This window comes from Peribacillus frigoritolerans (genome assembly GCF_004358755.1).
Taxonomy (GTDB): Bacteria; Bacillota; Bacilli; order Bacillales; family Bacillaceae; genus Bacillus_P.
On the sequence record NZ_SMZY01000003.1, the window covers coordinates 1 to 115343 of the forward strand.

Annotated in this window: 111 protein-coding genes, 1 tRNA gene, 1 rRNA gene and 3 riboswitches (1 of these 116 running past the window's edge); of the genes, 31 read left to right on the top strand and 82 right to left on the bottom strand. The window is 40.8% G+C overall.

From position 1 onward, the window contains the following. From E2R53_RS13495 to E2R53_RS13515, 5 genes are all read right to left on the bottom strand, one after another. A 16S ribosomal RNA gene (locus E2R53_RS13495) occupies nt 1-122 on the bottom strand; the annotation flags it as partial. Nucleotides 123-442: 320 nt separating this feature from the next. Continuing rightward, on the bottom strand, nt 443-1189 hold the full coding sequence (locus E2R53_RS13500; RefSeq protein WP_133312301.1) for an ABC transporter ATP-binding protein: 747 nt from the start codon (nt 1187-1189) through the stop codon (nt 443-445). 1 nt (nt 1190) lies between these two features. Beyond that, nucleotides 1191-2183, bottom strand: a complete 993-nt coding sequence (locus E2R53_RS13505) for an ABC transporter substrate-binding protein (protein WP_133312302.1) — start codon at nt 2181-2183, stop codon at nt 1191-1193. A 15-nt stretch (nt 2184-2198) separates the two neighbouring features. Further along, the gene (locus tag E2R53_RS13510) at nt 2199-2987 is read right to left on the bottom strand and encodes an ABC transporter permease (protein ID WP_133312303.1); all 789 of its coding nucleotides are present in this window, start codon (nt 2985-2987) and stop codon (nt 2199-2201) included. Further along, nucleotides 2962-3252, bottom strand: coding sequence for an MTH1187 family thiamine-binding protein (locus E2R53_RS13515; protein ID WP_133312304.1), 291 nt, complete (start codon nt 3250-3252; stop codon nt 2962-2964). The genes E2R53_RS13510 and E2R53_RS13515 overlap by 26 nt, the downstream gene beginning before the upstream one ends. A 100-nt stretch (nt 3253-3352) precedes the next feature. Then, nucleotides 3353-3465: riboswitch (TPP riboswitch) on the bottom strand. A gap of 142 nt (nt 3466-3607) precedes the next feature. Next, nucleotides 3608-3709, top strand: a riboswitch (TPP riboswitch). A 108-nt stretch (nt 3710-3817) separates the two neighbouring features. Here E2R53_RS13515 and thiT point away from each other — a divergent pair. Together thiT and E2R53_RS13525 are read left to right on the top strand one after the other, a co-directional pair. Further along, nucleotides 3818-4390 (top strand): energy-coupled thiamine transporter ThiT, encoded by a 573-nt coding sequence (gene thiT, locus E2R53_RS13520; RefSeq protein WP_133312305.1) that lies wholly within the window; start codon nt 3818-3820, stop codon nt 4388-4390. A 102-nt stretch (nt 4391-4492) separates the two neighbouring features. After that, complete coding sequence (locus tag E2R53_RS13525) at nt 4493-4690, top strand: hypothetical protein (protein WP_133312306.1); 198 nt, start codon at nt 4493-4495, stop codon at nt 4688-4690. Between the two features lie 17 nt (nt 4691-4707). On the opposite strand, the gene E2R53_RS13530 is transcribed toward E2R53_RS13525, so the two are convergent. Both E2R53_RS13530 and E2R53_RS13535 read right to left on the bottom strand, forming a co-directional pair. After that, a complete protein-coding gene (locus E2R53_RS13530) occupies nt 4708-5595 on the bottom strand; it encodes an NAD-dependent epimerase/dehydratase family protein (RefSeq protein WP_165970986.1) in 888 nt (295 codons plus the stop codon). Next, nucleotides 5592-6131 carry a GNAT family N-acetyltransferase gene (locus tag E2R53_RS13535; protein ID WP_133312308.1) on the bottom strand — a complete coding sequence of 180 codons (540 nt, stop codon included), beginning with the start codon at nt 6129-6131 and terminating at the stop codon, nt 5592-5594. Before E2R53_RS13535 ends, E2R53_RS13530 begins: the two co-directional genes overlap by 4 nt. A 117-nt stretch (nt 6132-6248) precedes the next feature. Between E2R53_RS13535 and E2R53_RS13540 the strand changes: the two genes are divergently transcribed. Beyond that, nucleotides 6249-7331, top strand: a complete 1083-nt coding sequence (locus tag E2R53_RS13540) for a hypothetical protein (protein WP_133312309.1) — start codon at nt 6249-6251, stop codon at nt 7329-7331. Between the two features lie 13 nt (nt 7332-7344). On the opposite strand, the gene E2R53_RS13545 is transcribed toward E2R53_RS13540, so the two are convergent. After that, a complete protein-coding gene (locus tag E2R53_RS13545; RefSeq protein WP_133312310.1) occupies nt 7345-8247 on the bottom strand; it encodes a DMT family transporter in 903 nt (300 codons plus the stop codon). A 116-nt stretch (nt 8248-8363) separates the two neighbouring features. Between E2R53_RS13545 and E2R53_RS13550 the strand changes: the two genes are divergently transcribed. From E2R53_RS13550 to E2R53_RS13570, 5 genes are all read left to right on the top strand, one after another. After that, nucleotides 8364-10040 (top strand): AMP-binding protein, encoded by a 1677-nt coding sequence (locus E2R53_RS13550; RefSeq protein ID WP_286166272.1) that lies wholly within the window; start codon nt 8364-8366, stop codon nt 10038-10040. A gap of 30 nt (nt 10041-10070) precedes the next feature. After that, nucleotides 10071-10583 carry a DinB family protein gene (locus E2R53_RS13555; protein ID WP_133312312.1) on the top strand — a complete coding sequence of 171 codons (513 nt, stop codon included), beginning with the start codon at nt 10071-10073 and terminating at the stop codon, nt 10581-10583. A 294-nt stretch (nt 10584-10877) separates the two neighbouring features. Next, nucleotides 10878-11402 carry a hypothetical protein gene (locus E2R53_RS13560; protein WP_133312313.1) on the top strand — a complete coding sequence of 175 codons (525 nt, stop codon included), beginning with the start codon at nt 10878-10880 and terminating at the stop codon, nt 11400-11402. A 36-nt stretch (nt 11403-11438) separates the two neighbouring features. Then, nucleotides 11439-11633: a hypothetical protein gene (locus E2R53_RS13565; protein ID WP_133312314.1), complete on the top strand. Its 195-nt coding sequence runs from the start codon at nt 11439-11441 to the stop codon at nt 11631-11633. Between the two features lie 155 nt (nt 11634-11788). Then, nucleotides 11789-11861: transfer RNA gene (locus E2R53_RS13570), tRNA-Ala, on the top strand. Nucleotides 11862-12085: 224 nt separating this feature from the next. Here E2R53_RS13570 and E2R53_RS13575 read toward each other — a convergent pair. The 16 genes from E2R53_RS13575 to E2R53_RS13650 form a co-directional block, all read right to left on the bottom strand. Next, entirely contained in the window at nt 12086-14677 is a 2592-nt protein-coding gene (locus tag E2R53_RS13575; RefSeq protein ID WP_133312315.1) for a polynucleotide kinase-phosphatase, read from the bottom strand. A 2-nt stretch (nt 14678-14679) separates the two neighbouring features. After that, a complete protein-coding gene (locus E2R53_RS13580) occupies nt 14680-16026 on the bottom strand; it encodes a 3' terminal RNA ribose 2'-O-methyltransferase Hen1 (protein WP_133312316.1) in 1347 nt (448 codons plus the stop codon). Between the two features lie 170 nt (nt 16027-16196). Then, the gene (locus tag E2R53_RS13585) at nt 16197-19307 is read right to left on the bottom strand and encodes a GH32 C-terminal domain-containing protein (protein ID WP_133312317.1); all 3111 of its coding nucleotides are present in this window, start codon (nt 19305-19307) and stop codon (nt 16197-16199) included. A gap of 5 nt (nt 19308-19312) precedes the next feature. Next, a complete protein-coding gene (locus E2R53_RS13590) occupies nt 19313-19870 on the bottom strand; it encodes a family 16 glycoside hydrolase (RefSeq protein ID WP_133312318.1) in 558 nt (185 codons plus the stop codon). 98 nt (nt 19871-19968) lie between these two features. Beyond that, nucleotides 19969-20937, bottom strand: coding sequence for a carbohydrate kinase family protein (locus E2R53_RS13595; protein ID WP_286166199.1), 969 nt, complete (start codon nt 20935-20937; stop codon nt 19969-19971). Between the two features lie 7 nt (nt 20938-20944). Beyond that, on the bottom strand, nt 20945-22408 hold the full coding sequence (locus E2R53_RS13600) for a glycoside hydrolase family 32 protein (protein ID WP_133312320.1): 1464 nt from the start codon (nt 22406-22408) through the stop codon (nt 20945-20947). Nucleotides 22409-22474: 66 nt separating this feature from the next. Next, on the bottom strand, nt 22475-24079 hold the full coding sequence (locus tag E2R53_RS13605) for an ABC transporter substrate-binding protein (RefSeq protein WP_133312321.1): 1605 nt from the start codon (nt 24077-24079) through the stop codon (nt 22475-22477). A gap of 18 nt (nt 24080-24097) precedes the next feature. Further along, entirely contained in the window at nt 24098-24976 is an 879-nt protein-coding gene (locus tag E2R53_RS13610) for a carbohydrate ABC transporter permease (RefSeq protein WP_133312322.1), read from the bottom strand. Nucleotides 24977-24994: 18 nt separating this feature from the next. Then, nucleotides 24995-25966, bottom strand: a complete 972-nt coding sequence (locus E2R53_RS13615; protein ID WP_070875792.1) for an ABC transporter permease — start codon at nt 25964-25966, stop codon at nt 24995-24997. A 278-nt stretch (nt 25967-26244) separates the two neighbouring features. Further along, complete coding sequence (locus tag E2R53_RS13620; RefSeq protein WP_133312323.1) at nt 26245-26535, bottom strand: RNA polymerase alpha subunit C-terminal domain-containing protein; 291 nt, start codon at nt 26533-26535, stop codon at nt 26245-26247. Between the two features lie 138 nt (nt 26536-26673). Then, entirely contained in the window at nt 26674-27057 is a 384-nt protein-coding gene (locus tag E2R53_RS13625; protein WP_133312324.1) for a VOC family protein, read from the bottom strand. Between the two features lie 180 nt (nt 27058-27237). After that, entirely contained in the window at nt 27238-27732 is a 495-nt protein-coding gene (locus E2R53_RS13630; protein WP_133312325.1) for a hypothetical protein, read from the bottom strand. Between the two features lie 235 nt (nt 27733-27967). After that, nucleotides 27968-29311 carry an ABC transporter substrate-binding protein gene (locus tag E2R53_RS13635; RefSeq protein ID WP_286166200.1) on the bottom strand — a complete coding sequence of 448 codons (1344 nt, stop codon included), beginning with the start codon at nt 29309-29311 and terminating at the stop codon, nt 27968-27970. After that, the gene (locus E2R53_RS13640) at nt 29308-30915 is read right to left on the bottom strand and encodes a response regulator transcription factor (RefSeq protein WP_286166201.1); all 1608 of its coding nucleotides are present in this window, start codon (nt 30913-30915) and stop codon (nt 29308-29310) included. Before E2R53_RS13640 ends, E2R53_RS13635 begins: the two co-directional genes overlap by 4 nt. Continuing rightward, nucleotides 30887-32695, bottom strand: a complete 1809-nt coding sequence (locus E2R53_RS13645; protein WP_133312326.1) for a cache domain-containing sensor histidine kinase — start codon at nt 32693-32695, stop codon at nt 30887-30889. The genes E2R53_RS13640 and E2R53_RS13645 overlap by 29 nt, the downstream gene beginning before the upstream one ends. Nucleotides 32696-32860: 165 nt before the next feature. Further along, nucleotides 32861-35248 carry an immune inhibitor A domain-containing protein gene (locus E2R53_RS13650; protein WP_286166202.1) on the bottom strand — a complete coding sequence of 796 codons (2388 nt, stop codon included), beginning with the start codon at nt 35246-35248 and terminating at the stop codon, nt 32861-32863. 290 nt (nt 35249-35538) lie between these two features. On the opposite strand from E2R53_RS13650, the gene E2R53_RS13655 reads away from it, so the two are divergent. Beyond that, nucleotides 35539-35856 (top strand): hypothetical protein, encoded by a 318-nt coding sequence (locus E2R53_RS13655; RefSeq protein ID WP_070875801.1) that lies wholly within the window; start codon nt 35539-35541, stop codon nt 35854-35856. Between the two features lie 69 nt (nt 35857-35925). Here the strand turns inward: E2R53_RS13655 and E2R53_RS13660 are convergent, their stop codons facing one another. The 4 genes from E2R53_RS13660 to E2R53_RS13675 all read right to left on the bottom strand — a co-directional run bounded on the left by E2R53_RS13660 (nt 35926) and on the right by E2R53_RS13675 (nt 39543). Further along, a complete protein-coding gene (locus E2R53_RS13660; RefSeq protein ID WP_133312328.1) occupies nt 35926-36807 on the bottom strand; it encodes a 5'-methylthioadenosine/S-adenosylhomocysteine nucleosidase in 882 nt (293 codons plus the stop codon). 242 nt (nt 36808-37049) lie between these two features. Beyond that, nucleotides 37050-37153: riboswitch (purine riboswitch) on the bottom strand. Nucleotides 37154-37397: 244 nt separating this feature from the next. Then, entirely contained in the window at nt 37398-37643 is a 246-nt protein-coding gene (locus tag E2R53_RS13665; RefSeq protein WP_133312329.1) for a phosphatase, read from the bottom strand. A 111-nt stretch (nt 37644-37754) separates the two neighbouring features. Continuing rightward, on the bottom strand, nt 37755-38594 hold the full coding sequence (locus E2R53_RS13670; protein ID WP_133312330.1) for an MBL fold metallo-hydrolase: 840 nt from the start codon (nt 38592-38594) through the stop codon (nt 37755-37757). A gap of 55 nt (nt 38595-38649) precedes the next feature. Continuing rightward, nucleotides 38650-39543 (bottom strand): TRM11 family SAM-dependent methyltransferase, encoded by an 894-nt coding sequence (locus E2R53_RS13675; RefSeq protein ID WP_435796797.1) that lies wholly within the window; start codon nt 39541-39543, stop codon nt 38650-38652. Nucleotides 39544-39739: 196 nt separating this feature from the next. Between E2R53_RS13675 and E2R53_RS13680 the strand changes: the two genes are divergently transcribed. Together E2R53_RS13680 and E2R53_RS13685 are read left to right on the top strand one after the other, a co-directional pair. Then, entirely contained in the window at nt 39740-39949 is a 210-nt protein-coding gene (locus E2R53_RS13680) for a hypothetical protein (protein ID WP_133312332.1), read from the top strand. 162 nt (nt 39950-40111) lie between these two features. Further along, nucleotides 40112-40522, top strand: a complete 411-nt coding sequence (locus E2R53_RS13685; RefSeq protein ID WP_133312333.1) for a hypothetical protein — start codon at nt 40112-40114, stop codon at nt 40520-40522. 74 nt (nt 40523-40596) lie between these two features. On the opposite strand, the gene E2R53_RS13690 is transcribed toward E2R53_RS13685, so the two are convergent. The 8 genes from E2R53_RS13690 to E2R53_RS13725 all read right to left on the bottom strand — a co-directional run bounded on the left by E2R53_RS13690 (nt 40597) and on the right by E2R53_RS13725 (nt 49951). Continuing rightward, entirely contained in the window at nt 40597-42042 is a 1446-nt protein-coding gene (locus tag E2R53_RS13690) for a DEAD/DEAH box helicase (protein ID WP_133312334.1), read from the bottom strand. 161 nt (nt 42043-42203) lie between these two features. Beyond that, nucleotides 42204-43313 carry an o-succinylbenzoate synthase gene (gene menC, locus E2R53_RS13695; RefSeq protein ID WP_133312335.1) on the bottom strand — a complete coding sequence of 370 codons (1110 nt, stop codon included), beginning with the start codon at nt 43311-43313 and terminating at the stop codon, nt 42204-42206. A gap of 1 nt (nt 43314) precedes the next feature. Beyond that, on the bottom strand, nt 43315-44124 hold the full coding sequence (locus E2R53_RS13700; protein ID WP_133312336.1) for a GNAT family N-acetyltransferase: 810 nt from the start codon (nt 44122-44124) through the stop codon (nt 43315-43317). Nucleotides 44125-44142: 18 nt separating this feature from the next. Further along, on the bottom strand, nt 44143-45261 hold the full coding sequence (locus E2R53_RS13705; protein ID WP_133312337.1) for an amidohydrolase: 1119 nt from the start codon (nt 45259-45261) through the stop codon (nt 44143-44145). Between the two features lie 16 nt (nt 45262-45277). Further along, the gene (locus tag E2R53_RS13710) at nt 45278-46657 is read right to left on the bottom strand and encodes a YjiH family protein (RefSeq protein ID WP_133312338.1); all 1380 of its coding nucleotides are present in this window, start codon (nt 46655-46657) and stop codon (nt 45278-45280) included. Between the two features lie 24 nt (nt 46658-46681). Then, nucleotides 46682-47533, bottom strand: a complete 852-nt coding sequence (locus E2R53_RS13715; RefSeq protein WP_133312339.1) for a MurR/RpiR family transcriptional regulator — start codon at nt 47531-47533, stop codon at nt 46682-46684. A 167-nt stretch (nt 47534-47700) separates the two neighbouring features. Continuing rightward, on the bottom strand, nt 47701-48495 hold the full coding sequence (locus tag E2R53_RS13720) for a 3D domain-containing protein (RefSeq protein ID WP_133312340.1): 795 nt from the start codon (nt 48493-48495) through the stop codon (nt 47701-47703). Nucleotides 48496-49069: 574 nt separating this feature from the next. Further along, nucleotides 49070-49951: a sulfite exporter TauE/SafE family protein gene (locus E2R53_RS13725; protein ID WP_133312341.1), complete on the bottom strand. Its 882-nt coding sequence runs from the start codon at nt 49949-49951 to the stop codon at nt 49070-49072. Nucleotides 49952-50222: 271 nt separating this feature from the next. Here E2R53_RS13725 and E2R53_RS13730 point away from each other — a divergent pair, with 271 nt between their 5' ends. Next, entirely contained in the window at nt 50223-51254 is a 1032-nt protein-coding gene (locus tag E2R53_RS13730) for an FUSC family protein (protein ID WP_133312342.1), read from the top strand. A 136-nt stretch (nt 51255-51390) separates the two neighbouring features. On the opposite strand, the gene E2R53_RS13735 is transcribed toward E2R53_RS13730, so the two are convergent. After that, nucleotides 51391-52509 (bottom strand): acyltransferase, encoded by a 1119-nt coding sequence (locus E2R53_RS13735; protein WP_133312343.1) that lies wholly within the window; start codon nt 52507-52509, stop codon nt 51391-51393. A 346-nt stretch (nt 52510-52855) separates the two neighbouring features. Between E2R53_RS13735 and E2R53_RS13740 the strand changes: the two genes are divergently transcribed. Continuing rightward, nucleotides 52856-53788, top strand: coding sequence for an NAD(P)/FAD-dependent oxidoreductase (locus E2R53_RS13740; protein WP_133312344.1), 933 nt, complete (start codon nt 52856-52858; stop codon nt 53786-53788). A 30-nt stretch (nt 53789-53818) separates the two neighbouring features. Here the strand turns inward: E2R53_RS13740 and fabF are convergent, their stop codons facing one another. Further along, nucleotides 53819-55054, bottom strand: coding sequence for a beta-ketoacyl-ACP synthase II (gene fabF, locus E2R53_RS13745; RefSeq protein WP_133312345.1), 1236 nt, complete (start codon nt 55052-55054; stop codon nt 53819-53821). Between the two features lie 216 nt (nt 55055-55270). Between fabF and E2R53_RS13750 the strand changes: the two genes are divergently transcribed. Next, entirely contained in the window at nt 55271-56686 is a 1416-nt protein-coding gene (locus E2R53_RS13750; protein ID WP_133312346.1) for a TerD family protein, read from the top strand. A 178-nt stretch (nt 56687-56864) separates the two neighbouring features. On the opposite strand, the gene E2R53_RS13755 is transcribed toward E2R53_RS13750, so the two are convergent. Continuing rightward, nucleotides 56865-57083: a Rok-like winged helix domain-containing protein gene (locus tag E2R53_RS13755; protein ID WP_070875820.1), complete on the bottom strand. Its 219-nt coding sequence runs from the start codon at nt 57081-57083 to the stop codon at nt 56865-56867. Between the two features lie 210 nt (nt 57084-57293). Between E2R53_RS13755 and E2R53_RS13760 the strand changes: the two genes are divergently transcribed. The 6 genes from E2R53_RS13760 to E2R53_RS13785 all read left to right on the top strand — a co-directional run bounded on the left by E2R53_RS13760 (nt 57294) and on the right by E2R53_RS13785 (nt 62781). Next, complete coding sequence (locus tag E2R53_RS13760; protein WP_133312347.1) at nt 57294-58625, top strand: 5'-deoxyadenosine deaminase; 1332 nt, start codon at nt 57294-57296, stop codon at nt 58623-58625. A 38-nt stretch (nt 58626-58663) separates the two neighbouring features. Then, the gene (locus tag E2R53_RS13765) at nt 58664-59092 is read left to right on the top strand and encodes a hypothetical protein (protein ID WP_286166203.1); all 429 of its coding nucleotides are present in this window, start codon (nt 58664-58666) and stop codon (nt 59090-59092) included. Nucleotides 59093-59486: 394 nt separating this feature from the next. Beyond that, entirely contained in the window at nt 59487-59801 is a 315-nt protein-coding gene (locus tag E2R53_RS13770; protein WP_133312348.1) for a PTS sugar transporter subunit IIB, read from the top strand. Between the two features lie 5 nt (nt 59802-59806). After that, nucleotides 59807-61123 carry a PTS cellobiose transporter subunit IIC gene (gene celB / locus E2R53_RS13775; RefSeq protein WP_133312349.1) on the top strand — a complete coding sequence of 439 codons (1317 nt, stop codon included), beginning with the start codon at nt 59807-59809 and terminating at the stop codon, nt 61121-61123. Between the two features lie 12 nt (nt 61124-61135). Next, nucleotides 61136-61456, top strand: coding sequence for a PTS lactose/cellobiose transporter subunit IIA (locus E2R53_RS13780; RefSeq protein ID WP_133312350.1), 321 nt, complete (start codon nt 61136-61138; stop codon nt 61454-61456). 2 nt (nt 61457-61458) lie between these two features. After that, nucleotides 61459-62781 carry a 6-phospho-beta-glucosidase gene (locus tag E2R53_RS13785; RefSeq protein WP_133312351.1) on the top strand — a complete coding sequence of 441 codons (1323 nt, stop codon included), beginning with the start codon at nt 61459-61461 and terminating at the stop codon, nt 62779-62781. Nucleotides 62782-62822: 41 nt separating this feature from the next. Here E2R53_RS13785 and E2R53_RS13790 read toward each other — a convergent pair whose 3' ends face one another. Together E2R53_RS13790 and E2R53_RS13795 are read right to left on the bottom strand one after the other, a co-directional pair. Beyond that, nucleotides 62823-63290: a CBO0543 family protein gene (locus E2R53_RS13790; RefSeq protein ID WP_133312352.1), complete on the bottom strand. Its 468-nt coding sequence runs from the start codon at nt 63288-63290 to the stop codon at nt 62823-62825. Then, complete coding sequence (locus E2R53_RS13795) at nt 63283-63774, bottom strand: CBO0543 family protein (RefSeq protein ID WP_133312353.1); 492 nt, start codon at nt 63772-63774, stop codon at nt 63283-63285. Before E2R53_RS13795 ends, E2R53_RS13790 begins: the two co-directional genes overlap by 8 nt. A gap of 138 nt (nt 63775-63912) precedes the next feature. Between E2R53_RS13795 and E2R53_RS13800 the strand changes: the two genes are divergently transcribed. After that, entirely contained in the window at nt 63913-64743 is an 831-nt protein-coding gene (locus E2R53_RS13800; protein ID WP_133312354.1) for an STAS domain-containing protein, read from the top strand. A gap of 657 nt (nt 64744-65400) precedes the next feature. Here E2R53_RS13800 and E2R53_RS23310 read toward each other — a convergent pair. From E2R53_RS23310 to E2R53_RS13875, 15 genes are all read right to left on the bottom strand, one after another. Beyond that, nucleotides 65401-65565, bottom strand: coding sequence for a hypothetical protein (locus E2R53_RS23310; protein ID WP_165970988.1), 165 nt, complete (start codon nt 65563-65565; stop codon nt 65401-65403). A gap of 305 nt (nt 65566-65870) precedes the next feature. After that, entirely contained in the window at nt 65871-66383 is a 513-nt protein-coding gene (locus tag E2R53_RS13810; protein WP_133312356.1) for a hypothetical protein, read from the bottom strand. A 558-nt stretch (nt 66384-66941) separates the two neighbouring features. Further along, nucleotides 66942-67520, bottom strand: coding sequence for a hypothetical protein (locus tag E2R53_RS13815; protein ID WP_133312357.1), 579 nt, complete (start codon nt 67518-67520; stop codon nt 66942-66944). A gap of 170 nt (nt 67521-67690) precedes the next feature. Continuing rightward, nucleotides 67691-68101, bottom strand: a complete 411-nt coding sequence (locus E2R53_RS13820; protein ID WP_133312358.1) for a tetratricopeptide repeat protein — start codon at nt 68099-68101, stop codon at nt 67691-67693. Between the two features lie 102 nt (nt 68102-68203). Beyond that, nucleotides 68204-68755 (bottom strand): AAA family ATPase, encoded by a 552-nt coding sequence (locus E2R53_RS13825; RefSeq protein ID WP_133312359.1) that lies wholly within the window; start codon nt 68753-68755, stop codon nt 68204-68206. A 91-nt stretch (nt 68756-68846) separates the two neighbouring features. Next, entirely contained in the window at nt 68847-69254 is a 408-nt protein-coding gene (locus tag E2R53_RS13830) for an NUDIX hydrolase (RefSeq protein ID WP_133312360.1), read from the bottom strand. A 93-nt stretch (nt 69255-69347) separates the two neighbouring features. Next, the gene (locus tag E2R53_RS13835; RefSeq protein WP_133312361.1) at nt 69348-69536 is read right to left on the bottom strand and encodes a hypothetical protein; all 189 of its coding nucleotides are present in this window, start codon (nt 69534-69536) and stop codon (nt 69348-69350) included. A 77-nt stretch (nt 69537-69613) separates the two neighbouring features. Further along, nucleotides 69614-69937, bottom strand: a complete 324-nt coding sequence (locus E2R53_RS13840) for a hypothetical protein (protein WP_133312362.1) — start codon at nt 69935-69937, stop codon at nt 69614-69616. A gap of 616 nt (nt 69938-70553) precedes the next feature. Then, a complete protein-coding gene (locus E2R53_RS13845) occupies nt 70554-70814 on the bottom strand; it encodes a hypothetical protein (protein WP_133312363.1) in 261 nt (86 codons plus the stop codon). Between the two features lie 21 nt (nt 70815-70835). Next, the gene (locus tag E2R53_RS13850) at nt 70836-71588 is read right to left on the bottom strand and encodes a hypothetical protein (protein ID WP_286166205.1); all 753 of its coding nucleotides are present in this window, start codon (nt 71586-71588) and stop codon (nt 70836-70838) included. A 1488-nt stretch (nt 71589-73076) separates the two neighbouring features. Beyond that, complete coding sequence (locus E2R53_RS13855) at nt 73077-73457, bottom strand: hypothetical protein (RefSeq protein WP_133312364.1); 381 nt, start codon at nt 73455-73457, stop codon at nt 73077-73079. Between the two features lie 245 nt (nt 73458-73702). After that, the gene (locus E2R53_RS13860; RefSeq protein WP_133312365.1) at nt 73703-74371 is read right to left on the bottom strand and encodes a hypothetical protein; all 669 of its coding nucleotides are present in this window, start codon (nt 74369-74371) and stop codon (nt 73703-73705) included. 346 nt (nt 74372-74717) lie between these two features. Further along, the gene (locus tag E2R53_RS13865) at nt 74718-75107 is read right to left on the bottom strand and encodes a DoxX family protein (RefSeq protein WP_165970989.1); all 390 of its coding nucleotides are present in this window, start codon (nt 75105-75107) and stop codon (nt 74718-74720) included. 60 nt (nt 75108-75167) lie between these two features. Then, a complete protein-coding gene (locus E2R53_RS13870; protein ID WP_133312366.1) occupies nt 75168-76019 on the bottom strand; it encodes a M56 family metallopeptidase in 852 nt (283 codons plus the stop codon). A gap of 1 nt (nt 76020) precedes the next feature. Beyond that, on the bottom strand, nt 76021-76434 hold the full coding sequence (locus E2R53_RS13875) for a BlaI/MecI/CopY family transcriptional regulator (RefSeq protein WP_133312367.1): 414 nt from the start codon (nt 76432-76434) through the stop codon (nt 76021-76023). A gap of 117 nt (nt 76435-76551) precedes the next feature. Between E2R53_RS13875 and E2R53_RS13880 the strand changes: the two genes are divergently transcribed. Then, nucleotides 76552-77457: an exonuclease domain-containing protein gene (locus E2R53_RS13880; protein WP_133312368.1), complete on the top strand. Its 906-nt coding sequence runs from the start codon at nt 76552-76554 to the stop codon at nt 77455-77457. Nucleotides 77458-77663: 206 nt separating this feature from the next. On the opposite strand, the gene E2R53_RS13885 is transcribed toward E2R53_RS13880, so the two are convergent. Further along, on the bottom strand, nt 77664-78536 hold the full coding sequence (locus E2R53_RS13885; protein WP_133312369.1) for an AraC family transcriptional regulator: 873 nt from the start codon (nt 78534-78536) through the stop codon (nt 77664-77666). A 451-nt stretch (nt 78537-78987) separates the two neighbouring features. Between E2R53_RS13885 and E2R53_RS13890 the strand changes: the two genes are divergently transcribed. After that, nucleotides 78988-80421, top strand: a complete 1434-nt coding sequence (locus E2R53_RS13890) for an amino acid permease (RefSeq protein ID WP_133312370.1) — start codon at nt 78988-78990, stop codon at nt 80419-80421. A gap of 349 nt (nt 80422-80770) precedes the next feature. Here the strand turns inward: E2R53_RS13890 and E2R53_RS13895 are convergent, their stop codons facing one another. From E2R53_RS13895 to E2R53_RS13910, 4 genes are all read right to left on the bottom strand, one after another. Further along, complete coding sequence (locus E2R53_RS13895; protein WP_133312371.1) at nt 80771-81136, bottom strand: winged helix-turn-helix transcriptional regulator; 366 nt, start codon at nt 81134-81136, stop codon at nt 80771-80773. A 275-nt stretch (nt 81137-81411) separates the two neighbouring features. Then, complete coding sequence (locus tag E2R53_RS13900) at nt 81412-82398, bottom strand: Gfo/Idh/MocA family protein (protein ID WP_133312372.1); 987 nt, start codon at nt 82396-82398, stop codon at nt 81412-81414. 75 nt (nt 82399-82473) lie between these two features. After that, nucleotides 82474-83160, bottom strand: coding sequence for an MgtC/SapB family protein (locus E2R53_RS13905; RefSeq protein ID WP_133313060.1), 687 nt, complete (start codon nt 83158-83160; stop codon nt 82474-82476). A gap of 199 nt (nt 83161-83359) precedes the next feature. Further along, nucleotides 83360-86554: an efflux RND transporter permease subunit gene (locus E2R53_RS13910; RefSeq protein ID WP_133312373.1), complete on the bottom strand. Its 3195-nt coding sequence runs from the start codon at nt 86552-86554 to the stop codon at nt 83360-83362. Nucleotides 86555-86774: 220 nt separating this feature from the next. Between E2R53_RS13910 and E2R53_RS13915 the strand changes: the two genes are divergently transcribed. After that, nucleotides 86775-87626 (top strand): TetR/AcrR family transcriptional regulator, encoded by an 852-nt coding sequence (locus E2R53_RS13915; protein ID WP_133312374.1) that lies wholly within the window; start codon nt 86775-86777, stop codon nt 87624-87626. Between the two features lie 67 nt (nt 87627-87693). Here E2R53_RS13915 and E2R53_RS13920 read toward each other — a convergent pair whose 3' ends face one another. From E2R53_RS13920 to E2R53_RS13950, 7 genes are all read right to left on the bottom strand, one after another. Beyond that, complete coding sequence (locus E2R53_RS13920) at nt 87694-88308, bottom strand: protein kinase family protein (protein ID WP_133312375.1); 615 nt, start codon at nt 88306-88308, stop codon at nt 87694-87696. Between the two features lie 33 nt (nt 88309-88341). Next, nucleotides 88342-88788: a DUF6376 family protein gene (locus E2R53_RS13925; RefSeq protein WP_206197393.1), complete on the bottom strand. Its 447-nt coding sequence runs from the start codon at nt 88786-88788 to the stop codon at nt 88342-88344. Nucleotides 88789-89045: 257 nt separating this feature from the next. Continuing rightward, entirely contained in the window at nt 89046-89360 is a 315-nt protein-coding gene (locus E2R53_RS13930) for a hypothetical protein (RefSeq protein WP_133312377.1), read from the bottom strand. Between the two features lie 99 nt (nt 89361-89459). Beyond that, nucleotides 89460-91328, bottom strand: a complete 1869-nt coding sequence (locus tag E2R53_RS13935) for a PTS fructose transporter subunit IIABC (RefSeq protein ID WP_133312378.1) — start codon at nt 91326-91328, stop codon at nt 89460-89462. Between the two features lie 24 nt (nt 91329-91352). After that, complete coding sequence (gene pfkB / locus E2R53_RS13940; RefSeq protein ID WP_133312379.1) at nt 91353-92264, bottom strand: 1-phosphofructokinase; 912 nt, start codon at nt 92262-92264, stop codon at nt 91353-91355. Then, the gene (locus E2R53_RS13945) at nt 92261-93013 is read right to left on the bottom strand and encodes a DeoR/GlpR family DNA-binding transcription regulator (protein ID WP_133312380.1); all 753 of its coding nucleotides are present in this window, start codon (nt 93011-93013) and stop codon (nt 92261-92263) included. Before E2R53_RS13945 ends, pfkB begins: the two co-directional genes overlap by 4 nt. Before the next feature lie 258 nt (nt 93014-93271). Continuing rightward, a complete protein-coding gene (locus tag E2R53_RS13950; RefSeq protein WP_133312381.1) occupies nt 93272-95035 on the bottom strand; it encodes an ABC transporter ATP-binding protein in 1764 nt (587 codons plus the stop codon). Between the two features lie 154 nt (nt 95036-95189). Between E2R53_RS13950 and E2R53_RS13955 the strand changes: the two genes are divergently transcribed. After that, the gene (locus E2R53_RS13955; RefSeq protein ID WP_133312382.1) at nt 95190-95969 is read left to right on the top strand and encodes a hypothetical protein; all 780 of its coding nucleotides are present in this window, start codon (nt 95190-95192) and stop codon (nt 95967-95969) included. Between the two features lie 12 nt (nt 95970-95981). Continuing rightward, complete coding sequence (locus E2R53_RS13960; protein ID WP_133312383.1) at nt 95982-96446, top strand: hypothetical protein; 465 nt, start codon at nt 95982-95984, stop codon at nt 96444-96446. A gap of 46 nt (nt 96447-96492) precedes the next feature. Here E2R53_RS13960 and E2R53_RS13965 read toward each other — a convergent pair whose 3' ends face one another. Beyond that, nucleotides 96493-97887, bottom strand: coding sequence for an L-cystine transporter (locus E2R53_RS13965; RefSeq protein ID WP_133312384.1), 1395 nt, complete (start codon nt 97885-97887; stop codon nt 96493-96495). A 201-nt stretch (nt 97888-98088) separates the two neighbouring features. Between E2R53_RS13965 and E2R53_RS13970 the strand changes: the two genes are divergently transcribed. Beyond that, nucleotides 98089-98913, top strand: a complete 825-nt coding sequence (locus E2R53_RS13970) for a protein-glutamine gamma-glutamyltransferase (protein ID WP_165970990.1) — start codon at nt 98089-98091, stop codon at nt 98911-98913. 17 nt (nt 98914-98930) lie between these two features. Here E2R53_RS13970 and E2R53_RS13975 read toward each other — a convergent pair whose 3' ends face one another. The 4 genes from E2R53_RS13975 to E2R53_RS13990 form a co-directional block, all read right to left on the bottom strand. Further along, complete coding sequence (locus tag E2R53_RS13975; protein WP_133312386.1) at nt 98931-99191, bottom strand: hypothetical protein; 261 nt, start codon at nt 99189-99191, stop codon at nt 98931-98933. A gap of 70 nt (nt 99192-99261) precedes the next feature. Continuing rightward, nucleotides 99262-99885 (bottom strand): arylformamidase, encoded by a 624-nt coding sequence (gene kynB / locus E2R53_RS13980; protein ID WP_133312387.1) that lies wholly within the window; start codon nt 99883-99885, stop codon nt 99262-99264. Continuing rightward, on the bottom strand, nt 99882-101153 hold the full coding sequence (kynU, locus tag E2R53_RS13985) for a kynureninase (protein WP_133312388.1): 1272 nt from the start codon (nt 101151-101153) through the stop codon (nt 99882-99884). Before kynU ends, kynB begins: the two co-directional genes overlap by 4 nt. Next, nucleotides 101137-102234, bottom strand: coding sequence for an NAD(P)H-dependent flavin oxidoreductase (locus E2R53_RS13990; RefSeq protein WP_133312389.1), 1098 nt, complete (start codon nt 102232-102234; stop codon nt 101137-101139). The genes kynU and E2R53_RS13990 overlap by 17 nt, the downstream gene beginning before the upstream one ends. A 171-nt stretch (nt 102235-102405) precedes the next feature. Between E2R53_RS13990 and E2R53_RS13995 the strand changes: the two genes are divergently transcribed. Continuing rightward, on the top strand, nt 102406-102804 hold the full coding sequence (locus E2R53_RS13995; RefSeq protein WP_286166207.1) for an HIT family protein: 399 nt from the start codon (nt 102406-102408) through the stop codon (nt 102802-102804). A 58-nt stretch (nt 102805-102862) separates the two neighbouring features. Continuing rightward, complete coding sequence (locus tag E2R53_RS14000; protein WP_165970991.1) at nt 102863-103195, top strand: DUF948 domain-containing protein; 333 nt, start codon at nt 102863-102865, stop codon at nt 103193-103195. 309 nt (nt 103196-103504) lie between these two features. Here E2R53_RS14000 and E2R53_RS14005 read toward each other — a convergent pair whose 3' ends face one another. The 6 genes from E2R53_RS14005 to E2R53_RS14030 all read right to left on the bottom strand — a co-directional run bounded on the left by E2R53_RS14005 (nt 103505) and on the right by E2R53_RS14030 (nt 111164). Next, nucleotides 103505-104428: an MBL fold metallo-hydrolase gene (locus E2R53_RS14005; protein WP_133312391.1), complete on the bottom strand. Its 924-nt coding sequence runs from the start codon at nt 104426-104428 to the stop codon at nt 103505-103507. Further along, nucleotides 104409-104825 carry a secondary thiamine-phosphate synthase enzyme YjbQ gene (locus tag E2R53_RS14010; RefSeq protein ID WP_133312392.1) on the bottom strand — a complete coding sequence of 139 codons (417 nt, stop codon included), beginning with the start codon at nt 104823-104825 and terminating at the stop codon, nt 104409-104411. Before E2R53_RS14010 ends, E2R53_RS14005 begins: the two co-directional genes overlap by 20 nt. A 149-nt stretch (nt 104826-104974) precedes the next feature. Beyond that, entirely contained in the window at nt 104975-106636 is a 1662-nt protein-coding gene (locus E2R53_RS14015; protein WP_133312393.1) for a glycoside hydrolase family 13 protein, read from the bottom strand. A 304-nt stretch (nt 106637-106940) separates the two neighbouring features. Beyond that, a complete protein-coding gene (locus tag E2R53_RS14020; RefSeq protein ID WP_133312394.1) occupies nt 106941-108176 on the bottom strand; it encodes a dicarboxylate/amino acid:cation symporter in 1236 nt (411 codons plus the stop codon). Nucleotides 108177-108428: 252 nt separating this feature from the next. Continuing rightward, nucleotides 108429-109742: a hemolysin family protein gene (locus E2R53_RS14025; RefSeq protein ID WP_133312395.1), complete on the bottom strand. Its 1314-nt coding sequence runs from the start codon at nt 109740-109742 to the stop codon at nt 108429-108431. 117 nt (nt 109743-109859) lie between these two features. Beyond that, nucleotides 109860-111164: a glycosyltransferase family 2 protein gene (locus E2R53_RS14030; protein ID WP_133312396.1), complete on the bottom strand. Its 1305-nt coding sequence runs from the start codon at nt 111162-111164 to the stop codon at nt 109860-109862. 159 nt (nt 111165-111323) lie between these two features. Between E2R53_RS14030 and E2R53_RS14035 the strand changes: the two genes are divergently transcribed. Further along, nucleotides 111324-111566 (top strand): atypical membrane-integrating protein (Mistic protein), encoded by a 243-nt coding sequence (locus E2R53_RS14035; RefSeq protein ID WP_133312397.1) that lies wholly within the window; start codon nt 111324-111326, stop codon nt 111564-111566. 12 nt (nt 111567-111578) lie between these two features. Beyond that, entirely contained in the window at nt 111579-112571 is a 993-nt protein-coding gene (locus tag E2R53_RS14040) for a potassium channel family protein (protein WP_133312398.1), read from the top strand. On the opposite strand, the gene E2R53_RS14045 is transcribed toward E2R53_RS14040, so the two are convergent. The 3 genes from E2R53_RS14045 to E2R53_RS14055 form a co-directional block, all read right to left on the bottom strand. Next, on the bottom strand, nt 112568-112972 hold the full coding sequence (locus E2R53_RS14045; RefSeq protein ID WP_070875860.1) for a YugN-like family protein: 405 nt from the start codon (nt 112970-112972) through the stop codon (nt 112568-112570). The genes E2R53_RS14040 and E2R53_RS14045 overlap by 4 nt on opposite strands. Nucleotides 112973-113069: 97 nt before the next feature. Beyond that, nucleotides 113070-114419, bottom strand: coding sequence for a glucose-6-phosphate isomerase (locus tag E2R53_RS14050; protein WP_133312399.1), 1350 nt, complete (start codon nt 114417-114419; stop codon nt 113070-113072). 143 nt (nt 114420-114562) lie between these two features. Then, on the bottom strand, nt 114563-115343 hold the 3' portion of the coding sequence (locus tag E2R53_RS14055) for an iron-containing alcohol dehydrogenase (protein ID WP_133312400.1). 383 nt of this gene lie beyond the right edge of the window; the window shows 781 of its 1164 coding nt (coding positions 384-1164); its start codon lies off the right edge, out of view; it ends in the stop codon at nt 114563-114565.

The following is a 115343-nucleotide window of genomic DNA, read 5'->3' on the forward strand; positions in this document are numbered from 1 at the left end:
CACGTGTTACTCACCCGTCCGCCGCTAACCTGCTGGAGCAAGCTCCAGCAAGTCCGCTCGACTTGCATGTATTAGGCACGCCGCCAGCGTTCGTCCTGAGCCAGGATCAAACTCTCCGAAGAAAATTTATGACTCAATTTGTTGCTGACTTAAAAATTTAAAACGTTTGGTACGCTTTTGGTTTTGTTTAGTTTTCAAAGATCATTTGCTTCAAGCGAAGCTTTATTAATATAACATTACGCCGTTTTAAAGTCAAGCATTAATTTCACTTTTCTTTTTTCAGGCTGTGTTGCTTTTTCGCGTTTTTCGCGGCAACGAATAATAATATACCACGCCGAAATTCCCTTTGCAATAGCTTTTTTATCATTTTATAAAAAAAGATTTTAAAGAACGAAAACGCACTGAATTTGTCTGAAATTCAGTGCATCATTTTCTAGTTGAATCAGGTCTTTTTTAAATAAAGAACATCAAGCAACCTCCGTTTAAGTGAAGCAAACTTCATACTTGTAAAGAGATCATCTGTCCTTGGCCGGGTAAATTCCACACTAACTTCTTCTATTATTCTTCCCGGCCTGGGCGAAAGAATAAAGATTCTGTCTGACAGAAAGATGGCTTCATCCATATCATGAGTAATGAATATCACTGTCTGTCCCGTTTCCTCGCATATTTGGATAAACCACTTCTGAAGCTCAAGTCTTGTCATCGCATCAAGCTTTCCAAAAGGTTCATCCAATAGAAGGAGTTCTTTATTATTTAAATAGGCTCTTAGGAAATTGGCTCGCTGACGCATTCCGCCCGAAAGCATAAAAGGATAATGATCTTCATATCCTGCCAGCCCGAATTTTTTGAAAAGACCGCGCGCTTGATTGCGCGCTTCTTCTTTCCCGCTGCCTTGTATCTCTAAAGGAAGAATGACATTATCCAAAACCGTCCTCCACGGAAACAGGACATCACTTTGGGGCATATATCCGATAAGCCCGGTTCTATTCGTTATCTCTTCTCTATTGTAATAGACAGTTCCATTAGTCGGCTTATTTATGCCGGCTATAATATCAAGCAATGTACTTTTTCCGCAGCCGCTTGGTCCAATGATGCTTACAAATTCGCCTTTTTTCACATTCAAGTCTGTCGGCAGCAGGACATGCTGGTCTTCAGTATAAGATTTGCTGATTTGAGAAAGAGTCAGCATGCTATTCCTTTCCTTCAGGCAGGAACTCATTTGTAAAAGCTTCGCTTGGGTCGATGTTCTCTTCAATCAGCTTTCGTTCATACATCCAATCCGCATATCTTTTCCAGACCTTTTCTTCTTGTATGCCCCATTGCTTTGCATCTCCCTGATACTGTTCACTTAACCACACTTGACTGTCCTTCACTAGCTCAGCATTAATCTCAGGTACATTTTTAATCAGGATATCCGCTGCTTCTTCCGGATCCTCAATAGCAAATTGATAGCCTTTTGATGTAGCTTTCATGAAGGATTGGACCATTTCTTTATCTTTTGCCATTTTGGATTCGCTTGTTGCGATAAGTGGAGTGTAATAGTTTAAAGCTGGATCAAGGTCTTTTAGATAGATGTAATTCAATTCAATTCCCTGGCGGTCAGCCTCAACTCCGTCCCACCCTTGGAAAATCCATTGAAAATCGGTATCGCGTCCGATTGATTTGAAAAAGTCAGTTGCTCCAAGCGTGACATAATCCACTTTTTCAAAGTCTGCATTCGATTTATCCATGACAGCTTTGATAACAGCTTCTTCTGTCGGAGAACCCCATCCCCCATATCGTTTCCCTTCAAAATTCTTTGGAGAAGTGATGTTTTCTTCTTTTAATGAAGCAAATGCAGAAGTATTCTCCTGGATGATTGCTCCTATTGAAACAATCGGAACGCCAGTTGATCTTGCATGTGTAATATTCTCCTGATGGCTGACGGCAAAATCAACTTCCCCCGAAGCAACAATCTGATCAGCACTGACTCCTTCTCCCGGTTCAACAATTTCTACATCAAGACCTTCTTCTTTATAGAAGCCCTTTTCTTTCGCTGCATAAATGCCTGTATGATTTGTGTTTGGAAACCAATCCAGCATAATCTTTACTTTTTCCACTTCCTCATTAGATGCTTTTTCGGCTGATTCGCATCCAGATAAGATGAACACTAAACTAGATAGAATAAATAAGAATTTCTTCATTTTTTCTCCCCCGTGCTAATTAGAATGCTTTTTCTGCTTGTATTTCCAGGGCATCATGATTCTTGCCAGGATTTCAATGAGTGCAAAAATAATTAAGCTTAAACCTACTATTAAGATGATGGCTGCAAATACTTTTTCTGTTAGAAACGACTGGGAGGATCGAGTTAATAGAATGCCGAGTCCTTTGCTTGCACCCAGCCACTCTCCGATAACGGCTCCCATCACACTGTATGTTCCTGCTATTTTTAATCCTGAAAAAAAGAAAGGCGCCGCAGCAGGAAGTTTCAGTTTTATAAACATCTGCCTCCGGCTTGCTCCAAGCGTTCGCATGAGCTTCACCATGTCCCTGTCAACTAAACGGAATCCATCAGACAGGTTGATGGCGATCGGAAAGAAACAGACGAGCGCCACCACGATGACTTTAGGAAAAATACCGAACCCAAACCAGATGATAAGCAGTGGGGCAAGCGCGATAATGGGAATGGTCTGCGAAAGAACAAGCAGCGGTTCAACAGATTTTCGAACCCACTCTGACATGTCTATCAAAATAGCAATCAATACTCCCGCGGCTATTGCGATTAATAATCCAAGCACTGCTTCCGCCAGAGTCTGCAGGATATGCACGCCTATCGTCCCTCTCATTTCTGCAAGCGTGATGAAAATATCAGTCGGGCGCGGCAGAATCCATTTTTCCACCTCAGTGACGATGACAGCCACTTCCCATAAAAAGAGGAATAACAGCAGCACGATACCAGGAAGCGCAATCCCTGAAAGGGTGTTAACGGTATTTTTTAAGTTTTTCATCCATTGTGACCCCTTCTTTTGGACGGTAATGAATTTTCATGTGAGTCATCACCTCAGTCGCACCGGCTGAAATGCAGGCATCCTGCGCTTGCTTGACAATTTCAATCAGTTCATCAAGCTCTCCCTCCATTACCGTCTCCATTGCACCAACCTCATATTTCACTCCGGATTGCTGGACAACCTCAATGGCTTTGTCGACAATTTCATATGTATTTCCTTCTGATGATTTAGGCAGCACCTGAAATGCTAGATTTACACTGGACATTCTTTTTCCTCCTTAAATTTTTTCATATATGAATAGCTGACCGAACGACAAAAAAGGCTGCCACTGGGGCAGCCTTAACGCATTCGCAAAGTTATGGAAAAATAACGCATCTTCCGCATTCCCTCCGCTGGCATTACCCAGATCAGGTTAAAGGGTCGATACAAGAATCAGTATCCTCTCAGCCAAGTTCACTCAGCTCCCCTGCATATATTGAATTCATGGAAACTATAGCAAGATTCCGGAATATTGTAAAGATAAAAGAAAGGGCTTTCCAAACTTTTCTGAAAAAAATCTCAATATATCCTTGTCGAATTTTGCAACTTCCTGTATAGTAGTGTCTAAATCATATATTGCATTTGACCACTTGGGGAGCCATCCGGCTGAGAGTGAACATGTTGTTCAGACCCGTTGAACCTGTATAGTTAAAGCTTACGTAGGGATGTGGCGATGGATTCAAGTGATAACCCAACCAAAGCAGTGCGTGGAAACCATCCGACATTCCCCGCATTGCTTTTTATTATGGAAAAAAACAGCCCCGGTCGAATGTGCGAAAAGGGGAAAAGCTATGCAGACAAATACACGTCTTGTTTTCTTAGTAGAGGCAGCAATCCTTGGAGCGATTGCATTTCTGCTTGATTTAGCAACAAGCTTTATTGGCAAAATGCCTCAGGGCGGGTCAATCTCGCTTGCGATGATTCCTGTCTTGATTATGGGCTTTCGCCACGGTTTAAAAGGCGGACTGCTTACAGGATTTTTACTTGGTGTTTTACAGACGATTATGGGCTACACAACAATCGTGCATCCGGTACAGGGTTTTCTTGACTATTTTGTCGCATTTACCGTTGTGGGTGCCGGAGGAGTATTTTATAAGCAAGTCCAAAGCTCTTTGAACCCGCTGAACAAAAGACGGCTAATTACTTATGTAGTAGCGGCAGCTTTTCTCGGAAGCTTTCTGAGATTTGCAGCACATACACTTGCAGGAGCTGTATTCTTTGCAGAATTTGCAGGAGATCAGCCCGTTCTGCTGTATTCAGCCGGCTATAATGCATCATACATGGTGCCGACATTTGTCATTTGCTCCATTGTCTTAGTATTGATGCTGACAACTTCTAAATCACTTGTTTTAAAAAGAAAATAGATTCCGGTAAAAGCACCGATTTTTTCTCGGTGCTTTTTTTGTCATAATCTTTCATTTGTCTGCATGTACTAGTAGTAATAGATTTCTTATGGAGGACAAACGATGAATCTATCTTACTCATTCATGCTGATGACCTTTTTATTGTCGGTTTTTCATTTTCTATATGGTTACTTTGAAGCAATCAGAATCAGCAACGAAGAAGATTTAGTCAGCGGCTGGTCTGTCATTTTCTCTTTTCCGCTTGCCTTTGTATTCGCATATTTTGCTGCGGTGTTTCATCAGCAGATTTTACCTCACTAAAAAGAAACGGGACAACGTCACGTTTCTTTTTTCATTTCCTCTATTAAACTTTCTATGTATGGATTCAATTTCTCAAATGAGTATCCAGCTCTTTCAGCCTTCGACACATCCAGTGTCCAATCACCTGCTAATCCATAAGGCGAGGCATTCTCTTTCGTAATATCGCTTGTCACCATCGCCTTTTTGCCCACAGCACTCTCGATTTGATGCAGCAGATCATTGAGCGAGAGACTTTTTTCAAAAGCAATATTGAATGCACCCGCTAAGTTTTTTTCGCAAACCATATACAAAAATCCCGCTGCATCCTCAGATGACGTATAGCTATAAAAATGACCAGAATCCGCGAGGCCAATCGGCTCCTCGTTCTTCACCTTGTTCACATGAAATAAAAAGCGTTCCGTATAATCGTCTATTCCAATGACAAGTGCTGGTCTAACAGCGGCAACCGGCACATCTGCAGTCTGAAAAAGATAGGCTTCCGCGCTGCGCTTTGCTTCCTGATAGCCGCTCATCCCTTTATAGTCTTTGCGCTCTTTAAAGGAAGGCTTGTACAATAACGGATCAAAGTCCTCTTCTTTTCGTCCTCTCCCAAATTCATAGACTGCCATAGTGGACGTGAAAATATAATGCTTGATTTTACCCTGCAGCGCTTCGTAAGAAGATTTTGCTTCAAGCGGCGAAAAGCACGATTGATCATAGACAACGTCCCATTTTTTATGATCAAATGCTTTAATCATTGATTCTTTGTTTTCACGATCAATTATCAGACGATCAACACTATCTCCAAAGTCATCAGGCGTTCTTCCTCTTGTAGCAATCGTCACTTCTGTCCCATTTTTCAGCAGCTTATAAACAAGTCTTTTTCCGAAAAATTGAGTTCCGCCCAGTATTAATGCACGCTTCACAGTGATCCCTCTTTCCTTTTCAATGCAGCTGACAGTTTCGGCAAGTCACGCCATCCCAATGCCGTTTCCTGATGACCTGTTCCCTCAATCGTGTAGACGTCCTCCGTAATCTTCTCAGGTGAAAAGCGTTCGTAGAAACCTTTAGAAGGATTCGCATTCATTACCCAGAGCAGCATAGATTGATAGTTTTTCCTGATCAGCTCATCAGCAACCGCCTTTACTAGCCTTCGTCCAATGCCCGTTCGCTGCACTTCTTTTAATAAATAAATTGCATATAATTCTCCGTCAAACCCGTGTTCCTTTGTTCGTTCAGGACCGAAACCTGCAAATCCTACAATTTGACCTTTATCATTCTCTGCAACGAAAACAGAATTAGGATCAATCGACTGCCATCTTTTTTCTCTACTTTCATATGTAAGACTTTCCAGATAGGCATCTGCTACAATACCGGTATAAGTTGTTCTCCAGCTGTCCACATGTACAACGGCAATTTGTTTCGCGTCTTCATTGACAGCTTTTCTTATCTTATAATTCATGTTCAACACTCCTTGCTGATAAAATTCGACAAGTTCAAATTAAATCCCTACCTCTAAAAGGAGTTTCTTTTCATCAAACAGAATATGTTCATAGACTAAGACAATCGGAGGCTGCATGTGAAAATACTTCTGCATAGTTTCTTATCGGTTCTGTATATCGTTTATTTCACCGGAGTGTTTTACGTTCTGTTTCTCTTTTTGAATATCCCTGCCAGTGTAATCGCAGGAAGCATTATGGCGCTTTTGCTGATCAGCTTGTTTATCTATTCTATATACGAGATGATTCACCGCAAAGAAAAGAATCTGCTTTTTTTCAAAGGCCTGTCAGGATCCATCTTTCTTTCCATTACAGCCATCAGTTTAATCATCACCTTATTTTTCGTTGTCCTCATGAATGTAATGACGACTCATTTTAACTATCAAAATATTAGTCCGCGGGAGAAGTTTGAGTTTCAGGTTAACGCTTTTTTGCCGATTGACCCTTACGAAAAATATAAAGAGGATGCTGAAACGAAGAAAATTTCTCATCTGACTGTTTATTATTCCTCTCTGAGTAAAAGAGATATCCTGCTCGTTGAGGACGAATTCATAAATGCACGTAACATTAGTAAACGCTTGTTCGGCGAGATTGAAGATCAGCCGATTGACCTGATTCTGCTTGATGAATCGCCGGACTCGCTGCAGGAACTTGAGTATCTGGATTATATGGGATTTTACGATCATCTGAAAGAAACCATGGCGATTGTCATTCCGGATGATTTCGATGCCGCATCCCCGCTTGTCGTGGAAACTTTTTACCATGAATATGCCCATTACTATATGGAGAAAGCATTAGAGAAAATGGAAATCGACTCACTGAAAATTCCTATCTGGTTTAATGAAGGTGTAGCAGAATATGCCGGCTATAACGGAGAGGATGCAAAAATCCGTATTGACAGGGTGATTCCTTTCAATGAACTTAGAAATCCAGGAAACTGGGCAACGGCACTGGAAGACAGCCCGGAAGCGGAAGTTTATACTCAAAGCTACTGCGCCGTTAAAATTCTGACAGATGAATTTGGAGAAGACATTATTATGGAACTCCTGCTTGAAACCAAAGAAGCAAGCAGCTTTGAAGAAGCTTTAAAAAAGAAGACGAAGTATACGTATAAAGATTTAGAAAAGAAAATCATAGAAAAACAAAAAAGGACTCGAAATTGAGTCCTTTTCTCCTTTAAAGCGCTTGTTCACTTGAAATCTCGGCCACTTCTTTTTTTTCAAAAAGAAACAGCATGACCCCGATGATAATGATGGCTCCGCCAATTAATTGCGTAAGAAGAACCGTTTCGTCCAGGAAGTAATACGCAAGAATAATCGAACCAACCGGTTCAAACAGAATCGCTACAGAAATGACATTTGTCGAAATCCATTTAAGCGACCAGTTGAACAGTGAGTGGCCAAGCAATGTCGGCACAATTGCAAGCAGCAAAAAGTACAGCCAATCCTGCTTAGGAAAACCTGATAGCGGATAGCTTAGTAATACACAGTAAAGGAATAATGTCACAGAGCTTACCGCATAAACGATAAACGTATAAAGGGTCAGCGTATGACGCTTCCTCACACCTTGACCAAACAGCAGATAAGCCGTGACCATCCCGCAGGCCGCAAGCGCAAGAAAGTCTCCGAACAGAGCAAGCCCGCTGATTCGGAAATCTCCCCAACTGATAACAACACTGCCTGCAATGGCAAGCGCGGCACTGAAAATCGCCCTCGCTGACACTCTCTCTTTAAAAAAGAAATAGGTTCCGATAAACGCAAACAGAGGCTGAAGCGTAACCAGCACAACCGAACTAGCCACAGAGGTGTAGTTCAATGATTCAAACCAGAGAATAAAATGAAACGCAAGCAGCACACCGGCTAAGATCGAATAACTCCAGTCTTTTTTCGTTAACGTTTTAATATGAGGCAGCGATTTTGCCAAAAACAGCGGCAGAACGATAAGCGTGGAGAAAAACAGGCGATAAAACGCGATAACCGGAGCAGGTGCAGAAGTCAGCTTTACGAAAATCGCAGATGTTGACACCGCCGCAACTCCAATTGCAAGTGCCAGATAAGGATAAAATGTTGATTTATTCATGATTGTTCCCCTTTTGAAAGTACGTCTCTTCTATTATACTGCAAGTGCATCTGTATATTTTAGAGAATGATAGTTTTCAAAACTTTCTAAAAATAGTTTATAATGAAAGCGTAATCATTCTTTTTGTCCAGGGAGGTCCCATGCAATCACTAAAAAATAAAACCATCGGCCAATTATTGAAGGAAACTGTGTCAAAATACGGGAGCCAGGATGCCATTGTCTATTCAAAGGAAAACATCCGCTATACGTATGATGAGTTTTACAATGAAACAACGAAGCTCGCAAAAGCCTTAATGGGTCTTGGCGTGAAAAAGGGTGAAAACATTGCCATCTGGGCAACCAACGTCCCTGAATGGCTCCTGCTGCAGTTCGCATCTGCACGCATCGGCGCCGTCCTTGTTACCGTCAACACAAGCTACCAAAGCAGCGAGCTCGAATACCTGCTGAAGCAGTCTGACTCCACCACTCTTTTCTTAATTGACGGCTTTAAAGGAACATCTTATGTCGATATTGTCCGCTCCATCACGAATTCAGCTTCTGCAGAGAAATACAAGCAGATTGAAGCACTGCCGCACTTAAAAAACCTCATTTACATAGGAAATCAAAAAGCACCTGAAGAAATGTACAGCTGGAATGAGCTTCTCGATCACGGATCAAAAATGACAGATGAAGAGCTTGCCGAACGCGAGAGTCAATTAACTCCTGAGGGCGTCATCAATATGCAATACACCTCAGGCACAACCGGCTTCCCTAAAGGTGTGATGCTCACTCATCACAACATCGTGAACAACGGCTTTCTTGTCGCAAGCTCTATGAATTTAACGAATCAGGACCGTTTATGCATCCCGGTTCCATTCTTCCACTGCTTCGGCTGTGTTCTTGGCGTTCTTGCATGTGTATCTGTCGGAGCTGCCATGGTGCCAATCGTTGAATTTGATCCAGACCTTGTCCTTAAGACCGTTGAAAAAGAAAAATGCACAGGATTGCACGGAGTTCCAACAATGTTTATCGCTGAGCTGAACTCTCCTAATTTTAAAACCTATGATCTCTCAACCTTGAGAACAGGGATTATGGCCGGATCAACCTGTCCGATCGAAGTGATGAAAAAAGTCATCAATGAAATGGGCATGTCGGAAGTAACCATTGCCTATGGCCAGACAGAATCCTCACCTGTCATTACACAGACAACTGTGAATGACTCCATTGAACGCAAAGTTGAAACAGTCGGCAAAGCCCATCCTCATGTGGAAGTGAAAATTATTGACCCGCTTACTGGCAAAGAAACAGCACCTGGCGAACAGGGAGAGCTCTGCACAAGAGGGTACCTTGTCATGAAAGGCTACTACAAAATGCCTGAAGCAACAGAAGAGGCGATTGATAAAGAAGGCTGGCTCCATACAGGAGATCTGGCCACAATGGATGAACACGGCTATGTCGTCATTACCGGCCGCTTGAAGGACATGATCATCCGCGGCGGCGAAAACGTCTACCCGCGTGAAATTGAAGAATTCCTTTATCGTCACGAAAATATCATGGATGTGCAGGTCATTGGCGTTCCTGATGAAAAATACGGAGAAAAAGTCGCTGCATGCATCGTTCCAAAAGAAGGCGTCACCCTGACAGCAGAAGACATAAAAGCATTCTGCAAAGGACAGCTTTCGCATTATAAAATTCCTGAATATTACTATTTCGTCAAAGACTACCCGATGACCGCTTCAGGAAAAATCCAAAAATACAAGCTCAGAGAGCAAGTAAAAAACCATTTAACACAGGAACTGTCAGGAAGAAGCTGAAAAAAGAACTTTGTATATCACTTTGATAGAATGAAGGTGAAGGGAGAGATTACCATGCTAGAACATTCAAAGGCAGTACGCGCAGAATTATTGAACGAAGTCAAAAACATGACAGATGACCAGCTCAACCAAAAACCTTCACAGGGCGTATGGAGCCCAGGCCAAATCCTTGAACACCTTTACTTAATGGAGCGTGTCATCACTGGCGGCATGAAACAGGTTCTCATATCAGGCGAAAAGAAAGAAGTATCCGAAAAACCGCTGCAACTGGTCATCGACCGTTCCCGCAAAGTCCCGGCACCCGAAAACCTGAAACCAGCCGAAGGACCTTACGTAAAAGAAGAACTCTTATCAAAGCTTGAAGATTCACGCCGCGAGCTGATTAATTTCGCTGAAACGGCTCCCGGACAAGACCTGAATGAAAAATCCATGAAGCATCCTCACCTTGGAGATCTTTCCTTAAAACAATGGGTTGAGTTTATTGGCTATCATGAAAAAAGACACTTGCTGCAATTAACAGAAGTGAAAAGTGCGGCTTATTAAAGAGTGAGAGGATTATCCTCTTGCTTTTTCTTTTTGGCAATAGATATATCTATTATTTGTTTACGCCGTCATTTAATAAGCCATCATCTATATAAGACAATGACAGGCCAAATCAAGCGTTCAAAGTGATCAGGAAGACAGGTAGAGAAGGAGCGGGACGTATGCCCCAAGCTTTCTTTTTTTGTAGGCCAGATTACTTTATAGGTTAGATTGAATCCATTAATGTTATAATTTCATAGAATTTCAATTGAAAATGGGGTCAAACAAAAACAAAGATACATAAGGAGTTTGAAGATGATACAAGGGCTAAAAATCTTCAGCATCACATTTGCATCATTAGCTGCAATAACAACAATCGGATTCGCTACAATGTTCTTCTTGAATCAAGATTATACAAAAGAGAGAAACCAAGAAGAAAACGAAGCAATTTCAGCTGCAACATCTGATGAACCTGCAGAGCAGCCTGTACAGGATTACGGCAACACTGAAAACCCAGAATACCAGGACGCCGGAGAATTCATTGCCGATTTCCACGCATTTTATAACGAAACTACAGGCTGGGACCGAATCGACAGCTTAAACATGGCCGATCAAATTGCCCGTGCCACCGCAGCAAAAGCATATGCAGCCCACTTCGTCCCGCTGGTTGAAAATGAAGCTTTAAAAACCGACCTGCAATCCATTATCCAGCATTCTGAAAGTGTCATATACGGAAACAGTGACAACGTCCAAACTCTGCACCGTTATTTTCATGATTTGGATATGGTGATTAATGGGTATGTGCATGAAGACTTTTTTGGGGTGGTTGAGAGTGAGTGAGGTAGTTAATAGATTATAATAGAAGGGATAGACAACATGAAAACTGATTCTCAAAAGAAAACTATTTCAGTACCGCTTAATATTTGGTTAAACGTAGACAATGGACACATACATATGAACGTTGGAGGTAAATTAACCAGCGTAACAAACAACCCAGCTTCTAAGCGAGGAAACCCTAGTTTGTATGGAATACTAGAAGAACAGCTGCGTTTGGCTGGGAAGATTAAATAGTTTTTAAGTGAGGCCATTTCTATTTGAAATGGTTTTTGGTTTTTGCATGATACTGATATTTTTTTTAAAATCCTATTGCATGTAAGGGACTGAGGCAGTATAATTTACATTATCGCAATTGAAAAATCTGTTTAATTGCCTAATACTTTTTTCATGGGGGCTTAGCTCAGCTGGGAGAGCGTTTGGCTGGCAGCCAAAAGGTCAGCGGTTCGATCCCGCTAGTCTCCATTATCTAAAACACTAATATAAAGCCATTCCTGAATATTTCAGGAATGGCTTTATTCATTTTTATTAATATATTCAGGAATTCAGCAAATTAGGATAACAGAATAATATCGTCTTATCTCTAATGAAATAAAAAAACTCGTTCACAACTGAACGAGTAGGGTTGTGAAAAACCAATTAATAATAAAGAATGCTAGTGAGACTTATAGAACGTCTATTCACGCTATTCACAATCTCGGATCCACAGGATCACTCTCCAGCGCCAATGTTGCAAGCACACATTCATGCACTCTCTCAATGGTTTCACCATTTACATATCTCTTAATACTTTCAATTCCCAGCGCAAATTCTCGCAGCGCCAGTTTTTGCTTTTTAGCTGTATTCCTGTTTTTCAGCCTTTCAAGATTTTTCGGCGATAAGTAGTCCATCCCGTAAATAATGTTCAGGTACTTTCTGCCTCTTACTTTTATCGCGGGCTGAAGAAGCTTGCCTTTGTTCATTGCAATGTAGAATTCTGGCTTAATGACAATTCCTTCGTGCCCTTCTCTTGTTATGTCCTGCCACCATTTGATAACTTCTTCTGCACTTGCATCGTCTGTGATTAGTTTGTAATCTGTTTCAACAAATAAACTTGATAGTGCTGCATATTCCCGGTTCATTTCCATGTGCCATGTATGAGGCTTGTCAAAGAATGTCTCATTGCTGTGAGCGAGAACGTGGAATGGAGCGATTTGAATGGAATCGACATCTTCTATTTCCCAGCAATACTTTTGGAAGACTTCATTAAAGGTATGGGCGTTTTCAAGCTTTTGTTCGTATTCATTCAGCCATCCTTTTAAGTCAACGTTTTCCCCAACTGCTGCCTCTATTTTTTCTTTGAGCATTGTTCGGTCTAGGATTGCGTTTTCTGATACGTGAGCGTATTGGCTGCTGATCAGTTCTTTTGCTTTGAGGTTCCATGGCATGATTTCGGCGTCAAGGAGTATATAGTCTGTCTCGTACTTGTCAAAATACCCTTGTACAAGCAAATCTTGATTGATTTTTGATATTACTTTTTCCTCAGTTGCGCCGTCAAAGAATCGCCTTCCTGTTCTTGTATAGATCACACCATTTGATTCGATGCCAGTATGCTTTTTCGCTGATTCGGCATCTTTAAATACGAATAAAATCGCCCTGCTTCCCATATGCTTCTTTTCCGCAATCATGGTTTGAATGCCATGGCTTCTGTAGTAATTCATTGCTTCTATGGGATGTTCTAAGTAGTCATCTAAAGAAGAAGGACTGGGTGTCGGACTCATGGTTGGCGGGATATAGATTAACTGTTCAATTGGTACCGTATAGTGTGATATTGTATCAATCGCAGGCTTAACGATATCCTGATGAAGTTTAATCTCCCCAAAATCTTCAGTAAGAACAGAGTAGCCATTGATGAACTTGCCGATATTTGGTGGATTTAACCGATTTTTCTCCCACTCTTTTAATGGGTTTTCAGAAGCTCCTGAATAATCCTGCTTTGCTTTAACTGAGATAAATTCTCCTTCTGGATAGCGGAAAGCAGTCAGTGCTCCCCCAAAGACCACACCTTGGTCGATGTTTATCGTTTGATTAATCAGCAGTGGAGCTGGTTTTGGGTCATGCCCCCAGACAATCAGCGCTTTTTTCTTATGTGAAATATACCAATCTTTTCGTATTGGTTTCCCTTTTTCGTCAAAACCATCTGTATCGCCGTACCGGCAAAAGTCACTAATGGCTTCAGATTGCTTTCCAATAAATTCGTCTTTAATGCCGGCATGAGTACAGATTAAGGTCTGAACTCCGTTTTTAGTAAATACATAATGCGATGGAGCTTGAAGGAGAAACGCTTTAAGTGTCTTTTTTGCTTCCTCTGCTTTTTCGCTCCCTGCTTCCTTTTCATACACATTAAACTCTTCTTCTACTTTTTCATCGCCATGGTTTAAGGTTACATTTCTTCCATCCAACCATCTTGCAATTTTCCACCCGTGATTACTGTCAATCATATAGGCAAGGTTTTTGCTAACGTGTTCACAGAAAAAGAGCATCGTTTTCAGTGACTGAGGACCTCTGCTCATGATGTCTCCAATGGAAACAAACTTTCGGCCTTCAGGGTGAAGATAGAGGCCATCTTGATTTTGGTGATAGCCAAGTTTTTCAAGCACCAGTATCATTTCCTCATAGCAGCCATGAATATCACCAATGATGTCGATTCCACTCTCGATGTCTTTTTCTATGGGGTTGCTGCGCCTATTGAACTCAAGATTATCCGTTTCTTTTATCGTGTAAACGGACATATATCCTTCTTTTTTAATGAAACGCTTTTCTTTTTTGAACGTTTGGTATTGCTGTCTAATGCGTCTTTTCCCACGAGGATTGTCTCTTTGTTCATCTCTTATAAGCAGTTCATCTTCATGTATATCCATGACAATGGATATAATCGGTACATTGTTTTTTCGGGCTAAAGAAAGATATCTTTTCCGATCATCTGGATGAAGGTGAGTTGCATCCACAAAGGTTAATTTATTTAAACGGCATCTCGCATCAATGACAGAATCCATCATGGAGAAAGCTTCCTTCGAAATAGACTGATAGTCACCAAGCAGGCTGTCAGCTTCATCCTTCGGTCTATCACGCCAATCAATAAATTCAATGTCACTTACTAAAACCCGAAAGTCATCTGAACTAATGACCTCTGACGGCAGAATTTCTCTCTTTTCAATCATTCTTTTTAATAGGGTTGATTTTCCGCTGTTAGATGGTCCAATCAGCAAAACAATTCCTGCGTATGGCAATACGATTTGCATGCTTAGTCCTCCTTCCTTACGAACACACACATTTGTGTCGGGAAGCCATGTCTATCATGTTCTTCACCGATTCCTTCAAATTGAAGGTCATAGATTTTACGGTGATTCCGCTCTTCACACCAGTGCCGAAATTCTGCTCTTGTCCACTCAAAGCGATGGTCATTGTGGCGGAAATGGTCCTCCATATCGTAAATCTCATTATATTCACGATTTGGAGTTGTAATAATCAGGGCGTTGGGCTGATAGTCATGTAAAATTGTATCCAGTACCTTAGGCAGACGGAACTCGTCGATATGTTCGATGACCTCGCACAAGATCATGACATCCTTGCCTTTTAACCTTTCATCATAATAAAAAAGAGATCCCCATATTGTTTCAGGGACAACAAATTTCTCTTTATTCTTCACTTTATCGAACCGCTCTATTGCTTTTAGGGTAGCGGATTGTGATGGCTCCACCGCCATAATTTCTTTAACTCCATCTGCAAAACCAAGCCGTACTGAAAGCTTTCCTTCACCCGATCCAAAATCGACGATGCTTCTTGGCTTCATTTGATTAACAAAATCAATGATTTTTTCATAGCGAAGATCATTTAAACGAACCTTTTCTATTTTCTCTTCCTTTTTCTCTTCTGTTTTCTTATTTTCAACGATACTGAAAATTTCTTTAAATCGAAGTGATTGGCGGTAAATATAATCCCGCTTCGGATGATCTTCAAGCCAGCCTTCTCCATATCTCTCAAGCTTCTCAATCTCTTTATCATCAATGTAATAATGCTTATAGTTATCGATAACAGGAATTAAGACAAATAGCTGTCTTAATCCGTTTTGCAGTGTCTTCATTCCTTTTAAACAAATGGATCTGGCAGAGCTTTTATCTTTCATTTCAAAAGAGTATTCAATGTCAGGACGCGATATGGCAACTTCATATCCAATAGGCTCAAATAAATCCTTTAATTGCTTATCAGAAAGAGAAGAAACCACAGGCCCAAACTCGAACTGAAACGAAAAACGATAATTGACCCACTCTGAATACTCTTCCTTAGGCTGTCCGTTCAATGCTGTCCCTAAAGCAGAACGAATAAAAGAACAAAAGAGGCTGCTGACGGCAAATTCCCGATCATTTATGTAATGCGTAATGTCGTATGAGTTTGAATTATTTTTAACGAGATCAATTGGATCTGGTGTAACAAAGATTGTCACTTCAAGCTCTGTTTCTTCAAACTTACTATAAAAAAGGCGTACTAAATGGCCTTTGTGATTTCTTTCATATAGATTGTTCGGGTTTTTTGACAGCAAATAAGAAATGGCTTTCACGTTGTCACCAGTTGCTTTGATTGTTAACTGCATTTGGAGCGCTCCTTTTCAAACAATATCCCTAAAATTGTTAAATTAAATATAGCACAAAAAGGGATGAAAACCCTTAGTAGCGCAGAAAAAAGGCAGCTGCATCAAACTACGGAATAAAACCTGAGGCACAGAAAAAAGACACCCAGAAAATCCGAGTGTCTGAAAAACGTCTATTTTTGAGTATCTGAAGCATCAATCAGCTCCCAATCCTGAAACTCCCCTCCCCCTGCATTCTGGATCTCCGCAATGGTTCCATTCTCTGGCCGGTTATTCTTAACGCCCAGCACTTTGCCGCTGTTGACGGCGCTGAAACGGTAGGTTCCATCCCACTGGTCAGTGATTCTCCATTGCTGATTGCCGTAGCCAAAGTACTCCCATATTTGCACATCGTCTCCCGCGGAGACCCCCGAAGCATCCAGGACGAACTTGCTGTCACCTGCGTGAACTTTATAAGCTCCAGGGGAAACTCCTTCCATCTTCCATGAATGCTCTCCACTTGGCTGAAGTTTTGCTTTAGATCCATTTGAATTTCCTTCAGGTGTAAGGATTTTTCCGGTTGTTATCTCAGCAATCTTAAAGGATGCCTTGCTCTCGACAATGGTTCTGCCGAGCAGTTTTCCATTTTTTGAAGCGGCGGTGATGATGCTTCTTCCGTGCCCTGTCATTCTGACTTCTGCACTGCGTTCATCCACTTTCTTGATTTCTGCTGCATCTGGATTGCTTGAATGCCATTTTATTTTTTGATCCTTGCCTGAGACAGATGCAGAAAGTTTGTGCACACCTCCGAGGGGAAGAGACAATGTTTCATGATCCATGACGATTGCAGTAGGGTCCCTGCTTTCTTCCTTCCAGACACCTTTTAATGGATATATATCAAGGGAAACAATTTTCACACTTCCGCCCTTGGTATAAAAGCTCATGCCATCACTTGCTCCGTCCGGAAACACGACATTTGAGAAAACGGCCTGACCGTCATTTCCGAATACCTCAATGGAAGATTCGTCTACGAAAATACTAAACTTTACTCGTTTGTTCTTAGGAGTAACGTTCGTTTCATGATAGGTCGAAAACTTGTCAGAGAAGCTGATGTCTCCAGATTCAGACCGGTCAAAGAACATACTGGACTCTCCAGCTTTATAGCCAACAACGGTTTTTTGATAGTCAGATTCCCTTAGCCCGAATCCGAATTCTGCTTTGCTGTTTACAGGCAGTTCGATTTCTGCTGCTAGTTCATAGGATGTTCCTTTTACGTTTGCAAGCAGATTTGAATCTTCGGGATTTACTGTATTGCTGCTCCATGTGGAAGCTTGTCCTCTGAGCTGCTCCAGTTCTTCAATCGGCTGCTGAAACAGTCTGATTCCTTCCCCTGGAACTGTCTTCAATGTCAGCTCACGCGGTATAGACATTTGCCCTTTCCATTGTGAAGTAGGAAAACTGAACGGGTAATCCCAGTTGCTCATCCATCCCAGTGAAATTCTGCGGCCGTCTTCGGCTGGAATATCCGCGAATGACATCGCCGCATACATTTCTTTGCCAAACTCATTTTTCAGTACAGTGCCTGCCGGATGATCACTTACGAAACGATTACCGTCAAACGTCCCCACAAAGTATTCTGAATCCGATCCGTCTGTTTTAGGATTGGCACCTGTACTGATGGATAAAACCCATTTTTTCTTGGATGGATCTCCGTCTACTGGCAGCTGGAAAAAGTCAGGGCATTCCCACACTCCGCCTCTCACATAATCTCCGTATCCGAACGATTCAATCATTTCCCAGTCCAGGAGATTTTGAGAGGTAAAGAACCGGATGTGGTCTCCTCCGGATACAACCATCACCCACTGCTTATGATCCTCATCCCAAACGACTTTCGGATCCCTGAAGTCCCAGCCTTCTCCCCCGTAAAATTCTCCGATATTCGGTATGATTGGATTGCCATCATAAAATTCCCACGTGCGCCCTTTGTCTTTGCTGTAAGCAACGCCAATTTTCTGATCACCATTGTGCTTTTCAGGATTAAATGAGGTGTAGAATGCAATCAGACCCGATCCTTCTTCCTCAAATAAACCGGAAGCATTGGTCTTATCGACCACTGCGGATCCAGACCATGCATGTCCCATTTCATTCCACGGAATGGCGATCGGCAGCCTCTTCCAATGGACAAGATCCGTGCTTACCGCATGAGCCCATTTTCCGCCGTCCTGATGGAAAAGATGATATTCACCTTCAAAATAAACTAAGCCGTTCGGGTCGCTCGCATATCCTCTTGCCTGCGTAAAATGATACTGCGGCCGGTAAAGCTCTGAATAATAATCGTCATGTGGTGTTGCGTAAACATGCTGAAAATAGGCTGTGCCATTATAGACATTTAATCCATATTTTCCGCTTGAATAGGCTGAGTCTTTTACGGAAATGGCCGGATCCGCATAACCATCAAAATAAACCTTCAGATCATCTCCGGCAGCATGAATCTCTACATGATAGATTTTGCCTGTTTCTAATTCCCGCTCAGCGATTCCAAGGGTACGATCTCCTTTTAAATCCAGGAGACGGATTCTGTTCAGGTTTGGATCCAGGGTTAGCATATATCCTTCACTGCCATCTGCCTTTCCCCTGAATACAAGCCCTGCCGTACCGTATGGAGCTTCAGCGTCTACCTTTAGATCTCCTTCCAGGACAAAATCTGCTCCCGCTGTTTGAGCCATTCGGTAAGTATTTTCTTCAGCCGGGCTCGTTCCAGCTGTTCCGTCAAGATGCGGTGCCCACTCTCCATTCACCGATTGGAAGCCTTCTAAATTGGTTTGAAGATCACTCACTTGAATGTTTTGAAAGACGGCATCTCCGCTGGCATGCAGCCCAAGAAATCCATTTGAGTAAGAATCATCTTCCGCTTTCAATACCGGAGTTCCTCCATTCTGCCAGAAAACCTGCAGGGAAGTACCTTCTGCTTTTACCTTCACGCGGTAAAGCATTCCCGGTTCGATCGGCATCTTTGCTTCTGCCAGGACATTTTTCTGGTGGGTATCCATCAGCTGCAAAACATCTTTACTTGCATCAGCCTTCACTTGATATGCCTTCAGTCCTGTTTTATCCGACCGGAACAGCAAGGAGCCTGCTGCAGCTTTATCTTTTAAGAGAAGATCAGATTCAAATATGAAATCAGCAGACGAAGTAGAGGAAACGGAATAGAGATTCTCTCCTTGATCAGGTGCAGCCTCTAACCCTTCAGAGCCAGGCTCCCATTTTCCTGTGATCGTTTTTAAGCCTTTCAGGTTTGTCCTCACTTCTTTTAGTCGAACCTTGCTGAAGACAAGTTTCCGCCTTCTGCGCGGAAGCCTGTAAACCCTTTAGAATGGCTGAAATCCTGAAGATCCATTACGTTTTTTCCATCTACAGAAACACTAATGGAAGAACCATCGGCCATTATTTTCACGTTTGAATGATTCTTTACTTTAAGCGGAACAGTTTTCAGTATACGATCCCCATTCAAAGATGAGAGGGAGACTCTGTCTTTTTTGGAATCCAGACTAACTTTGTAGCCCTCTGTGCCTGTCTGATTCGCCCTGAATACAAGGGAACCTGTGCTGTTTTTCTCGAGTTTCACTGTGGCTTCATAGATAAAATAACTGCCTGTTTCTGAGTCAGATAGAATTAGAGCAGGCTGATTTTTAGCCCCACTTCCTTTTAAAGAGCCGTCCGATTCCTTTGTCCAATTTCCTGACAAAGCCGAGTAGCCGAAAATCGCCGTTTTTCGTTCAACAGCTGCTCCTCTGAATCCTTCTAAAGAGAAGACCGAAAAAAGCAGGGCAGCAGCGGCTGCCAGTTTCAGCAAGGTCATTTTTTTCATTTATCTATCCCCTTTCAGATTTAATAAAGCGCTTTCATTCAGTTCTAAAAAAACGGGATTGAAGAGTCACTTTCAACAATCCCTTTAATAATAATTTGTCAGCTGCTGACAGCTTCTTGATTGACAATTTTTAAAGAAGGCATGGCAGTTATCGCACCTATTTTTGTGCAGACGATCGCTCCGACCCGATTGCTGAAGAAAATCATCTTTTTCACCAAATCCATATCAGCTGCTGCGATCTTCGGATTCTCTTCGTTTGCAATCTGATAAAGAAAGGCGCCAACAAAGGCATCCCCGGCACCAGTAGAATCAATCGACTGAACTTTGATGCTTGGAACAGCCATCCTCTCTTTGCCGTTTGAAACAATTGTGCCGGCACTTCCTAACGTGACGGCAATCAGCCCATTGCAGGTTTTATGAAGAACTTCGAGTCCTGCACTGACACCCTTTACTCCTGAAATCAGTTCCAGTTCGTCCGCACTCATTTTAATAAAGTCAGCAAGATTCATTGCTTTTTTAGCCAAACTGATAAACTCTCCTGTGTTTGTTTTCCATAGATCATGTCTGAAGTTCGGGTCAAATGAAATGAATTTCCCTTTATACTTTGCTTTTTTCATCGTGTCAAAATACAGCGTTCGAAACGGGTTTTCCAGCAGAGCTGTTGCTGAACCAAAATGCAGAATGCCCGCTTGCTTTATTTTTTCCTCATCAATATCCTGTTCCGTTAAAAAAGCATCAGCCCCTCTGTTAAAAAGGAAGTCTCTCTCGCCGTCTGCCTGAAGCGATACGAAGGCAAGCGATGTTTTATGGTCAGGATCAAGCACAAGCATGCTCGTATCGGCGCCTGCTTCATCGAGCGTTTTCTTCAGAAACTCCCCAAACGGGTCCTTTCCGGCTTTACCGCAGAAGGAAGCCTTGCCGCCTAATTTACCGATAGCCGCACAAACATTGGCAGGTGCTCCTCCCGCTTGCTTTTCAAATTTTTTACCTTCTATTAAATCAATATCTGTTTCGGTGCAGAAAAAATCAATCAGCAATTCCCCGATGCAAATAACCGAAGTTCCCACCTTGCTTTCACCCTTCCTTGTTCCATATGGAAGACAGCTCATGCAGCTCCATTGATCTTATCTTTATGGGTCCTCCATGCGAGGCAAGGTGTAAAACACTCTCTTTTGACTCCGGAAACAGCAGGCTCGTAATGGCGCATTCGCCGACATTGCCGAAAAGTTCAATAGATGAAGCATCAAGAAGCAGCTGCAGACGAATGGTGTTATCCTTCATCTTCAGGGGTGCCTCCTGCACGGCTGGGAATGATGCTGAAAAGTCAGCTTCTCCTGAGGCCGTTCGGTCTGCTGACAGGGTTTCTGTTTCTGAGTCATAGCGAATGATCGTTTTTTCTGCTTCAGAATGCTGGATCGTGAATTCTGCAATTGCAGGGCCCTCAAACTCCACTTCCAGATTCAGTTCAAGCAGCGGGCTCTTAAGAGGAATCGATACAGGCTGCTCCGTTGTGACAACTTTATCTTTAAAGGATGCGCTTCCCTTTCTCAGCACCTGTGCTTCTGAAACAGGTTTTTGGATGAGGCGGACTCCATCCGCACTTGAGGACAGGGATAATTCTCGCGGTATCGTCATGACCCCCCGCCACTCTTTTGTCGGCACTTGATTGGCATAGCGCCAGTTGCTCATCCATCCGATGTAAATACGTCTGCCAGGAAGGTCCGACCAGCTCACTCCTGCATAGTTATCTCTTCCGTAATCCAGCCATAAAACAGTATCTTTCTCATGGTCATTTACAAAGGTTTCTCCATCGAAATCCCCGATAAAATACTGAGTCCGGGAACCTTCTGCATGTTCACCGGTATCTCCAAGGCTGACAAGCATCACCCACTTTTCCTTCCCGGAATCGATGGGAAGCGGAAACAGATCGGGGCACTCCCAGAACCCGGCGTGCGATCCTTCAGCAAATTCACTCGCAAACTGCCAGTCAATTAAATTCGGAGATTTGTAAATGGTTGCGCTTTGTCCTGTAGCAAGCACCTGAATCCAGTGCTTTGTTTCGGAGTGCCAGAACACTTTTGGATCACGGTAATCTGTTTTCGTTTCGTCAACAAGGACCGGATTGCCGCTGTACTTTGTCCATGTTCTTCCATTATCACTGCTGTAGGCAAGGCATTGACGCTGGCGCGGCCTGTCCGACCCAGGATATGTATCGTGACTTGTATAGATGGCGACAAGGCCTGGCTGATCATCGAAGAAACCGGTTGTATTTTCCCAATCAACAACAGCGCTGCCTGAAAAAATGGCGCCATGCTCATCAGGATGCAACGCGACAGGAAGCTGCTCCCAATGGATCAAATCCTTGCTGACCGCATGGCCCCAATGCATCGGACCCCAGATTGTACTATAAGGGTGATATTGATAAAACAAATGATATTCTCCTTGAAAGTAGACCATTCCGTTAGGATCATTCATCCATTTTTCTTCCGGCGTAAAGTGAAATTGGGGACGATATTTTTCTGTTAGAATTGGTTTCATGAAAAAAACTCCTTTTCAATAGAATAAGAGGCTGCAGATGGAACAACAGCCTCTTTAGTTTAACGTTTATTGCTGATTGCGGTCATAGCCTGTCTGTTTAATTTCAAGCCATTCCTGAAGTCCTAAACGGTCAAGTTCTGCCAAATATTCCTTCCATTCTGCTTCCGCTTTTCCATTTGTCATCCATTCTGCCCGCTTTCTGTTAATGTAAGCAAACAGATCGGCTTCAATGGATGAGAGCTTATCAAGCTCTTCCAGCGAGAAGAACACTTTTGGATACGTATTTTCAGCTTTCATATGAGGAACCATGACCTCTTTCATTAAGTCCAGTCTCCAAGCGGCATCATCCGGCTTCGTAGTAACCGTGCCATAGTATTCATCCAAAATCGCAAGCGGCCCATTCACACTTGTTTTCTGGCGCACTTCTACCGGTGCAGCTCCTTCAAGCGGCAAATGCTTCAGCATCTTTGCAGCTTCGTCATACTCAAAGATGTTCTGCTGCTTGTCATCCCCGTATGTTCCCCAGTTGTTCTGTACAGACTGCAGCGGATCATACAGCTGGTCAATCCATTTCGCAGTAAGCTCAAGGTTTTTATTTGAACTTGTAATGACCATTCTTCCTCTGTCAAAGCCCATACCGTTTGTTCTGGCAACGTTTACATTTCCGTCCGGTCCAGCCACTGGATTCATAAGATCATATTTGTCATTCATGCCCGTAATGTTTGCTTTATCCCATGTAAAGTACATGCCGTACCTTTCATCTTTGCCTTTTGCAAGATACGTGTTCCAGTCGTGTTCAAATGCTTCTACATCAATTAAGCCTTCCTTATAAAGATCACTGAAGTACATGATCGCATCTTTATATCCTTCCTCAGCTGCTGTCAGGATTACTTGACCTTCATTGCTTACAACGGTATGATCCCAGTTGTCGCCAAGGCCGAATGCTCCGAATAAGAAAGCAGGATCTTCACCGCCGTGATTAATGATAAAGGACATCGGAATTTCGTCTGCTTTTCCGTTTCCGTTTGGATCCTGTGTTTTAAATGCCACTAATACCTTCTTCAGCTCTTCGGTCGTAGTCGGCTTTTTTAAGCCAAGTTTGTTCAGCCATTCAACATTGATCCACGGGAAATCATCAACAGAATGAATATTTTCTTTTCCTGTACCAAGCTCTTCAATCCACGGGAATGCATAGATGTGACCATCTGGAGCTGTCATCATCGCTTTATATTCTGGAGAAGAATCGAGCACTTTTTTCAGATTAGGCATGTGTTTTTCAATTAAATCCTCAACAGGAACGATGGCGCCGTCTTTTGCGAGCTTCAGCAAATCATAGTCGCCGTAGCCGGCATCCATGATGGCATCCGGCAAATCACCGCTTGCCATGGCAAGATTTCTTTTTTCTGCAAACACATCATTCGTATAGTTTTTCCACTTGATTTGGACACCCGTTTTTTCTTCCAGTCTCTTATAAATCAGTTTTTCATTTGGATCCTTAGGCGCAAGCGGAGAGCTTTGCGTGATAAATTTCAGCGTTACTTCTTCCTTCAGCGGAAACGATACATCCTTTAGCTCATAGTCTTCTGAGGATGCGACATTTTTGCTTGTGCACCCGGATAATAATACAGCAGCAATTGCAGCCGTTCCTACAGCTCTCTTAACTTGTTTCATTACATTTCCCCCTATGTTTTATTTTAATGAACCAACCATAACCCCTTTTTCGAAGTACTTCTGGAAGAACGGATACATAATGATCAGCGGAAGGCTTGAAATTACGATCGCCGAATATTTAATCATCTCTGAAACCTTGGCCAGTTCAGCCATTGCCAATTGATCGCTGATCATGCCGGGTTCAGCCTGGTTCTGAATTAAGATGGATCTTAAAACAAGCTGCAATGGATGCATTTTGGGATCTTCCAGGTAGATCATCGCATCAAAATAAGAATTCCATTGGCCGACAAACGCATAGAGTGCGAGAACAAAGATAATCGGCTTCGAAAGCGGTATTACAATTTTGAAGAAAATAAGCAAGTCCGAAGCCCCATCCACTTTTGCCGCTTCATGAAGTTCATGCGGGATTCCCTTAAAGTAAGTTCTGGCAAGGATGATATTCCACACGTTGACTGCACCTGGAAGCAAAATCGCCCAGACCGTATTTAACATGCCGAGATCTTTGACAACCAGATATGTCGGAATGAGTCCGCCGCTGAAAAACATCGTAAAAAGAAAGAATGTCATAAAAGCGTTTTTACCGACAAACCCTTGAGTTGCCAGGGGAAAAGCAGCAAAGATGGATACAAATACCGTTATAATGGCAAAGCCTGCAGAGTAAAGCATGGCATTAATAAATCCTCTAATCATTGAATCATCGGATAGAATCCGTTTATATCCCTCCAGGCTCCATTCGTTCACGTTAAACGACAGCCCCTGATTCAGCAGAACCGTCGGATCCATGAATGAAGCGATGACGACATAAACGAGCGGGACAAGAACGGCAAGTACCGCCAGACAAAGAAATACTGCATTCAGAGACAGGATAATCCGGTCTACTTTTGTATGTTTAATCATGAAAATCCTCCTCTCAGATTAATAGAGTCCCTCTCCTTCATTCAGCTTTTTGACCACAAAGTTCACGACAATCAGCAGAATGACATTGATAACTGAATTGAACAGGCCGACTGCGGTTGAATAAGCATAATCTCCTGCCTGCAAACCAATTTTATAAACGTAGGTCGGAAGAATCTCCGATGTCGGCAAGTTCATGGCCGTCTGCATCAGGAACGCTTTTTCAAAGCCGATCGCCATGATGCCGCCCGCACCTAAAATAAAGATAATGGCCATAAGCGGTTTTAAAGCCGGCAGATCAATATGAATCATCCGCTGAAGAATGTTTGCTCCATCAATCGTCGCTGCCTGGTGCAATTCAGGATCCACGTTTGCCAAAGCGGCTACATAGACAATTGACGCCCATCCTGCAGCCTGCCAGATGCCAGAGATAATATAAATGGATCTGAAGTATTCGGGGTCAGACATAAACATGACCGGCTTACCGGTTATAAATGTTAGAAAATGATTAATGGGACCCGTCGGAGCTAAAAAGATAAACAGCATTCCGACAATGACTACGACAGAAATAAAGTTTGGCGCATATAAAAACAGCTGGATATTTTTCTTAATGGCTGCTCTTCTGACCTGATTCAGCATCAGAGCAAGAATGATTGGAATCGGAAACCCAAGCAAAAGCCCGTATAAACTGAGCTTAAGTGTGCTCATGAAGATCGTTTCGAAATTAGGCGAGGTCAGAAATTCTTCAAAATGTTTGAGCCCGACCCATTCGCTCCCCCATATCCCCTTGATCGTGCTGAAATCCTTAAAGGCAATGATGGCTCCGTACATCGGAACATACTTAAAAACGATTGTCAGAATAACAGCAGGTGCGATCAGCAGGTACAAAAAGTAATTCTTTTTGATATAGTCCCATTTGTACTTTGCTTTGGCCTTCTTTTCAGCCCTGATTATGACAGCGTTCTCATCTTTTGCCTTCACTACCTCCTGCATGCAACTCCCCCCTTTGATAAAAAAACGCTTATAAGCGCTTTCATATTTTGCGTTCAGAGATTCTATCTGTGTTCTCTGTAATTCCACTTTATCAAACAGGCATTTTAAAAAAGTTTGATTTCTTTGGAAGTAGGAGTTTAATATTTTTGGTTCTTTTTAAATGGAAAAAACCCGAGTCCTAAGACTTCGGGTTACTTTTTTGGGATGGAAGAACCTTAATCTGAAATCGAACAGGTTAAGATCTTTCTTTTGTTAGATGGATTTATATGAAATTGAAGTTATTTTTTAAATGACAAACCACTTTCTTTCAAAGAAGCTCTAAGCTTTGGTAAAGATGCCGGACCTATGCCATGTAATTTCAAGATCTCTTTTTCGCTAATCCTAGATAGTTGCTGCAAGTTGGTTATTCCTTCGTGCTCCAAAGCTCTTCTTGCAGGTGAGGATAGCTGTGAAAGAAATCCGCTTTCTGGTTTGCTTTCTTGCTCACACGCTGGACAGCTTGGACAATCACTGCTCTTATAGTATTTGTGTCCTTTGTCGCATATCCTTAAAGTTTTTATTGAAGACATATACATTCTCTCCTTTATTCTTTACATATATAATAGACATCTTTAAATATACTTATTTAACATTCTTTTTATTTTAAGCCTGCGGTAAATTTAAAAGCCGATCCCAATTGGAATCGGCCAAACGTTTTGAGTTGTTTTTTACTCACTTTTCTCCATGACTGCAAAGTAGTTCTTTTCACTATCAGCAAAGTTAAAAACTCTCCCAGAAGGTATTTCTACAATATCTCCGACGGTGACTTCTTTATTTAGCAAGCGGCTGTGTAATTGATCTAGATTGTCTGTGACAAACATTAAGGAAGGTGTGCCGAGATTTAGTTCTGGCTGCATTTTAGCGATGAGTTCTTGATCATGGAGAATAATACTTGTTTCAGCCTCACTTGAAGGGGCTATTTCAATCCATCTCATTCCTTGACCGTTTTCCTCTTCAGAAATAACTGTGAATCCTGCTTTTTCTGTCCAAAATTTCACTGCCTCATCCTGGTTCTTTACATATACCATAACTTGTCCAAGTTTCTTAATCATCCCTATTCACTCCTTATATTTTGATAACAGAATTTTGGGCTGCTTATCTAGTTCAATATTTTTTATTCAACAAATATAAGCTTTATCCTTCCTAACATAATGTAATTTAAACGTATAATCCCCACTTCAAAAAAGTGCATTTCTCCTTCTTGAAGAAATGCACTTTTTGGTTACAGAGTTCTAACTTATACTTTTGGTTTCCATCATTCTTTGATCTTTATAAAATTTAGCAAATAAATAACGAACGAAAGGTCCCATGATGATGAGCTGCAGAGGGAAAGCAAATACGAAATTTTTTAACACAATAGATAAGTAGCTTTCAACTAATGATTCTTCACCCAGGCTGCTGTAAAAATAGGCAGTCCCTAATCCATAAAGAGACATAAAAGAAACCATCCCAACTACCATAAAAAATGAAACAGATAGAATGACTAAGATTTTTTTAGATTTGTCATATGGCAAAGAAAAAGCAAGTTTCTGTGCCGCTGGGCCGACAATAAATAGTTCCAATACGAAAGCAATAATAAAACCCAGCATTAGTTGAAGGAGGATACCTTGTATAGGTACCATTCCTATCAGATCATTAATTATTAAATTATAAAACGTCATGACTATGACCATCCCCGCGCACATGATCAGTCCAAAATAAAAACTTTCTCTCTTCGTTGTTGGCAAATTACTTCATCCCTTCTTTTAAGTACTTCGCCATTATAGCGAAAAGGGATGTCCTTTCATAAGTGACAATTTTGTGAATAATTCTCTTTAACTTAATAAGAAAAAAACGAAGCCTCATAACGAATAACCAGCCCCATTTATTTGGAAGGCTGGTTATACTATGTTTTATTCATTTTAAATTTATTTATAAATGCACTATACGTGTAAAATAGAACGTCTTGTGCAGCAGCACCTTTCATTCCTTTTCATCAATATCTTCTAAACCGCCATTAATTTTAGCCACAGCCTTATCAGCAGATGCTTTTACATCTTTCCCCCCTATGCCGATGTCTTCAAATAATTCCTTAAGAGCATCGCTTATGACCGGGTATGCCGGTGAAACTGGCCGGTTTTTTGAGTACTTTAATGCCTGCTGCACAAAGATATTTTTCGGATAGGCGGTCAGCTCGGGAAATGCTTTTGAGACGGAAAATCTCGCTGGCATGTCGCCGGTTATGTCGACATATTTTTTTGAACCTTCAAAGCTCGTCATATACTTGATAAACGCCCAGGCCTCTTCCGGATGCTTTGATTTTGCTGAGATGCCGAGTGCCCAGCCGCCATTTGGAGTAACTTGATGGTATCCTTTCGGCAAAGGAGCTACTCCAAAGTCCTCACCAAGTTTGAAATCTGGATAGTTCCGTTCGATTTCCTCAAGCATCCATGATCCCAGGACAGACATGCCCAGGTGTCCTGTTACAAATGGATCTGGAGGCATCTCTACAGTCGCCACTTTGTAGCGGTGATAGAGATCCTGATAAAATTGCAGGGCTTCTACCGCATGTTTTGAATTAAGATAACCCGTGGCAGTGGCTCCATCAGGACTGAGAACATCAGCACCGAATTGCCATAATAATGGCGTTTTAAAGTATGCTGGAGATTCCCCGTCGCTGAATCCCTGACCAGGATCAATTCCGTAGATTTCATTCCCGGGATCATTGATTTTCTTTGCAAGTTCCACCACTTCGCCCCATGTCATCGGATCAGCCGGGTCCTGGGACGGAAGCGGCAGTCCCGCTTTTTTAAACAGATCAATGTTGTAAAATAAGGCCACACCGGATTCTGCAATGGGAGACAGATAGATTTCATCTTTAAATTTCATGCCTTCAAGTGTTGAAAAAGGAATATCCTCTATTTGCCCTTCTTCTTTCATTTCCTTGTCAATCGACAATAGCGCACCTGAATTGGCATAGAGGGCCAGGTTGGGACTGTCGATCGACATAATATCAGGCGGGCTTCCTGCCGCTATTTCCGTCCTCAGTCTTAATTCATAATCCCCATAAGGGATGGCATTCATTTTAATGCTGATGCCTGGATGAGAGGATTCAAAGGCCGAAATCAGTTCTTTATAAGCTTCATTTTCAAGCTTGGTGCCATAATTTCTCCAGAAAGTGAGTTCAATGTTCTCTGATTTCTCAGCGGGCAGCTGATTATTTTTTTCCTCACCTGAAAACAAGCTTAATGATGAAAAGGCATAATATCCTGCTGCAATGAACAGCAAAATGATTAGTATAAAAATGATTACTCTTTTTTTCATCATCTATTCCTGCCTGCCACTTCATCCAAGTTCAAAGCAGACTTCCGGTATTCTGCCGGTGTTTGTCCAACATGTTTTTTAAAGACGGTGCTGAAGTAGCCGGAATTGGAATAGCCTGTTAAGTATGCAATATCAATCACTTTCAGCTGTCTGTCTTTTAACAATTCGCATGCATGCTTCATCCGTACTTCCACTAAATAATCACTGAAGTTCTGACCGATATGGAGCTTAAAAAGTTCAGATAAGTAGGCACTGTTAATATGAAATTGCTCAGCCAAAGAGGTCAGCGTCACTTCATTTGCAAAATTCAGGTCCAAGTAGCGGCGGACATTTTCAACAATGGCTAAACCATTGGGCGAAGAACGAGAATTGCTTACAAGAAGGATGATTCTGTGAGCAAATGCCGTTACTTGTTCAATGACTTTTTCATGGGCAGTCAATTCTCCGATACTCTGCTGGCATGTCCACATCGTTTGATTAATTTCCGTTCTGTCCATATCATATTTCGCAGCAAGCGATTCAAGCAGCAGGAGGATCCGGTTGGCTGCAAACGAGAAAGACAGCATAGACTTGATTTTTGCTTCATTCAAAAGATCGAATATCAGCTTGCTGCACTCCTGTAAATTGCCGTTTTCAATCATGTTTGCTGCTTTTTTCTCCTGATCAGGCGAGAGTTCGAAAACCGCCTTATGAAGCGTTCCATCAATTATTTGTGATTTTGCGCAAGAATCACTCTGACTCCACGCGAGCAAGGATGAAATATAGCCTGTTTTTAACTCCGTCACATCTACCGGTTTCCCCATGCCAATCACTGTCTCAGCTTGAAGATACTTTCTTACATAAGTTTGCACCTTTTTGACCATACTCGGCGTTTCCAAAGGCGCCTTTTTATCTTTACAGAGAAGGAAATGAAGCATGTTTGCATAGCCCGGATCATAAAAAGTACAAGTTCCTTCATACTGATCGGCCATTTCTTTGCAAAGCATCCTGAACGGCAGCCAGAGCTCTTTTACTGAATGTTGAGCTGACGCCCTAAGTTCAACTGTGAAGAATTGAACATGTCTTTCTTCCTCTGCAAGAAAGCCCAGATTGAGATGCTGGAGTCTTTCTGCCGCAAATGGTTCAGACCATTCTTCCTTTACCAGCTGCAGCACATATTGCTCTTTCATTTCTTCCAGCTGTGTGTGAACAAGCCTGGACACTTTTTCTGATTCAAGCTGCTTCTTTTTTTCAAGGACAATTTCATCCTTCACTCTTCTCAAAGCCTCTGCCAGCTCATCAGGAGCAACAGGCTTAAGCAAGTAATCTTTCACACCTTCAATAAGAGAAGATCGGACATAGTCAAAATCAGAGTATCCCGATAACACAATGACTTTTACATGAGGATATTCCCTGTGGCACCTCCCCGCAAATTCAATCCCGTCCATGACTGGCATCCGTACGTCCGTTATCACCAGGTCTGCCTTTGTTTCCTCCACTAATTGGAGCGCTTCCTTTCCGTTTGATGCTTCTCCTGCAATCTGGAACCCCTCTTCTTCCCAGTTTGCTTTCATTTTCAGCCCTCTGCGGACTTGAATTTCATCGTCCGCTATAATGACCTTCATCATGTATATCCCCCTCATTTCCCTTTATACATAATGCAATGCTTGTCCCGGCTCCCTTTTCTGATAAGATTTCGATTGAAAAGCGGCTTCCGTAAAAGAGCTTCAGCCTGCCAATCACATTTCTCAGGCCAATGCTGCTTCCGCCGCTGTCCAATACACCCATCGTTTCATATTCTTTTTCTTCGGCCAAAAGCTGTGAAATCAACTCCTCTGACATGCCTATGCCATCGTCTTCTATCACTATGGTTAACTGGTTTTCTCTCCATTCCGTCCGAATCTGAATATCTGCAGATGTTTTTTCCGCCAAGCTATATTTCACCGCATTTTCAACAAGCGGCTGGATAATAAATTTGCAGATGGGGAAGGAAGCAGCTGCCGGATCCTCGTCAATTCTAAATATAATTGCGCCATCGTACCTAAGCTTCACAATTTCAATAAAATCGCGGATATAGGCAATCTCTTCCCGTAACCTGACAATGTCAGTTTTAGTGTTTAACGAGTATCTCATCATTCTTCCAAGATAGATGCTTACATCCAAAACTTCCTTCTGTTTATTCTGCAGCGCAAGACTGCCGATCACCTCAAGAGTATTGTTCAAAAAGTGAGGATTGATCTGCAGAAGCAGTGCTTTATATTCAGCATCTTTTCTTCGGAGATTCGCCTTATATTCTGTTTTAATCAATTCATTCAGCTTTCTGATCGTATGATCAAAAACCTTGATCGCATACCCGACCTCATGATTATAGGATTTAATCGTCGGCATAAACGTCCTTGCTCCTTCAAGGTCTCCTTTTTCAACAAATTTCATTGCATTTGTGAGCTTTCCAAGCGGCCGGACAATATTTGAAGAAAGGACATAAGAGGCAAGGATCGTCAGCAGAAAGATCACTCCGCTGAAAATCAATAATTTTTGCTGCAGCCTGTCAATTTCGGCAAACAGCTCAGACTTTGTGATTTCGCTCACCAGCGTCCAGTTGCCTATCTTCAGCTTTTGAAAAAAGACAAGATAGTCATCATGGTTGTACGCTGTTTCTATTAATCCATTAAACTGCTTCATTCGCTGAATTTTTCCGAGACTGTCATTTAAAACGGGAGCCGGGGTCTCAATCCTGCCAGATAAAACGTTCTCTCCCTTTTCATCCAGCAAATATACCCGGCCATTTTCGCCAAGTTTAATTTTGCCCAGTGCCGTTTCAAGCAGCGATGAAGGAAAACTGACTTTAATAATTCCGGATAAATCAAGCATCTGCATATCAAAGAGAGGAATTAAATAACTGTTAACCTCTGTTTCCCTCATCAGCTGATGCAGCTGATACGGGTCTCGGTGATGGCTTACCCAGCGTTTTTCTCCCTTTGAAAATTTTTTGAACCAATCCGTTTCAGCAAGGAGCGGATTATCTCCCCAGGTTCCTGTACCATCGTTTAGAAAAACAGAAATGTCCATGCCATTTGAATTATTGATCATCATGGAAGAAAGCTGCATCTTCAGATGATTTTTAATCAGCAGCCGTTCAGCAGATTGGACAGCCGGATCACTTTCTGCATGCAGCCATTCCTGAGTTGCCTGATTGACCAGTACCTGCTTCCCTAAATCCTCTGCCTGTGAGGTGACCGAGTTAATATAGATGGAGTATTGCTCCATCATTTCGACTGTTGAATCCTTCGTCTGCTCTTCAATTACGGATGTAAACCAAGCCGGAATGAGAAGTGATAAAACAAGAAATGGAACGGTCAGGAGAATCGTAAAAATGATGAACAGCCGATTTCTAAGAGAATAAAACATGAAGCCTCCCGGTAACTTTTCAAAAGTTTCTGTTAGTTCTAATTTCTTACAGTATAATACAAACTTGAGTTTGCTGGTTTGTATTTTTATTAATAATCAATTTGGTAAACGTCAGAATAAAAAAAAAGGCAGCGTTCAAAAAACGCTGCCTTTCACTCATTATTCTTATTTGCGGATCCAAACGGCTCCTGCAGAGTTATCCTTCGCTTCGCCTACAACCTGGAATTTCAGGCCGTAGTTTGGAACATAGCGTCCAGCGTCTGGAATAACTTCATTCATGTAGGATCTTGAGTCATCGAAGAATGTGACTCCTTTTAAGCCGTTGTAGCTGTATTCGCCGCGTGTCGGGCTGTCTACGTACCATGAAGCAGATTTGTCATATGAGAATGCTGCATCTGCAATTTGGTAACGTGTCGATTGTGTTGTTGTCAGTTTGCCGTCAAGCAATCCGTATAATGGCTGAGGATGAGAGTCAACGACTCCAAGGAATCCTTCACCAGGATGCACGCCAACCCAGTTGTCTGAGTAGCTGTCATCTGCATACCAGACGACCATGCCTGTATTGTATTTAGGTCCGCGGGAGAAAGCTAAAGCTTTGTCAGATCCAGCGTAGTTTCTCCACTCCAGGTAGTAATGGTGTTTAGCAAAGAATGTTCCGTTAAATGCTTTGAAGCCGTCTAATGTAAATTTAGGTGTGCCTTCTGCATCGTCGCTGAATACTTGTTCGCCATCAGCAGTAAGAACTGCATTGTCTAAAGCAAAACCTTCAGGTGCAAGGCCGCCGTCTGTTGAGTATTCAAATACAAGTTTTACTTTTTTGCCGGCAAATTCGCTGAGGTCATAGGATTTATCGATCCATTTGCCGTTTGTTGTTCCTTTAGTAGCGTCACCATCTGTTACGTCGCCGCCTAAGACTTCAAGAACTTTGGTGCCATCAGCTGTTTCGGCACTTACTTTCAAGTAGTCACATGCACAGCCGTACTCAATCTCATAGTTTGCTTTGTAAGTGAATGCTGCACTAGTTTTTCCTGTTAAATCAAATTCAGGTGTTTCCATCACAGTGTGAAGGTCATCGCCTTTTGTACTGTGATAGTATTTTTCGCCGAATTCAGGCTGAATTGTACTTTTTACTTGTTTTTCAGGAAGGTTTACTTTCACGATTCCTGGATTCTTTGATTTAGTGACACTTTGATCGAGGAATGTTGCTGTTCCCTCAGCTGTCACATCTTTGTAGTCAATCTCTTGAATATTTGCCCAGTTTCCGCCCATAACTGTTTGGAAAAATTCTTTGTTTTGCGGGGAGAAGCTTGTCGGTTCTGTTCCCGCTGTTTGGCCATTCCAGCTTCCTCCGCTCATGATGGACCATGAAGCAACAGGCTCGCCGTTTCCGCTGTACTGCGTGTCATATTCGTCAGGCAGACCTAAATCATGTCCGAATTCATGTGCGAATACGCCGACTGCACCATCTTCAGGCTGGATTGTATAGTCATAAGCAGCCATTGCTCCGCCCCAGTAAGGTACTTCTGCTCTTGTACCTTCAACTTTATATACCCCGTCCAATGTCCAGCGGTGAGACCAGATTGCATTATTGCCCAATTTGCCTCCGCCAGCTTCTTGTCCAGTTCCTGCATGTACAATCATTAGATGGTCAACAAGTCCGTCAGGCTCGTTTTGATTGCCGTCTCCATCTAAATCATATAAATCGAACTCGTCATATTGAGCGAGGTCCATTCCAGATTTGGCTGCCGCATTAAGGGTATCTTTCACAAGGTCTCGTGGTCCTTTTGGCGCCAGGTTGTCGTGCCCTCCAGCTGGATTGTCGTCTCCATAATCAGCTGCTTTGCCCGGAACAGTCAGCCATTCCGAAACAGTGCCGTCAACCGTATAGCTGCCGCCTGATTGCTCTTCATAATATTGCTTGAATGTCGGTACTTTTTTACCGTCTAACAGCTGAAACGGCTTGTCCCCAAACAGCATTTTTTCATAATGCTCTTTGCTGAAGTCATTTGAATACATGTAGCCGTCTTCTTTGACAATGTTGTTATGCTTGAAATCTTCAAATTCCACAAGCAAAATCAGGACTTTGTCTTCTCTTACAGTGCCATTGTATTTAGCCTGTTTTGCAGGCTTCACATCTACAAAGCCGTCTTTTTTGTTATTTTCCAGTTTTTCATGGCCTTTATTTAATTGCTTTGTCAGCTTTTCTTTCTGCTTTGTTAAGAAATCCTTCGATTTCTTGTCGATTTCCAGTTTTGCATCATGATCATCTTCATGGAGATCAACTGTCGGTTTTTCGCCTTGCTTTTTCTCGATATATTTTTGCACGGCTGCAGCGACTTCCTTGTCACTTGCTTTTTGCGGAATGAGTCCTTGTTTTTTCAGCGCATTTGCCAGACGGTCCTCATTGATAATGTTTAGATCAATTGGTGCTGACAGCGCTGTTTGAACGTCTGTTGGTACAGGTTCTTTCGCAAATCCAGCTGGCGCGAATAAGCTTGCGGCCAGACTTGTTGCTAGAAGTGATGTTCCGAATTTCTTGCTCCACTTTGCCAATACTACCCCTCCTATTTGTAAGAACATGTAGAATTTTCTGTTTTTTCTACATATTTAACGATAGCACAATCTGAATTAGATAGAATTGACCTTTTCTCCTATAATCGGAAAAATTTTACTAGAATAATAGATCAATAGGAATATGACTAACCCATCCTATTTAGCCTATAAACCTGGAGCAAAAGCAGGGAAGAAGGACGATAATCCCCGAATCACCCCCAAAAAATAGTCATAGATGATAAATAGTGTATTGAGATACATAGGCAATCAAGCTGCTGAGGAGGGTAAATATGGAATCATACGTGAAAGATTCTCTGCATGAATGGAAAGAGGACATGCTGAAGCAAAAGAATGAAATCGACGCAGAATATGACAAGGTCAAAAGCGAGCTTCAGCTATATTCCTATAAATTCGGCATTACAAAGCAAGTGATTCAATCTACTATAAATGATGAAATCATAAACAATATCAAAACAACCTATCAAAAGCCATTTGAAGAAAAATTCAATGAGCTGAAGCTTTATATAAAAGAGCTGGAAGAAAAGCGAAGGGTTTATCAGATGTTTGTGGAGAAGATTGAGAAGGTCAGCGAGTCTGAAGAGAATTAACGATCTACAAAGAAAAGGACCAGTGAATGGTCCTTTTCTTGATCTATATTCACTTAAGTCTGAACTAATTTACTTACTCGTGAAATCAGATATATACTTTTTAACAACTTCATAAACATACTCTTGATTTGCTGCAGCAGTATCAGGGTTATATTTACCGCCGTTTACTTTATTATTAGATAATACACGGATACCAAGGAATGGTACATCATAAGCTTTGGCAATTTGGGCGGCAGATGCGCCTTCCATTTCTTCTACAGACGAACCATACTTAGTATGAAACCATTTAATGCGGTCAACTTCATTATTCCATACGTCTGCAGAGCCTATCGTACCTTCGACAATTTTACCTTTTGTATAGGTATCTTTAACAGCATTAGCAGCTGTAAGTAAATCTTTATCTCCCTCATAGAAACGCGGCTTTTCAGCATTAGGATCTTCTCCAGCACTTCCTTCAGAAGCCATTAAGTCCATTGGTTTCCAAATCGTTGGATCAATTCCTTGATTTTCATCCTTATCTGTTGTTTTTAAGGAACCCAAGTTTACCGTTCTTTTCCCTAAAACAATATCAAAAACGTTTAAATTCGGATCATGACCGCCTGAAGTTCCTTGATTAATTATTACAATTGGATTATATCTTTCGATAGCCACCGCCGTAGCAGCTGCAGTATTTTCCATACCCTTGCCTGTTTTTGCAACGATAACCGGATAGTTTTCCAGTTTTCCTATGTAAAATATAAATGTTCCTGATTTTTCTTCTTTAACATCTTCTAACTTTTTTGCGAAATTTTCAGCTTCGATTGGCATTGGCCCTTGAACAAGAATAGGTCTTTGATCCTTTTTTTCAGCCGCTTCAGACTCTGAAGCAGAACTGCACCCTGCCAATACTGTTAATACATAAATGGTGATAATCGCTAGTGAAGCATATTTTTTCAGCTGTTTGATTTTCATTCATTCTCTCTCCTTAGTGTGACTCATCTGATTGTATTTCTGCAGAATTAAATATGAAATCCTCCTTATTTAGTCCAGCTCGCTTTTTCTGCTTCCTTCTGAATATGATCTGAATGCTGCTGGTTCTGACACAAAAAAGAGGTCTGGAAAAAGCAGAATGATTTCTACCTTCTAGACCTCTAAGTTAAAGTATGGAAAATCCAGCAAAATAGAAACTTCTTGCCAAGGCTATAAAAGCTGAACAGTCTAATACTTTAACTCGTAGTCCAGTTCTTTCAATGGGAACCAGGTAGAGACGCTCAGACCATATTACTGAGGATATACGAGTAATGATATATAAATTAATTACTTTGATAACATAACAAAATAATGATAGATAATCAACAAAAATACGAATATTAAATGATAAATTTTTTATACCGTTCGCATTATCAACGATATTCTAGACGTTAGTTAAAATTAAAGATGATTAAATAGAACTAATTCCGAATTTTATCATCTAAAATCGATTCCTGTTATTTGAAATTGAATAATAATATGGATTTGAAAAGGCGCTTCCTCTTATAAAAGAAACGCCTTCCTTTTATTAATCACTTCTCCTTCATTCCAATAATTACAAAATAGACCGCCCCTAGAAAAAGCAAAGCGCTCATAATTAATGGGATTGTGCCTATCTCTATTAGAGCTGTACTAAACAAACCGAAACGAGAGTCAAATCCTCCTCCGATGTCAGGAGCCGATAAATAGAGTGAATAAACTGCTGCTGCGACAAGTGTTAATCCAAACAGCACAGCACTTGATATGGCACCCATGCCGCCAATGACTAATTTCTTCATATTCTTCTCTCCCTAAATCAAAGTAAGACTATGTATCTATTCCATATTCAGGTAATATAACCTTCTTTTAAATAATAAAAAACCAGCCGGCAAGATTTCTCCGGCTGATTCTTATTGAAGATATTTCCCATGATCAGGCATGGCAAGCTTTTCAAAATCCCTGCTTAATTCGGCAAGGCCTTTTCTCAGCTCTTCGCCTGACATTGGCAGTCCGTGACCAGTAATAGCAGTGGATGGCTTCAAAGCTTCCAATGTTTTCACTGAGTCCCAGGCAGCATGCCAGTCTGTTGTGTAATACCTTGGGGGACCTGAAAGTTCCTGCTTCTGAGTAAACACTTTATAGAGTGAATCCTGTCTGACTGTGACGAAGGCATCTCCTGCAATCAATGTACGGTCTTCTTCGCGATAAAAAGAAACATGGCCAGGCGTGTGTCCAGGCGTATGGATCCATTTCCATTCTGGCAAACCTGGAATCTGTCCATTTTCTCCTAATGCTTGGACATGATCCGTTAAATTGATGCCATCATTCGGAAAAAGCCGTGACATCTTGGCGATCAATCCGCCTTCAACACTTCCATCCGGTTCCGGATAATCTTTTTGACCTGTCAAATACGGCAGTTCCAGTGCATGAGCGTATACAGGCACCTGCCACTGTTCAACGAGTTCAATGATGCCGCCGACGTGATCAAAGTGCCCATGTGTCAGCAAAATTGCTTTAGGCGCCATTTCTACCCCGGCATGCACTTCAAAAGCTGATTTAATCGTGTCTGCAGAGTGCGGCATCCCTGCATCAATTAAATACCAGTCGTCTCCGCTTCTCAGGAAAACAACATTTACGATTTGATTCGTATAGCAGAAGACACCCGGCAGGACATCGAATTCCAGACCGCTTGCAACAGATGTCATCGGCATCCATTTGTTCTCAAAGGAGCTCTCCATTTGGTCACTCATTGCTGATACCTCCTATGTATGGTTCAAAGGGTTAGTATCTTCAATCAGCATGGCTTTATTCACAAACCAGTATCTGCCTTGAAAACATTTGCTTTCTCACTGTACAGCGGTCTGCAATGCGAAACCCTGCCTCTTCAACCATGTGATCCATCGTTTCACTTGTCACAACCACCGTTTTATCCGCAATGCGGCGGGCATGTCTTAAGATAGACTGCTGCTCATCAGGTGTAGCGTGAGTGTATAGGTTATAGGGCATATCAATAATGGCGACATCATACTTGCCTGCGATTTCTGATATCGGTGTTGTTTTGACATCACATTCATAGCCAAAATGAGCGATATTTTCTCTCGAGCCGTCTGTCACCAGAGGATTAATATCGCGTCCCACAATATCAATGCCCATGGATAAAGCTTCTACTAAAACGGTTCCTATTCCGCAGCACGGATCAATCGCTTTTATGCCAGCAGGATTTGGAACAGCAATATTGGCAACTGCTCTTGCAACCCTAGTGCTAAGTGCAGTGGAATACTCACGCGGTTTTTTTAAGTGATGCAGCCAGACCGGTTCGCTTTTGCGGTACTTTCCGAAATACCAGCGCCCGCCGTGAGTGGTCAGGCCAAACGTCCGGTCCGGATTCCGAACATCTGCTTCTGCTTTGAATGGCCAGCCAACCTGCCGCTCCATGTTTCTGCGCTCCTGGTAGCTGATTTGCTCGTGTTCTTTAAGATCATTGATTTTCAGAAAAATAATCTTAAACGTATCCGTTCCGATATCAATCTGCTCAACCTGCTTTACAATCTCAGAAAGCTCGTCTCCCTCATAGATGACTTCGAGTCTCTCTTTCATAAAAGGACTTCTGCTTGGATCTATGCCAACTTGACTTTTCAGACTGAATCCATCGGGCTGAATGCCAAAAAAAGAACGCATTTCCAAGTGACAAAGGGACATCTCCTCTTCTGTACATGCAAAAGTATATATAAATGCCGGTTTTCGGCTAAGTTTATCCAATCTATTCCCATCCTTCAGCGCTTTAAAATATTCTTCCTATCAAACCATATCTGTATTCAGAGAGAAATGCAATTGTCCAGATGGGTAATTTCTTCTTTTTGAGCAAATGATACATAGAAAAAGGAGGCTGATTGTCTTGAAGGAGCGAGAAAGGATCAAAAACCAAGAAGACGAGCAAACTTCACAGGGTCTGAACCAGATTTTTGAGATCATTAATGCAAAAGGCGATGAAGGAGAATTAAAAGAAATCGCAGAAACTCCTGATGAACATTTGTTATGCAGTGATGATTTGTTTGACCGCCAGCTGTTTGCGATTGTGGACGATACGGTTCGTGAAGATGAATAAATTATAAGTACGGGTTTAGATGATCATCTCATTTAAACCCGTTTTTATTGAAGCGTTTTTTCCACAGCAGCATATGATAATTTATCCTGCACTTCAAAATAACCGCCTAATAAAAACAGATTTCATATCAATATTTATCTATCCTGCAAAGGAGGGAACCGATTGTCATCTCCGGGGACAAAAACAACTCACAAGATGAAAAAATTCGCAGTTAAGCTATTCTTTCCGTGTATTGTCATTATGTTATTATTTCTTTCTTTCTCATTCGGCAAAAATTCAGCAACTGCTGATCTATCAGGTGAAATACTTAATTATGACAAACTAAAAACAGTCATTGCAGAAAACCAATCAGAACTAGATGATATCCAAGAGAAAATCGGCGATAAGCAAAAAGAGTATGATGAATTGATGGGTATCATAAGCGAAAAAGAGAAGTTTGAAAATCAATATACGATTGCAATGGAAAAATTGGCAGAAATGAACGGGCAGCTTGCAGAATTAAATAAAAAGATAGAAGCAAAGAAGAAAGAATTATCCGCTCTTGAAGGTGAAATAGCCGATAAAAAAGATTAGTGCTTTTTTATTTAATGAACTATAAAAAAAAGCGAAAGACCTCTAAAAACAGGACTTTCGCTATTATTATGCTATTATTTATTCGCTTCGTGAACTTTCAGAAGCTTGCCTTTAATCGTTGTATTTCTCATTGCCTTCAAAACGATTGGACCTTTTCCATTCAAAATCTCTACATATGAAACGTTATCCTGTATGGTGATGATTCCAATATCACCTGCTGTCATTCCCGGAATCTTGGCGATTGTTCCGACAAAATCGACTGCTCGTATTTTCTTTTTCTTGCCTCCGTTGAAGTAGAGCTTCATAATGCCTTTGTTCAGCTGGGCACTTTTATCTTTTTTAATCACAGGACGAGATGTTATTTTCGCTTCAAATGCACCTTTTGCTTCAGAAATATCCTCTCTTGTTGGCGCCAGTGTTCTAGGAATTTCAAAACCGATATATTCTTCTATTTCTGATAAGAATTTTTCTTCGTAAGGCGTAACAAAAGTTATCGCTTTTCCTGTCTTGCCTGCCCGGCCAGTTCTGCCAGTCCTGTGAACATAGCTTTCTTTCTCAAGCGGCAGGTCATAGTTAATGACATGTGTAATATTATCAATGTCGATTCCTCTGGCGGCTACATCAGTCGCAACTAAATAACGGAATTTCCCTTTTTTGAAATCATTCATGACAGCAAAACGATCTTCCTGATAGAGACCGCCATGAATTTTGTCGCAAGGATAATTTGCGCGGTCTAATTCCTTAAATACAGTATCAACCTGCTCTTGTGTTCTGCAGAAGATGATGCAGCTGTCAGGGTTTTCTACTACTGTAACAGCTTTAAGCAGCGAAAACTTCTCCTCTTCTCTCACCACAATTAATGAATGCTCAATTGATGCAGTTGTCAGCCCAGCTGCTTTTATCTCAATTTCGTGTGGATCCTTCATATATTTATGACAAAGATTTTCTACATCCTTTGGCAGAGTAGCTGAAAAGAGCATCGTGATTCTGTCCCTAGGCAACTTTTCTATGATTGCTTCTACCTGGTCGATGAACCCCATATTCAGCATTTCATCCGCTTCATCAATAATCAGATATTGCAGCTTTTCTAAAGCAAGAGTTCCTTTTTCGATATGATCAAGTACTCTTCCAGGTGTTCCTACAACCACATGAGTTTTCTGCTTCAGTTCTAGTTTTTGTCTGTCAAATGGCTGTTTACCGTACACGGCGGCCGCTTTTATCCGTTTGAATCTGCCGATGTTCGTGATATCCTCTTTTACCTGTGCAGCAAGCTCCCTTGTTGGTGTCAGAATTAACGCTTGAGGCTTGTTTTCCTCCCACTCGACCATCTCACAGAGCGGGATGCCAAACGAGGCCGTCTTCCCGCTTCCAGTTTGTGATTTCACGACAAGATCCTTCTTTTCTAAAGCCACAGGAATCACTTTATCCTGAACTTCTGTAGGCTCCTTATAATTCAAGCTATCCAGCGCTCTCACAATTTCTGAACTTAATTTATAGGTATTAAAGCTTTTATGACTCATTTAGCAACCTCATTTTTTCTTGTGTTTTTTCAAGTATTTAACGCATGAATCATCATTATACTTGAAAAGAAGAGATGAGCGGGATAAATATTGGTTTTAGATTTTAAGACACATAAAAAACAAGAAAGGGTCCCCTCTCTTGCTTAGGTTGTGTGCCATAATTAATAATGATAAAAACGGCTGTATGACGTAATGTTCTCGATTTGTTCCATGTCCGGTTCAAACCCGATTCCCGAACTTTCAGGAACATAAATGTATCCATCTTTCATTTCCACTTCCGGTGTGATAATATCCCGCTTCCAATAATGTGAGGAAGGAGCTGTATCTCCAGGCAGAGTAAAATTGCTCAGGGACGTTATGGCAATATTATGAGCCCTTCCGATTCCCGCTTCCAGCATGCCGCCGCACCACATCGGAACGTTGTGACGCTCACATAAATCATGAATTTTCAGGGATTCTGTGAGACCGCCGATACGTCCGATTTTAAGATTGATAATCCTGCAGCTTCCAAGCTCAATCGCTTTTCTGGCATCTTCTGCACTATGTATGCTTTCATCCAGGCAAATAGGCGTTTTGAGCTCGGCCTGAAGTCTCGCATGATCAACTATATCATTATGATCAAGCGGCTGTTCGATCATCGTTAACCCGAATTCGTCGAGTGCTTTGAGATGTTCTATATCGTTCAGCGTATAAGCGCAGTTTGCATCGGCCATCAGCTGAATATGCGGAAATTCCTGACGGATTAATTTGATGATTTCTACATCCCATCCCGGCATAATTTTCACTTTAATCCTCTTATAGCCGTTTTTTAAGTAACCCTCAATTTGTTTTAGCATTTTCCCCTGAGATTGCTGGATACCAACACTTACTCCAACCTCAATTTTATCCTTTACACCGCCAAGCACTTTTGCTAAAGGCATGTTTTTCTCTTTTGCATAGAGATCCCATACAGCCATTTCAATCGCCGCTTTGGCGTTATAGTTTCCACGAATTTTCTTATATCGCTCTGACACCTCATCAGGATGACTGACAGGATCCTGATAAAGAAGGGGAATCAAATGATCGCTCATCATATGCCAGTTTGTTTTGACTGTTTCTTCATTATATATTGGCTGTGTAATCGAAACAGATTCTCCCCAGCCTGATAAGCCGGATTTCGATTTCACTTCCACTAAGATGATATCCTTATCTACTTCTGTTCCGACACTTGTTGTAAAAGGATGCAGCAAATCCATTTTAATTTGTCTGAGGATTATGCTTTTAATCTCCATTTCATCCTTCCCCTTTCACTAAGAGGTATAGGTATTGCCCAGGGTGCTGATTGTCTCTCACTAAATCGGAGACTGCAAAACCCTGACTCAAATAATGGGTAAACACTTCACTTGTTTTCTCTCTCCATTGTTTAGCAAGCTTGAAATCTGTCTTTTTGATTTCCTGAAATTGTCCAGGCACGGGGACGAAAATATGCGGACTATTCAGTGTCAGGTCTGTTCTCTCCGGAAAAGGAAAATCGTCTTTCTCACATATATAAAGAGCATATGGAATAGTTGCTTCTTTCGAATATGATCTAGTTGGCTCATTCAAATGCCATTCGACCAAAAAACGATCTGTCGGGATCCCGGCATTCAAATTATCCGCCATTTCACCGTAAACATTAGGAATATACTCCGTGGCAATAGCTCCAAGCTTATGTAAGTTCAGATTTCCGTTGACGGTTTCCAGCGGATCGTAAGTCCAGGTGATCAGGTCATATCCCATCTCCAGTGCTGTTTCTTTTTGAGCGATTTTCAGTTTTTCTCCGATTCCAAATTTGCGGTAATCCGGATGGATGCCTAAACTGTGGGATACGAGATACACTTTTTTCCCGTCAAACCCCGGAAAGCTGTATTGAAATCCAATGAGCTCCGATTGAAAAAATGCCCCCAGAATAAAGCCGCCGTTTTTCACTGCAGCAACACTTTGATTCACAGGCACAGCATCCTCCATGCTCCAGATCATTGCTTCAAGACGCTTGACTTCTTCCAATTCATGAACCGATTGAAGATTGCGGATAATCAATGATTCCTGCACTTCTTTTTTCAAAAAATCTCTCCTCCATATTTACCATGGCTGCTGATCTGCCTCCAGTACCATTTGTGTTAAAATCTTTGTGCCATAAATTAAAGCTTCTTGATTAAACTGCATCTTCGGGTGATGCAAACCTGGCTTTAATCCGCAGCCAAGTCCGATCATTGTCGCTGCAATTCCTGGATTTTTTGCGGTGTAAAAATGAAAATCCTCTGCCCCGGGAGATACACAGGCCTCTTCAGCATTCTCTTCGCCGAGAATGGAGGTGATCGCTTTTCGTGCAATCTCAATCGCAGTAGTATTCTTTACCGCTGCCGGTGAATATTCCTCTACCTTTGAAGTGATTTCTGTTTCGGTTAACTCTCCGATCTTTGAAATCGTATGCTCCGCTTTCTTAAGAAGCATGTCCATCGTGTCAATCGATTCAGCTCTCAAATCAAGGGTAAAGCGAGCTTTCTCAGGGATGGAATTGGAGGCTTCTCCCCCATGCAGTTCCGTTATTTTAATTGAATAATGATCAGCTGCATTCAAGCGTATTTGGCGTATCGCCCCGATTAACAGGGCTGAGGCTTCAAGCGGATTAATTCCTAGTTCTGGTCTTGCAGCGTGAGCAGGTACCCCTTTTATAACTCCTTTTATACTTGCAGTTGAACTATGCAGAATAACGGGTGCGGCTTTTCCAAAAGGAATTTCCATCACTGGGCGCACATGGATGCCGGCAAGAAATTTCACATTCTGAAGTACGTTTTCCTCAATCATTTTAAGGGCACCTGCCGCTTTTTCTTCTGCCGGCTGAAAGATAAAGCGGACCGTATGCTTCAGCTTCTGTTTTGAAAGAGCCAGTGCAGTAAACAGAACCATTGTACTATGTGCATCGTGGCCGCATGAGTGGTTAGGCTTAATCTCGCCGTCTACTTCCTGAACCAGGGCATCCATATCTGCCCTGAGAGCGATAATATTCGATTTCTCCCCTTCAAGATCTGCGGTAAAACCGAAATGCCCTTCATAGGTTTGGACCTTGAAGCCTGCATTCACTAGTTTTTCTTTTAAATACTGTGAGGTTTTTTCTTCCTCCCAACTGGGCTCGGCAAGCTGATGCAGTTCCTGGTAAGTTTTTAGAATTTCTTCCTTATGTTCGTCTGCAAAGTTCATCCTGTCTTGCCTCCTATCAAAATATCATATGAGCGAATACTACTATAATAGGCAGTGTAATTAACGTTCGGATTAAGAAAATCAGAATCAAATCAAAAATAGTGACCGGAAGCTTTGAACCAAGCAGTAAACCGCCTACTTCAGACATGTAAATAAGCTGCGTAACAGATACACATGCAATAATAAATCTTGTCATTTCGCTTTCAATCCCGCTGCCGATTACTGCCGGCAAAAACATATCCGCAAATCCGACCACCATAGTTTGAGCTGCTTTATCCGCTTCTGGCACTTGCATTAAAGTTAGAATCGGCTCAAAAGGTTTTCCCAAATACGTAAAAAATGGAGTGAATTCCGCAACAACCAGCGCCACCGTACCAATAGCCATCACGATCGGCAACACCCCAAACCACATATCAGCGACATTTTGAACTCCCTCTCTTAATACAGCACGAGGTCCGTCATTCTTTTTTGCTTTAGATACAGCTTGCTGAAATCCCCATTTGAAGATGGAAATGTCAGGCAGCATTTCAGTTTCTTCTTTAAGATCCGTTTTTTCATAGCCAGTATCGGCTTTTCTTGAAAGCGGCGGTATGCGCGGCATGATGAGAGCGGCAGCAAGTCCCGCAACAACAATCGTTCCATAATAATGAAGAAAATACTGTTCTAATTTCAAATAGTTAATAACAACGATTGTAAACGTGATGGAAACAACAGAAAAAGTTGTCGCAATAACTACGGCTTCACGCTTTGTATAATACCCTTCCTCATATTGCTTTGTTGTTAAAAGAACCCCAATTGTCGCATCCCCTACCCATGAAGCCAGGCAGTCAAGTGAAGCTCGGCCAGGGAGCGTAAACACAGGTCTCATGATTTTTAAAAACAGAGCTCCAAAAAACTCCAGCAATCCAAAGTTTAATAGAAGCGGCAGCAGCAGCCCTGCTAATAAAAATGTAGAAAAGAGAATCGGGATCAAATCATAGATTAAAAGACCTCCTGTATTCTCTGAAAAGATTATTTCAGATCCTATCTTATAGAAGGTGATAACCGCAAAAACGGTTCCGAGAACTCTCGCCATCAGCCAAAACCGGCTGACGTTCAGCAGCGTATTTAAATAAGAACTTTCTGTTATAAATTTCGGCTTCATGACTGCAGCAGCAAGTGATCCTGCTGTGGAAAGAACCATAATTAAAACAGTAATAGCAGGAATAAAATCACCTATGTACGAGTTAATCTGTCCGGCTAAAAAAGCAACCGGAATGGTCATCCCGTCTTCCGTCATGATTGGCAATATAAATAAGAAGATTCCAATCAGTGAAGGAATCAAGAATGTTAAAATGTCTCCTGCATGAAACGTTTTGAACTCTGCTTTTTCATTTAATTTCGGCACTCCATTCATCTAGACCCACCCCCATGTATGTTTTCACTCTAAAAATAACCCCTGATCCGTATAAAGCTGTTCTAATGTTTGCTGTCGAATGCTGATTCTGTCGCGGTCCCGATGTTTAACACCCTCCATAATCACTTCCAATAAACTGACGACAGAGGCTATGGAATGATGACCCGAATCTGCCTTTTCCTCAGTTGTCAGCGCGATCTCGGCAAGCTGTCCAACAGGAGATAGCTGCCTATTTGTAATGGCTATCACCTTTGCCCCTTGTGCTTGTGAGCATTTTGCAAGCTCAAGGGCTTCTTTTCGGTATCTTGGAAAAGAGAAAATGATCACAGCAGAATGCTGATTCAGATCGTGAATTTCTTCAAGGGAGAATCCATCCGGGCTTGATATCATTACATTTCCCCTATATTGCTTTAGGGTGTAATGCAGCCAGTAGGCAGCTCCGTAGGAACTCCCAAACCCGCCAATGTAAATATGGTCTGACTGAATTAAATGATCCACTGCCTTCCAAATTTCATCCTCATCGATTTGCAATAATAATTGCTTTAAAACAGATGCTTCTTTATCAATAATCCTGCTGAATAAGTTCTTTTCCTGCTGTTCTTGTGTGAGTGAAGGAATTTCTTCTGCCGGCTGTTTTTTTTCCAGCCAGTCCCTGCGCACGGCCTCCTGCATGTCTGAATAGCCTTTAAAACCTAATGCATAGGCCAGACGAATGACAGTCGTCTCACTCACACCCGCTTTTTTCCCTAATTGAAAAGCAGTAAGCAACGCTCCTTCATCCTTATGAAGAGTAAGAAATTCAGCTGCTTTTTTCTGTCCTTGCGACAAAGAAGAATAGGTTTCTTTAATAATTTGTGAGATTGATTTTGATTTCATGTCGGCTCCTTTTTATTCGCATGCAGGAAAAACTTCATTTTTTATATTATAGTAAATTTTATCCTTCATATTCAACCATTATTTTATTATTCTGAAATTAACCCGTAAAAAAATACGGCAGATTTCCTTTTGGGAGATCTGCCGCACTTTATCAATCTGCTAATCTATTAATTTAAAACCTTCACATTTAATTCTCTCTTACCGAATGCCATTGCTGCATCTTCTGTTGGAATGAAGACATCAATGCGGTTTCCTTTAATAGCACCGCCAGTATCTTCTGCTGTTGCATAGCCGTAGCCTTCAACATATACCTTAGATCCAAGCGGAATCACGTTAGGATCTACAGCGATTACTTTCTTATCAGGGTTTGCTCTTAAATCAACACCTGTAGCAGTTGTCCCTGAGCAGCCTTCACAAAAAGCTGTGTAAGCTGTAGCAGTAACTGTTACTTCTTTCGCAACACCTTCTACGTCGTTTTCTGAGACTGCACTTGCAGAAGCTTCATCCACAGAAGGGTTTTGATCCTTCGGTTCTGGTTTTGGCTCAGGTTTAGCTTCCGGCTTTGGTTCTGGAGCCGGAGCAGGCGCTGGTTCTGATGCATTGTCAGCGTCACTGTAGATCACAAGCTCTTGACCAGGATGAATAATATCTCCTGATAACCCATTTTTCTCAGAAATATGCCCTACACTTGCGTCAAATTTCTCTGCAATGCTCCAAAGCGTATCGCCTGAAACAACTGTATATACTTCTTCATCTGATATCTTTAATGTATTGTCTGCAATTATTATGTCTGATGATAAGTTGTTCCAGTTTTTAATATCATCTACTGAAACCTTATGTTCTTGAGATAGGCTCCAAAGAGTGTCTCCTTTATCCACTACGACCTCTTCTGCCTGTGCGCTAAATCCTGCTGTAGTTGTTAGTGCGGCTACAGCCGCTAATGAAAAGATAGTTTTTTTCATTTTTTTTCCTCCTTCAGCAATTACGATGGTTCCCATGTTATCACAAAAAGGAGGCTTGTAAAAAACAGCGAGATAATAAATCTATTACAATTGTAACAGCGCTATAACAATAACCTTACTAAAAAACTGAAAATTCCCACTTTATTCCTTGTTTTCTTTAAAAAAAATCTTATATTCTAGTTATTTTTTCACCTTCCTACTATAATGTTTCGTTATATTAGCCCAGTTTGGATTTCCGTTACTTGGGGAATTTGAAAAGTACCGTTTCTGTTTTTCTATAGTTAATAGATAAAGAAAAGAAAAGCACCTCATTTATTTTAATTGCATTGAAACCATTCAAAAATGAAAATCGTCTTATTTATAAAAGGCACAAAGGGGTAATCAATCATGGGTAAATTATTAAAGAAGATGGATATGACAAAACAAGATCTTATTTTTGGAATTACAGGCTCTTTACTGGTCGCTTCATTTGTACAATTCCTATCTTAAACGTTTTCTTTTTGCGTGAGAGTTTTTTGTTCTCTATAATACACGAGAAACCCCTTGATTTTTGATCAAGGGGTTTTCCATTTTTCTAAAGACTGATCGCTTCCTCCGCCTTCAACCGGTTCCTCCTCACAGCATATCCAACTGCAAGTGCCCATCCAATTAAAATAAAGCCATATACAAATGGCACTGCAGAAGTGTCAACAGCCCAAGTCGTAAGCAGAGTTCTTGAATTTGTCAGAACAATAAATCCTCCAACAAGGACACCAAGCAGATAGGCCGGCAGTTTTTTGACAAGCCATGCCGCAATCGGAGCTGCGACAATTCCTCCAATCATGAGTGCCGCAACCCAATACCAGTTTACCTGTTCCCATCCGAGTGAAATGAAAAATCCAAGTGTCGCAGAAACAGCAATCGCAAACTCACTCGTATCAACGGTGCCCACAACCTTTCGTGCAGACGTTCCTTTCTGAGACAGAAGCACCGGAGTTGCAATCGGTCCCCATCCTCCTCCGCCAGTTGCATCTGCAAAGCCTGCAATTAATCCAAGCGGGATGGATTTTTTCCGGGTTAGAGGAATGGTTTCACTTTGCTGCTGTGCTTCATGATGAAACAAAAAGCGCAGCAGAACATACAGACCTAATACTAAAAGAAATATAGCTATAAATGGTTTAGCCAGATCTCCGGGCAAGTTGCTGAGAAAACAAGCACCTGCAAATGCACCAATCGATCCCGGAATAATTAATTTGTACACTGCCTGCTTATCGACATTCCCAAATTTAATATGAGATGCTCCTGATGCCGCAGTCGTAACGACTTCTGCCAAATGAACTGAAGCAGAAGCAACTGCCGGTGCAATGCCGAATGTCAGCAGCAGCGTTGTTGATGTCACGCCGTAGGCCATTCCCAAAGACCCATCAATAAGCTGAGCCAAAAAACCGATGAAAGCAAAAATAATTAACTTTCTCAAAACAATTCCTCCCCCTTTGGAAACAAAAAAGGTCCTTAACAAAATGTTAAGGACCTTTGGTTATCCAATCAGTCTGATTATTAGAAATATTCATATGTAATTTTATTATACATAATTCCTATGTGTTTACAAGGAATAATTTTCTGTTCTTGAATTTATATTTTTGATGATCTTTTCACCAAATTGCACCAACTTTTTCTTTGATTAAAAAAATCTGATAAACTAAATGAAAAACAAGATTTATCTCTTAAGAAACGGAGTGTCTCCCCCTTTGATACTAGGACCCAGAGTTTTAAAGACAGGATTATCCGTTACACTTGCATTATTTATCTGCTCTGTCTTTCAGCTTGAGCCTTCGGTTTTTGCAGGTGTTGCAGCTATATTTACTATTCAGCCATCCATTTACCGGACATGGAAGCAAGTGCTTGATCAGCTTCAGGCGAACACACTTGGAGCCTTGCTTGCTCTATTTGCTATTTTCTTTTTCGGCAGTAATCCGATTGTGACTGGGGTTGTTGTGATTTCAGTCATTTTAATCAGCTTAAAGCTCAAAATGGAAGCGACCATATCGCTGACTTTAGTAACGGTTCTGGCCATTATGAGTGCTCCCGGCAATGAAGACATTTTATTTGTCTGGAATCGATTCTTAATCATATTAATAGGCATAGCCTCTGCATTTTTTGTTAATCTGCTCATATTTCCGCCAAAGTATAAAGAAAATTACTTTACTAAAGTTCAATCGGTTTTTGAAACCATGTCCTTATTGATGAGGACAGCCATCTCAGATGAATTAACCGAGAAATATTTTCAGGAAAAGCAAAAGGAATTTAGAAGCGAGCTTCAGAAGCTTGAGGATCTATACGAAATTTTTGACGAAGAACGGGAAAAAATGGCAAAGGTAAATCCAGTGAACGTCAGGGAGCTTGTCGTTTTTAAACAAATGCTGAAAACGATCCAGCAGGCAGCTGATGTCTTAAAAGTCATTGAAGAACATTACTTTCAAAGCCGCAGCACGACGGTTGACGATCAATTATTTGATTCCCAGATTGAACAATTAATTAAATGGCATGAATATCTCCTCTTTAAATATGAGGGCAAAATCAAGGCCAATGATCAGTTTGAAGATGACACGTTAATCAGGGAAAGCAGAATTTTCCTGATTCAAATGATGGAATCTGATTCTGAAAAGCTCGAAAATCAGCGTTTAACTGTTGTTGCTTCAGCTATTTATGAATATGCTTTCCAACTGCAGCGTCTTGATCAGCTTGTGGACAGATTTGTGAAAAAAGCTGTCAGTCAGTAAGTAGCTGACCCATTCTAAGCTCGGCCATTTAAAATTTCATATCATACATGATCATTTCTTGCTGTTCAATATGAATGATGTAATTTTGGACAATACAAAAAAAGTCCGGCTTTTCGCCGGACTTTTCATATTAACCTTAAGCAGATTGTACTCTTTTCTCAGATAACGCCTGAGAACTGCGCTTTGTTTTTTTGATTTTAGGAACAGGTATGATATAACCGCTATGCGGTATAAACTGCAGAATTCGGATAAATGTGACTGCAATCAGCATGACGGCTAGAAACATCAGAGGAACATTAGATACTGTCCAATAATGATCCGGCAGATGATTTGCAAAAAGATACAGGATCATCGGATGAATCAGATAAATTCCCATTGAATATTGTCCAATCAGCTTCAATGGCTTATTGATCACATTCCACTTTGAAAGCAGCGGATATATACCGATCGTAGCAATGCACAGAAGCGGAAGATTAATTAAGTTTGTCAGCCTCCGGTTAGATACTTGTCCAGTCACCCTGTACTCTACGACTGCACCTGCAGAAACGAGCAGGGCAACAGCAAGCATTTGCCGCGGCCGCTTCGTTGCAAAACGGACAATTTCATCCCAGAAATACGCAAGAACTCCGCCAAATGCAAAATAGAATATCCAGATCGGCATAAACGTTTTGCTTGCTAAAAACTCACCAATAGCCCCTTCAATTTCCGGATTAAATCCAAATAATTGATAACTGATGATGAGAGCAAGAAATGCAAAGACAATCATTAGCGCCTTTGTCCGAAACAGCTTTTGTATAAATGGAAAAATAAAATAAAACTGAACCACAATGGCTACGAAATAGAGGTGATAAAAAGCTTCTCCCCTAAGAATCTTCGTTAATTCTGAACCAAGATCTCCGAAAGACTGCTGATCATAAACATAAATCAAAAAACGATAAACCAAACTCCAGATCAGAAAGGGAATCAGAATCTTAGAAAAGCGTGACTTTAGAAAGCTTCCCATTTCGAACCCTTTCCTCTTTACTTGATAAAAAAGAAGAAACCCGCTGATGACAGCGAATGCTGTTGTACCAAACCTGCCTAACTGATTAATAAAATAAGTAAACCAATGCCATGTTTGCTCATTGGCATAATATTGTGTCGCAGTTACATGTACTCCGACCACTGCGATGCAGGCAAAGGCCCTTAAAAAATGGATCTCAAAAATGTAATTTCTGCTTTTTGAACTTGCAGCACCTGCAGAATGAGCAGACATTCATTTTCCCCTCCCTTTATTCTAGGTCACATCTTAGTTTAGATTGAATCCCGAAACAAGTGGTGCTTTTTGTAAAAACGCGTTCTTTCGTATCGAACCGACCCCAGGGACATTTGATTCAGCAGCACATAATGTAAGCGCTTTATCTATTGATAGCACTATGTTAGTTTTTATACCTATAGAAACAGCCGCTGAAAAAGTTAGTTGAATAGTCATTAATCTTTGGCGGATATTCTATTTTATGGAAATAGAAAGAAATGTTCTTATTGCTGCTGGATCTTAAGAATCACATTTCGAAATTAACATAACCTAACATTATCTTCTCAGACAAAGGCGTGTTACTTAAATGAAAGATCCTTATGAATGCATTATCATTGGCGCAGGTATCGCAGGACTGCAGGCAGCTATACAGCTCGGACGATATAATCGCAAGGTTCTTGTGATTGATTCCGGTTCAGGCCGTTCTACCCTATGCAGAAGTTACCATAATATTTTAGGATGGCCTGAGGGTGTTAGCGGTCAAACGCTTCGGAAGCTTGGTAAAGAGCAGGCTGAAAAGTCAGGTGTTCATTTTTTGAATGGCCGTGTAACAGGAGTCAAGAAAGCTGGTTCTATCTTTCATGTCGAAACAGCAAATGGTGAAAAGCATAAGGCAATGAGAATTTTACTGGCAACCGGATTGACGGATCGCCTGCCTGATTTGCCAAATCTTCTGCCATGTCTTGGGATCAGCATCTATGTCTGCCCTGACTGTGACGGCTATGAGGTGCAGAAAAAAAAGACATTGATACTTGGTTCAGGAACAGCTGGAGCAAATCTCGCTCTTACTCTTACATATTGGACAAGCGATCTTACTTATATCAACCATGAAAAAGAAAAGGTGCCGGAGGAGATAAAAACGAAATTGTTTGAGAAAGGAATTGTCTGCGTGGAGGAAGCTATTGCTTCTGTTTTAGTGAAAGCCCCTTCTGAGTTTATAGGAGTCAAACTGTCAGACGGAAGAAAGATTGACGGCGAACGGGCATTTACTGCATTTGGAGGCAATACCGTTCACTCTGAATTAGCAGGAATGCTTGGAGCAGAAAGACTCCAGAACAAGCATGTAGTGGTGAATCCCCGAACTAAAGAGACGAGTATACAGTATGTCTGGGCTGCGGGGGATATCGGTGTTCATTCCGAACAAGTCACAATCGCAATGGGGGATGGCTGTCAGGCAGCGATATGGATTCACAAGAGTTTGCTTGAAGGTAATCGCACCATTTCACATCAGGCAGATTAAAAGCCGGCTCATCGGCCGGCTTTCTTCTATTTATTTATATTTTTTAAAAATCAGCGACGCATTATGACCGCCAAATCCAAGTGAATTGCTTAGTACAACGTTCAGCTCTTGATTTCTTGCTTCATTCGGAACATAGTCCAAATCAAGCTCTGGATCAGCTGTCTCATAATTGATTGTAGGCGGAATGACCTTATCTCTGATCGCCATTACAGAAAAAATAGCTTCGATTGCACCGGCTGCCCCGAGCAGATGACCCGTCATGGATTTTGTTGAAGAAATCGGAAGCTTATAGGCATGGCTGCCGAATACCGCTTTGATGGCCTGTGTCTCGTAAAGATCGTTATAATGAGTGCTTGTTCCATGGGCATTAATGTAATCGACGTCAGCAGGCTTCAGTTTTGCATCCTCAATCGCCATCAGCATGGAACGCTGACCGCCTTCGCCTTCTGGTGCAGGTGTAGTAATATGGAAAGCATCACCCGTTGCTCCATACCCTGCAATTTCACCGTAAATTTCTGCGCCCCTGGCCAGTGCGTGGTCAAGCTCTTCAAGGATTAAAATACCTGCTCCCTCTCCAATGACAAATCCGTTTCTGTTTTTATCAAAAGGCCTTGAGGCTGTTAGCGGATCAGGGTTATCAGACAAAGCTGTCATGTTAGAAAATCCGGCAACCGTCATCGGAGTTATGGCTGCTTCTGTTCCACCTGTAATCATTACATCAGCATCTCCGCGCTGGATCACTTTAAAGGCATCGCCAATTGAATTCGCGCCGCTCGCACAGGCAGTAACAGTACAAGAATTAATTCCTTTCGCACCAAGCTCAATGGAAACTCTCCCTGCTGCGAGATCAGGAATCAGCATTGGAATAATAAAGGGACTGACCCGTCTTACTCCCTTGTCCAAAAATTTAATGTGCTGCTCTTCAAACTCGCCTAAACCGCCGATGCCTGAACCAATCCAGACTCCGACTCTGGCTGCATTCTTTTCATCAATGATCAGATCTGCATCCCGGACGGCCATTTTGCTTGCAGCTACAGCGAGCTGTGTAAACCTGCCCATTCTGCGTGCTTCTTTCATATCCATGTACTCTTCGGGTTTAAAATCTTTTACTTCTGCAGCAACTTTCACGTTATAAATACTAGAATCGATATGAGATAAGGGTCCAATTCCGCTTATCCCCTTTTTAATACGATCAAAGCTTTCTTCAGCTGTACCGCCAACCGGCGTGACAGCTCCAAGACCTGTTACAACAACTCTTTTTTTCACCCTTAATCGCCTCCCTGAAAATGGTTATGTAAAGATATTCTATCATCAAGCATCAGGCTCTTTCCACCAATCTTCTCTCTTTAAAGAAATGCCAGCTAATCATTGAAAAAATAGTTTAAAAGACTTAGTATTTAATTAGTAAGAAAATTTACTGATTTTACATATTATAGAAATCTTTTTTCTGCGGAAAAAATTACCTAAGGAGTGAACAATTGAATGGGTGTTACGCTCAGCAAAGGTCAAAAAGTTGATTTAACTAAATCCAACCCCGGTCTTCAGAATGTCATTGTAGGATTAGGATGGGATGTGAGTCAGCATGGGGCTAATTACGACCTCGATGCCTCTTCTTTCTTGCTTGGACAGTCCGGCAAAGTAAACAGTGATCTTGACTTCGTTTTTTACAATAATCCTTCCGGCGGAAATGGCTCGATTCTATACACTGGTGATAATCGCACAGGTGCAGGACACCAGGATGATGAACAAATTCAGATTAATTTAACGGCTGTCCCTCAGTCCATCCACCGTATTGCCTTTACCATTACGATTCATGATGCACAAATGAAGCAGCAAAACTTTGGACAAGTTCAAAATGCGTATGTCCGAATTTTTAATCCACTTAATAATGAAGAGCTTCTTCGCTTTAATCTTGGCAGAGACTTCACTGTTGAAACAGCGATTGTGGCAGCAGAGCTTTACCGCCATAACGGCGAATGGAAATTCAATGCAATTGCAAGCGGCTTCCAGGGCGGACTTGCGGCACTTTGCCGGAATTTCGGAGTAACTGTTGATGATGAGCCGGCACCTGCGGCAGGCATTCATTCCCAAGGATTTCAGCAAAGCCAGGCGCAGCCTGCTCCATCATACGGTCAGCAGAATCAGGCATTTGGACAGCAAAGTCCGTCCTATAGTCAGCAGAATCCATCTTATGGGCAGCCGGCATTTGGGCAAACAAGCGGGTCCTATTCACAGCCTCATTCCCAGGGATCACAGACATACAGCGGCGAAAACATCAGCTGCACCCGCTGTCACTCAACGAATGTCAGAACTGGAGAAAAAGGATTTGGTCTTGGAAAAGCGGCTGTCGGCGGTTTAATACTCGGTCCTGTCGGCCTGCTTGGCGGATTCATCGGAAAAAACAAGCTGAAGTTCACATGCAACAGCTGCGGAAATTCATGGTCTCCAAATCAGACAGACTATGCAGATTGGGCCAATCAGCAAAAAAGAAAAGCAATGGAATTGTTCCAGAAGTATAAAAGCCAGGATGTGCTCGAAGCCGTTGTTTCTGCATGCGCACTAGTAGGAATGGCAGATGGTAGATTAGATCCGGCAGAGCGTCAAAAAATGATGGAATTTGTGAATCAGAGCGAGGAATTGCGCGTTTTTGATACAAATAAAGTCATACAGCAATTCAATTTATATGTACAGCGAATCGAAAGGGACCCTATGATTGGCCGTGCTGAAGCATTTAAAGCACTTGGCAGAGTCAGGTCAAAGCCTGAAATTGCCAGACTTGTAGCACGCTACTGCATCGCAATCGGCTATGCTGACGGCCATTTCGATCACAATGAGCAAAGAGTGGTAGCTGATATCTGCAATGAACTTGGATTAAATCCAAATGAATTTCTTTCATAAGAAAAGCGGAAGCGCCAGACATTGAAACGCAAAATTTTATATCTGCTTATCTCATAAAAATGGAACCCCTGAATCAATCAGGGGTTCTTTTTTATGAAAAAAGGCTGTTACATTTTCTCACACACTTGAAGTACTTACGATTTTTCTATAGTAGAATAAGAGAAAATCAGAAAAAAATTTATCCTTCCCTGATCATATAAACCCCTCTTCTTGGTTTTACGACAGAAGGATAGCGTTCAATGACCTTTACCATAAATGCGGAGGGAGACGATACCCGTTTGCCTGTCTGAGCTTCCAGATCATCTGCAATTTGTTTGGGAGTAGCTACTTTTCGGTTCCTTAAAAGGTGAAAAGCAGCTGCAATCAATTCATTAGACTCTTTTTTTGTATATCTCACAGTTCTCCATCCCTTTCTGATAAAATTCCTATTTTATCTATTTTACTTGGAAATCCCCCTTAAATCTACAACGTTTTAAAACGTTAAAGCGTTGATTCGTATAATTACTATATTCCTATATTAACTTTTTATGACTTCGATTTTCATAAAATTCCCATTCAGAAATCTGCATATAATGATGCATGTCACTTTTTCGGGCGGAGGTTTTCAATGGACTCTCTTCTTATTAAAAATGCACAAATCATTACAATGAATGAACAGAATGACATTTTCACAGGAGATCTTTTTATTAAAGATGGCCTGATTGCAGCGATTGGCCTAAATCTGCAGAATCCTGCCGGAAAAATTATTGATGCTTCCAGCAGGACCATTATTCCCGGGTTTGTTCAAACACATATTCATTTATGCCAGACACTCTTCCGCGGCAGAGGAGACGATTTAGAATTATTGGATTGGCTGAAAAAAAGAATTTGGCCTCTAGAAGCATCCCATGACGGAGAATCTGTGTTTTATTCGGCAATGCTTGGGATTGGAGAATTGATTCAAAGCGGCACGACAACCATTGTTGACATGGAAACCGTTCACCATACCGATTTTGCTTTTCAGGCTATTGCCGCAAGCGGAATACGCGCGTTATCAGGCAAAGTCATGATGGATAGTGGATTTGATGTGCCTTCAGGTCTTAGAGAGAAAACGGAGTCCTCTATTCAGGAAAGTGTAGATTTACTGGAGAAATGGAATTTGCACGATAACGGCAGAATCCGTTATGCTTTTTCTCCGAGATTTGTTATTTCCTGCACAGAACAGCTTTTAAAGGAAGTAAGAGAGCTATCGTTTAAACACGATGTGAAAGTTCATACACACGCTTCTGAAAATCAAGACGAAATTAAGGTCGTTCTTGAAGAAACAGGCATGAGAAACATTGTCTATTTAGATCATCTCGGCCTTGCGAATGAACGCCTGATCCTTGCCCATTGCGTCTGGCTTGATGACAATGAGAAGCGGATTATTAAAGAACGGGGCGTCCACGTCAGCCATTGCCCCGGTTCAAACCTTAAGCTTGCATCCGGTGTGGCAGATACAAAGGGACTCCTCGATATGAATGTGAGCTTAAGCCTTGGAGCGGATGGTGCTCCCTGCAACAATAATCTTGATATGTTTCAAGAAATGAGGCTTGCTGCCCTCCTTCAAAAGCCGATTCATGGTCCTGCTGCCATGGATGCGAAAACCGTTTTTCAGATGGCGACGATCGGCGGAGCTAAGGCCGTGGGATTAGAAAAAGAAATCGGCAGCCTTGAGGTTGGAAAAAAGGCAGATATGGCGATTCTGAATCTCAATCAGTTCCATACATATCCTTCTCAAGATTCTGACCCCATCTCGCGAATTGTCTACTCCGCAGGACGCGGAGATGTTGAGACAACGATCATCAATGGAAAAATCGTGATGGAAAACCGCATCATGAAAACTATGGATAAGGAAATCATTTTACGGGAAGCCAACAACTCCATTCATCGCCTGCTGAAAAGAGCGGCATTGACTTAGGATGTATAATAGAGTCATCACCTAATAGAAATGAGTGAATGATTCTGAAAGATTTTATTAAGCTTCTAGCTGAAATCGTTAATAATATACACGACATGATCAATGCGGCTGCCTACGAGACGCTTGGACTGAACGTGACAGATAAAGACTTGCATTTTTGGATTATGGGCATCATCGGAATGGGTGTATTCGTGTTCATCTACCTTTTATCCAAATGGCTGTCAAAGCTGCCATTCGGCATTACTGCTCTTTCATTCTTATATACTCTGACATTTATGTTTGTTCTCGTATTTGGAATTGAGATTCAGCAGGCCCTGACTAATAGAGGAAATATGGAATTTATTGATGCTATTGTAGGACTTTGGGGATTTGTCGCCATGTTCTTAATTTATATCGCACTCATCATTGTCTTCTTGATCTTCAGAAGTATTTTCAAAAGGGACAAAAATAAAAATGTTGATTTGTAAAAGAGCTCTCAGGCTGAGAAGCTCTTTTTTTTAGGCTGTTTACGCATAGATTGTTGTTTTACATGATAAATGTTGTTCGTTCCTTTCCGCTCCACTTAAGGTTTTAAAAACAAGATCTACCAAAATAGCCTTTCAGTTTCTATTTAAACTTAAACCGATTCTTTAATATGGTTATCAGTTTTTCTTTATACGTTTTATTCGATGTAATTACCGTTCTATCACCATTACTCAAATTTAGATTTCTCCCCATGCCAGATAGCCTGTCCAACTTTATTTTTCTATTTTTCCGTCGCCTGCTTATACATATTTCAAAAAATTCTCCATACCTATTATTAAGCTCGTTTATTTTTTTGAACAACTTATGAAATCGCTTACAAAAGGAGGGGCTGGTAAGGTGAATATTTTATTATGCTGTGCTGCCGGGATGTCAACAAGCCTGCTTGTTTCCAAAATGGAGGCAAGCGCGAAGGAGCAAGGGCTTGATTGCAGGATATGGGCTGTAGGCGCCAGTGAAGTAAACAAGCATTTGGATCAGGCGGATGTCCTGCTTGTTGGACCGCAAGTCCGCTATTTGCTGCCGCAATTAAAGACAAAGGGGCAGGAACGCGGCATTCCGGTAGATTCCATCAATATGCTCCATTATGGAACATGCAATGGAAAAGAAGTACTGAATTTCGCGTATGGGCTTATTAATTCAGCTAAGGGGTGACTCGGATGGGAAAGGTCAATCGCTTCTTTGAGGAAAAATTTATGGTGGCTGCAGCCAAAGTTGCAGGACAGCGGCATCTTCAGGCTTTAAGGGATGGAATTATTCTTACTATGCCGCTCATTATTATCGGTTCTGTGTTTTTAATTCTCGGATTTCTTCCGATTAAAGGATATCCAGAGTTCATGGCCAGTTTGTTTGGGGACGAGTGGCTGACAAAGCTTCTTTATCCTGTAGGTGCTACATTTGACATCATGGCACTGATAGCCTCATTCGGGATTGCCTACCGTCTCGCTGAAAAGTATGGAGTTGATGCGCTTACAGCTGGTGCGGTCTCAGTAGCAGCATTCCTCTTAGCAACTCCCTATCAAGTTCCATTTCTTGCAGAAGGTGCATCAGAAGCTGTTATGGTCGGAGGTGCCATTCCTTCCGCTTTAATGGGAAGCAAAGGACTATTTGTGGCGATGCTTCTTGCCATCCTATCAACTGAAATCTTCCGATTCGTCATTCAGAAAAACCTGGTTATTAAAATGCCAGACGGTGTTCCCCCTGCTGTAAGCCGATCGTTTATTGCGCTTATCCCTGGATTCTTTATTCTTACTACTGTGTGGCTTTTGCGTTTACTGGTTGAAAATACGTCCTTTGAAAGTCTTCATAATGTGGTCAGCATTCTTCTCGGTAAACCGCTTGGCGTCCTTGGCGGTAGTTTGATCGGCAGTCTTGTCGCCGTTATCCTGATTCAGCTTCTCTGGTCCACAGGACTTCACGGAGCAAGCATCGTCGGCGGAGTCATGGGACCGATTTGGCTCACTTCCATGGATGAAAACAGGGTTGCTTTTCAAGCTGGAGAAGCCCTGCCGAATATCTTCACTCAGCAGTTCTTTGACCTTTTCGTCTATATTGGCGGATCCGGTGCCACGCTTTCACTGGTCTTCTGTATGCTCTTCCTTGCAAAAAGCCAGCAGATGAAGCAGCTTGGGCGGCTGTCCATAGGTCCGGGTGTGTTCAACATTAATGAACCGGTCACGTTTGGTATGCCGATTGTCATGAATCCGCTGCTGATTATTCCTTTTATCTTAACACCAATTGCGATTACAATCGCAACTTACATTTGCATGACAACTGGACTTGTTGCTAAGCCAGCGGGAATCGGTGTTCCTTGGACAATGCCTCCGCTCTTTGGCGGATACTTGGCTACTGGAGGAAAGATATCGGGGCTCATTATGCAGCTGATTAATATGCTGATTGCCTTCTTTATCTATTATCCTTTCTTCCGCATGTGGGATAAACAAAAATTCAGCGAAGAAAATCAAGCTGCTTCTTAATGGAGGGATTCTATGAATAAAGAACAGCTTTATGAGCTTTCCTTCCATTTGATCGCCCATAGCGGCAATGCAAGAAGCCTTGCGATGGAAGCAATACAGGCGTGCAAAAAAGGAAAATTTGATCATGCTTTTGAAAAACTTGAGGAAGCGGATAAGGAGTTCGTCAAAGCTCACCGGTTTCAAACAGAGCTGATTCAAAAAGAAGCGGGCGGTGAAAAGTACGATCTCCCTATCATCCTTGTTCATGCGCAGGATCACTTAATGACTGCAATGGCCGTTAAAGACCTTGCTGCCGAAATCGTTGAAATTTATCAGCAGACAAAGAAGGTGTAAGCTTGACGACAAAAAAAGGATTAAAGGTCGCGACGATTGGCGGGGGTTCATCTTATACTCCTGAACTGATTGAAGGTTTTATAAAACGCTTTGATGAACTTCCCGTTTCAGAGATATGGCTTGCAGATGTTCCTGAAGGAAAAAGGAAATTAGAGATTGTCGGCAGCCTCGCAAAGCGCATGGTCGAAAAAGCAAATGTACCAATCTCTATTCACCTGACTCTTAATAGGCAGGAAGCATTGGAAAACGCAGATTTTGTTACAACCCAATTTCGGGTAGGACTATTAGAGGCCCGGGCAAAAGACGAACGAATTCCGCTGAAATACGGAGTACTTGGCCAGGAAACAAATGGTCCTGGGGGATTGTTTAAAGGACTGCGCACCATTCCTGTTATCCTGGACATCTGCAGGGAAATGGAGTCTCATTGTCCCGATGCCTGGCTGATTAATTTTACAAATCCAGCCGGAATGGTAACAGAGGCTGTGCTGAGATACAGCAATATCCGCAAGGTTGTCGGTCTTTGCAACGTTCCGATTGGGATGGAAATGGGTGTGGCTAAGCTATTAAATGTTGAACATCACCGGGTACGGATTGATTTTGCAGGCTTAAATCATATGGTATACGGACTTGATGTCTATTTAGACGGCATCAGTGTTAAGCAGAAAGTGATAGATCTGATTACAGATCCCGGGCAATCCGTCACCATGCAGAATATTGTGGCGCTCGGATGGGAGCCTGAATTTTTAAAAGCTCTGAACGTATTCCCGTGTCCTTACCATCAGTATTATTACAAAACGAGGGAAATGGTTGAAAAAGAGATAAAAAGTGCCGAAACCACAGGCACTCGTGCAGAAGTGGTAAAAAAGCTGGAGGATGAGCTGTTTGAACTCTATCAAGATGAGGAGCTTTCAATCAAGCCCCCGCAGCTGGAAAAACGAGGCGGTGCCTATTACAGTGATGCTGCTGTTAGGCTGATTCACTCCATCTATACAGACAGACGGGACATTCAGCCCGTAAATACAATGAATAATGGAGCGATTGCCAGTCTTCCCCATGATTCTGCGATTGAAATCAGCTCTGTTATTACAAAGGATGGTCCTAAACCGCTTGCCATCGGTGATTTGCCTGTTGCTGTGCGCGGTCTTGTCCAGCAAATCAAATCGTTTGAACGTGTAGCAGCAGAGGCAGCCGTTACTGGAGATTACAGCACAGCTTTGCTCGCAATGACGATTAATCCTCTAGTAGCATCCGATGCTACTGGAAAAAAAATACTTGATGAGATGCTTGAAGCTCATAAGGAACATCTTCCCCAATTTTTCAAATGAAAGAGAACCGGCCAGCAACCTTGGCCGGTTCTTTAATTATTCTAATCAAATGTAAATCCCTTCTGAAACCAAACGTAAAAAATCCGGATAATCACCAAGATCATAAAATTAACCAGAAAAGTCAACAGCCAGCTGTACCTGGTATACTCCATCAAATCTGTATATTCAGCAAGCAGCCACGCTGATAACTGAATGCCGAATGCGGATAAAGAAAAATAAAGAAATTTGCGCCAAAAACCCTTCTTAGGAAAACCAAGAATAAACAAGACTCCGATGGCCGGATAAAAAAGATAATACAGGGTGAAGCTCATTTTTGTAGCATCTGGAAATTCCCTGAAAGGAAATTTCATTCTTCCCGACAGTGTTTGAATATAAACAAACAGCCAGCCAACCGATTGTGAAAATAAAAGGACAATTTGCGCATCTCGCCGTTTGTTTTTTGGGATTTTCCACATAAGCAATAAAATGGCCAATCCCCAAAGTGAAAGTAGAACAAGGATCTCACGCATGATTTTCACCCTTTAGTCCTTTTTTAAACCACATGAAATATTGATGATTCACCATCAGGGCAAGCATCACTGAGAAGAATGTCCAGTACCATTTCCATTCATCATATACCACAGAATCTGTGTACTTTTCAAGAATGACTTCAGCAAAAGTAAAAACCCCAGAGAAGACGATTGCATAGAGCCACTTACTATAAATTTTTTTGGATGACGGATAATAAAGACTAAACAAAATGGCCAGTACCGGGAACAAAAAAAACTCAAAGGTAAAGCTCGATTCATTTACCTGATTCTCCTTGCTGAAAAGTTGAACAGGATAATAAATCCATCCCTTTTCGACGACAAATAAACCGGCTGCCCATGTCAGTGAACTCATTGAAAGAAAGGGCACCCAGGCTTCTCTGGCCCTCTCTTTCGGGACGGATTTCCAGATTAATAAAATACTGAGCACAATCGCACCTGCTATAATCCATCTTTCTATGATCATAATTTCTTTTCCCATTTCCATTTTTTTATTACTATCGGTTCAAATACAGAAAATTATGTGAGAGGGAATAGGATGTTGGATTTTTTTATGATAAAGTGATTGTACATAGGTCATATCTTTTATATGGGAGAGACGTTCATGAAAACAAAGGCGCTCCATGATTTCTTAAGGGAACAATCAGAGAAGATGACAGCCCGCTGGCTGGAATCCAGAACACACGAACCCGTGTCCGTCTATTCGATAGATGCTCCAGAAGATGTAATAGAAGAAATTCGGGAGCAAAATCAGCATTTCATTGATACAATCGTCAATCTTCTGGAAGATCCATCAGCAGATCGCGTCAGCAGCTGGGCACAGGAAATTGCAACAAAGCGGGCAATGTCTGAAACACCTCTTTACCGTTCGATTCAGCAATTCAGACGATTTAGGGTGATCTTTTGGGATACCGTTGAATCCTATATCTCCATTCATAAAGATGAAATTACTTCAGAGGATATTCTTCATTGGAGCAAAAACATCCACTCTGCTTTTGATCATGCAATCGAACTCTTTACCCGCTACTATCATCAGGTGTCAGAAGCAAGAATGGAAGCACATAAAACCATGATCTATAAATTAACAACCCCCATCATTCCCATTTCAGATGAAATAGGCATACTGCCGATCGTTGGCGATATTGATACCCACAGGGCCATGCTTATTTCAGAGAGCGCCATTAAAAAAGCCGAGCAGCTGAATTTAAGCCATATTGTAATAGATATGTCCGGCGTTCTACTAATAGATACAATGGTTGCGGGCCAGCTATTTAAAATGATTCAAATGATGAATTTACTTGGCATCGAAGTCACGATAACAGGCATTCGTCCAGAAATCGCGCAAACCTCAATCCAGCTCGGAATCGACTTCGGAAACCTTGGTACCTTCGGGCAGCTTAAACACGCATTAAAGTTTTTATATAAAGAGAATTAAAAAAGACGTGCAGCACGTAACGGGTTCTGTTTTGAAGTACAAACTTCTAATAAACAAACAAAATGGTAGAGTTATTTGTAGCAGAAAAAACAATTATATTTGCATTAAAAATGGTCATTGGCTGATGTGCCTCTGACCATTTTTTTATGGCAATTCTTCAATTAAAGCCCCCGATTGTTGAAGAAGTATTATTACTAAAGGGAGATTATAGAAGTATTTCTTCAGTCAATATCCCAATAAATATGGTGGCTAAAATAACAGCTATCGTAGAAAATGAAATTTTATATATTAATTTAACAGGTCTTAAATGTTTTTTGATCTTATCATATACGTTTACACTAGGTATTATAATAAGTACAAGTATAAATATTGCTGTTAAATCAACATAAGTAAACGGTTTACCAATATATTCGTCTGCAAAAAAACTAACAGCTATTATTATGGTAAATAGAATGAATTGAAGTGTAAAATACTTTATGTTGTTCAATATTGATGTGCCCCATTCCATATAACAATTACATAAAATATAAAAGACTAGAGAAATAATTGTAACTTCCCTACATTCTTTGGTAAAGGACGATTTTCCTCTACAATCGCCCCCGATTCTTAAATAAGGAAGGAACTAAGTAAATTTTTTTTAGATCATAAGGAAATTACTCATTTTTCGGCTCTAACCTTTTGAATCAGCTTTGCTATAAATAAAGTTATGAAAAATGTTCCTAGATAAAGAGCTACTCTTTCCCACCTATCTAATCCTTCACTCATAAAAGTCATCACAGTTGCTGTTACTGCTGCTGCTATAAGTAGTTGACCTATATTCATTATTCTTCTCCTTCTTAAAGAATTGCCCCCTTTAATGGAATAACCTAAAAGCAAATGCGATTGCATAAAGCGGTACTCCGACAATTAATATTCCAGCTAAAAGGTAACATATACTTTTGAAAATAAACTTAATGAAATCATAGATTGCACCAGACAAATCATCAATAAACTTGTTCACATTCACACCCACCAACTCTATTTTTTCATATGTCATATTGTTCAGCAATCCTTCCCTTTACTTCCATTCACCCTCAATTGCTGAATAAAAAAAGCCACCTAATTATGGGGACTTTTGCATTTCTTACTTAATACTCCATTGAATCGGCTGTTTTAACTACATCTTCAATCGTGTATTCCTTCTCAATTTTGTCCGATTTTATCAGCATAATTGAATAATATAAACCGTCTTTTTTCCATCGAATTTGTTTGGTATTTTTATTATCACTTTCAATTAATGCCTTAGTGCCGTTCTTTAATTTAACAGTCTTGAATTGTTTATCATCAGAAGACCAAGATGTATTTTTATTGTGATGAGTGGTGATATGAAGATTAACGCCAACTCCGTCACCATATATAAACTCCGTATGAACAATATCTCCCTTCGGATCTTCAGGAGGATCTCCTGCGTAGGTTAAAACAACATTTTTGGGTTTAAACGGCAATTCACTAGGAGCTCCTAATTTTTCTTGAACACTTTCAGAAAGCTGATCAGCAACTTCTTTTACTTTTGGGTATTCATCTTTTAATTGTTCAACAGCACCATTACCATTACACGCTGTTAGGAAAAGGATTAAAATTGTAGTAACAATTTTTTTCATTTAATGAAGACCTCCTTTTTTCTATATTTTACCATACAAAACTGAACCTGCCAGATCAATTAACCTTATTCCATTATCTGGACCTTATGTAGAAGAATTTTTGAATCAGCTTATTCCGTTAAACTGCCCTTTACTTGAATAAAAGTCGGCTGCTTGTTCAGCAAACGCCTCCGTTAGCGAAAATCAACAGTAGGTGTTCACTCTAATCCAAATTAAACAATTCCGAAATGATTTCAGCACTCCCTGGAGAAAACATAAATATTGAGAACGCAGTACATAAAAGTCCTACAATTATCAAGCTGATTTTTTTATTCCCACGTAGCCCTTTAACAACTAAAAATATTCCTACAAACAATATTAAGAAATACCAAAAGCCCATAAATCTCACCCCTCAATAAAATGATGTTACCTTTCACTCTTGTTCAACTAACCTGCCCGATTGCTTAATACCAATTATTTCAAAATCAGGTGATGAACTCAACATTTTTATTTCACTAAAAAGGACACTTACCTTATTACAGATAAGTGCCCGATTATTGAAGATCACTATACCTTAGTTTAGTTCAACAAGGCTTTTATTTTCTCTCTCAATTTTTCAATTTCTTCAATCATAAGTTTTGGATATTCTTTTGGTGTTGTTTCTCTTATCTCTTTTTCCTCAAACACCTTATAATCGATCAATGTTTTCCAAAAGTGTTCTGCTCCATCTAAAATGGCTACTAAGAACTCTTTTTCTGGCAATACAGCTGTGGCATAAACCTCAACAGCTTTCCATTCATCCATGATAGTGAATTCCAATAAATTGCTGTCTATGGAATTCAATTTCATTAAGATTGGGTCTATACCGTACATGATCTCTACCTTCTTCTCCTCTAAATAATGATCCATCGCAACCATATAACTAGCTTCCCATAAATCTAAACCACTTGGAGCATCAATTCCTACCACAATCTGATTCTTGTATTTAATCGTAATAAGCATTTGAATATGTTCAGGAGTGAATTTCCTATGGTCAATATATTCTCTTAATTTTAAAGAGTCATCTAAGGATACATACTTCGCTTCAGGATTTTTTGAATAAAAAGGGTCAGTATTATCATAACTATGTGACCCTAAGAAAGTCTTTATTTCAAACATAATTAAACTCCTTCAAGAACTATATACTCTTTATTTTAGCTTAACTTAACGGCTTATTAAATTATATGGCCCAATTCCTCAATAAGAAAAGGCGATCCACTTTGCAGCAATTGCCCCCGATTGTTGAAGATCGATTATTCCATTGAAGGGAGTTCATCAGTTATTCCTGATTAATGGTTTTCCTTTTTTTGAAGTGCTGCCAGCTTTTTATAATTCTTATCATAATTCTGGCGTTGAAGCAGATTATCCAGCCAATATTGTGCCTTTTGCTGCTCTCCATTTTTGATAAACGTCTGGATTATCTTTTTAAAATTACCACTATATTTAAAGTTTTCATTTTTCATTAATTCCAATGCTTTATTATAACAATCTGATGCCTTTTGATATTCTTTTGAAGAGGAATATAACAGTCCGAGATAAATTAGACCACTTGATAATTCTTCCTTGCTAAAATTTTGCTCAGTGGCAAGGCTCATCACTTTTATAGCTTTCCTTTTTAAAAACAAAATTTCATATGTACCAGCTTTATATACATAATCCTTATACTTTTTAAGTGGTTTTATCAGAGAGAAGATTCCCATAATTAATCCTCCAAGGGGGAAGTTTTCTAAAGCTACCTGCTCCGTTTGTTAAAAAGCGACTACTCTTATTGGACAATCGCCCCGGATTGTTGAATAGGCACTCTATAATCCTCTATCTCTAATTATTTCAACAATCTGCTCAACTATCTTATCAGAGGGAAGTGTGCCATCTAGTATTATGTCGGAATTGGTTTTTATATTAGTTTCCATTTCTAAGTAAGCTACTCTTCCATAATCCAGATAAAAATTTAAATCATTATGTATATCTGTAATACGAGTTTCATCGTAATCCCTAAGTAAACGCCTAGCCATTGCTACATCTAAAGGAGTGTCAATATAAATAGATAGATCAATAAATTTTTGCATTCTGGCATTCTTATATGAAAAAGGATAGTCAAGTAATATGAAAGAAGGAGCTTCATTAGAATTTATTAAAGAATTAATATCTGAGAGCATAGGTTCTAAATTCCATAGGTTGTAATCAGCTCCTTCTTTTACCCATTTAATTAAATCTTCTGGTGAATCTTCAAAGTCATAATCATCAAAGAACAATTCTTTTGAATTCTTCAATTTATGTCCTAATTTCTTTGTTATTGTAGTTTTTCCCCCACCAGATACAGCTGCAATTGATATGACTTTTGGTCTTATTGTCATTATTAAAAACCCCCTAACTATTAGTATTATTCTATATTCCTGCCTGTTAAAGTAATAAAATTCAACAAGAAGAGCATCCACTCTTCTTGAATTAAAGCCCCCTATAGTTGAATAAGGATTGCACCTTTAAAGCAACTTCATTCGGTCTAACATCAATAGACGATAAACTTTCTATATCTACCCACATTGGCAAATAAGTTTCTCTATCTCTATTTTCGTCAGTGTATTCTTCACCTTTCCCAGTACCAAATGTTCCAGCAATAATTTGAGAAAGGAAAAAATATTGTGTTCCGTTAAATTTAACTTCTGAAATGCACTCGTTAACTTTGACTTCTACTCCTAATTCTTCAAAGGCTTCCCTTTTGGCAGCAGCTTCTGGTGTTTCTCCATTTTCCATTCCACCGCCAGGAAAAACATAATAAACGGAACCATCCCTTATTCTTTGAATTAGTACAACCTGTTTATTTTCTATTAATACTAGTGAGCTTCTATCTCTCATAGCTGCCTCCACATTATCAAAAGCCTATTCCTCAATTAAAAGAGCGATCACACTATGCAGCAATTGCCCCCGATTGTTTAATAAGGGTAAGGGTTAGTCCTTATCCCTGATAATAAAATTGGCTAGAATTCCGCATACAATAATAGTCAATCCAGCAAAGATTCCAGCATATATTCTGTTGTCCCAGTCTATGTAAGAATTTGAGATAGTAATCACAGTGGCAGCAAAAAAGCCCATAAGAATTGCTTGAGGTATATTTAATTTCATTTTAAACGTTTCCATTGAAAACTCCTTTTTGGCCCGTAGAATTTTCTAAACGATAATATTTGTTGTTCCAGATAAGCCCCCTTTACAGAAGATTAATGCGTTAGGTTTTTACGTCGTATATAAAAGGTGATTGGGTTAACAAATCCGAGGATTAAAATTACCAAGAACATATAGGTAGTAACTACATCTCCTCCTAAACCAAGTTCATCTACAATTATTCCGTCGTAGTAAAGCAATTGTGCAGATGCAATTACCGTTACTATTGATAATCCCACCACAGTTGGACCATTAGCCAGCCTTATTTTAGGAAAAATGATGATCAAAAACATAAGCAAAGCCGTAATAATAAACGTGACAAAGATAGGCCTTAATAACGTGAATGTTCCTAAGGTTTCAAATGAATCGTATGTAGGCATAAACACCTCCAAAATTTCTTATTCCACAATCCTGCCCGATTGCTTAATACCAATTATTTCAAAATCAGATGATTAACTCAATCTTTTATTCCATTAAAAAGGACACTTAACTTATTACAGATAAGCGCCCTTTAGTTGAATACCAGTATGGACTATAAAAAGGAAGAAAAATCACCATAAACCCTTTAGTGATAAGGTGTTTAGAAACTCACGGTTTTCCGAACAAAAACTTAGAGTTTGTTTTCCGCAAAAAGATACCTGAACCCTAATAGTACTTAGTGGACATCAGTAGTTCCCAACCTCTTAGATTATGGCGAGAAATTTTAATGGAAAGGGGTAATTTTACACTTTTTGGTCATTTCAAAGTCATTTTGAATGTCAATGTCCGCTAATGCTTATTGCGTCTTTTGGTTCCACCATTGCTACACAGACTCCTAACTTTGCTAGAACCTTCTCAACATTGTCAACTTGAAATGGGCTAAATGACTATATCCTTGTTGATTTACATTAGATGTGTTACCTCTGGAATCTGTAGATATTCAGAATATAAAAATGAAAAATAATATCTGCTATAAAGGTAAAAAGGCTACCATTATGGCAGCCTTAATCAGTAAGATTATTTTTTTAAGATGTGATTAACTGAAACTGCAATTAAGCTAATATTTAATAATCCAATTAATAGACAGAAACTATGGACTGTATCAACTTCAATGGATTGTGCAATCCAATAAGCTGCATCTTCATTTAAAAATTCAACTTTGGAATTTAATAAATAATTACCAATTGAAGAGGAGGATAATAGGATTATTAAGATAAGACTCAAAGAAATTGCATTGTAAATGACTAGATTTTTTACTGTAGTATAAGCATTATTCATAATGAAACCACCTATTTTGTTTTATTTGTAATAATGCTTATATTGTATATCAATACCGATTGGTTTGTAAGCATAAGCTATACCTTTATAATCATAACGGTATAAAATATTATTTTTTTCGTGAACTTTCATTGTGTACTTTTTGTAAATTGGGTGACCTGTAACTTCTGCTTTAGAAACAGCTTTTCCTTTATGAGTTTTAGGTACTGTATAAGTTCCTGTAGAAGAAACTGAATAAGTTTTCCCAATCGTAAAATTAATATTAGCAGAAAGATCACTAAAAGATGCCCCGTATGTTTTTGAAACTGTTGCTGTTGTCATTTTCGTGAAATTCAAACCAATTGTGATTCCAGGTTGTCCACTCGTTTTCCATAAAGTTTTCGTTCCAACAGTCTCTTTAATATATTTAACATCAGTTGTTTTATGTTTTGGCCCAGGCATAACTACCATAGATGGTGTTATAAGATTATCATTTGTTTGATCTGTGACAGTTAGTATTGGTTTTACCGGTGTTGTTGGTGTATCTCTGAGACTATTCAAGTAATCGATCGTGCTTTGAGTATTGTTATCATCAATATCATCGAAATATATTGTTGTAGTTTCGATATCGTAATCGATACCTTCAATTAAATTAGAATCGTCAACAGGATTATCTACAAATTCACCTATTTCAATTAAATCTTCATCAATTTCTCTTTCATCTGCAAAACTTACATTTGCAGGTGTAAAGATATACATAGTAATTACAGTTAATGCAGCTAGAAACAATTTCAACGTTTTAATAAGCTCTCCTACTTTCGTATATATTTATAGCATACAACTATAGACTCAAAAAGTAATAAACTTTGTTGTTTTCAATCCTCCTCTTTCTTTGAGCCTATTAAATTAGTCATAGATATAATAAAGACGTCGGTATTTTCTAATAGTTTCAAAAATTACTATTTTTTATGAAAAAAATTTAGTTAGTAAATCAAAAGAAGTTTTTAAGTGGATGTACTGAAGAAGCCGTTGAGTATTGTTAGGGATACAGACAGCAAAACGGATAAAATTGTTCGTTAAGGTTGAAAGCCTTTAAATAAAAGGAATGTTCCAATAATGACGGTTTTCTGAACAAAATCTTAGCGTATGTTTTCCGTGAAAAGATACCGGAACCCCATCTGCCCGTTAAAGTAGATAATGTAAATATCAAAGTAATTGAATAACTTGACTAGCAATTAAAGTTATTCATCTTTATTATCATTCAACAAAAATCGTTCGAAAAAGTTATACTTTTACGAACTGAGAGATAAGAGAAAGTTATGCACCATTACAGGAATGCTGCCCTTTACTTCAATAAGAAGAAACGACACTTTGTTAAACATTCGCCCCCTATAATTGAAGAAGGCCACCTTATTCAATTATAGATATCCATTTTTTTGAATTATAAGGTAAAATGTATATATGTTCAATTTGAAAGGGTGTTGTAGTTGATTAAATATACTTATATTTTTAGAAAGTGGTTAGCGGTCTTCATTGCATCTTTCTTATTTACAAGCTTTTTGTTGACTGGAGGATTTACTTTCTTCGAATTGAATATGGACAATTTTTTATGGTTTAATATTATCTTTTATATAAGTACAATCGGATGCTTTGCTTACGGATTCCCAATTTCAATAACAGCAGAATTTCTGACTAAAAAGATTACATCGAATTCCTTGAGGGCATTTGCTTCAGGTTTGATTCATTTGTCGGGAGGATTGTTGTTCTATATAATCAGTAAAGATTTTTATATATTTGCTTTCATATGTTCAGTAATATTTTTTCTAACAGATGAAGGTCTAAGGTTACTTAACCAAAGGGTATTTTACCCTTGTTTAAAAGATTGGAACTAATGTTAGTTTCAAAAAGACAAAAGGGAGCTCCTAATTTTCAGGAGTTCCCTTATTACATTAAAGCCCCTTTAATTGAGTAAGAAATTTATTATCCACTGAACTATATAAGCTAATATTGAAATAAGAATTATATCAAGAACTACCCATTTTTTCGCGCCTTATAGTTCGAATCCATAAAATACCTAATAGCGTAAAATACCGTGAAAATGGCGAGTAATTCAAAATATTCAAGTCAATATTCTCCCCTTTTGTTCAAGAAAAGCCCCCTTTAATGGAATAACTACAATATGGCCTCATTCCTAAAATTGCTCAACTCACAATTCTTCTTGAACTAACGCACCCCGATAGTGAAAGAAAAAAAGGCATTAATCCTTAGCAAAACTTCAATGCTTTATTCTTTTTTTTTCCAAGACATTAAATCAGAAAATGCCAATCCAAATGATACACCCAAGGGAATACCTAAATCCCAAACATCCATTTCTGAACGTCTAAAAAAATAATAAAGAAGATAGTGCAAAGCACTTAAAGAAATAAACCAAATAATAAACGTAAAAAACCTTTTTCTTATTTGAATGCAATTTAACTTACTTGTATTCGCAATAACTAAAAAGAGGGAGAACAAACCATATAGAAGAAGATAAATTATATATCCTATAATAAATTTAAGAGATAGCGAAGTATCAATCTCCTTATATAATATAAATATCGTAAGTATGGTTCCTGCCAAAAATACAATAAACAAAATTAAGTTTAACGAAATATATTTCTTCATCTTTTACCCCTTACCTGACAAGTCTAGATACCTTTTGATTATCTCAAAATATCAGAATTCAGGGTATTGGTAACTAATTCCTTTTCCATCTAACCTGCCCTTTACTTCAATAAGAAGAGGCGACACTTTGTTAATCAATCGCCCCCGATTGTTGAATATATCATATTAATAAATATTGTCCTATTTTACTTTTTTGCACCATAGAAACACCACACGCTAACGAGTACGTCAAGGCAGTCATTAGCTTATTTTATTGTTTTTTCATATAGTGTCCCATCTGTATCTCTAATTTCGATTTCAGACTTTAATCGATCCAATCCAATAACAATCGTTGGATTTTTTTCAGGCGATTTATTGTAGAAACTTCTCACATATATTACTGTCTTTCCATTAATCTCATCCACATCTAAAACTTCTATGTTATCTCCTGACATTTCTTCACCAAGAGAAAGAATGATCGCTTTATCATCTTCATTTATATTAAAAATCTTATAGCCTCTAATATCTGAATTATTTTGAACTTCGTTTAAATATGCATCAATTTCATCTCCAGCTGCTGCATCTCTGTTTGTTTTCTTTATTATCCAATAATCAGTTTTATTTAAAGCGGAAAAAGTAAAAGCACCAGCGACAAATAAAACAATAATGGTAAAAATAAATTTTCTCGATAAAGGTTTTTTACCTAATACTATTATTAAAACAGGAATTGTAAATATCCCTATACTCAATAATATAAATGGCATCCCTTTAAAACCACTCATTACAGAGCTTCCAACAGCTGCTAGCATCCCGATAATAGCCACGATTGATATTCTCTTTTTATAATTCATTTCTTTCGAGAAAAAATGTGTGAGTGCATAAAATCCAATCCCTGTTAATAACCCTACAAGATACATAATTATAAATATATTCATAACTTCCATCCTCCTAGTAACTCAAAACGGGGTCTTATTCCACAATCCTGCCCTTTAATGGAATAACTAATATTTCCAGTTTATCATATATACTGCTCTCAGTTTCTTTTTTTGTGTGCCTTAAAGTGTATAAGAAATCGCATCACAAATTTTGAGGAACAGAAAGTTCTGTCAACTACATTATAGGGTACATTTTGTATTACAAATTATGAAGATTTATCGGCAAAAACGCCGGTAAATCAAGAAAAAAGGAGTTACAAAATCAATACGATTTGGCACTCCTTTTGATGTGTAATTTTTAGTTTTGTACTCGAAAACAGAACCCGTTATGCAGCACGTCTTTTTTTTAGTCTTTATTTTTAAACATGAGCTGCTCCATCGAAAGAAATTTACTGCCGCTCAAAACAAGAAAGGCTGACATTGCCAGCAGGGCCGCATCCAATTCGTATCCGCCGATAAATTCACTGCCAAGTTTAGCTGTAAAGATGGCTCCGAGCATAATAAGCCCTAAAAGAGCAGCAACAATCCTGGTGCCAAGACCAAGTATTAAGAGGATTCCTCCCGCAGCCTCTATTACGGCTATAGGATAAGCAAGAAAACCAGGAATTCCTATACTGTCGAAAAATCCTGCTGTATGTTCTATTCCTCCCTGAAATTTCGCTAACCCGTGCACGAAAAAAATAAATCCTAAAGCGATGCGGACAATCAGTCCGCCAAGTTCTGCATTCATTTTCATTTGTAAAAACACTCCTTTATTATTTTATACTACATGACGTAGTGTTAATCCTTAAAATTTTTAGGACAGCTCAATCAAAAACATCGAGAGCAGCATTAAGAAAACCAGCATAGAGACCGCGGCTTTTTTTAGCGGAAAATCGAATGGCGTCTCTGCGAATGGATCAAGAATTTTTTGGATTCTGAGATTTATTGCCGTGTCAGCAAATGGGGCATACGAGAATGATAATAGCTTCTTTTTTTGATTTGTTTTCAAGATTTTGAGCAGCGCACTTCCTAAATCTGCCGAAGACTGCAGGCTGCTGATGGCATAATGATCTGCCAGCACTTCCCGGATGGTTCTGTATTTTTGGTAAAACCAGCTGAGAATTGGAATATACCACATCACCGATGAGCACACGGATAAAATAAACAGCTTCAGAGGATCCCTATTTTTTTGATGATAAATTTCATGAAAAACAACGGCCTGTCTTTCTCCTTCATCGAGCAAATTCAAAAGTCCGGCAGAGAGAATGATTTTCGGACGAAAAAACCCCATCGTCAAAGAAAGAACAGCATCCTCGTCTATCACCTGGATGGTCTCTTTTGGCAATGAGAATTGCCGATTGTATTGAGCCGTTAAAGCTGCGTTCATCCTTTTAGCCATTTTTTTATGAATAGTATGAGAAAGATAAAGCTGTTTCACAATCTTGTAGACTGTCATGGAGACGGTCGCATAAATAATCACTTCCAGTAAATACTCAAGCGACGTAAACCCCAGGGATTGAAGAGCTGTGCTGCACAATTGAATCAGGTTAAACTCAATCGGAAGGCCAAGCAATTTGCGAAAAAGATAAATTGTCATCTGAATAAGCAGGACCATTGAGACGGACACACAAGCTAAAAATACTTGTTTTGATCTTTTTTCCCACATTCTATTTTTCCTTTTTCATTTCTTTTATTTTTTGCTCAAGCTTTGCAATCAAGTTTTCATCTGCTTCTTCTATGCTGTCTATCATATGACTCACGACAATGTGTCCAAACTCGTCAATCAGTCCGTTTGTAAGCTCTTTGGATTGTGCCTCAAGAAACTCTTCCTTCGTCAGGACTGGGCGGTATAATGATCCTCTTCCCTCAGAGCGTTTCGTCAGAACATCCTTTTCGACAAGCCGGTTCATGACAGTCATCACGGTGTTAAAGCTCATTTTTTTCTCTTTTTCAAGCCTCTGCTGAACATCTTTGATCGACAGCTCAGATGAACTCCAAAGGATATTCATAATCTTAGCTTCTAATGGTCCAAAAAATCGATTTAACCCTTTTTCATTGAATTTAAAATGCTGGATTTTCACAATAACAACACCTCACACTACACATTGTAATGTGCAAATACTCCCGAGTCAAATGATTCTTAAAGTTGTTTCAATCTCATAATAGATGGTAGATTAGTAGAAAGGGGGAAAACGTACATGATTCTTACCGGTATGATTCTTGATGTGGAAACAACAGGCCTCTCGCCCGTTCATGACGAAATGATTGAAATTGGTTTCCTGCTGTTCCGTTATGATACAGATACAGATGTCTTTTTGGAAACGCTTGAAGAGCATTCTTACTTAAGAGAGCCTCTGTCTCTTTCAGCCAGAAAAAATTATGAATTTGCCTTTCGAATCCATTCAATTCCTTTTGAAGATGTTAAGGGCAGATCATTTGATGATACAAAGGTAAAGTCAGCGATTCAGAGGGCTGATTTTATTATTGCTCATAATGCGTCTTTTGACAGAAGCTTCACCGCCAAAATGTACCCAGAGCTGCATTCAAAGAAATGGTACTGCTCTGCCCGAAATATACCGTGGAAAAAATACGGATATCAAAGTGCCAAGTTAATCAGCCTATTACATAGTCACAAGCTGGCTGCCGTCCAGACTCACCGTGCTTTAGATGATGTGAAGCAGCTGCATCTGCTGCTGAAAAGCTCGAATTACGAAGGCAAATCTTATTTGCAGGTCGCTTTAACAGAACCTTCTTCTGCACCAAAGGCAAAGTCCATTAAATGTTCGCTTTCGGGTGTAAAACAGAAAAGTGCAGATGGAACGAGTCCGCAGACCTATCTGCCTCATATTAATCAAAACGAAACACTGCTGCTCAAAAAAGAAGAGCAGACAGATCGGTTTCATGTATATACAGCGGACCGCAACTATCTCGGCTTCATCGGTGCTGCCCAAAGCAAAAAGCTGACTGGCTATTTAAAAGAATCTTTTCAGCTCAAAGCGATGGTTATCGAAAAGCTTGTGAATGAAAAAGGAGAACACGGCTGCAGGGTAGAGATTATGATTGAAAAACTGGCGAAGAAAAAAGAGCCTTCGTTTAACCGGTAAAGAACAGCGTGCAGCTGTTCTTTTTTGTTTGCAAATTGATGAATGGTTTACAGGAAGATTCATCCATGTAAATGCAGTGTTCTATTTTAGCAATGTATCATTTATTTCCAGAAGCCCTTCGATAATGAAAAAGAAGCGAGCGTGTATGAGAGCTTTACCTATTAGATCAGAGGTAAAAACTTCATTCTTACACTATCCAAAAAGCATCAATTTTTCAATACAGGTATCCATATTTCACTTTTAAACGCTGGTGAAGCTGTATCTTTATTCTCATTCCACAGGATTTCCGGACCTTCCAGTTGTTCATAATTTGAGGAAGGAAACCATTCGGAATAAATTCGTCCCCATACTTCCTGCAGCTTATCAGGAAATGGCCCGATTGCTTCGAATACAGCCCATGTTAAAGCAGGAACCTCAAGCTGTGTCAGGTTATCCGGACATTCTTTTGTTGTGGCTGCACCAATATAGTGATCAAGCTTCCCTTTGCCCTCCATTCTTCCTTCAGAAAAGTTGGTGGATGCACTGATTAGCCCCATAGGCTTCACATTGGAAAGGGCTTTTAGAATACTAATTGTTTCATTATCTAAACTTTTCCACATAGAGGCAATCTCCTGGTTAACCCCATTAAATTGAATTTGAACTCTTTTCTTTATGCCTACAATGCAAAATGCCTCTTTTTCTTCTATTCGGTAGTTCATTTCACTTCCTCCTTTTATTGATAACTGAAAGGTCATCCGTGGATAAGCTTTCAGTGATTGGCCGTTGTTTCTTGCTTCTGAAGGTGTGATTCCATGCAGATTTTGAAAAGCTCTTGCAAACGAATCCGGTGAGCTGTATCCGTATTTCACGGCAATATCTATGATCTTTTCTCTGCCGTCTTTAAGCTCAAATGCTGCAAGTGTAAGTCGTCTGCGGCGGATGTATTCTGACAGTGAAATGCCTGCCAGAAAAGAAAACATCCTTTTAAAATGATAGTCAGAGCATAATGCCAGCCTTGCGACTTCTTTATAGTCAATTACGTCCGTAAGGTTTTCTTCGATGTAATGAATCGCTTCATTCATATTCCTTATCAAATCCATGCCATGACCTCCTTTATCTATACAATATCAGGCGGCAAATGCAGCTGCCCGACATTTTATGCACACTTATGCGGGGTGTATATGTTAGAACCTTCAAACCAATTTGCTGTATGGTCCACAAGGTAAACTCCTTTGTTACCGCCAATTATTTCAAAACAAAGCAATTTACTCAATACTATCTTTCATGACAAAGCATGACAGCTGTCCTGTGAATTCACCTGCAATTTATACTTTTTCTTGTATAATTATTCTAAAATAGTCTTCTCCCTGTAAAAACACTAATACTTTAACAATATACATTTCTAATAATCCCCATTTCATAGACTTAAAGGCTTATTGTTTTAAAAAAGCAGTATTTTTATAAAAAAATTAATTTTCATATAATACTAAATAGTGATAAAATAGTGGAGATTTTATAATATTGTAAACGCTTACTTACAAGGAGGCCTTCATGTTAAATCAGAATCAGGAATTGAAAAAGGAATTAAAAGAAAGGCATATTTTGATGATTGCACTTGGCGGTGTAATTGGTACAGGACTATTCCTGAGCACTGGGTATACCATTGGCGAGGCGGGGCCCGGGGGAGCCATTCTGGCCTACTTGATTGGCGGATTTGTCATGTATTTGACCATGCTTTGCCTCGGTGAACTGACCGTTGCAAACCCTCACGCAGGGTCCTATCAAACTTACGCAACGAAGTTTATATCACCTGGAGCCGGCTATGTGGTTGGCTGGATGTCATGGCTGAATTGGTCCGTCACAATTGGACTTGAACTGCTTACAGTCAGTATTTTGATGAAGCGCTGGTTTCCGGACGTTTCTCCGTGGATTTGGTGCATCGTATTCGCCATTTTGCTTTTTTGCATCAATGCCTTGTCTACAAAAAGCTTTGCAGAAGTTGAGTTTTGGTTTGCAAGCATCAAGGTAATTACTGTGTTAGCCTTTATTCTTTTAGGCGGAGCTGCCATGTTTGGATTTCTTGAAATGGGCGGCGGGGAGCCTGCACCATTTTTAAGCAATTATACGGAGCACGGCGGATTGTTTCCGCACGGAATAGCGGCAATTTTAATTACGATGATTGGCGTGAATTTTTCTTTTCAGGGAACGGAACTCGTTGGAGTTGCAGCTGGAGAGAGTGAGAATCCTGAAAAAACAATTCCAAAAGCCATCAATAATACAGCTTGGCGCATTCTTATTTTCTTTGTTCTCTCTGTTTTTGTATTGGCCGGACTGTTTCCTTGGAAAGAAGCAGGACTTGTGGAAAGTCCGTTTGTGGTTGTATTTGATAACATTGGGATTCCATATGCGGCTGACATTATGAACTTTGTTATTATCACTGCTGTACTATCAGTAGCAAACTCTGGATTATACGCTACATCCCGTATGCTCTGGTCAATGTCCAGACAGGGAATGATTCATGAAAGATTCGGGAAGCTGAATAAAAGCGGAGTACCAATCAACGCTCTTATTGCAAGCATGGTCGTAGGCTGCTTGTGCCTATTATGCGGTTTTTTTGCCGAAGACACGGTATACTTATGGCTGCTGTCTATCGCCGGTTTTGGAGCAGTGTTTGTATGGGCATCCATCGCTCTTTCCAACTACTTAGGCAGAAAACAATTTTTGAATAACGGCGGAAAAATCAGTGATCTTAAGTTCAGAACGCCATTTTATCCAATTGTTCCTCTGGCTGCGCTATCTGCCAATGTACTGGTGATGGTGAGTCTTGCTTTTATTCCAGACCAAAGAATGGCCCTTTACTGCGGAATACCTTTTCTGATCGGATGTGCTTTATATTATCGTTTTTCAGCGAAGGACAAGATGAAGAAGAAGGGCTTCTTCCAAGATCAGGATTTAATGGAAGCGGAAAGAGAAAAAATCATATAGCAGGTAAAAAGAAAAAGGATCAATAATAGAGTACGTTCTTAGGAGTATCACAATTAGCAAAAAAAGCAAATACAAAAAGACTCGTCGATTGACGAGTCTTTTGAATTCAATGGGATTGTACTTTGTATCCATTCGTCCCTCTGTTAAAGCCCTCTGCGGGAAACAGAGGGCAATGATTGATTCCATTTTACAGCCTACATTCTGGATTTTTGTCCTCATGCAACCAGCAGGCAGACTGGGGAGGCTCCCAGCCGAACGATGGAAAGTAACGGACAACATGTTTAATCCAAAACAACAATCTATGAGAAAATAGCCTTAAGAAAAAATGGTTCCCTTGCACTTCCCCCCGCTAGATATTCAAAATGTTATCCTCAAGTACAGCTGATTTATCTCCGTACACTTTTTCAATATGCTGAAGTCCCCAGGCAGATAAGGACTCAAGAATTGCTGTAACGCTCCATCCATACTCGCTTAGTTCATATTCCACTTTTGGAGGAACTTGATTGTAGGTGATGCGGTTGATGATTCCATCTTCTTCGAGCTCCCTCAGCTGCTGTGTCAGCATTTTTTGGGTGATGCCCGGCATCAGCCTTTTCAGCTCGCCTGTGCGTTTTTTCCCCCGCATTAAGTGACAAAGAATTACACATTTCCACTTTCCGCCTATCACTTCGAGAGCTGCTTCTACCGGAATGTTATACCGCTTTGTTTCTGCCATTGCCATGTTCCTCCTTAGTTAACGGGGTATTTATTTTATTATAGCCACTTATGAAGGATTTCCTCAAAGCATAGATAGGGACTGTCCATAAAGTCATTTTTTACTGACTTATTGGACAGCCCTTTCTTTTTGGACCTTGTCCCCCGTTAAAGGTGGTGGTACTAAGGTGAATGACGCCACTATTTAAGCTTCGAACCGTTAAAAGTAGTAGGACTGCTGCGACTGACACCATTCATCTTTTTTATGCTTCATATTAGAGATTGATCGGACAGCTCCTATTTTTGATCAGCCGGATAAACGACGCCGATTTGTTTTCTCGCTTCATCCATAACTTCCATTACTTTTATTGAATTTTCATAGGTATTGATTGTTGATTCATAAAGATCATTTTGGATTAAATCGATGAATTCCTTCATTTCATAATACATCGTGTCTTCTTTTTGAGGTTTTGTAATATCTTCTGTTCTGCCGTCACGGTAGCGAATTTCTACTTTTTCAATCGTGCTGATCCGGTCAATAATGATCGTTCCATCTTCACCTTGAATTTCAGATGGAAGAGCTGAGTCTGTGATCTTGGAATACATCATCACAGCGTCTTTGTCTTTATATTGAAGAAGAATGCTTCCCTCTCCATCAACACCCGAGCTTAAAAGCAAGCCGCTCGCTTTGATGGTTTCAGGTTTTCCAAACAGAACGATCGAAGGATATAGAGCATAGATTCCGATGTCCATAAGTGATCCGTTTGAGAATGTTGGATCGAATGCATTCAGCACAGTTCCTGAGCGATAGGCATCATAACGAGATGAGTATTGGCAGTAGCTGGCAATATATCTACGTACGGTGCCAATTTTATGCAGGTTTTCCTGAATGCTTCTGAAGTTAGGCAAGAACGTTGATTTCATCGCTTCCATCAGCAGAACGCGGTTTTCTTTTGCAGCCTGTATCATTTCAGAAATTTCTTTAACATTTGAGGCAAGCGGCTTTTCACACAGCACATGCTTCTTGTGATTCATGAATAAAATGGCCTGCTCTGCGTGCAGGGAGTTGGGGCTGGCTATGTATACAGCATCAATTTCATCGCTTTTTGCCATCATTTCTAAATCTGTAAATATAGTCTCTACACCATATTTCGCAGCGAATTCTTCAGCTTTTTCGCTGGTTCTTGAATACACGGCTGTCAGCGAAAAATCCTCGATTTGCATGACAGCATTTAATAAGCGGTCTGTGATCCAGTTTGTTCCAATAATTCCAAAACGTATCAATTTTGTTCCTCCTATATACCTTGTTTGATATTACAATACCATATGTATGAAGCAAACGTCTTCACTGACGCTTGCTTATATGAGTTCAACCTCAACCGACTCTATGCCTTGTACTTCTTTTATGTCCTCATATACGTCTGAAGTATAGCGGTCATTTTTTATCAGCAGGAGCAAGTCTACCGTTCTTAATTCACGATCAGTAATGTCTTTAATCTTTACCCATTTTATTTTCATATCTTTTTTGCGCAGCACATGAAGGATATCCGATATATTCACATTAACAGGAACAGTGAGCTTTACCTTCAATTCTTTAAGTCTGAGCGTCTTAGGTCCAAGCTTCTTTACTAACGGAGCAATGATTTCGATTGACCCGATCATGAAGATAAGGGCTATGAGTGCTTCCTGATAAAATCCGGCTCCAATCGCAATTCCAAGTCCCGCAGCTCCCCAAATCATCGCAGCGGTAGTAAGCCCGCTTATGACATCATTGCTTCGGCGGAGAATCGCTCCCGCTCCCAAAAATCCGACTCCAGAAACGATTTGTGCTGCAAGTCTGAGCGGATCCATCGGACGATTATAATCATTTGAAAATGTATAAGCTGCTTCAATTGAAATCACGGTTAACAGACAGGAGCTTACCGCAATGATAATCGTGGTTTTCAAACCCAGCGGCTTTTTCTTAATTTCCCGCTCAAGTCCGATAATAATTCCAACCAGCAGGGATAAAAACAATTTGATAATGGTATGCTGATGTACAATAATATCCTCCAAGATCCCTCACCCTTTTCTTTGTCTATAGTCTGCTCTAATTTTATTTCAATCATTATACCATTCGGCAAGCGCTGTTTATATGTGTATTTTGTCGATCTATTTTCAGCCGACGTCAATCATCATTAGCTAAATCCCTCATCTGGGAAGTCAAATGAAAAAGCACCCCGACAGGGTGCTTTTTCAATGAGCCTTATTCTTCCTCAACTGCTATCGTTTTTTTTCGTCTGAATTTGCTCATCATCTCGTAAACAATCGGCACAATCAGGAGGGTTAACAGCGTAGAGCTCGTTAAACCTCCGATTACTGTGACTCCAAGGCCTTTTGAAATGATGCCGCTGCCGCCTTCAATTCCGATTGCAAGCGGGATGAGCGCTCCAATGGTAGCAATTGCTGTCATCAGGATTGGACGAAGACGTGTTGTTCCTGCTTCAAGAAGTGCGTCTCTAGTTGACAGGCCTTCACGCTCTTTGTGAATAACGCGGTCAATCAGGACAATCGCGTTTGTTACAACGATACCGATCAGCATTAATGCACCAATCATTGCGTTAATACTGATGGTTTCACCTGCAATCAATAATCCGGCCAATGCACCGATCACGGTAAACGGAAGAGAGAACAAGATCGCAAAAGGTGCAAGTCCTCCTCCGAATGTTATCACAAGAACAAGGTAAACAATGGCTATCGCTGCAAGCATAGCAAGGCCAAGCTGTGTAAAGGATTCCTGAATGTCTTCTGTTACTCCGCCTGTATCAATGTCAACACCTGACGGCAAGTCTAGATCATCCACTTTCTTTTGAACTTCCGCAGATGCTTTGGCAACATCATCGGTTGTCAGTTCTCCGGAAACTTGTACGTAAATGCGGCCGTCACGACGTGTTACGGTATCTGAAGTTTTTCCTTCTTCAACTGTTACGACATCACCGATTTTCACTTCTTTGCCAAGCGGTGAAGTGATTGTTTTTTCGGTTAAATCATTTACATTTTCATACGTTTCTTTCTCTGTTTGAAGATAGACGTTTAGTTCTTCTCCGTCTTTTTCAACTTGAGTGAGAACTGGACGCTCTCTTTGCGGGCTAAGCTCCATGCCGATTTGGCCTGCGGTTAAACCGAGCTTGCTCAGTTCTTCCTGATTCGCAACAAGGGTATATTCATCGTAGGACTCAGCAAGACTTGAGCTTACGTTTTTAAAGCTTCCATTGTCATTCATGATTTTTTCAATTTCTCCGACAGCCGGCTCAATATCTTCTATTTGATTTCCATAAACAAAGAATTGAACTTCGTTGCTGCCAGCGCTCTGAGTGAAGTCCTGTGCAGCCCATTCTCCCTCTGCAGCCTCAGCTTGAAGATCTTCAATCACTTTCTCTTTTTCCTTATCAAAATTCTCTGTATCATCTTCATACTCGATAAAGAAAACGGCACTGTTTGAATCGCCTGGGCTCATAGGGTTTTCGCTTCCTAAAGAGAACTGCACTAATGATACATCTTTACGGTCCATTAACAGTTGTTCTGCTTCTGTAACCACTTCTTCAACTTGATCTTTTGTTTCACCTGGTGCAGGCTTGTAAGTTGCATAGACTAGCTTCTGTTCTTCTGACGGCAAAAAGCTGACGCCGATAACCGGAACAAGGAATAAGCTGCCGACAAGCATCAGGACTGCAAGACCTGATGTAATCCATTTATGGTTCAGTGACCAATTTAAGATGTTTCTGTATGCACCAGTCATTTTGCCTGGTTTGTGTTCTTCATGCTTTTTAGCTGTTTCGCCGTATAGGCCTTTTTTGAACAGGCTATGTGCGAGCATTGGCACAATTGTAACGGCAACAACTAATGAAGCAAGCAAGGCAAAAACGATTGTTAATGCGAATGGAAGGAATAATTCTCCGATAACGCCATTAACAAGAGCCAGCGGCAGGAAGACAGCTATTGTTACAATTGTTGAAGACATAATCGGAACAAACATTTCCTTTGTAGCTTCCCGTACTAAGCTCATTCCTTTTAACTTCTCGCCCTGCAGCGACATTCTCCGGTAAATATTTTCGATGACAACGATTGAATCATCAACCACACGGCCAATGGCAACCGTCATGGCCCCGAGTGTCATAATATTAAGCGTAATGTCCATTTGCTTTAATAAAAGAACAGCTATTAATAAAGATAATGGAATGGAAACCACTGAAATCAAGGTTGATTTGATATCTCTTAAGAATAAGAGAATAATGATAATCGCGAAAACAGCGCCAAATAATGCTTTGCTCAGCATTGTGCTGACGGATTCTTCAATTGGTTCAGCCTGATCGAGCGTAGAGAGGATCTTAAGGTTCTCATACTCTTTTTCAAAACCATCAAGCTCTTCTTTAACAGCATTTGCTACATCAACTGTATTTGCATCTGCTGATTTAACGATTTGAAGGCCTATTGCTTCTTCACCGTTAGTTCTGGAAATCGATTCTGCTTCACCTACAGTTTTAATATCAGCAAGCTCTGACAGCTTTACAGTCGGAAGCTCTATGTCCTGCGCAGCAGGCGGTGTCTGTCCGGCTGCTGGCGCTTTAGTCTCGGCTGATCCTGCTGGAGTCTGCTCTGATCCCGGAGCCGTCTGTCCCGGCATACCGCTTTGGCCTTGTACAGAAGCACCTCCGGCCGGCATAATTGGAATCTCCATATTTTTTATATCTTCCATTGTCAGGATGTTTCCATCGACAATAACAGATTGTTCTTTTTCCCCGAATGTATATAATCCAAGAGGAATTTGAACATCGGAGCCTTTAATCATATTTTGAACGGTTTCTTCATCTAAGCCGTATTCCTCAAGCTTCTCTTCTTTAAAAGAAAACTGGACTTCTTCAACTTGCTGGCCTGAAACCTGAACAGAAGAAACACCTTCCAGTCCTTTTATTGCCGGTACAATTTCATCTTCGGCAAGCGCAGTCAAATCACTTAGTGATTGTTCATCATCTGATATACTTAAAGCCAGAATTGGAAAGGCATTGATGCTGAGTCTTGAAATATCTGAATCATTTACTCCATCTGGCAATGAGAGATCTGAAACAGTGCTTTTCACTTCTTCCACTGCTTTATCCATATCTTTTTCAAATTCATATTCGATCTGAATGGATGAGGCATTTTGGAAGGATGTCGAGCTGACAACGTTCACTCCATTTAAATTTTGGACTGCCTGTTCAATCGGCTCTGTCACTTTTTCTGCTACTTCTTCCGGTGTAGCACCAGGATAGACAGTTGTGACTGTTACGATTGGTGTTGTGATGTTCGGAATGGTCTCAAGCTTCATATTCAACCCTGAGTAAAGTCCTGCAACGGTCACAATAATAGTAAGAAGCCAAACTGCATATTTGTTTTTCAAAACAAAATTAATGATTTGATTCATGTTGTCCTCCGGCAATTTATATTTATTGACTGACTGGTCATAATAATTAATAATATAAATGACCAGTCGTTTACAGTCAATTATAAATAACCATTTTAAGCATGAATTATTTGTAAATGTGAACATTCAGTCAGAAACATTCAATTAAGAACGTTATGCACCAGTCACAACCCATGCATGTTTATATTCTATCTTTACTGTTAAATAAGGAGATTACACGATGAAGGAAAAAGAAAAGCGTATTATCGAAGCGGCTATGAGCCTTTTTGCTAAAAAAGGGGTTACTTCGACATCCATACAGGATATTGCGAACGAATGCGAAATTTCTAAAGGGTCATTTTACCTTTATTTTAAATCGAAGGAAGCTCTCCTGCTTGAAACATTTAAATACCATTTTGAACTGATCCATTCAAAAATGGAGGCTGTGAAAGAGAAAGATTTGGAACCGCGGGCACTTTTAATCGCACAGCTTTCCTGCCAGCTGAGTGAGATTAATAAACATAAAGATTTCATCATTATGCAAATGAGAGAAAACGCCATACCCAATAATCCTTCAATGGCAGCTTTCATTCAAAAAATGAATGCAGATTCCAACCTTTTTGTTAAAAATGCGCTTCTATCTATTTACGGAGAGTCCATTGAAGAATATATCTGGGATGTAAGCACGATCCTTCAGGGAATGATTCATTCATATTTAAAATTCATTATCTTTGAAAAAGCGGAATTGGATTTTGATGAACTTGCTGCTTTTCTTTTAAACAGGGTGGATGATCTTGCTGCAGGACTGAAAAACTCGCAAGAAAAACCAATCCTTTCAGGTGAAGGCGAGAAAAACATCTTCTCTTTATGTTCAGCAATAAGCCATGATGAACTATTAGCGAAAATTGAACACATCAAACATCAGCTATCAGGAGATCTTCAAGTCACACTTGAGGTGATTGAGGCAGAAATGAAGGAAGATTCACCGCGTATCCCAGTCATACAGGGGATGCTTGCGAACTTAAATCAGGATTCTGCTTTAGCAGAGCTGCAGCAGAGCATAGCTGCTTATTATCAAATTAAACTATTATAGAAAAAACGTACTTTCTTATTTATCAAGAAAAAACGAGAGATCTCTTTTACCAGAAATCTCTCGTTTTTTATGATGGAAATGGAATCAGCTTTTTCTTGTACAGGGCTGCTATAAAATTCATCATGGCAGCAGGAATTTTTTTAGGGAAGTAGGTCTTTCGGTAATATTTATGAAAAGCCGTTTTCAAATCGTCCCACTGTGTGCAATTTTTTGTTTGGCGGAACCGGGCAACATCAATCATTTTGATCTCGCCCCGATCATTAATGAATATATTGCGAAGGTGAATATCAGACGGATTCAGTCCTCTTTCTTTAGCGTACATAAGGGCTCTATCAATTTCCGCAATATGCTGATCTGTGATGGATATTCCCATGCTGACACAATCAAAGAGAGTGCTGCCTTCAATATAGTCAATGACCAAGAAGTTCCCCCCCGCCTCATAAAGATTGGGATAATACTCAATCCCCTGAAGGGTTCTGTATATTTCTGCTTCTTCCTTTGCAATATGAGTAAAAGAAGGAAAGTACACTTTTAACGCTTTATTCTCATTCGGAAGCTTAAAAACAAATGCGCTCCGGCCTGCTCCGATGAAGGCTAAAGAAGAGTCATAGCCATGCAGTTTGGCGCGGGTCCCTTTCCCTCCAATTTTGACGCTATCTGCAAATTGCTTATATCCTTTCATCCTGAGAACCTCCTTTCCTCTTTACATCGCTGATTAAGATCCAAGCTGTTCAATTTGATCTAAGATCCCTTTCATATCTGATACAGTTTTGACAATTTCAGAATCCTCAAGAAGCTGAATGTTCCAATCTCCGTTTTCAATTTGCTCCAAAGCAGAATCAATTCCGCTTTCAAGGGATTCGCTGTAGCTGACCAGCTGATTATGGGCATCCAGAGCAATCTCCGGTGCTTCCGCTTCTTTAAATGTATTTATTTCTTCTTTCATATCATTTAAACTCTGCGCAAGCTCAGCTCTGGCTTCCTCATTATTTACAGCCTCTTCAGCAAGTGCCGGCAGCTCTTCAGCAAATGCACTTGCCTCATTGATATAGTCCTTTGTATCATTTGCATACTCAAGAGAAGAGTTCACACCTTCAAGTAAAGAACACCCGCTTAGAAACACTAATGACAAAACAGCCAATACTTTAAACATTTTCATCATCATACAGCTCCTTTAGGTTTATTTTTATAAAAAATAAAAGACGTCAGATCCAATTACTTGGTCATAACGTCTTTTTACGAAAGAGACTTCACCAAATAATCGGCAAAGGTCTCGCTAACAGCATCGCTGCCGGCAAAGCCGGGGAACATTCCCGTAATGACGACTTTGCTGTTAAAGCTACTCCCCTTTAAGGAAGAAATATTTAAGTTACTTTTATTATACAATCTGGCAAGCATCGAGGTCAATTTTAGAGCTTTTTATTTTCCTTGGCTAATAGAAATTTTTTTGTTCATTACAAAATAAAAGCCGGCTGTTTTGATATCACGGACGACACTGTGCAGCCCCTCTTCCTCAAGCTTTGAAAATATGCGATCAGCGTTTAACACGTCAAAACTCAGCATCTCTTCTTTATTCAACCCTGAGATCCGGATATCATCCAATAGATGATCGAATTCTTCATCAGCAAACACATTAATGCCAACTTCATATGCTACAGCTCCCGTATCAGAACCGTCAAGATTAATTTCTTCCGATTTTAAATACCAAAAGTCATAATAAATGATGTCTGTCATGTTTTTTCCTCCCGTCAATTAAGCAGATAGTCTTTATTGTATCAAAAACCGGGTCTTCATGTAAAAATGGCCTATTCATCAAGTGAATAGGCCATTCGTTTATTCTTTCACTTCTTTTTTCATAAACCCGACCATGACTGCTGTGATCAGTGATCCAATCAAGATCGCTGCTACATATAACAATGGATTTCCATCAACAATCGGGATAACAAATGCTCCCCCGTGGGGTGCGCGAAGTCCAATGCCAAAAATCATCGTAAGCGCTCCTGCTGCCGCAGATCCGATAACCGCAGCCGGGATAACACGCGCCGGGTCTGCCGCTGCAAACGGAATGGCTCCCTCAGTGATAAAGGATGCTCCCATCACGTAATTGGTTTTTCCCGCTTCACGCTCCGCTTTTGTAAACTTCTTTTTAAAGAAAGTTGTAGAAAGAGCAAGTCCAAGCGGAGGCACCATTCCTCCAGCCATAATAGCTGCATGCGGTGCAAAGTTGCCTGCGTCAATCATGGCAATCCCGAATGTAAAGGCCGCTTTGTTGATTGGCCCGCCCATATCTACAGCCATCATTCCGCCTAAAATCAAACCGAGCAGCACAAGATTTCCGGTTCCCATGCCTTTAAGCCAAACGGTCAATCCATCATTTAATGCTTTCACTGGTTCAATAATAATAAACATCATAATCAGACCTGTCAGCAAAATGCCGAACAGAGGATAAAGCAGTACAGGCTTAATGCCTTCAAGAGAATTCGGCAGACCGCTGAATGCTTTCTTAAGACCGACAACTAAATAACCTGCGAGGAAACCTGCGATTAATCCGCCAAGGAAACCAGCTCCCCCTGTAGCTGCCATAAGACCGCCAACCATACCTGGTGCAAATCCCGGCCGGTCCGCAATACTCATTGCAATAAATCCAGCTAAGACAGGAATCATGAGATAAAAGGCATTGCCGCCCCCAATTGTGCTTAATGCCTCAGCTATAGGATGATAGGATGGGTCGTTTGGATCTGCTGCTTTAATTCCAAAAACAAAGGAAAGCGCAATGAGGATTCCTCCGCCAACGACAAACGGCAGCATGTTTGATACACCATTCATGAGGTGCTTATAAAAACCGCTTCTTCCTGTTTTAGGTGAGTCAGCTGTTTTCTTCTCACCGCTGCTTTTATAAACAGGCGCATCTTGATCCAGCGCTTTTTGAATCAATTCCTGAGGCTTTCTGATTCCTTGAGCAACAGGCACTTGAATCACATGCTTGCCTGCGAAACGATCCATTTCCACCTGCTTGTCAGCAGCTACGATAATCGCTTCTGCTTCTGCAATGTCTTCAGCCGTCAAACCATTTTTAATTCCGCCGGATCCATTTGTTTCAACCTTGATGCTTACGCCCATCTCTTTCGCTTTTGCCTTAAGGGCATCTGCAGCCATATAAGTGTGTGCAATTCCAGTAGGACATGCTGTGACAGCAAGGATTTTCTTGCCTGAAGCGGATGATGCAGGTTCTTCTTCTGCTTCCATCTCTTTTTCTTTCTTATCAATCGCAGCGAGAACTTCTTCTTTTGAAGCCGCCTCATCAAGCTTCTTTTTAAAAGCCGGATCCATTAAAAAACTTGAAAGTCTGGAAAGCGTTTGCAAATGTTCATTGTTTGCTCCTTCAGAAGCGGCAATCATGAAAAACAAATGAGCATTCTGGCCGTCGAGAGATTCATAGTCTATGCCTTTTACAGAGCGGCCAAATGCAATCGCAGGTACGGATACTGCACTTGTTTTTGCATGAGGAATGGCAATCCCTTCACCGATTCCTGTCGTGCTCTGCTCTTCCCTTGCCAAAATCGCTGTTTTATACTCTTCTTTATTTTTAAGCTTGCCTGCACGGTCAAGTGCCTCAATGATTTCGTCGATAACAGCTGCTTTTGATTGTGCATTCAGGTCAAGGATAATCGTATCGCTTGTTAATAAATCTGTAATCTTCATTTTTCTTCCCCCTTCAATGAATATCTAAATCTCATTGACTTTCACTTCATTTATGAGCTTTGCTGCAAATTCCTTATCCGTTAAATCTTCTGAGAAAGCAGTTGCGCTTCCGGTGGCAACACCCTGTTTAAAGGCTTTCTTATAATCACCATGTTCTTTGTATCCTGCAATGAAGCCTGCAACAACTGAATCTCCCGCGCCAACTGAATTTTTCACTTTTCCTGATGGTACATTTGCAAAAAGTGCTCCGTGCTGATTGATGAATATGGCGCCTTTTTCTGCCATTGAAACAATCACATTCTGCACGCCCTCTTCAAGCAGTTTCTTCCCATAATGAACAGCTTCTTCAGTGCTGCTGATCTGAGTATCGAAAAGTTCGCCTAATTCATGATGATTTGGCTTGATGAGAAATGGTTTGCTTTGGAATGTGCTTCTTAAAGCATTGCCTGATGCATCAATGACAACTTTCACACCATTTTTTAAACATGTATCAGCGATTTCTTTGTAAAAGCTTTCGTCAAGAGCGGATGGAATGCTCCCTGCTAAAACAAGTACGTCCCCGGTGTTCAATTCACTAATTTTACCAAGCAATGCAAGGTTCTGTTCTTTTGTAATCTGAGGGCCCTGGCCATTGATTTCTGTCTCTTTAGCCGATTTAAGCTTGACGTTAATTCTTGTATGATCTGAGACACTGATAAAATCATGTGTAATTTCCTCTGATGAGAGAAATTCTTTAATGAACTCGCCTGTAAATCCGCCTGCAAAGCCAAGGGCTGTGCTTTCTGTTCCAAGTCGTTTCAGAACTCTTGAAACATTGATGCCTTTACCGCCCGGATAAACGTTTGCGCTCTCCGTGCGATTGAGGTGCCCCTCTTTAAAATCGTTTACCTTCACGACATAATCGATGGAAGGGTTCAGCGTACATGTATAAATCATGCTGTCACAACCTTTATCTCTGTCTTTTCCTTAAAATCATAAGCGGTGTCTTCATCCAGTTCGTTCGTAATCACCGCTGCTTCATGCAGGCCGGCAATTTTAGAGAACGAAATTTCATTGAATTTTGTATCATCTGCAAGAATATAAGCTTCTTGAGACAGTGTGATGGCAAGCCTTTTGATTGCGGCTTCCTCTGGATCCGGGGTTGTAAAACCTGCTTCCGGATGAATGCCGTTTACACCCATAAAACATTTATCAAATCTGTATGCGTTAATCCCTGACTGTGCTGCACTGCCTACTAGCGCTCTTGTTTTCGGCTTTACAATCCCTCCAATCAGGTAAGTGGGAATTTGATTTTCAAGCAGCATTTCAAGATGTGAAACGCCATTTGTGACGACCGTTATTTCTTTTTCTTTTAAATAAGGAATCATTTGCATAGTTGTTGTACCTGCGTCGATGTATATGCTGTCTCCGTTTTTTACAAGCTCTGCTGCATATTTGGCAATTCGTTCTTTTTCAGCAGCATTTTGTGATGACTTTTCAGTAACACTGAGTTCTTCTCCCTTTTGATGAAAAAGAGAAGCACCTCCGTGAACCCGCTTTAATTTTTTCTCTTTTTGGAGCTGGCTTAAATCTCTTCGGATGGTTGATTCTGAAGAAGATGTGGCATCAACTAATTCCTGTATCGTTGCGACCTGCTTTTCACCAAGTACCTTGATGATGATCCGGTGCCGTTCTGGCGTAATCATTCAGTCACCTCCAGCTAATCGTTCTTTTTGCCTAAAATCTTTATCTTGAGTTTATTCTAACGTAAGCCCTTTCATAAATCAACCAAAAACTTTCAAAATCAGTCATTATTAATCATGAATTCTATTATTCAATCAAAAACAGTCAATAGTTCGTTGATTTTCTCTTTTGTCTTCCAGGTGAATCCCAAATAGAATGTCATACGCACGCGTGTACTTTCCCTTAACCTTTTCAAAGCAAAAAAAGACCATCTGATTAAATCAGACAGTCTCATTTAACCTGCTATCATTCAGTTTTAATTGCTGAACAGCAAACTCCCTGTACATCTGATGAGTCTGCAGCAGTTCCGAATGTGTACCTGTTCCGGTGACTTTCCCTTTATCCAAAAAGATAATTTGATCGGCATCAATGACCGTGGACAGTCTGTGGGCAATGACGATCGTTGTCCGTCCGGCCATTAAGTTGCCAAGTGCTTTTTGAACAACGATTTCAGAATGGCTGTCAAGGCTTGATGTTGCTTCATCTAGAAGGAGGATTTTAGGATCCCTGATAAGCGCTCTGGCAATGCCAATGCGCTGACGCTGCCCGCCTGAGAGTTTAACACCTCGTTCACCTACTTGTGTATCATAGCCGTCAGGATATTCTTCAATGAATTGATCCGCATAAGCCATCTTCGCAGCTTTGGCTATTTCTGCATCCGTCACTTCTCTCGTTAATCCATAACAAATATTTTCTTTAATTGTGCCTGAGGTAATCGGACTCTCCTGAGAGACATAGCCAATATGCGCTCTCCAGGAAGCAAGGGTAAAGCCGTCTATTTTTTCATCCCCAAGATAAATGGCTCCCCCTGTCGGCAAGTAGTAACGTTCGACTAGTGAAAACAGCGTCGTTTTTCCGCTTCCGCTCGGTCCGACAATAGCCGTAGTCTGACCCGGTTTAATCTCAAGAGTAACCTTGTTTAATATAGGTTCTTCTTTTTTGTAGGCAAAATCAATCTCATTAAAGTGGATCGATTGATGAATGTCCTCTATTTTTTTGCCCGAATGAAGGTTTTCCTCCTCCTCTTCAAGAATTTCTATGATCCGTTCAGAAGCTCCCATTGCTTTTTGCAGCTGGGTGAAAAAAGCCGTAAATTGAGTCATTGGAATGACAATCTGAAAGAGATAAAGAATAAAAGCAACCAGATCCCCTGAAGACAAAACTCCTGCTTGAACTCTCAAACCGCCGTAGCCGAGAATCACGACCAGCAGCGACATAATCACAAGTGAGATTAACGGGCCAATCCATGCATGAATTTTCGCTTCAGCCAACCCAAATTGAAAAAGGCGGCCTACTCCGCTTTTTCCTGAGGTGTACTCTTTTTGTTCCGCATTGGAGGATTTCACTAAACGGACTTGAGATAACACTTCACTTAATAACGCTGTAAAGCTGGCCGTTTCATCCTGAAGACCTTTAGAGACTTTGTACATTTTTCTTCCCAGCGGAAGCAGAATTAATATGGAGAGAGGAATCAAGGTAAGCATGATTAGCGTCATTTGCCAATCGAGATAAAGGAGAATGCCAAATGATCCTATTATGGCAATGATTCCTGTAAAGAAGTTTGTAATATGATCTGTAATCAGCCCTTTTAAAATGGCCGTATCATTTGTCATCCGGCTGATCATTTCGCCGGTTTTGTGCTCGTCATAAAATCGGACGGGAAGATGGATATGCTTATTCCAAAGCCTTTCCCTTAATCTGGAAACGACATGCTGACCGACATGATTGAGCAGGTAAATGGATACCCCGCTTGTAATTGCCTGTGCGATAAAAGCTGATATCAGCAGAAAAATATGCACACTTCCAAAATTGTCAAAGCTGAAATCATCGATTAAATTCTTTGTGAATAAAGGGATGACCAGACCGACAACTGTAGACAAAACGCTGAGCGTGCCTGCAATCGCCATTTTTGTCTTTGAAGGCCTTGTCTCCCGTATAAGCTGAAAGAATACCCGCCATTTGCCGCCTGTCTTTTGTGAACTCATCTCATTTTGTCTCCTAACTTGCGTACTATCCTTTATTATACATTTTCCTTCTTAATAGTTTAAATTTGAAACTTCCTGCACTCTCCGCATGTATTTCCATAAAAAAGGAAATGATAAGGTGCATATCAATATATAGAAAGCAGCAGGAAATAAGATGGATAATTACACTGGCACCAATCAGTACAGACGGTATAAAGCCCATTTAAGCATGTTTGGAACGACCCAATTTCATTTAAGAAACCCGTATATCATTGCATGGTGGTCTGCAGCCTTTCCGGGATTTGGACATCTTCTTCTCTCTAAATATTTCAGAGGTCTGCTCTTATTTATCTGGGAAGTGTTTATTAACATGCAATCTCATTTGAACATCGCCATGGTTTACTCATTCTGCGGTGAAATTGACAAGGCGCGGGATGCACTTGATTACCGCTGGACTCTCCTATATATTCCTGTTTACATCTTTGCAATCTGGGACAGCTACAGGACTACCATTGATTCTAATCGTGTTTTTCTTCTTGCTGAACGGGAAAATGCCCCTTTCAACACGTTTTCAATAGGGGGGATGGAAATCAATTATTTAGATAAACGAAATCCAAGATTGGCAGTCGTTTGGTCTTTTTTAATGCCGGGAACTGGGCAGCTTTATATTCACCGCCTCATTACGGGATTCTTCGCTTTGATCTGGACGGTGGTTTTTGTGTACTACTCTAAATGCCTGCTTGCGGTACATTACTTGTTTTTAGGGCAAGTTCAGCATGCTACAGATATTCTGAATCCTTCATGGCTGATGTTTGTACCCTCTGTGTACGGTTTTGCTGCTTATGATGCTTACATAAATACAGTTGAGAACAATAAGCTTTTTATAGATGAGCAGAGAAATTTTTTGGTGAAAAATTATCAGCATTATCGTGTGAAATTTCCAGACAGAGTTTGAGAGGCGATTCCATTGCAAGTATTTGCAACCTTTAATCACTGCACATATCTAGAACTGGCCATTTCTCAGTTGGAACAAGAAGGAATACCAAAAGAGAGGATACTGGCGGTTTCATTAAAAACAACAGACGACTCAATGAAGCTGATGGATTCGATTCATCACTCTGATGGAGTCAGTTTGTTTGATACTGGCGCCGCACTTGCGACCGCTTTTGCAGTAATAGGCGTAAGCATCGGGTTTAAGCTAGCATGGGGGCCTGTTTATTGGGGGCTGATCGGAGCCGGGAGCGGGCTGGTGCTTGGATTTCTTCTCAATTTTATCTATTATCGTGTGATTAAAAAGAAAAAACTTAAGCTTCGGTCTAAAACGAAAGAAACGGAAGTTGTTCTAGTGATTGAATGCCATGAAGATTTTTATAGAAGAATCAACCAAGTTCTCGCGGATAATTATGCCATAGCGATCGGGTTTGTAAAATAAAAAAGCAGTTAGACTGAACCTTTTCAGTTCCTAACTGCTTTTTTCATTAGGCTTCCAGCTCCAATTGTGATGAGCCGCTGTGATTATACGTATCTGTATCTAATTCTTTTGTTATTTTTCCAGTTAAAACTCCCGCTGTCATACTGCCGCTTACATTTAATGCTGTACGGCCCATATCAATCAGCGGCTCAACAGAAATAAGCAATCCTGCTAAAGCAATCGGCATATTCATTGTTGAGAGGACAAGGATCGCAGCAAATGTAGCCCCTCCGCCAACACCTGCAACTCCAAATGAACTGATGGCAACAACCGCAATTAACGTAAAGATGAAAGAAGGACTTAACGGGTCGATTCCGACTGTCGGTGCAATCATGACGGCAAGCATTGCCGGATAGATGCCCGCACAGCCATTTTGTCCGATGCTTAGGCCAAAGGATCCTGCAAAGTTTGCGATTCCTTCAGGAACACCTAGCTGTTTCGTTTGTGTGCTGATATTCAATGGCAGCGTTCCTGCACTCGTACGTGATGTAAAAGCAAACGTCAAAACAGGGAAAACCTTTCTGACATATGTGATCGGGTTAAGTCCCGCAAGCGTCAGAAGCAGCAAATGGATGATAAACATGACAAGCAGAGCCACGTAAGAAGCGAGCACAAATTTCCCAAGCTTTAAGATGGAATCAAGATCACTTGATGCCACCGTTTTTGTCATGATGGCAAGCACGCCGTATGGAGTAAGCCGCAAAATGAGTGTGACGACTCTCATGATGATAGCGTAAAAGGCATCAACAATTTTCGCAAACAGCTCTGCATGCTGAGGTTCTTTTCGTTTAACTCCCAAGAAGGCTAAACCTAAGATTGCCGCAAAAATAACAACCGCTATCGTTGAGGTCGGGCGTGCTCCAGTAAAATCAAGAAATGGATTTCCAGGAAGCAGCTCAAGCATTTTCTGCGGGAACGTCTGATCCTGAATCTCAGTGTAGGATGCATCAAGCGCTTCCCCTCTTGCTGTTTCTGCTTCTCCTTGCTCAATTTGAACTGCCTCTAAATTAAATCCAAGTGAAGTGCCTATACCAATTGCAGCTGAGATTGCAGTAGTCCCTACAAGAATACCCAGGATTAGAACACTGATTTTTCCTATGTTATTCGATAATTTCATTTTCGTAAATGCTGCAAGAATTGAAATGAATACAAGCGGCATCACAATCATTTGAAGAAGCTTTACATAACCGCTTCCTACAATATTAAACCAGCCGATTGATTCAAGAAGAACCTCATTTTCCGGACCATAAATAAATTGAAAAGCAAACCCGAGAACGATCCCGAGGCCAAGTGCAGCAAATACACGTTTTGAAAACGAAACATGTTTTTTCTGCATAAAAAATAATAAAAAGATAAGACCCAAAAGCACGGCAATATTAATAATAATTAAAAAAGAAGTCACTTTTTTCTCCCCCTAACATTTTCCTTTATTACTAAAAAAATATAATGCAATTATTCCAATCAGTCAAGTAGGAATTAATGACACAGAACAATTGATTCATCATACGTCCGTCTTTCAGGAAATATTCATCAGAGGTTCCAACTCGCAGGGTGCTCTCATAAATTATTAAATCAGCTTCATAAAAGGAGGCGAATAATTGCTGTGATCAAAATCAAAAATGCAAATCAAAGTCAAAATATCCTGAATACATCCGTTCTGACCGGTGAGCAAAAAGAGATCCTGGATTTAATGGTGAAATATGAAGAAGTCTATTCCTTTGAACATTTTAATCAGTTTAAATTTGAAATGGATTTAAGAATTGAGATTGTCAAAGCTGCCTCAGCGCTCTACCAAAGCGGAGTTAAGTTTACAACCTTTGAATATTCCAAGTGCAATCCGGATTTTTGGGACCTGACAAGTCAGGGTGCAATTGTCATAAAGCCCGGAGTTCCGCCATCTGCAGGAATCAGGGATCTTTATGCAAACGGGACTCTGTATGCGTTTGAATGTGCCACTGCCATTGTGGCCGTTTTTTACAAAGCCGTGCTTGAGATGATTGAAGAGCGTCATTTCAATCGGCTATTCGCCGGAATGATTCTATATGACTGGCATTACGATGATGATTTGGGTGTTTTCACAAGAAGGGGAAACGATTATCTGCCAGGTGACTGTGTCTATTTTAAAAATCCGGATTTCGATCCTGAGAAGCCTCAGTGGCGGGGAGAAAACGCAATCGATATGGGATACGATCTCTATTACGGCCATGGGATTGGAATTAAAGATGCAGAAGGAATTATTGCATCACTGAATAAATACCGGAAAGAGGGAGCAGTCCGAACTGCTTATCTGCTTTCACAGGTTACGAGGCTTGATTACAGATATTTATATGATTACAGGCAGCTGGGAAGAGGAATTCAAGGGGAATTCCCACTCGCTGATAATCAGAAAATCATCTCGAAAATAGGCACCGCTGTTTATTTAAAATAGCGGACAAAAGCTGCCTGTTATTTAGGCAGCCTCAGCTGGTTCTTATCAAAACATTTGCGCTGCAAGTAGTATTGTTCACGTCCGAGGTACTGGTTGACAATCAGCTCCATCCTGCCGAGGTCATCTCTGCTTACGAGCGGGTCAAGGTCGCTCCACTTTACAACTCTAATAAAATAGTATTCTTTAATTGGAGTAAAGACGACGGGCGAATTTGGCCACTGATCAAACCAGAATTCCATTCTGCCGCGCTTTCTATAAGAATAATGAATAATTTTCATTTTCCATCACCTACTGACAGAATACACGTTCTATCCTAAAAAGAAAAGAAACAATCGGTTTACAAGCCTATTATTCAAACGTTCTTAAAATAGCTCTGACAGGGCTTCCATCTCCATCTACAATTTTCAGCGGCAAAGCGATCAATTCATAATCCCCTTGTCCTGCCGCGCTTAAATCCAGCCCTTCTAAAATATATATAGAATTCTCAAGGAATGAATGATGGGCAGGAAGCTCTTTGCTTTTCATAAAATCAACGGACGGAACATCTACTCCTACAAGCCTGACTCCGATTTCTTTCAGGTAAGCGGCTGCATCAGGGTGAAAATAAGAGAACTCCTCTGGAAATCTTAACGGGTCATCCCAAGAATCTGTGCGGATTAACAGCCTCTCTGTTTGAAAAAGATCAAATTTTTTCAACTCGTGCGCCGTGATCTCTTCTACATCTTGAAGATGGATGACTTTTGCTTTTCCGCAGTAGATGGATAGATCGAGCTCATGTACTTTTTTCGCCTCTGAATTAAAATGAAATGGTGCATCGATATGCGTTCCGGTGTGGGTGCTCATTTCCAGCTTGCCTATGTTAACCGAGCCGCTTGCTTCTTTCGTCCACATAAGTTCAAAGTCAAATGGCGTATCACCGGGCCACGTTGGCGTGCTATTTTGGACAGGTCTTGAAACGTCAATAATCTTCATGCGATCACCTCACGTTTATTTTCATATTGTTCATATCTTTTTTCCCTCATAATATCCTTTAAAACCTGGATTGTTCTCCAAATTTCTTCGTAAGACGTATACAATGCAACCGGGGCCAGTCTGATAATATTTGGTGAGCGATAATCCGGAATGACGCCAGCCTGTTTCAGGGCTTTGCAAATCCTTGCTGCTTCAGGGTGCAGGAGTGCAACGTGCCCCCCGCGTCTTTCGTCTTGTGCAGGATTGATGATGCGAAAAGCAAACCCTGAAAGCTCTGAATCAATTAAATCCATCATAACTCTAGTCATATTCAGTGACTTTTTGCGGATGGCTGATAGGGTAGCCTCTTTAAAAAGCTGAAGAGAAGCAGACAAAGGCGCAGAACTGAAAATATGGGGCGTTCCAATTTGATAGGCTCCGGCAGTGGATGCAGGTGTAAAAGTGTGCTCCATATCAAACTGAGACTCTTTATTGGACCCAAACCACCCGCTTAATCCCGGCGTTTTCCCTAGATGCTTCTCATGCACAAACAGCCCTGCAGCTGCCCCAGGCCCCCCGTTTAAATACTTGTAATTACACCAATAGGCAAAATCAACTCCCCATTTGTGAAACTCATGCGGAACGGCTCCCACTGAATGACACCCGTCAAAACCAATCAAAATCCCGCGCTTGCTTGCCGCCTTCGTCAGCTTTTCGATATTCAAAAGCTGTCCGCTCCGGTATAGAACAGTGGGCAAAACAATTAAGGCAATTTCATCAGTCATAGATGCGATGATTTCGTCTTCACTAAGTGTATGCCCATCCCTGCTTTTCACTTTAACTAGATGTACAGCAGGGTCGAGTCCTCTTAGAGACAGCTGACTTTGCAGGGCATAAATATCAGATGGAAAGTTCAGATCATCTGCCAGAATCTTCGTCCTGTTTTTTTCTGGATGAAAAAAGCTTGCAGCAAGCTGATGCAGATTGACTGTTGTTGATCCGGTCACAACTACCTCTTCAGGCTTCGCCCCTACCAGAAAAGCAGACTGCTCCCCAAGTGTTTCAGCTAAGTAGTACCAGGGCTTTTCTCCTTGTGTCCAGCCGTCAATCCCAAACTCCTTCCAGGCATCAAGCATTGACAGCAGCGCTGACTCTGCCCTTTTTGAAGGCAGGCCAAGTGAATTGCCATCTAAATAAATCGTATTGGTTTTCAGATAGAATTCATCTCTAAAATGGGCAAGCTCATCTTTCTCATCAAGGGCCGCCGCCGTTTTAAGATCCACTTGCATTCACGTCCTTCCGGCTTGATTCTGTTACATCGTTCACTCCTGCAATTAACCTGTCTAAAACCTCTTTCGCAGACATTGATTCATTAATCAATCTTAAACTCTGCCCTGCCCACAGCGACATGTTCTCTGGATTTAGCTCTTTTGCCGCATGACTGCGCAGCCGTTTTGTCAGATCGTTTTGCACAGGATAAGGCAAAATGCTGTTTTCAAATGGTTTCATCTTCTGAATAAAGTCATTTGATATTCCGCGTGCATATTTGCCTGAAAAGGCTCTCGTCAGAACCGTTTCATCTTCTTTGCTGCTAAGTATTTTTGCTTTGTAAGCAGCAGGAGCGCCGCTTTCTGTGCAGGGGATAAAAACACTGCCCAGCTGAACCCCATCTGCACCAAGGATCAGCGCTGCTGCGATTCCTCTTGCATCTGCAATTCCGCCAGCAGCAATAACCGGAACGCAGAGAGCATCTGCCGCCTGAGGAATAAGAGCCATAGTGCCGATACAGGCATCAGCGGAGTCATTGAATGTACCGCGGTGTCCTCCTGCTTCGCTTCCCTGCATGACGATCACGTCTGCCCCGCGCTCTTCAAATAAAATAGCTTCCTCCACGGTTGTTGCCGTGCCTATTATGATCCTGCCTGCCCGTTTCAGCTCCCTGACAGCTTCTATTGAAGGAAGGCCAAAAGTAAATGAACAAATCGGCACATCATTTAGAAGAACAGCCTCAAGCTGCTTCTCATAATTTGAATAACTCGTTTCATTTGTGAATGAAACATCGTGGACAGGCATGTTCATTTTTTTAAGAATACCCGTCATCGTCTGAATATCTTCTTTGCTGATGCTTACTTCTTTTTCAGGAACAAAAAGATTCACGTTAAACGGTTTGCCTGTTAATGCTTTTATTTCTTTTATGTGCTGATCAAGCTGAACAGAAGTTAAATACCCTGCACCGACTGACCCCAATGCCCCGGCCTCACTGACCGCGCTGACAAGCTTTGGAACAGTAATTCCTCCTGCCATCGGTGCTTGAATAATCGGGTATTCAATCTTCAGCAGCCTGCTTAAAGAGGTATGATGCCACTTCATACAAGTTCCCCTCCAATTTCAGAAGAATGATGTATACCTTCTTCTACATGTCATGCGCTGTTCCCTGCCATACTAAAAGGAATACCCGCATAGAGGCAAATAGTGACGTCATTTTAACTGATTATGCTAAAATGGTAAAAAATAGATTCAGAAAGATTGGAGTTGTCTTAGGTGGAAGAATTATGCCCGCTTTGCAATCCCGAAATGATAGAAGATCAACAAGCCGTTCTGTCCAATGAACATTGTCTCTTTTTGCAAATGCCGCAAAAAGTGCTGAAAGGTTCGGGCTTAATCGTTCCGAGAGAACACAGGCCGACCGTTTTCGAGTTAACAGAAGAAGAGTGGCATGCTACTTTCAGTCTCCTGCAGGAAGTGAAGAAATTTCTTGACGAAGAGTATCAGCCTGATGGCTATACGATTGGATGGAATTCAGGAGAAACGGGAGGACAGCATATTTTTCATGCTCACCTGCATGTTATTCCGCGTTTTGAAGACGAGCCTTATGCAGGCCGCGGCATTCGCTCCTGGCTGAAGGATCAAGAAAATATGAGGCCTTCTATACAAGATTAAGAATGATCTTTTTAGGGTAAAAAATAAAAAAGAGATGAAATCGAAAGGAGATTATCAGATGACCATTGTTTATATAAGCATTGCTCTTGTAGTTTGTGCACTTATTTATTTAGGAGTCTCTGCTTTTAGAACGTTTAAGAAAGCGCAGCCTGCATTGCAGGATCTTCAGGAAACGGCTAACCGCATTCAAAAGCAAACAGAGGGCATTCAAACCGAAACCACGAAGCTTTCTGCCACCCAGGAGAAAATCATGTCAGATGTTGAATACAAAAAACAGACCGTTCAGACAACAATTGAGATTGCTAAAGAAACTCCGGAAACAATCAAAGGCTTTAAAGAGTTTTTGCCTTCTAAAAAGGAAGAATCAGCCGCTCACAGAGTGCGGGGCTGAGAAAAGCAGATCACGTTTGTGGTCTGTTTTTTTGTTTGGTGACATCTAAATGAGGTTCTGTTTGGTACTTTAAATGAGCTCATTGCTCCGAAATGGGCATTAATTTGGGGTGTGCTTTAGATAGAATGAAATGGGAAAAGCAAAGAAGTTTATGGAAAAATCTTATTCCACTAATGGAAGCTAAGATTTTAAAAACGCAGGAATTTAGAATCCCTGCGTTTTCTTGTCCGATCCAGCAGCTAAACCATATCCAATTTATTGTTTTCATACAATCACTTTTCATGCTCTATAACCAGACTTACTTAGATTTCAATGCTCGACCCACCATGTCTCTCCGATTTTCATTACGTTAAGCTGTCCGGGATCCAGTTTGCGCTTGTCCCATTCTGCCAGCAGCCGCTCTAGAGCTTCCGGCCCCGTATCGTCAGCGAGCCGGTATGCCCCGTAATGCATTGGAACAAACGGTCCTTTTGCATTTAAATCTTGATAAGCTTTGACTGCATCCTCCGGGTTGATATGCGATACGTTCATGAACCACTCGGGTTCATATGCGCCGATTGGCATGAGCACGCAATCAATGTCAACCTTCTCGCCGATTTCCTTAAAACCGCGGAAATATCCTGTGTCTCCAACGAAGTAGATTGAGTATGACGAAATTCGAATGACCCACCCACCCCAATGAGACGTGTTCGTATCCCAGAGTGTTCTTCTTGTCCAATGCTGGGCAGGAACAAAGGTAAAGCTGACGCCTTTCATGTGAAAGGCTTCCCACCAGGCCGCTTCTGTCACATGCTTGTAGCCTCTTCTTCTGAATAAAGCACCAAGCCCCTCAGGCACATAAAAAAGCGGATTGCCTTTCAGCCGCTTGATCGCTGCGAAGTCCAAGTGATCATAATGCCCATGTGAAATCAGGACTGCATCAATTTCGGGAAGCTCACTTATCGGAAGACCGGGTATTGTCAGCCGCTTTTGCATGCCCATTCTTTCTGCCCAAACGGGGTCGGTCAGAATGTTTACTCCATCCATCTGAATCAAAAACGTCGAATGGCCAACCCAGGTTAAACTCATTTTAGACCGATTATTTTTAATCTCTTTTATATAAGTTTTTTCAGCAGTTTCAATGGATATGGATAAATCCTTTTCTTTCGATCTCCGCTCCTTCATCCACTTTCTGAAGTCAGAAAAGCTTTTGGTGTTTTCGACACCATCTAAGTTACGATATCTTTTCCCCATTTGCCTGCACCTTTACGTAAAATGTCCGTTCTCTGGGACCGTCAAATTCACAGAAGTAAATTCCCTGCCACGTACCCAGCAGCAGCTTTCCGTCTGTCACGATAACATGCTGCGATGCCCCCACAGTGCTCGCTTTCATATGAGCGGCGGTATTTCCTTCTTCATGACGGTCCTCTTCATGATGCCAAGGATAGATTTCGTCAAAACGTCTGATCATGTCTCTTTTTACATCTGGATCCGCATTTTCATTGATTGTAATGCCTGCTGTAGTATGCGGGCAGTAAATAAGGACAGTGCCTTCTTTTATAGAAGCTTCTCTCACTAGTTTTTCTACACTTGAAGTCACATCTGCCATCTCGTCGCGAGAGTTTGTTTTTAAAGTGAACTTTTTCAGCATTTTGCATATCCCTCCTTATTTCCTTTGGTTGAATTGTATCATTAAGAAGCATAATCAGGCACGTTCGGAACGATTTTTCAAATGAATTGATCCGTCTAATGACAAAAACCCCCAAAAAGGCATTCATCCTTCTTGGGGGGGGTTGTGAATTAGAGAACGTAAACTCTTGTTTCGAATGGCTTCAATGTGAATGAAGTTGTGTGTTTGTGGTCAGCAACTTCATAGTTTTGAAGAATCAGCTGTTCTTTCGATAACGGCAGCTTGCTGTACTGGTAGAAAGCCGTTTTGTTGCTGATGTTTGCGATAACCAGTGCTGTTTTGCCTTCATATGTTCTTGTGTAAGCATAAATTTGCTTGTCTTTTGGAAGAATCAAGTCGTAAGATCCATAAACAAAAACTAGATGCTCCTTGCGCAGATCAATCATCTTTTTATAAAAATGATAGACTGAGTTCTCATCTTTCAACTGCTTTTCAACGTTGATTTGTTTATAGTTTTCGTTAGCTCCAAACCATGGTGCGCCTGTTGTGAAGCCTCCGTTTTTCTCTTCATTCCATTGCATTGGTGTACGGGAATTATCACGGCCCTTATGCCAGATAATTTCCATGATTTCTTCATGTGAGCGTCCTTTTGCTGTTTCAATGCGGTAAAGGTTTTTCATGGCTACATCATCATAATCATCAATTGAAGGGAAATGAACGTTTGTCATTCCAAGCTCCTGTCCCTGATATATAAATGGTGTACCCTGCATCAAGAAGTACATGGCTGCGAGGGCTTTTGCACTTTCAGTCAAATACTCTTTATCATTGCCCCATGTTGATACAGAGCGAGGCTGGTCGTGATTTTCAAGGAATAATGCGTTCCAGCCGGAACCGTCCAATCCTTTTTGCCATTTTGTTAACGTTTCTTTTAACTTAATGAGGTCGACTGTTCCTTCTGTTCCATTGTCCCATAAATTGAGGTGCTCGAATTGGAAAATCATGTTGAAGATGCCATTTGTATCGCCAACCCAGTCTTCCGCCTGCTCAAGCTTAACGCCATTCGCTTCGCCGACTGTCATGATATCGTAACGCGCAAACGTTTGCGCTTTCAGCTCGCTTAGATGCTCCATAATACCTTCTACGTTCATGTGATAATCAAATGAGGAAACAAAATCCAGTCCGTTCGGATTAGGCAGATCAGGAAAACCATCTTTTTTGTTGATATGAGAAATTGCATCTACACGGAACCCGTCGATGCCTTTATCAAGCCACCAGTTAATCATATCGTATACAGCTTGTCTCATTTCTTCGTTTTTCCAGTTTAAATCAGGCTGCTTTGCTGCGAATACATGCATGTAATATTGATTTGTTTCTTCGTCAAGCTCCCATGCCGAACCGCTGAAGATGCTTTCCCAGTTGTTTGGCTCTTTGCCGTTTTTGCCATCGCGCCAGATGTACCAGTCACGTTTGTCGTTCTCTTTTGAAGAGCGTGATTCGATGAACCAAGGATGCTCATCACTAGTATGATTAACGACTAAATCAAGGATCAGCTTCATGTCTCTCTTATGCACTTCAGCCAGAAGGTCATCAAAATCCTCCATTGTTCCGAAGTCTGCCATAATATCCTGATAATCACTGATATCATATCCATTGTCAGCATTAGGCGATGTGAAAATCGGGCAAATCCAGATCACATCGATGCCGAAATCTTTTAAGTAATCTAATTTAGAAATAATGCCGCGGATATCTCCAATTCCGTCACCATTGGAATCCACGAAGCTTCTAGGATATATTTGGTATGCAACCGCTTCTTTCCACCAAATCTTTTTCAACTGAAACACTCCTTTATATCAACCTTAACGTCGAGTAAGACGAATGAAAAATAGGGTTAAAATGTTAAGTATAAAAGTATTCGCTTACATTTAATTAAAAGTTGTCATTACTAAAAAATATTATACTCTAATTATGTTAAAGATTGAACAATTTCCTTTGAATTCCTTCTAATAGTTTTTTAAGCACAAGCGTCCGTTCAGCTCCAATCCTGCAGCGCTAGACATCAAAGCGCAAAGTTTTTAAATATCCTTAAAACTGGAAAAAGAAGAAGCTATCTGCAAAAGATACCTTCTTCTTAAACAATTATGCAATTTTGGAACTAAGTTCAGCTGATTTTTTCTTCAGCCAGTCTTTTCCTTCTACTAATCTGGAAACCATCATGCTGCTGACATTATCTCCTGTAGCATTGAGCATCGTTGCCGGCGGATCAATTATCGTGGAGATTGCTGCAATGATAGGCAGAGCTTCAGGCGGAAATCCGTAAAGGGTCAAAATCAGCATTTCGCCAATCATCCCTCCGCTTGGAATAGCTCCCATTACCGTTCCAACCAGAATTGCTACAAGGACAACACTGGTTAATGTGCCAAAACCTGAGAAGTTCATTTCAAAGATTCCAAAAAGGAAGGCAATCTTTAATACGCCTCCAAGTACGGATCCATCCTTGTGAAGAGCAGCACCAAGAGGGACAGTAGTCTCGCGAATATCAGCGCTCACACCCATTTTGCGTGTAGCTTCAAGATTCACAGGAATCGAAGCTGCACTGCTGCAGGTAGCAAGTGAAGTCACGGTTGGAGAAAGCATGTTTTTCCAGAATACTGTGACTGCCTGCTTTTTGCCCGACATGAATGCGTAAATCGTAAAAGCAATCACAAAATAGAGAAATGCCGAGACGTAATACATGACACCCGCTTTGAAATAAGTACCTAAAAGCATTGGACCATATTCACCGACTAAAGTCGCGAAATAAGCGCCGAGCCCGATCGGTGCATAATACATAATTAATGATACAAGCTTCATCAAAACTTCTGATCCGGACGCAAGAAAGCTTGCAAACGGCTTCCCTTTTTCCCCGATCATCGAAACCGACAAACCTACTAAAACTGAAAAAACAATCATTGCCAGCATGTTATTTCTTGAAAATAACTCAACAAAATCCGGAACCGTAAATGTGCTGACAATTTGGTCTGCAAGTGTAACATCTTCCAGCGCCTCCGGTTTTTCAAGCTGAAGCGACACTCCCTGTGCAGGTGGAATGATTTTAACAACGACTACCATATAAAGAGCAGCAATTAAGCCTGTAAACAGAAACACGCCAAGCATGCTTCCCATAATCTTTCCGAGCCGCTTCGTTCCTCCCATATTTGCTATGGAAGAAGCGATTGTAAAGAATACTAATGGTACAACAACCGTAAACATGGCATTCAAAAACAGATCACCAAACGGTTTTAATAATGTAGCTTTTTCTCCAAACACAAGTCCGATTATTCCGCCAATAAGTACAGAAGACAGCAAAATAAGCGGAAAGCGATAAGCTTTCATCCAAAAATCCCTCCAACTAATAACGATAAGAACTCACTAATGCTATCAGAGGGAAAAAAATTATTCAACTAAATAATAGTGGAAGCGGACGGATAGTGAAATGTCTTTCTGGATAGTTAGCATGTTCATCGAGAATTTATTCTATCTTACAAAATTAATTTCCCAAGTGCAGCTGGAAAAGGCCATTCAGGTGGTAAAATGCGTGTGTTCTACACCTTTTTATTGAATTTTTTACATATAAAAAACAGGCAATCATTCTGGATTACCTGTTCCTGCTTCCATCTTCTTTTTTGCTTCAAGCGTCTTAATATGATGCCCTTCCATGTCCGTTACGGTAAACTCGTATCCGTCAGACATAATTTTGTCACCTTTTTTAACATCGATTCTCTCGGTGAGAACCCAGCCGCCAATTGTATCTACGTCTTCTGAATCGATCTCGAGCTGAAGGAGATCATTCACTTCTTCAATTAGTGCTTTGCCGTCGAAAATGTAATGATATTCGCTTTTCTTTTGAACATTAGGCAGTTCGTCAACGTCAAACTCATCGCGGATTTCACCGACGATTTCCTCAAGGATATCCTCTACTGTTACAAGCCCGGCTGTTCCTCCATATTCATCAACCAGGATCGCCATGTGAATCCGGTCTTTTTGCATTCTCATCAATAAATCCTGAATGGGAATTGTTTCAATAACCTTAATGACAGGCCGTATATAATTTTTAAGGAGCACGCCTTCTTTGGACATGTAAAGGGCATCTAATACTTCTTTGATATTTACGAGCCCCACAATGTTGTCTTTATCTTCATGTTCAAGCGGATATCTTGTATACCGTTCGCTCCTCATGATCTCTAAGTTTTCCTCAAAAGAATCCTCGAGCGCCACTGTAACCATCTCTGTTCTTGGAACCATGATTTCTTTGGCTATTCGATTATCAAATTCAAAAATCTTATTAACGTATTTATATTCTGACTGATTGATCTCGCCGCTTTTCAAGCTTTCAGACAAAATGATCCTCAGTTCCTCTTCTGTATGAGCCATTTCATGTTCTGATGCCGCATGCAGTCCGAACAGCCTGACAATAAATAATGCAGAACCATTCAGCGTTTTTATAAAGGGATACATGATTTTGTAAAAAATAATGAGCGGCCGTGACAATGTCATTGTCACCAACTCGGCTTTTTGAATAGCAAGCGTTTTTGGCGCAAGCTCTCCAATGACTACATGCAAGTAAGTAATAGCTATAAAAGCCAGGACAAACGATAAAATGCCGGAAAGCGATGGGTTTAGTCCCCATGAGTCAAAAAAAGGATGAAGCAAATGTTCAATTGTCGGCTCCCCAAGCCATCCAAGTCCAAGGGCTGTTATGGTAATGCCGAGCTGGCAGGCAGATAAATATTCATCCAGGCTGCCTGTCACTTTTTTTGCGGCTATCGCGTTCTTATTCCCTTCACCGACCAGTTGATCAATTCTGGAACTTCTCACCTTAACTATGGCAAATTCTGCAGCAACAAAAAATCCGGTAGCTGCAATTAACAGGGCGACCAATAATAAATTTGTAACAATCAAGAGTTCCCTTACCCGTCAGCGGATAAGGTCACCTCCCTTCTTAGGTGAAATCCTTCTAGGTGAATACTTATATATACTTTCTATTCTTTACTAACTAGAAGACGCTTAGCATCTCATTTATTTCCATATTCTCTTTAAATGAAAAAATTCTTGAATATATCCCCACACAGACACTGGTGACATGATCATTTGATAAGTTAAGACAAATAAGAAAAACCCCGCTGTGTTTTTTCTCACTTTTAAATCAAGCTCCCTGAACACTTTTTTCTGATAGGAGTAAATGCTGAAATAGCTGATTAAGGTAATCGGAAGAACAAATAATGTCATCGGGCCTACAATCCAAAAGTAACCGAAGAATGCAAGAATAAGGCCTGGAATCCAGAATACTGTGTATGTAAAATCCAGGTATGGCATGATAAAGTTTATGCCGGTCAAAAATTTCGCGAAGAGAACCGGCTGATGCCAGGGCTTCATTTCCTTCAAAGCTTCGATCATTCCCCTGGCCCATCTTGATCTCTGTTTGGCAAAATGATGAAACGTCGCTGGAACTTCAGTAAAAGCAACAGAAAGCGGCTCGAAGTAAACCCTGTAATTGCGGTGAAGGAACCGCCATGTCAGCACAATATCCTCACCAATGGCTTCAGGCCAGCCTCCGATTTCCTTTACTGCATCTGTCTTATAAAGACTAAAAGCCCCTTGTGCGACAAGTGTTCCCTGATAAAGCCCCTGAAGTCTCTTTATGGCTGCAATTCCAAGGAAATAATCCCACTCCTGCATTTTTGTAAGTAAATTCTCACGGCTGTTTCTGGCAAGAATTGTACCTGCAACGGCACATACATCTTCAGGTGAACTCACCATTCTTGCGACAATATAACGAATGGCACTTATATGTAAAAGAGTATCAGCATCAAGCGTCAAAACAAACTCCGTATTTGTTTGACTGATTCCACGGTTCAGAGCATGAAACTTCCCTGGCTTTTCCTCATTTAAAACACGAAGATTCAGCCTAAGTTCTTTCCCAGTCTTTTCAGCTCTAGCTGCAGTATCATCAGTGGACCCATTATCAACCACGATCACATGAATCTCGCCTTCATAATCCTGTTTAGCGATGTAATGAATCACAGTCCCGATATTTCTTTCTTCATTTCTTGCAGCAATAATGACGGTAACCGGCACATCGGGGCTGATATTCTTATGTCTAGGCTGCCTGTCGATCCACAGACTGCACACTAAAAAAGCATTTAAAAATCCCGGAACATACGCAATTCCGGCAATAATCATAATGGCAAGAGGAAGCCCTATGATTTCTGCAAGCTCCCTTACCCACGGCAATGAAAGTAAGATCGATGCGACCATCCAAAGAACGGCAGCGGTCTGGCTGATCCAAAACTTCTTTTTTACTGATACATATCTTTTTTTCATAAGTTATCAACCTCAGGTAATGCCTGTTTCTTTTATCTTTTACAAAAAAAACAATTACATGCCCTTAGGACAAAGATGATAACTTTCACCGATTGCCGAAAAAATAGAGCAAGATTGCACATACTACAGAAGAATACGTTTTGAACGGGAAGTGAAACGATGAAACTGACAGAAGATGAAAAAAACGCACTCAGCGATGCGATTGATAAAATGAATGAAGGACTTGATGTCTTTATTCAATTTTACAATGACGCAGAAGAGGATAAGCCTATCATCGAATTTAATGAGAACACGATGTCAGCAATCGAAAAAGCTATAGGTGTCTACGGAAAAGATACAGTCACTGAGAAGATTAACTCTATTATCAGAGAAGTCCTTTCTTTTCTTCCAAAAGAAAAATAAGAGGTGAAAATAGTGAGGTCTAATAAATTATTGATTGATTGGCTGAAGTGGCCGCTGTATTTTAGGATTGTTTTGATCGTGATGCTGATTGTGCTTCTTTTCGGACAGGTGATTTCACTTATTGAACCTGAAGTTTTTCCAACCGTGTTTGATGGAATCTGGTGGGCGCTTGTCACCGTATCCACAGTCGGCTTCGGAGACTATGTGCCTAAAACCGTAGCGGGACGCTTTGTCGGAATGGTGCTCATTTTGATCGGTGCAGGGTTTGTCACAACCTATTTTGCTACATTGTCAGCTGCAGCTTTTCAAAAACAGCATTCATACCTTAAAGGGGATACCACGTTTAAACATGGCAATCATATCGTCATTATCGGATGGAATGAGAAAACGAGCGAACTCATTGAGACGTTTCAAAAAATAAAACCGTACAAAACCCTCGTTTTAATTGATGATACGCTTGAGGAGTCACCGCTCATTGAAAATCTTCATTTTATTAGAGGGAATCCGACAATAGACCGCACGCTTGTGAAGGCGAATATCGAACAGGCTGATGCTGCAATTATTACAGCCAACCAGCATAAGAATGAGTCCGATGCCGATATGCACACTATTCTAATTTTACTTGCTTTAAAAGGGATAAATCCCGATTTATATACGGTTATTGAGCTCGTTACCGGCATGCATCTGAATAACGCAAAGCGTGCTGGAGCAGATGAAATTATTAAATCTTATCAGCTTTCAAGTCACTTAATGATGAACAGCTACTTAGCAAAATACGGATTATCAAGCGTATACTCTGAACTCAATCCGGCAAATGGAAACTACTTCAAAATTGAACCGATTCCCGAGGAATTAATAGGAGAAACCTTTCATGCGGCAAGCCATGCCCTTCTAGAAAAAGAGCTGCTGTTGATCGGCATCAAAAAAGGAGATAAGACGAAGTTAAACCCGCCCATCTCCCAAGTCCTTCATCAGGATGATTTACTCATTCTGATTACTCACTAGTCCAGCAAGACTGCTTCAAGTTCTTTCACTAGATCCTTGCCAAGATCAATATACTTTTCAGGAAACTCGGCGTCCTTGTCCTGAGGTTCCTGAAATTGATCAAACGAAGCTTTCACATTTCCAATATGAACATTATCATCAAGTCCAATTTGGTATTTATGTGAAAGCAGATATGGATTTGTCAGCTTAACTGTCGTATTTTGCGAATCAAGCTGGCCATCCACTGCTGTAAATGGAACGCGCAAGAACTGATAGCCTACTTCATCATCAATCTTATAATCAAATGAGCCATGATCATACTCCCACCCTCCCCCAATCGCATATCCAAGCGGTTTCAGCTGCTGTTCAAGATGATAGAGCTTAAATGACTTCCCTTCAAGCTTTGATGGAATTTCAATCACGTCCATCAACCTCCTTTTAAAGAATAGGTTTTCCTAAAGGGTTCTTTTTTATCATTAAAAAAGGAGATGCGCCATGTGGCACATCTCCTTTTTGTTTTTATTTCAAACGCTTTTCAAGCTCTGCTTTCACTTCTTCAAAACCAGGTTTGCCAAGTAAAGCAAACATGTTAACTTTGTATGCTTCAACACCAGGCTGGTCAAATGGATTAACTCCTAAAAGGTATCCGCTCATAGCACATGCTTTTTCGAAGAAATAAACCAGGTATCCGAATGTGTACTCGTTCATTTCCGGAAGGTTCACGATCAAGTTCGGAACGCCTCCGTCTGTATGAGCAAGCATTGTGCCCTGGAATGCTTTTTTATTAACGAAATCAACTGTTTCTCCAGCTAAGTAATTTAAGCCGTCCAAATCATTCTCTTCCGCTTCAATGGTTAATTCATGACGGGGCTTCTCAACGTTCAGCACCGTTTCAAATAGATCGCGGCGTCCTTCTTGAACGTATTGTCCCATTGAATGAAGATCCGTTGAGAAGTTTGCTGAAGCAGGGAAAATACCTTTTTGATCTTTTCCTTCACTTTCGCCAAACAGCTGCTTCCACCACTCTGCAAAATATTGAAGACCCGGCTCATAGTTAATGAGCATTTCAATCGTTTTTCCGCGGTTATATAATGCATTTCTCACAGCGGCATATTGATAGGCAGCATTCTCTTCAAGCTCAGAATTTGCAAAGTCCTCCATAGCTGCTGCTGCACCTTTCATCATTTCTTCAATGTCAGCTCCTGCAGCAGCAATCGGCAATAAACCAACAGCTGTTAATACAGAATAACGTCCGCCAACATCATCTGGAATAATGAATGATTCGTAGCCTTCTTCAGTCGCAAGTGTTTTTAAAGCACCGCGAGCTTTGTCTGTTGTTGCATAAATACGGGATTTAGCTTCAGCTTTGCCGTATTTTTCTTCAAGCAGCTTGCGGAAAATACGGAATGCAAGCGCAGGTTCTGTCGTTGTGCCTGATTTAGAAATAACATTGATGGAGAAGTCTTTCCCCTCAAGAAGATCCATTAAGTCCTTCATGTATGTTGAGCTGATATTATTTCCAACAAAAATGATCTGAGGCGTTTTGCGCTGTTCTTTAGATAGCGCATTGTAGAAAGAATGGTTCAGCATTTCAAGAGCAGCACGTGCTCCAAGGTATGAACCGCCGATTCCGACAACTAAAAGAACATCTGAATCAGATTTGATTTTTTCAGCACTTTTTTGAATGCGTGCAAATTCTTCTTTATCATACTCAGACGGAAGATCAACCCATCCCAGATAGTCGCTTCCAGCACCTGTTTTTTCATGAATTGAATGATGCGCCACTTTAACGAAATCGCGCAAATATGTAAGTTCGTGTTCACCAAAAAATGACAACGCTTTAGAATAATCAAAACGAACATGTGTCATTGCAGTTCCTCCATCGCATATAAAAATTTTTATCCTCTTTCACTTTAACGAAACTGAGAGGGTAAATCAAGCGAGCCTCCTGATGTAAACGCGTCCAATTTAAAAATAAATAAAACACCCTGCTGAAACAGGGTGCTCTGCTATTAGAGAGATGCTCTCAAGATTGCAAGAACGTCTTCTTTATTCAGCTTTTTAAAGTTGCCGAACTCGCCATTAGCCATTGCTTTATCAGCAATCAGGTCAATCTTCTCGTCTGTGATGTCATAATCAGCAAGGCGGCTTGGGGCGCCTAAGCTGCTCCAGAATTCGCTTAACTTATCAATTCCTTCTAATGCGATATCACGATCTGATTTTCCTTCCGGGTCTACATTGAATACACGTTCAGCCACTTGTTTAAAGCGTCCAACATTTTCATCCAGCGTATGTCTCATCCAGTTAGGGAAAAGGATCGCGAGTCCGCCGGCGTGCGGAATGTCATAAACAGCTGATACAGCATGCTCAATATTATGAGTAGCCCAATCGCCGCGGTATCCCATTTGCAGAGATCCGTTTAATGCAATTGTGCCTGAATACAGAATGGTTTCGCGAAGCTCATAATTTTCTAAGTCATTCATCAGCTTAGGAGCTGTTTCTATAACTGTTTTTAAAGTAGCTTCACAGAAACGATCCTGCAGCGGAGTGTTTTTCGTATGGTGGAAATATTGTTCAAACACATGGGACATCATGTCCACCATGCCATAAACTGTTTGGTCCTGCGGAACTGTATACGTGTTGACAGGATCTAAAATAGAGAATTTCGGGAATGTCAGAGGACTTCCCCATCCGTATTTCTCTTGAGTTTCCCAGTTCGTGATAACAGAGCCTGCATTCATTTCAGATCCAGTTGCTGCTAATGTGAGAACTGTTCCAAAAGGGAGAGCTTCC

Coding starts and splice junctions, on each gene's coding strand:
- E2R53_RS13705 (WP_133312337.1), bottom strand. CDS start 45,261: ATGAACTTTGCAGACGAACATAAGGAAGAAATTCTAAAAACTTACCAG.
- E2R53_RS13820 (WP_133312358.1), bottom strand. CDS start 68,101: ATGGGAATCTTCTCTCTGATAAAACCACTTAAAAAGTATAAGGATTAT.
- E2R53_RS13790 (WP_133312352.1), bottom strand. CDS start 63,290: ATGCGTGAGATCCTTGTTCTACTTTCACTTTGGGGATTGGCCATTTTA.
- E2R53_RS13880 (WP_133312368.1), top strand. CDS start 76,552: ATGATTCTTACCGGTATGATTCTTGATGTGGAAACAACAGGCCTCTCG.
- E2R53_RS13555 (WP_133312312.1), top strand. CDS start 10,071: ATGAAGGTGAAGGGAGAGATTACCATGCTAGAACATTCAAAGGCAGTA.
- E2R53_RS13600 (WP_133312320.1), bottom strand. CDS start 22,408: ATGAAACCAATTCTAACAGAAAAATATCGTCCCCAATTTCACTTTACG.
- E2R53_RS14000 (WP_165970991.1), top strand. CDS start 102,863: ATGACCATTGTTTATATAAGCATTGCTCTTGTAGTTTGTGCACTTATT.
- E2R53_RS13890 (WP_133312370.1), top strand. CDS start 78,988: ATGTTAAATCAGAATCAGGAATTGAAAAAGGAATTAAAAGAAAGGCAT.
- E2R53_RS13605 (WP_133312321.1), bottom strand. CDS start 24,079: ATGAAACAAGTTAAGAGAGCTGTAGGAACGGCTGCAATTGCTGCTGTA.
- E2R53_RS13545 (WP_133312310.1), bottom strand. CDS start 8,247: ATGAATAAATCAACATTTTATCCTTATCTGGCACTTGCAATTGGAGTT.
- E2R53_RS13840 (WP_133312362.1), bottom strand. CDS start 69,937: ATGCCTACATACGATTCATTTGAAACCTTAGGAACATTCACGTTATTA.
- E2R53_RS13590 (WP_133312318.1), bottom strand. CDS start 19,870: ATGAAAAAAATGACCTTGCTGAAACTGGCAGCCGCTGCTGCCCTGCTT.
- E2R53_RS13620 (WP_133312323.1), bottom strand. CDS start 26,535: ATGTCTTCAATAAAAACTTTAAGGATATGCGACAAAGGACACAAATAC.
- E2R53_RS13710 (WP_133312338.1), bottom strand. CDS start 46,657: ATGAATGGAGTGCCGAAATTAAATGAAAAAGCAGAGTTCAAAACGTTT.
- E2R53_RS13535 (WP_133312308.1), bottom strand. CDS start 6,131: ATGAATTATAAGATAAGAAAAGCTGTCAATGAAGACGCGAAACAAATT.
- E2R53_RS13565 (WP_133312314.1), top strand. CDS start 11,439: ATGAAAACTGATTCTCAAAAGAAAACTATTTCAGTACCGCTTAATATT.
- E2R53_RS13920 (WP_133312375.1), bottom strand. CDS start 88,308: ATGAAAGGATATAAGCAATTTGCAGATAGCGTCAAAATTGGAGGGAAA.
- pfkB (WP_133312379.1), bottom strand. CDS start 92,264: ATGATTTATACATGTACGCTGAACCCTTCCATCGATTATGTCGTGAAG.
- E2R53_RS14005 (WP_133312391.1), bottom strand. CDS start 104,428: ATGGGGAAAAGATATCGTAACTTAGATGGTGTCGAAAACACCAAAAGC.
- E2R53_RS13975 (WP_133312386.1), bottom strand. CDS start 99,191: ATGAAAATTATTCATTATTCTTATAGAAAGCGCGGCAGAATGGAATTC.
- E2R53_RS13665 (WP_133312329.1), bottom strand. CDS start 37,643: ATGAAGAAATTAGTCATTGGCGGCATGGGTGCCATATCAAGTGCTGTG.
- E2R53_RS14030 (WP_133312396.1), bottom strand. CDS start 111,164: ATGAAAAAAAGATATGTATCAGTAAAAAAGAAGTTTTGGATCAGCCAG.
- E2R53_RS13640 (WP_286166201.1), bottom strand. CDS start 30,915: ATGATGAAGGTCATTATAGCGGACGATGAAATTCAAGTCCGCAGAGGG.
- E2R53_RS13505 (WP_133312302.1), bottom strand. CDS start 2,183: ATGAAGAAATTCTTATTTATTCTATCTAGTTTAGTGTTCATCTTATCT.
- E2R53_RS13740 (WP_133312344.1), top strand. CDS start 52,856: ATGAAAGATCCTTATGAATGCATTATCATTGGCGCAGGTATCGCAGGA.
- E2R53_RS13930 (WP_133312377.1), bottom strand. CDS start 89,360: ATGACAGACATCATTTATTATGACTTTTGGTATTTAAAATCGGAAGAA.
- E2R53_RS13885 (WP_133312369.1), bottom strand. CDS start 78,536: ATGGATTTGATAAGGAATATGAATGAAGCGATTCATTACATCGAAGAA.
- E2R53_RS13895 (WP_133312371.1), bottom strand. CDS start 81,136: ATGGCAGAAACAAAGCGGTATAACATTCCGGTAGAAGCAGCTCTCGAA.
- E2R53_RS13815 (WP_133312357.1), bottom strand. CDS start 67,520: ATGTTTGAAATAAAGACTTTCTTAGGGTCACATAGTTATGATAATACT.
- E2R53_RS13690 (WP_133312334.1), bottom strand. CDS start 42,042: ATGAGTCATAAAAGCTTTAATACCTATAAATTAAGTTCAGAAATTGTG.
- E2R53_RS13525 (WP_133312306.1), top strand. CDS start 4,493: ATGAATCTATCTTACTCATTCATGCTGATGACCTTTTTATTGTCGGTT.
- kynU (WP_133312388.1), bottom strand. CDS start 101,153: ATGCAAGTGGATCTTAAAACGGCGGCGGCCCTTGATGAGAAAGATGAG.
- E2R53_RS13715 (WP_133312339.1), bottom strand. CDS start 47,533: ATGAAATCAAAATCAATCTCACAAATTATTAAAGAAACCTATTCTTCT.
- kynB (WP_133312387.1), bottom strand. CDS start 99,885: ATGAAGATTATTGACGTTTCAAGACCTGTCCAAAATAGCACGCCAACG.
- E2R53_RS13560 (WP_133312313.1), top strand. CDS start 10,878: ATGATACAAGGGCTAAAAATCTTCAGCATCACATTTGCATCATTAGCT.
- E2R53_RS13735 (WP_133312343.1), bottom strand. CDS start 52,509: ATGTCTGCTCATTCTGCAGGTGCTGCAAGTTCAAAAAGCAGAAATTAC.
- E2R53_RS13510 (WP_133312303.1), bottom strand. CDS start 2,987: ATGAAAAACTTAAAAAATACCGTTAACACCCTTTCAGGGATTGCGCTT.
- E2R53_RS13675 (WP_435796797.1), bottom strand. CDS start 39,543: ATGTCCCTTTGTCACTTGGAAATGCGTTCTTTTTTTGGCATTCAGCCC.
- E2R53_RS13800 (WP_133312354.1), top strand. CDS start 63,913: ATGAAAACAAAGGCGCTCCATGATTTCTTAAGGGAACAATCAGAGAAG.
- E2R53_RS13635 (WP_286166200.1), bottom strand. CDS start 29,311: ATGATGAAAAAAAGAGTAATCATTTTTATACTAATCATTTTGCTGTTC.
- E2R53_RS13625 (WP_133312324.1), bottom strand. CDS start 27,057: ATGATTAAGAAACTTGGACAAGTTATGGTATATGTAAAGAACCAGGAT.
- thiT (WP_133312305.1), top strand. CDS start 3,818: ATGCAGACAAATACACGTCTTGTTTTCTTAGTAGAGGCAGCAATCCTT.
- E2R53_RS14050 (WP_133312399.1), bottom strand. CDS start 114,419: ATGACACATGTTCGTTTTGATTATTCTAAAGCGTTGTCATTTTTTGGT.
- E2R53_RS23310 (WP_165970988.1), bottom strand. CDS start 65,565: ATGAATATAGGTCAACTACTTATAGCAGCAGCAGTAACAGCAACTGTG.
- menC (WP_133312335.1), bottom strand. CDS start 43,313: ATGGAGATTAAAAGCATAATCCTCAGACAAATTAAAATGGATTTGCTG.
- E2R53_RS13645 (WP_133312326.1), bottom strand. CDS start 32,695: ATGTTTTATTCTCTTAGAAATCGGCTGTTCATCATTTTTACGATTCTC.
- E2R53_RS14035 (WP_133312397.1), top strand. CDS start 111,324: ATGAAACTGACAGAAGATGAAAAAAACGCACTCAGCGATGCGATTGAT.
- E2R53_RS13610 (WP_133312322.1), bottom strand. CDS start 24,976: ATGATTAAACATACAAAAGTAGACCGGATTATCCTGTCTCTGAATGCA.
- E2R53_RS13660 (WP_133312328.1), bottom strand. CDS start 36,807: ATGAAAATCAAACAGCTGAAAAAATATGCTTCACTAGCGATTATCACC.
- E2R53_RS13760 (WP_133312347.1), top strand. CDS start 57,294: ATGGACTCTCTTCTTATTAAAAATGCACAAATCATTACAATGAATGAA.
- celB (WP_133312349.1), top strand. CDS start 59,807: ATGGGAAAGGTCAATCGCTTCTTTGAGGAAAAATTTATGGTGGCTGCA.
- E2R53_RS13915 (WP_133312374.1), top strand. CDS start 86,775: ATGAAGGAAAAAGAAAAGCGTATTATCGAAGCGGCTATGAGCCTTTTT.
- E2R53_RS13575 (WP_133312315.1), bottom strand. CDS start 14,677: ATGCAAATCGTATTGCCATACGCAGGAATTGTTTTGCTGATTGGACCA.
- E2R53_RS13720 (WP_133312340.1), bottom strand. CDS start 48,495: ATGAAAAAAACTATCTTTTCATTAGCGGCTGTAGCCGCACTAACAACT.
- E2R53_RS13855 (WP_133312364.1), bottom strand. CDS start 73,457: ATGAAGAAATATATTTCGTTAAACTTAATTTTGTTTATTGTATTTTTG.
- E2R53_RS13845 (WP_133312363.1), bottom strand. CDS start 70,814: ATGAATAATGCTTATACTACAGTAAAAAATCTAGTCATTTACAATGCA.
- E2R53_RS13865 (WP_165970989.1), bottom strand. CDS start 75,107: ATGAAAATGAATGCAGAACTTGGCGGACTGATTGTCCGCATCGCTTTA.
- E2R53_RS13860 (WP_133312365.1), bottom strand. CDS start 74,371: ATGAATATATTTATAATTATGTATCTTGTAGGGTTATTAACAGGGATT.
- E2R53_RS13925 (WP_206197393.1), bottom strand. CDS start 88,788: ATGATGAAAATGTTTAAAGTATTGGCTGTTTTGTCATTAGTGTTTCTA.
- E2R53_RS13615 (WP_070875792.1), bottom strand. CDS start 25,966: ATGCAGGAGGTAGTGAAGGCAAAAGATGAGAACGCTGTCATAATCAGG.
- E2R53_RS14010 (WP_133312392.1), bottom strand. CDS start 104,825: ATGCTGAAAAAGTTCACTTTAAAAACAAACTCTCGCGACGAGATGGCA.
- E2R53_RS13910 (WP_133312373.1), bottom strand. CDS start 86,554: ATGAATCAAATCATTAATTTTGTTTTGAAAAACAAATATGCAGTTTGG.
- E2R53_RS13765 (WP_286166203.1), top strand. CDS start 58,664: ATGATTCTGAAAGATTTTATTAAGCTTCTAGCTGAAATCGTTAATAAT.
- E2R53_RS13825 (WP_133312359.1), bottom strand. CDS start 68,755: ATGACAATAAGACCAAAAGTCATATCAATTGCAGCTGTATCTGGTGGG.
- E2R53_RS13950 (WP_133312381.1), bottom strand. CDS start 95,035: ATGAGTTCACAAAAGACAGGCGGCAAATGGCGGGTATTCTTTCAGCTT.
- E2R53_RS13810 (WP_133312356.1), bottom strand. CDS start 66,383: ATGAAAAAAATTGTTACTACAATTTTAATCCTTTTCCTAACAGCGTGT.
- E2R53_RS13580 (WP_133312316.1), bottom strand. CDS start 16,026: ATGCAGTTAACAATCAAAGCAACTGGTGACAACGTGAAAGCCATTTCT.
- E2R53_RS13655 (WP_070875801.1), top strand. CDS start 35,539: ATGGAATCATACGTGAAAGATTCTCTGCATGAATGGAAAGAGGACATG.
- E2R53_RS13670 (WP_133312330.1), bottom strand. CDS start 38,594: ATGAGTGACCAAATGGAGAGCTCCTTTGAGAACAAATGGATGCCGATG.
- E2R53_RS13990 (WP_133312389.1), bottom strand. CDS start 102,234: ATGAAGTGGCATCATACCTCTTTAAGCAGGCTGCTGAAGATTGAATAC.
- E2R53_RS14020 (WP_133312394.1), bottom strand. CDS start 108,176: ATGAAAGCTTATCGCTTTCCGCTTATTTTGCTGTCTTCTGTACTTATT.
- E2R53_RS13835 (WP_133312361.1), bottom strand. CDS start 69,536: ATGGAAACGTTTAAAATGAAATTAAATATACCTCAAGCAATTCTTATG.
- E2R53_RS13795 (WP_133312353.1), bottom strand. CDS start 63,774: ATGATCATAGAAAGATGGATTATAGCAGGTGCGATTGTGCTCAGTATT.
- E2R53_RS13500 (WP_133312301.1), bottom strand. CDS start 1,189: ATGCTGACTCTTTCTCAAATCAGCAAATCTTATACTGAAGACCAGCAT.
- E2R53_RS13955 (WP_133312382.1), top strand. CDS start 95,190: ATGGATAATTACACTGGCACCAATCAGTACAGACGGTATAAAGCCCAT.
- E2R53_RS13780 (WP_133312350.1), top strand. CDS start 61,136: ATGAATAAAGAACAGCTTTATGAGCTTTCCTTCCATTTGATCGCCCAT.
- E2R53_RS13935 (WP_133312378.1), bottom strand. CDS start 91,328: ATGAAGATTACAGATTTATTAACAAGCGATACGATTATCCTTGACCTG.
- E2R53_RS13870 (WP_133312366.1), bottom strand. CDS start 76,019: ATGTGGGAAAAAAGATCAAAACAAGTATTTTTAGCTTGTGTGTCCGTC.
- E2R53_RS13945 (WP_133312380.1), bottom strand. CDS start 93,013: ATGATTACGCCAGAACGGCACCGGATCATCATCAAGGTACTTGGTGAA.
- E2R53_RS13830 (WP_133312360.1), bottom strand. CDS start 69,254: ATGAGAGATAGAAGCTCACTAGTATTAATAGAAAATAAACAGGTTGTA.
- E2R53_RS13515 (WP_133312304.1), bottom strand. CDS start 3,252: ATGTCCAGTGTAAATCTAGCATTTCAGGTGCTGCCTAAATCATCAGAA.
- E2R53_RS13750 (WP_133312346.1), top strand. CDS start 55,271: ATGGGTGTTACGCTCAGCAAAGGTCAAAAAGTTGATTTAACTAAATCC.